The sequence below is a fragment of the Epilithonimonas sp. 33E genome (assembly GCF_059372615.1).
Genome location: NZ_CM182009.1, coordinates 2,422,199 through 2,537,541 on the forward strand (window position 1 = coordinate 2,422,199; position 115,343 = coordinate 2,537,541).

The following is a 115,343-nucleotide window of genomic DNA, read 5'->3' on the forward strand; positions in this document are numbered from 1 at the left end:
TGCTAAATCGAATTGCTCCTAAAGTTTACCAGATATCACTAATGCCACGAAACAGCATTAACTGCTATATCATTGAAGGCGTATTGGTAGACTCGGGAATACGAAGTTCTTATAGTGCTATAAAGAAAGCTATTCAGAAAATCCCCGTTTATCAGCATGTATTGACACATGCGCATGCAGACCATCAGGGCTGCAGCGATCAGATATGTGCAGAATTTGAGATACCATTAATCTGCCATCCTAACGAAGTTTTCAGGACAGAAACAGGCATGGTAACGACAGATTATCCAACTCCGCAACATTGGATAGCAAAGCTTCAGCAAAAGTATTGGGCAGGCCAGGGACATAAAGTCGACCGGACAATCATTGAAAATGACAGGATCGGAAACTTTCGGGTAATAGAGACTCCCGGACATTCGGCAGGTCATATTTCTTTATTTCGTGAGCGGGATGGTGTGCTTATAATCGGGGATGCAGCAATAAATATGAATCTGCTTACGACGGCAACCGGCCTGCGACTTCCGCCAAATATATTCACTTCGGATCAGCAACAGAATATCAAATCACTTCAAAAATTAGCAAAACTCAACCCTGCTATTATCTGCTTCGGTCACGGGCCGGTCATGCGAAATACCGATCGGGAGTTCGAACGATTTGTGGCTAAATGCAGCGCGGCAATTTAAATATAGATCGTGCTGGATACATAATTAAAAATAATTTGTAATATATGAATTGATGAGAAATTAATAGTATAATTAAAATTCTCTTACATTGGTTCGTTTAAGAAATCCTTATTTATATCCTTTTCCTTTTTCAGTTCTGTTTTACCAAATTTATAACTAAAGCTGAGCCCAAAAGAACGGAATGGTAATTGTCGAACTGAGTAAGAATCATAATCACCGGTAATAACCGTTGTAACCTGTCTAATATATTTATTAAAAGGATTGGTCATTGTGAATCCTATGCTGGCTTTTTTATTCCAAAACATTTTTCTGCCCGCTAATGTATAAGTAATGGACTGAGGATTTTTTCCCTGAATATTTTTTGCTGCTGAATTATAATTTCCGAAAGCTTCTAAAATATAATCATTGGCAAACTGGTAATTTAGATTTAAATTCAGACGATATCGGAATCCCATATCAATATTGCCGAAGTAATCACTGACGATATATCGATGAAACGCCATAAAATTACCCCGCACATTGAGCTTGTTATTGCAAAATGGCAAAGAAGCGGTAATGATACCTCCTGAATTATATTCTTTCCCTACATTTTTCCTTGAAGTAACAGACACATCATTGTACTCTACTCCATTTGCTGTAAATACCGGGTAAAATGTTGTGATTTGTTTTAAATCCTGAGTGTTTATTCTCTCAGTCAGCGTTATAGAAATATTACCTCCGTTATCGAAATTTTTGCTATATCCGAATTCCATATTATTTCCTATCTCAGGTTTTAATGCCGGATTTCCCGTAGTAATATTGTGAGGATCGCTGATATTCAAAAACGGGTTAAGCTCAGCATATTCAGGTCTTTCTACTCTTCTGCTGTAAGCAAGTTTTAAGGTTCCGTTATTATTAAATTTATGTGACAAAATCAAGGATGGGACCAATAAACTATACGAGGGTATATGAGTTCCCGGAAAATCTATTTTTAAAGTGGTAAACTCATATCTTGCCCCTGCTCTTACATCAAGCCAATTATAAAATTTAAATGAAGAAGAGAAATAGGCCGCATACACCCCCATATCGTAATTCAAATGATAGGACTGAAGAGGATCTGGTTCATATTGATTTGACAAAGTATTATAAACATGGACGTCAGTCGAATTGGTGATATGCTGAAAAATGGTTTTAGCCCCCATTTCAAATGTAATATTATCTGATACAGGATGCACATAGTCTATAGAAATATTATGGCTGTTATCTGTTCCCGGATTATTAGCAGAAATTCCATTGTATGGGAAAACTGTACCGTTAAGACTTTGGGTTTGGATATAGCCGCTTTCAGGAGTGCCATAACTAACAACATAGTCTGCTGTTAATTCCTGACCTTCTTTTTGGAAAGTTTTTCTGTAACTTAAACTTCCGTCAATGGAACTTACTGTTGAGCGATTATAAGAATTTCTGTAACCCAATATAGATTCAAAAGATGAATCTGAAAAATCTGTAATATATTGCTCCTGATTAATAAAACCTACATTTTTATTACTAAAGTTGTTGTAAGATATCGATCCGCTAATCGTATTTTCTTTGTTGATGGACCAATCGAAACCGAGTCCCGTCCTATAACCATGCCTTTGAAAATCCGTGTAGCCGTCCTGCAGCAATCTTGTTTGGGAATTTCCCTGAATATCTTTCGATAATCTCTCCTGTGAAAAAGGCGTTCGGGATTTTAATTGAGCATTCCCGCTAAAAAATGCATTCATACTGAAATTATTATTTCTATAACTCAAATTTAGAGATCCCGTCTCAAACCTTGTTCCTGCAGATGCATTGATAATTCCGTTAATCCCTTTTACCTTGGTTTCATTCAGGATAATATTGATAATGCCTCCTGTGCCTTGTGCATCGTATTTTGACCCGGGACTTGTAACGGCTTCAATACTTTTGATCTGGCCGGCAGGAATTGAAGCCAAAGCATCTGCCAAACTGTTGCCGAAAATGCTTGATGGCTTGCCGTTAATTAAAAATCTTATGTTTGGATTGCCTTGTAATTCCACATTGCCATCCGCGTCAACAGTTACCTGAGGAACCTTTCTCAGTACATCGATTGCAGCTCCGTTCTGTGATGTGAGATCATTAGCGACATTGTAGACTATTTTATCAATTTTGTTTTCCACAACAGCCTTTTTACCACTAATAATGACTTCCTGAATAGTTTTTACTTTATCGGTTTTTAAAGTGTCGTTTTCCTTCTTTCCTGCTAAGTCAGTTTTTTTACTTTGAGCATTTACGAATATGGTGGATATTACTGTTAAAAGAACCGGTATTTGCTTCACAATCTTATTTTAAGACACAAAATTGAGATACAAATTCGAATAAATCCTGAATTCTATTCGAAGTAAGATAAAAATCCTGCTTGCATCAGACAAGTGATTAATATCATATTTTCATTTATTGGCACATTAATTGAGAATTATTTCCCAAATTTTAAAAATATGATTAAAACAACACAATTTACAAAGGCAATTTTTATTTTTTTAACAGCATTATTTAGTAGCAGTTTTACTGCTCAGACTTTCATTAAAGTAAATACAGATATTTTTCCAAAAGCCGAGAAAAATCAGAAGAAAGTGGTCATAGATGTACCTTATTCTACAACAGATGCTAATAAGAAAATAGAAATCTTTGTTGGAAAAGATATGGAAACTGACAAATGTAACCAATATAGCCTTTCCGGAAGTTTTGTGAAGAAAGATCTGAAAGGTTGGGGATATGATTATCTGGTTTTTAACTCAAACGGGAATGCGGTTTCAACCATGAAGGCATGTCTGGAACCAGGAAAAAAAGTACAGTTTGTTTATGCACAAGGATATCTTACTGATTATAATGGTCGTATGCCGATTGTTATATACATTCCGGAAGGCTTCAGTGTAAAGTACAAAATCTACAAGGCAGACTCCGAATGGTATGAAGCTCCTGAAGTATCAGAAAAAAAGTAATATTCCAACCAACACAAAAATTTGGTAAAAATATCAATCAATTTTCAATATTTAAAAGCAGTTCGAATTATTTTGAACTGCTTTTATTTTGAGAGCTTAAATGTTTACGAGTGCTTATCAAAATGCATTTACAATAATAATTATGATTTATTATTGTTGTAATAATTCCAGCCATAAATCCAGTCAAGTTGCCGAATTTGCTTACCGATGAAAAAGCCAATGAAGCGGTCACGAAGCCACGCTGCTATTGGATTCGTTTTGGTTTTAGTATCACCTACTTTTCTGGCACTTTTTATTACTTTCTCCACTCTGGACTGGCGTTCGGATTGAAAAATCTGAAATGCAGTTCCATAGTCTTTATGTAATTTTAATAACTCAGCAATGACGACTGTGTCTTCCAATGCCAATGATGCTCCCTGTCCAATATGTGGAGAAATACCATGTGCAGCATCTCCGATAAGGCAAACTCTGCCTTTATACCAACGTGAAAGCTTCGGTAAATCATACACAGGATATGCAATAATCTCGTGACTGTTTCTGATTATTTTGGAGAATAATGGGTCATCATTTTTATGAACGTTTACCAAATGGTCCTGAATTTCAATTTTTAATGTATTTTCTATTTCGTATGGCTTTGGTTGCTGTTCTCTGAAATAGTTGTTAAACCACCAAACCTCACCTTGGTCAGAAACCGAATAAGCAAAGAACCCTCTTTCGCCGAAGGTCATCCGAATTGAATCCAACGGTTTTGAAAGCTCAGGAATCTTTGCGTAACCACCAGTAGAAATGAGTTTTGTATATTGAATTGCGGAAACGTCCGGAAATAATTGACTTCTAACCTCAGAAAACATCCCGTCACAACCGATCATAATATCAGCAGCAGCTGAAGTTCCATCAGCAAAATATGCGATTACCTGCTCATTTGTTTCATGATACTTAATAAACTTTTTATCATAAGATATTTTTATACCTGCTGCTTTTGCCGCTATCCGAGCATATTTATTGAGATTCGATCTTTTAATCTGAATGGTCTCAACACCATATTGTTCCTTTTGGTAAGCTGTTCCCAGTTCGGCTATCTGTTTTCCTTTGGAATTAAAAAATTTCATTGAGCCAGGAGTATAATCTTCTTTGAGTAGCTTTAAATCAATAAACTCTTTTAATACATTCAGTCCATTAGGAGTAAGACCTAAAAAAGCGCCTTCTTTTGTGTTGTCTTCTGATCTCGATTCAAATATTTCAGAGTCAAATCCTATTTTTTTTAGTTGTAAAGCCAGTATTGGTCCTGCCACACCTGCACCTATGATGATTGCTTTTTTATTCATTGTTTTTCTTTAATTTTTAATCCGGGTATTAGTAAAAAATTAAGCATAAAAAATATTGCCATTCTCAGATAATTCAGATTGCGCCATTGAGCGGCTTTTTCCTGTAAGAATATATCAACAGTATTGCTATACGGTAATTGCTGGAACTCCATGATTGTCGGGGCAAAATACAGTAATGTCCAAACCCTCACTGCAATATGCCCAGCCAAAACCAGTAAAATTAAATTTCTGCGTTTCCTGATCTTCCAGTTAAAAATTAAAGCTGCAATACATATTAATTCAAGTATGCAATGTGTTATTATCCAGAATGCCTTAAAATCCAATCCATAAGGTTTTTGAAAAAAGATTAATGAAGAAGGCGGAGCTGCAGTCCACGCAGGAACCATCAAAACGGTTTCCCACAATTGTGCTCCATTCATTATAAAGTAAGCACAAATCGCATAGAATAACCATTTGGTAGCGTTTGAGAATTGGTACATATTATCCATATTTAAAAGATTGATATTAATGCTATGTTTTTTATGATCGTTTTCGAGGTCAATAGACTATGGAATTTTTTCTAACTTTGATTCTGTTTAATCTTGCATAACCTCACGGTACAAAATTATTTTCTGATCAAAAGATGAGGTTACAAAAAAAGGAATTAAACTGGCAAAATAGGGAGCTATGGGATTTGAGTTAAGAAATGATGAAAAGGCTTTTAAAATGGCCTTGGAAGAAAATAACTTTAGTAATCAGGATTTTAAAGAAGATGTCTTTAAGATCAACATCCCTTTTGGACAATTAACTGCCAAACAATGGCTTTTTGATGGCATCAAGATTTTATATTCCGAAACTGATCTTGATAAACCAACAGAACTGGATTGGAAAGGAGATTCGGAATTAGTAACTATGCATTTTAATTTGCAGGGCAGAACTTCAATACAGCAGGATGGAATGAGCAATTCCTTTGCATTGAGCACGAACCAGCATAATTTGTTCTATGGCACGAGCGCTGAAGGCAAGATGAAAGTTGACGGATTGCGGATGAAATCATTTATGATTCAGTTTTCAAAAGATTCTTTTTTGAAAATATCCAAAGACGGGAATGAATCCCTTAAACTGTTTTCGGACAAAATAATCTTGGGAATGCCTGTTGCTTTTTCAAATTCTAATCTGAATATAGATCTGCCTTTACAAACCTGCATTAATTCTATTTTGAATTGTGATTATACAAATGGCTTAAAAAGATTATTCCTTCTTTCAAAAACAATTGAGTTACTTGTTTTACAGGCAGAATCGTTTAATAGTTTTCAAAATTCAGCATCTGCATATATCAAATCTGATTACGACAAAGAACGAATCGTATTTGCCCGTGATTATCTGGTCAAAAATATGGAATCACCACCAACATTGGTAGAATTGGCAAAAATAACAGGGCTAAATGAATACAAACTGAAACGAGGCTTCAAAGAAGTGTTTAATCAAACAGCTTTTTCTTATTTGTCTGATTTACGTTTGGAACTGGCAAAAAATAATTTGCTTGAAGGCAAAAAACAAGCTACTGAAATAGCGTTTGAATTGGGTTACTGTTCATTACAGCATTTTAGCAGTGCATTCAGGAAAAAATTTGGCATTACTCCGAGCCAGGTGAGACGTTAAATAATAACAAAGTAAATTTCTTAAACATTGACACTATATCATAAAGTGCGTACGTATCTTTGAGATACAACACAACAATGATGCGCTTACAACTCTTCAGTTACAGGTTGTGAATTGCTTTCATTTATCAGTATCTTTGAGATACAACACAACGTACGAAGCTGATAAGCTGAATAAGCCGCCGTTGTGAATTGCTTTCATTTATCAGTATCTTTGAGATACAACACAACCCGATGTCAGACGCTCCAAGACCACGAGTTGTTGTGAATTGCTTTCATTTATCAGTATCTTTGAGATACAACACAACTCGCAAGTCCGTTATTCCCCCAACGAGTGGGTTGTGAATTGCTTTCATTTATCCGTATCTTTGAGATACAACACAACAATCGTGAACTTACATAATGCCGTGATGGCGTTGTGAATTGCTTTCATTTATCCGTATCTTTGAGATACAACACAACATAATATATATTGTTACATCGGAGTTATAAGTTGTGAATTGCTTTCATTTATCCGTATCTTTGAGATACAACACAACAATCGTGAACTTACATAATGCCGTGATGGCGTTGTGAATTGCTTTCATTTATCCGTATCTTTGAGATACAACACAACATAATATATATTGTTACATCGGAGTTATAAGTTGTGAATTGCTTTCATTTATCCGTATCTTTGAGATACAACACAACCATTCATGTGGAGTTCACCGACACCACCTTGTTGTGAATTGCTTTCATTTATCCGTATCTTTGAGATACAACACAACTATATTGATAATTAAATATTATAAAATGTGGTTGTGAATTGCTTTCATTTATCCGTATCTTTGAGATACAACACAACCGGTTAACGTTATACCTATTCATCAATCTTGTTGTGAATTGCTTTCATTTATCCGTATCTTTGAGATACAACACAACAATTTTCATCAAGATCACTATCTAATGTAAGTTGTGAATTGCTTTCATTTATCCGTATCTTTGAGATACAACACAACGTTTGGCACTACCAGCAGGCAAATGCCAGCGTTGTGAATTGCTTTCATTTATCCGTATCTTTGAGATACAACACAACAAAATTTAATTTTTGTCCGAAAAAGGTTAAGTTGTGAATTGCTTTCATTTATCCGTATCTTTGAGATACAACACAACGGATCCCGCACAAGCTTGATGTAAGCCATGGTTGTGAATTGCTTTCATTTATCCGTATCTTTGAGATACAACACAACATTTACAACGGTCAGATTATCTCGGTTATGGTTGTGAATTGCTTTCATTTATCCGTATCTTTGAGATACAACACAACGGACCAAAAGCAATCCTTTGTTTTTGACGGGTTGTGAATTGCTTTCATTTATCCGTATCTTTGAGATACAACACAACAAGCAACAATTTGGAGTGCTCCCAAATTTGGTTGTGAATTGCTTTCATTTATCCGTATCTTTGAGATACAACACAACGCATTGAAAAAAGGCCAGGAGGAGACTGCGGTTGTGAATTGCTTTCATTTATCCGTATCTTTGAGATACAACACAACCTATCCTTATGATTATGGTTTACCCACTCCGTTGTGAATTGCTTTCATTTATCCGTATCTTTGAGATACAACACAACTATTTAAATCAAAACTAAATAAGTTTAACAGTTGTGAATTGCTTTCATTTATCCGTATCTTTGAGATACAACACAACGGATTTAAAATTCGAATCGTTAGAGCTTCTGTTGTGAATTGCTTTCATTTATCCGTATCTTTGAGATACAACACAACTGATGATGAAGATCTTGTTAACGTACAATGGTTGTGAATTGCTTTCATTTATCCGTATCTTTGAGATACAACACAACCAGGCTATTTAGAAGAAAGTAAACACCTAGTTGTGAATTGCTTTCATTTATCCGTATCTTTGAGATACAACACAACGATGTAAAGATAAGACAATTATTTAATACTGTTGTGAATTGCTTTCATTTATCCGTATCTTTGAGATACAACACAACTATGTTAGATATGGTTATGTACAAAGAACTGTTGTGAATTGCTTTCATTTATCCGTATCTTTGAGATACAACACAACCAGTAATGGTAGCTTCCTGAGAAGCATCGTGTTGTGAATTGCTTTCATTTATCCGTATCTTTGAGATACAACACAACTATGAAAAATTTGGTATATTTGTTTCATTAGTTGTGAATTGCTTTCATTTATCCGTATCTTTGAGATACAACACAACATTCTCCATTGTTAGGTTTTGGACCATTGAGTTGTGAATTGCTTTCATTTATCCGTATCTTTGAGATACAACACAACGAAGTAAAACGTTCTGCTAAAGAAAATCGGTTGTGAATTGCTTTCATTTATCCGTATCTTTGAGATACAACACAACTGACCTTTTTGAGCCCACGGGAGCGCTGATGTTGTGAATTGCTTTCATTTATCCGTATCTTTGAGATACAACACAACTGACCTTTTTGAGCCCACGGGAGCGCTGATGTTGTGAATTGCTTTCATTTATCCGTATCTTTGAGATACAACACAACCTCAAAATTTAACCCACTGAATTCCAGTGGGTTTATTTATTATTTAGGAAATAAAAAATTAGAATAATTCAAGTTGTTGGAAAGTCGGTGGCGGTTCTTCTTTATTTCTGGCAAAAAAGATTTCAATGTCTCCAAACTGCTTATCCGTAATGCACATAATGGCGACTTTCCCCGCTTTCGGCAACATAAATTTGACCCTCTTTATATGAACTTCAGCATTTTCACGGCTCGGACAGTGGCGAACATACATGGAAAACTGAAATAATGTAAAACCATCATCAATTAATGATTTCCGAAAGCGGTTCGCATCTTTCATGTTCGCTTTAGTCTCAGTCGGAAGATCGTATAATACTAAAACCCACATAATTCGGTATGCATTAAACCTTTCGGCATTCATATCAGTTCAGGATAAGAGATCAACCGTTTTTCGCCTGTATAACATTTATAAAGCGATGATGCCGTAGTTTTTACAGCCACCAGCAATGGTCTTGTTTTGTTGTCGATCAGAATATCTTTAGTCGCAATCTGAAGAATGTGTGCTTTAAATTCCTTTGTAAGTTCTTCTGTTTCAGGATTCATCTTTAGCCATTGCATAACCAATAAATCAGCAAAAGGACGATAAGGTTCCATTAAATCATCTGCAAGACAATACGGATTGTATTTATTTTTATGAAAAATACCGAGAACAGGCAATAATCCCGTTTCCACAATGGCTCTTGCAACAATACTTCTGAGCACTGCATATCCAAAATTGAAAAACTGATTGGGTGAATCTCCGAAACGCTGTCTTAGAAAATCAAGACTAATCAAATATTTCCAATAATGTTGAGCTGCAATCCCCTCCATGTTGGTGACGTCACCAGACTTTACATTTCTTTGATATTCAATCATGGGTTCATAATAATTTCCCAGCTTCATCAAAACGTTTTTCTGATTTTCAATCTTACATTCTACAGTCTGTTTCCAAAGTTGTTTTTTGAGCGGTTCGCTGGCTTCCAACTGGTCTTTTACCCGATCCGAATGTTCAGTATGCCCGTACAACGGAAGCATTATTCCGTGCGGTAAATGATGGGCATCACAACTCACTACCACGACATTATTTCCCATCATTTTCTGAATTAAATTATGAGAAATGGTAATCTGAAAATGGTCTAACATCAGCAATCCCAAATCTTCCACAGGAACACTCCCCTTTTCCGATTTGGTTTCAGGACAGAGAATTTTCAACTGCTCATCTTTTAGTTTGAGATAAGCGGGATTGCCGATGTAGATGGAGCGGGTAATCATAAACTATGCTTTTAAAATATTTCCCAAACGGTCAATTTTCATTTTAATAAAAATATCTTTAATAGATTTATTATTGTAAGAAGCTGTTTTAGAATCAAATGAACCTGAAGGTTTTTGTTTCTTTTCATTCCAAGTCATATCCATTTCTTTAGGATAGATATTTTTAGCAAAAGAATTTTGACTAAAATAAATTGTGTATCCCGAAAAGTCATTTACATTATAAATCCTTTCCAATTTTGTTTTATCCCATTTATTAAAATCAATTAGCTGAGGCGAATTAGCTTCATCTTCTGTTGGAATATAAACTAAATCTAATGGAGATAGACATTGATATAATAAAACTCCATTTTGATTTGTTTCCGGAACTGCTTGTAAACCTTGTTTTAATCTTTCAATTACAATATCTAAACGAATACTTTCATAACTTTTTTTACCATTCTCATCTTTATATATTGCAAAAAATAAGTTAGGAGAACCTTGAACATATTTATCAACTTTATTTCCTGTTTGCCCTAAGGCGAACCTTCCCTTGCCTTTTTCATAAAAACGAACTTTGATAATTGGCTGATGTGATTTACCATCATTATACTTTTCAATATTTTTATTAAGATCTTCAATTCCTTCTGGAGAAAAAGCTAATTCGGGATTACCATCTTTTGCCTCAAGATAATTTCTGAGAATTTTTTGAATTCCCGTATCCGTAATTTTTTTGATTTTTTCCAAATTGAAGCTTGTATCCAAAGACTTTCTTGTAGCTGTGACAAATTCTCCATTGCTTGTTTCAACCCAAGGCAAATTAATTTTCCCTGAAACGGTTTCTTCGTGTAACGATTTTCTTATCGCCCAATTCGTCCCAGTCTGTTCTACTCTTTCCTTTATCTTTACTCCATCTTTCTCCACATATTTTTCATAATAATTTGTAGCTTTATTGATTACTCTGAGATTTTGCTTAAAGCTTACAATTATTTTCTCCAAATTATTTTTTGCATCAATTGTAAAGTGTTCCCAAGGTTTTTTAAACTCAGTGAATTTATCTCGTTCACTACCATCTTTATCTATCCATTTTTCAGTATGACGAAGTTTATACTGCAAATCATAACGTTTAGTATCGGATTTTGCAGATTGGTTATTCAATAAATTCACGTGGTTTTTCGTCGCACAAGCGATTACCAAAGCATCCAAAGCGTGATGACGATGATCGATTCTTTTCTTTGAAAATCCTTTAGAAAATTCAATCGGAACAGTTGGCAAATATTTCTGATGATTTTCATTCCAGGCTGTGAAATCTGTTGAATTGGTTAACTGATTCATTCTTTCAAAACGTGGCAATATCAAATCATTCCAAACATCATTCAGTCCCCAATCCTGTTTTAGCTGTATTGTGATCTTTCCATTTCCGGGAACAATATTTTTAGAATTTATACCTTCATCTGTTCCGTCTTCTACTCTTACAATATTGGAAAGCAAACCAGAAATATATTTACTGATATGACGTGTATCATTCAACTGGCGTTCAATCATTTTTTCAGGGATTTCTTCTAATAAAAGCTTATTTCTCTTACCTCGATTATTAGCGTAATGTTTTTTAACGAAATCTTCATATTCTTCGGCTTCAAAAACCTTTACATTTTTCCCAAAACCAAGCTCAATAATAGTCCCTCCAAATTGCTTAATAAAACCAAGTCCGATATAATTATCCTTCAATTTGTTAACTGCGGATTCACAAATGATTTTATTGCTAAAACTATCATCGAAATATCTACTTTGCGGAATGATATGTTCAATTTCATATTCCGGTGTAAACAGTTTATTTAACGGAATAATCTGTCCTGTATAAGGCGATTTATATTTCTGTTCCAGCCATAACTTATATCTTTTTAAATCTGATGGAGAAGGTTGTGCGGTTTTGCTGATTTTCAAATATTCATCCTCTATTTCAATACCTGAATTCAAAACACCATCTTCATAGATTTTCAAAATTTCCTGTTGCATTGGCGAAAAGGGACGGACATTTTCCACTGAATGGTCATTCATCATTTCAGCCAATAAAGCTTTGATTCGGAGATTGGTATTTTCGTTTTCAGAAATTTTACGAGTAAGGTCTTCTCTCTCTTTTGCTGGAAGTTTCATTTCTCTTCCTAACTCGATATGAATTTCGTTAAAGAAATCTTTGGCTCCGTTTCCGTATTTCAGCCAAATATCTTTTACAACGCGTAAAGTTTCGGTAATGACCTGCTCAACAATCGGGTTACGAAGCGAATGTTGTTTAAAATCTTTTAAAAATTCTTCTAAATCATCTGTAGAATTCCATTTCCCAATCATTGAAGCTTCCGAATGTCTTCCGTAAACAATATATTGAGCTAACCATAATTGCAATCCCTGAAAATCATTTTCAGTCGTAAGATGAACTGCTTTTTCTCTTACTTTATCTTTGATATTTTCATCATATTCTCCATTGATAATTTTCTGAATTTTGTTATTCGAATTTTTATCAATATCAGCGTAACTCCAATATTTTCCCAATCGCATCAGAGGCAACAATTTCTTAATCGCTTTTTCAGAAAAAGAACCATATTCACTTTTGAAAGGTGGAAATTTTCTAAATGCTTCAAAGAAAGAAACTTCGTCCAAATTATTTTTATTGGCAAAAGATTTCAAGGCTTTTTCATATTCAATTTTATCATTGACAGAATAGATGATGTGCCAAATCTTCTGCTCAATTTCTCTCGTCAGGAAATCATCAGAAATATTCTCAACTTTATCTAATCTTGAAGAAATCATTGTTTTAGTTTCGTTGCAGGGATATTTTTTATCTTCTACAAAGTTCCAACGATGCGTTTTATCATTTAGTTTAAAATGTTTGAGTAAAGCTTTTTGGTCAACTTCTTTTCTGTTATTTAAAAATTCAAATAAATTTTCAAAATCTTTGGTCGTGTTTAAAAACTCTTTTGTAACGGAATTTTGTTCATCATCTCTTCTATAAATATTTAAATTGTACATCCATTGCCAAATCCTGAATTCCTGGTAATAAGGATTGGATTTTGGAATCGCTTTTAAATATTGTGTCTGCTCTGCTTCATTTTCGTTTTTATATTTTCTGAATTCCAAAGTACAGTTTGAAATAGAAGATTTCTGGCTTCTCAATGGTCTTTGGTAGAAAATAATATCCTCCATTAAAAGATGAACAAAATCTTTTTTGCTGAGAGTCAGTTGATGTGCTTCATTATTTCGGTACAATTCACGAACACAATCACTGTACAAATCATCATTCTGTAATTCGGGATGAAACTCTTTCTGCTTTTCCAAAATCTGTTTCAGTTCATCTTTATAGAATTTTCTTTCAATCGTACGGACAAGTTTTCCTTTGATTTTTTGTTTCGGATTTTGAAGAAGTGTTTCGTAAATGTAGGTTCCGACAGTTTTATCTGAATTATCGATTTCTTGTTCTGTCTTAGTTTTGATAGCAATCCAATCTTTTTCAGAATCAACTGCTTTAAAGGTTCTTTTTATATCACCGGTTTTCAAGAATGATTCAGTAACAATAAATTCCTTTACGCGTTCTATCCAATCTTCTGTTTTTACAATTTGTTTATCATATTTCCAGCCATTCTCGAAATAAACATCATACAATATTTTGCCCTTCACATTATCTCCGGAATCAACAATCTTATCAACTTTTAAACGTACAAACGTTTTATCTTTTTCTTCTTCAAAATCTTCACCACGCAATTGATAATATCCACGTTTCTGGTTAAAGTTTAAAAGAATCCAAGCCAATTCCTGTCTCCCTATTTTTTGAGTTAAAGCTTTATTACGCAAGAAATAAATCGTCCAGTCATAAGGAACTTTTTTATCATTTTCTAAAAGCTGTGGCTGATGTTTTTTAAAATCGGAAAGCATTTCTTCAAATGAATTTTTAAAAATAAATCCATTTTTATTATATGCCAGTTTAGGTTCTGTTTCTTCTTTAAACTTCCCAAAGCGTTTTTCAAAATCAATTTGAGAAGCATAATGTTCAGGAAGAAAGCTCAAAATATTGAGAATCCTGTGAAGTCTTTCTCTCCTCAACAGAAATCGCTCACGAAGTCTTCTTACACCTCTATAATCTGTTCTTGCGGCAGTTTGTGAAACAGAATTTCCTTTTCCAAACTCACCAATAATATCCTGAGACATCGGAATAATTCTACTTCCCATGCCAAGAATCTTACCTTCTTTTTTATCGAAATCTTGATTGATTAACGCCCATCCAATCGAGTTAGTTCCCAAGTCTAATCCAAGTATATTTTTTGCCATAGCTATTTAGTTTTTGATAAAGCATAAAAATAAAGAGAAAAAAAATAAATATTTTACGGAAAACCATAAAACAGATAAAAAAATAATTTTTAGATTTGTAACCGAAAGCAATTCACAATAAGGATTATTCCGTTGTGAAAACATTTAGCGCCTCGCCTATCTGCGGGGTATTTTTTATGTCTAATATATAATAAATTTAAAAAAGCAGTGTGTGGTACATAAAGCAGGCTAGCCACAACGTTAAAAAATATTTAGGACAGGACGTTTTTATTTCCAAACAATTGACATTTAGCGGAATTTTATTTCTCTTTTATAAAATAAGGAGTAGAATTATCCTGATGACAAATTATTAATGTTTTCTAAGTCTTTCACAACCTGTTGCAATAAGCTTTACTAATCCATTACTTGTCGATATGATTTGGGAGTCATTCCCATTTCTGTTCTGAAAAAATAAGAGAAATGTGATAGACTCTGAAAGCCCAGTTCAAAGGATATTTCTTTAATAGTTTTATCGGAACTGTGTAACAATTTTTTCGCTTCAAGCAATACGCGTTCCTTAATAAATTTTAAAGGTGATTTCTTATATTGCTCCCTACAAATAACCCCTAAGTAGTTAGGTGTAATTGATAATTCTTTAGCATAAAACGCAACACTTTTTTGAGTTTTATAATATTTATCTACCAATAAGTGAAATTTAAATGCAAAATTAGTTCCACCAGTTGCAATCCCAGAATTACCATATGCATGTTCTACCCATAAATTAATTATAAGAGCCAAGAGTCTAACTCTAGCATTAATCAATTCAGAAAACATAAACTTAGAATGGAGTTCTTTTCTGATGGCATCAAATTCGTCACTGAACTTTTGATACGTTTCATCATTAGGATATACCATTTCATATTTACTATATATTGAGAATGTGTATTTCAATTCCGGTGCAAACGTTTCAAGAAGTGAATCATCAACAATAAGTCTTCTTCCTGTAGTATCCGGAGAAAATTCCCACTTATAAACTCTTTTGGGAAGGTGGATAAATAATTGTTTCGATTTCAGACTATACTTATTAAGATCAGTTACACAATTTCCGGAATCGCATTTATCAAGAAGAATTATTGTAAAAGCATTATCCGGAAAATCATTAAGTATATCTGGACCTATTTTGCTTTGAAAAACAACATTTATCTTTTCTGTATCTTTATTAAAATCTACTCTTGCCATATATTAATTTCATTTTCCTTATTTAATTATTTAAAACTCATTTACTATTTTATGTTTAATAATATTCATAAATATATAAAGATCCCAAAAATAATTAACATAATAGTATATGTTTAATTAATGAATATCACAAATTGTGAATTTCATATCATATTCCCAATATCACTCGCTGGTGTCCGATTTCAAAACCAAACATTCAGTATATTTGTAATAAGACTTATTCTATTTAAATGTTGACAGATCAATTTGGAAGGAGCATCAACTATCTCCGGCTTGCTATCGTAGACCGGTGTAATCTTCGGTGTACCTATTGTATGCCGGAAAACGGTCTTAGCTGGATTAAGCAAAATGAATTAATGACGGATGAAGAAATGCTCAGAATCTGTTCGGTATTTACAGAATTGGGAGTTGATAAAATCAGGATAACGGGAGGAGAACCTTTTGTCAGAAAAAATAGTATTGAACTTATCCAAAATCTATCGCAATTAGCCGGACTTACTGACCTCAGCATTACCACCAATGGTCTTCTCACCGAACAATATATCCCGCAACTTAAAAAATTCGGGATAAAATCTGTCAATCTAAGTCTTGATACTCTTGATAAGGAACGCTTTTTCAAAATTACCCGGAGAAATAGCTTTGATAAAGTCATGAAAACTTTAGATGGTTTATTACAGTATGGTATAAAGGTAAAAATCAATACGGTGGTCATGGAAGGGCAAAATACTGAAGATATCATTCCGTTGATAATGCTCACAAAAGAGCTTCCGGTAGATGTCCGCTTTATTGAAGAAATGCCTTTTAATGGTGGCAATAATGATATTTCCCTGAAATGGAATTTTGCACAAATTTATAATCACATCAAAGATCATTTCCCTGAAATCCAAAAGACGGTTGATCCTAAAAGCTCAACCTCATATAACTATAAAATCCCAGGATTTATAGGAGATATAGGAATCATTGCAGCTTACACCCGTTCATTTTGTGGAGATTGCAATAGGATCAGAATCACTCCTTCTGGTATCCTCAGAACTTGTTTATATGAAGGAACTGGCGTAAATCTGAAAGATGAAATCCGTATGGGAAAAACAGATGAAGCGCTGAAAAACATTATCATCAGTAGCATACACAAAAAACCGAAAGATGGCTGGGAAGCTCAGAAACTGAGTTTAACCGCCTCGCAAATACATCAGTCAATGGCAACAATAGGAGGATAATTATGGAAATGATCAGTGTAAAGCAGGCAGAAGAAATCATACTTTCTCAGATTAAAAACTTTGGAACAGAAGAAATTTTCTATGAAAATGCCTTAGGAAGAATTTTAGCGGAAGATATTTTGGCTGATCGCGATTTGCCGCCATTCGACAGATCAACGGTAGACGGAATTGCCATCAGCTTTACATCCTATGAAAAAGGATTGCGTGACTTTACCGTCAAAGCTGTACAGGCAGCGGGAGAAGTTCCGGTTTCTATTGATAATGAAAATGATTGCATAGAAATTATGACTGGAGCTGCATTGCATTCTTCAATGGATACTGTTATTCGCTATGAAGATATTTTGATAAACAGCAATATAGCAAGCATTAATATTGATGTTAAAAAAGGACAGAATATCCATCTGAAAGGAAGAGATAAAAAGGCAGGAGAAATATTGGTAAAAACCAATCAGCTAATCACTCCGTCTATTCTCGGGATTGCCGCATCTGTCGGAAAAACATATCTGAAAGTGAAAAAACTTCCCAGAGTAGCTATTATTTCCACGGGAGACGAAATGATTCCGCCTGAAAATACTCCTACTCCATTTCAGCTGAGACGTTCCAACGGAATCACTATAAAATCTGTTTTGGAAAAATATAAAATTGATGCTGACTGGCTGCATTGGAATGATGATTTTGAATTCATAAAAAAAGAACTATCCCAATGTATCGATAATTACGATATTTTACTGTTGAGTGGCGGGGTTTCTATGGGAAAATTTGATTATTTGCCCAAAGCCTGCGAAGAACTGGGAATAGAACAGCTTTTTCACAAAATAAAGCAAAGACCGGGAAAACCTTTCTGGTTCGGAAAAAGTCAAAACGAAAAATTGGTTTTTGCATTCCCTGGAAACCCGGTTTCCGTATTCATGTGCCTGCACCGGTATTTTATTCCCTGGCTGGAAAGATCTTTGGAAATCCCGGAAAATCCCCAATATGCCGTTTTACAAAATGATATAGATTTCCCTTTTTCATTACAATATTTCGCCCAGGTTAAACTCAGCATGAATCCATCAGGACAGTTAATTGCAGAATCAGTCAACACCAATGGATCCGGAGATTTTTCCCATCTTGCGGAAACTGATGCATTCATAGAACTTCCTCTGGAAAAAACTATGTTTAAGAAAGGCGAAGTCTATAAAATCTGGAGATATAATTTTTAATGTAATCATGACAAATTTTTCACATCTTAATAAAAAAGAACAGCCGGGTATGGTGAATGTAGGCAGTAAAAAGGTTACCCACCGGAAAGCAACTGCCAAAGCCATTGTGATACTTCCTGAACCTATTCTGGAAGCGCTTCAAAAAGATGATTTTAAAACTAAAAAAGGTTCTGTTTTCCAAACCGCCATCATTGCAGGGATAATGGCTGCAAAAAAAACAGGAGAACTGATTCCGCTCTGTCATCCTATTGGCATGGACAACTGTGAAATAGATATTGAAATCAACACTCAAAATGAAATTGAAATCTATTGTACTGCTGAAATCGAAGCTAAAACAGGCATCGAAATGGAAGCATTGACAGGCGCATCTGTTGCCGCACTTACCATTTATGATATGTGCAAAGCGATGAGTCATGACATCGTAATCAAAGAAATACAACTCACCGAAAAATCCGGAGGAAAAAATGATTTCAAAAGAGAGTAATTTCCCAAAACTCTACGGATTGGTACTCGCGGGAGGAAAAAGCCGGCGAATGGGAAACCCTAAAGATAAAATCAACTGGCATGGAAAAGAGCAGCGGTATTATGCGGCTGATCTTTTAGCTCCGTTTTGTGACGAGGTTTTTATTTCCTGCAGGCAAGACCAGCTGGAAAATTTTGATCCAAATTACAATGCCCTCACCGATACTTTTCTGAATATGGGACCTTTCGGTGGAATACTTTCGGCGTTGCGTTCTCAAAGAGATAAGGCATGGTTGGTCGTTGCCTGCGATTTACCTTTGTTGGATGAAAAATCATTAGAGTTTCTAATTGAAAACAGGAATATAGAAAAAGCAGCCACCACTTATGAAAGTCCTTTTGATGGTTTACCCGAGCCGTTGATTACGATTTGGGAACCCAAAAGCTATCCTTTGCTTCTCAATTTTTTAGGATCAGGAATTACCTGCCCAAGGAAAGTTCTGATCAACAGTGATACTTTAATCCTGAAACCAGGCAACCCCGATTCTTTAATGAACGTAAATACACCTGAAGATGTGGCAAAAGCACAGGATATTTTAAGAAAACATATTTAATTGAAAGAATATGAGTCACCCGCTTGAACGTTATCATTGCCAGATGGCTTTACCCGGATTTGGGATTTCCTCCCAGGAACTTCTCAAAAACGCTAAAGTCCTGATTGTGGGAATGGGCGGTCTTGGCTGTCCTTCGGCGCAATACCTGGTTTCTTCAGGGATAGGAACCATTGGTCTTGCCGATGATGATACCGTCTCCGAAAGCAATCTGCACCGCCAGATTTTATATGCTCCGGAAGATATCGGAAAATTAAAAGTTGACATTGCCACAACAAAATTACAGCAGCAAAATCCGTCGGTAAAAATAATTCCGTTTAATTTTCGGGTAACCTCCGACAACGTAATGGATTTGATTTCTGAATTTGATTTGATTATTGAAGGAACTGATAATTTTGAAACAAAATGTCTGCTGAGCGACGCTTGTGTACTGACGGGAAAACCTTTGGTCTATGGCGCCATTTATCAATACGAAGGTCAGGTAAGCATCTGGAATGTTTTACAAAAAGACGGCACTTACTCTCCCAATTACCGTGATGTTTTCCCGAATGCAGAAGAATCACAGGTTCCAAACTGCAGAGAAGGTGGTGTCTTGCCTACACTGGCAGGGATTGTCGGATGCATGCAGGCTAATGAAGCCATAAAATATTTTACAAATCCTGAAGATTTATTGGCAGGAAAGTTATGGATGATGAATGTTCTGAACGGCAAAACCCAGATTATCAGATTAAGAAAAACTTCCGTACAGATTACAGGTTTATCCCAAACTGTGAAAACTATTACGTGTGAACAACTGATGCAGAAGAAAGATCTTTTTGAAATCATAGATGTCCGCACAGCACAGGAACATGAACAGTTTAATATCGGTGGAATCAATATTCCCGTAGAAGAATTACCAGATCATTCAGATTATATTTCCGATTGTGAGAAACCTATTTTAATTTATTGCTTATCCGGGAAACGCAGTGCAGAGGCGGTGAGAAAAATCAAGAAGATTTTTCCTGAAAAGGAAGTGTTTTCTTTAAAAGATGGCATTCAAAAAATGTAATGAAGGATAATTTCTTATTTTAAATCATTAAGGAATAATCATTTTTTTAATGCTAATCAATAATATTCTGAGTTATTTTCCGGAAAACAGCAATATGTTCTCCCACGATTTCATGAATGGTCTCGTCGATCATGATGCACATGCTGTTTAAGGCTAAATCATTGGCATCAGTTCCAAAAGGTTCCTCAATTTCGTCGGCTATCGCTTCAAATGCCACAAAAGTATAAGCTACAAATACGACAATAAGTGGCATAAACCATCCCAAAGAATCGACTAAGCCGAATAACACTAGATTTTCGCAAGTTTCTGCAATTCTTCAAAATTAAAATATTGCCTTTTGGTCCCTTTTTCTTTGATTCCTTTGACTGGTTGTATTATAGTGATTAGAAAATGGCGGTTACTTTCCGATACAAAACTTACTAAAAATATTCCCTAATATCTCATCATTGCTAAATTCACCCGAAATTTCACCAAGATATTCCAAAGCGTTTCTCAGTTCATAGGCCAAAAGTTCTGTTGTAATTTGTGAACTTACAGCGTCATCAACTTGCTTAACCGAGTTCAGAGACTTTTGTAAAGCCTCGTAATGACGTTGATTGGTAATGACAACATTTCCTTCTTCAGATTTCAAATGCTCAACATAAGAAGATAATTCGTTTTTTAAATCCTGAATATTTTGATTTTCCACTGCCGAAATTTTTATAAAATCAAAATCAGTCGAGATTTCGTTTCTGAAAATCTGCTCTAACTTTTCATATTGGGTCGGAATAACCTCATCAATTTTTGTAGCACAGATAATCAACTTCAGACCATCTCTCAATAAGGATTTTATCATTTCAACATCTTCAGAAAAATCCTCGGTTCCTGCATCAGCCAAATACACCAAAATTTCTGCATTTTCAACTTTCTCTTTTGCCTTTTTTACACCAATCGCTTCAATTTCGTCATCAGTTTCGCGCAAACCAGCCGTATCAATTAATCGGAAAGCATGTCCTTTGATGTGCAGGATTTCTTCAATTGTATCTCGTGTTGTTCCTGCGATGTTGCTTACAATCGCTCTTTCTTCTTTCAACAGTGCATTAAGAAGTGTGGATTTTCCGGCATTTGGTTTCCCGATAATGGCAACAGCAGTTCCATTTTTAATTGCATTACCGTATTGGAAACTTTCAATCAAAGAATTCAATTTGTCTTCGATTTTATAAAGTAAGGATTTAAGAGCTGTTCTGTCAGCAAATTCAACATCTTCTTCTGCAAAATCAAGTTCCAGTTCAATTAAAGATGTGAAGTTCAACAAGTCATTTCGCAGGAATGAAATCTCATTGGAAATTCCACCTTTCAATTGATTCAGGGCTACTTTTCGGGATGCTTCATTTTCAGATGCAATAAGATCTGCAATAGATTCGGCCTGAGACAGATCGATTCTGCCATTCATGAAAGCGCGCATCGTAAATTCTCCTGCTTTTGCCATTCTTGCTCCGTTTTTAATTAAAGCTTCAAGAATTTTTTTCCCTATATAAGGTGAGCCATGGAAAGATATCTCTACAGAATTTTCGGTCGTAAAAGTTTTCGGAGCGTGAAAAACAGAAACCATTACCTCATCAATCGTTTCTTCTTCATCCTTGATGAAACCATAATGGATGGTGTGAGATTTCACTTTTTCCAGATTTTTCCCTGTGAAAATTTTATTAACAATTTCGAAAGATTGGCTGCCGGAAACCCTGATGATTCCAATTGCTCCGATTCCATTAGCCGTTGCCAGCGCACAAATAGTATCCTGATTCATAATCGCAAAGTTACGGGATTAAAATCTAAATCAATTTCAAAAACATGGTGATTTTTAATTAATAATTCCTGAAACTCCATTGGTTAACATTGTAGGACAGCCAAGGTATTATCAACCTAAATTGAATACACTCAATAATTTCAAAAGATAAAACCAAATACAGTTAGTTATTCTTATCTTTGCCCCTAAAATTTTTTAGACAATGAATGCATTTATAGAAGAGCTGAAATGGCGCGGACTTTTTTCTGACATGACGCCGGGAACGGAAGATCAACTGAATAAAGAGATGACAAAAGCTTACATTGGATTTGATCCAACTGCGGATTCTTTGCATATCGGAAGTCTTATCCAGATCAAGATCCTGGCTCACTTTCAGCAGCACGGTCATCAGCCGATTGCTTTGGTTGGAGGCGCAACAGGAATGATTGGAGATCCTTCCGGGAAATCTGCAGAACGTAATCTTTTGAGCGAAGAAACGTTACTCTATTACGTTGATTGTCTGAAAAACCAGTTATCCAGATTCCTGAAATTTGACGGTGATGGCGATAACAAAGCAATCCTTGTGAACAATTATGATTGGATGAAGGATTTCACTTTCCTTGATTTTGCGAAAAACATCGGAAAACATATTACTGTCAATTATATGATGGCCAAAGACTCCGTAAAGAAACGTTTTTCAGGAGATTCCGGTGTTGACGGAATGAGTTTTACGGAATTCACGTATCAGCTTTTACAAGGTTACGATTACCTTCATCTTTATCAGAACAATGGTGTTAAGCTTCAGATGGGAGGTTCTGATCAGTGGGGAAATATCACAACAGGAACAGAATTAATCAGAAGAAAAGCACAAGGTGAAGCTTACGCTTTAACTGTTCCGTTGATTACAAAAGCAGATGGTTCCAAATTCGGAAAGTCCGAAAGCGGTGAAAACTATTGGTTAGACGCGAAGAAAACTTCACCTTACAAATTCTATCAGTTCTGGCTGAATGCCACTGACGATGATGCAGAACGTTTCATCAAATTCTACACGTTCCTTCCAAAAGAAGAGATCGAAGCTCTGGTTGAAGAACATAAAACAGCAGCGCACGAAAGAAAACTTCAGAAAAAACTGGCTGAAGAAGTGACGGTCTGGGTGCATGGACAGGCGGAATATGAAAAAGCATTGAAAGCATCCCAGATTCTTTTCGGACAATCGACCGCGGAAGATCTTGTAAGTCTTGATGAGGAATTATTCCTTCAGATTTTTGATGGTGTCCCTCAAAAAGACATCGCAAAATCAGAAGTTATTGGAAGCAATATCGTTGATTTGATTTCCGAAAAAATAGGTTTTCTAAAATCTAAAGGTGAAGCCAAAAGAGAATTGACAGGGAATGCAATCTCTGTTAATAAAACTAAAGTTGGTGAAGATTTCTCGATCTCTGAAAGTGATTTGATTGATGGAAAATTCCTTCTTCTGCAAAAAGGAAAGAAAAATTACTTTATTGTAAAAGCAGTTTAAAAAAAATTAGATTTTAAATAAATAAAAATACCGTTGAATTTTCAACGGTTTTTTGTCTTGAATATAATCCCAATTAGATTTTTATCAGACCTAATTCAATTAGTCTTTCTCTTAAAAATTCTCCTGCTGTTGCATCAGGATATAATTTCGGATTATTTTCATCCACACAATTCTCCAGCACATCCAAAGGCATATCACTTACAGGATGCATAAAGAACGGAATCGAATATCTTGAAGTTCCCCACAATTCTCTTGGCGGATTCACTACCCGGTGAATCGTAGATTTCAGTTTATTATTGGTATGTCTTGACAACATATCACCTACGTTGATCACCAGCTCATCTGGCTCAGCAATAGCATCAATCCAATCGCCATTGTGATTCTGAACCTGAAGGCCTTTTCCTTGAGAACCCATTAGAAGCGTGATTAAGTTGATGTCTCCGTGAGCAGCAGCTCTCACAGCATCGTCCGGTTCTTCTGTAATCGGCGGATAATGAATAGGTCTAAGGATAGAATTCCCTTCAGCTATTTTATCATCAAAATAAAATTCATCCAGATCAAGATATAAAGCCAAAGCTCTCAAAACATATTTCCCTGTTTTTTCAAGCATCTGATAAGTCTCCTTACCTACTTCATTGAACTTCGGAAGTTCCTCCACGATGACATTGTCAGGATATTCGTTTTTGTATTTTGAATCATCTGAAACATATTGTCCAAAATGCCAAAATTCTTTCAAATCTCCTTTTTTAAAACCTTTAGCCGTTTCTTTTCCGAAACCTACATAACCTCTTTGCCCTCCGATGCCGGGGATCTCATACTTCTGTTTCGTTTCCACGGGAAGGTCAAAAAAGTTTTTCACTTCTCCATACAATTCACTCACAAGCTTATCATCAAGGAAATGTCCTTTGAGGGCTACAAAACCAATTTCTTCATAAGCTTTTCCGATTTCATTTACAAATTTCTGTTTGCGTTCCGGGTTGTCCGAAAGGAAATCACGCAGATCTACACTAGGTATTTTGTCCATTGATAAATAGAAATTTTTGTCACGCAAAATTAGTGTTTTAATTTTTAGATGAGGTCTTGAAAACACAATAATTTAATATTCATAAAATGGTGCTTTTGGTTATATTTGCACACTTATGGAATTACAATATCTGGTCCGAGAACCACAGAATATCACACCTGAAACACCAATATTATTTATGCTTCATGGGTATGGGAGCAATGAGGAGGATCTGTTTAACTTTGTGCCTACTCTGCCGGAGGACTGGCTAGTTGTGAGTTTCCGTGCTCCTAAAAACTCAAATTACGGCGGATATGCGTGGTTTGATATAGATTTTAATAATCCATCGAATTTTCTGGATGAAAATGAAGGCAACGAAGCAGTGAAACTGGTTATGGAAAATATTATGTCCGTGACCAACAGATATGGACTAACTAACAATCCAACTCATCTTTGTGGTTTCAGCCAGGGTGGCATCATTGTTTATTCTCTGGCTTTGCAATACCCGGATTTATTTTCAAAAATTGCGTGTCTCAGCAGTTTTCCGGAAGAGAAAATGCTTAGAAATATAGTGAAGGATAAAAAGAAATATGAAAATCTACGTTTTTTTATCTCTCACGGTATGGAAGATGCTGTAATTCCTATAGACTGGGGAAGAAAAGCTGCGGAAATTTTGTATGATCTGAGCGCTTATTTTTCTTTCCGGGAATACATGAGCGGACACGGCGTTAACCAGAAAAACTATCTAGATCTGATGGAATTTTTCAAAAAGTAAAAATTTTAGTATTAAATAAAATCCCGAACATCAAATGATGTCCGGGATTTTTATGTTTGTTTAAAATTTGATATTTTAAGAATTCATTACATCTTCAATTTCTTCTACAGTTATAGGAATATTCGCCATCAGATTAAATGGCTTTCCTGAAGATTGGATGACGTAATCATCCTCGATTCTCACACCAAATCCTTCCGCTGGAATATAGAAGCCAGGCTCGTTTGTAAAGACCATATTTTCTACAAAATCATCTGTCAGGATCCCATAATCATGTGTGTCTAGTCCCATGTGATGAGATGTTCCATGCATCATATATTTTTTATATGCTGGCCATTTCGGATCTTCATTCTGAACATCGGCCTTATCGATCAATCCTAACTGAAGCAATTCCGACGTATAAACCTCTCCCATTTCTTTATGGAACCTGTGCCAGTTATTGCCAGCAACTAATCTGTCTTCAGCTTCAACTTTACATCTCAAAACCGAATTATAAATTTCCTTTTGTCTTTCAGAATATTTTCCGCTGACAGGAATAGTTCTGGTCAAGTCACTAGAGTAATTCGCATATTCTGCGCCTACATCCAAAAGAATTAAATCGCCTTCTTTACACTGCATATTATTAGCGATATAATGAAGAACATTCGCATTATTTCCACTTGCAATGATTGGGGTGTAAGCAAAACCTTTGCTTCTGTTTCTTACAAATTCGTGGATTAATTCGGCTTCAATCTCGTATTCCCAAACACCTGGTTTTACAAAGCTTAACAATCTTCTGATTCCTTTTTCCGTAATATTGCAGGCATTTTGGATTAATGCCAACTCTTCCGGTTCTTTGATGCTTCTTAAACGCTGAAGTATCGGATTACTTCTTTTATAGTTATGCATTGGAAACTCTGCCTGCACTTTTTTAATGAACCGGTCTTCTCTCAGTTCGGTTTCAACGGCACTTCTGTAATGTTCATTCTTGTTCAGATAAACATTTTCCGCTTCATACATCAATGATTTGAAAATTTTATCAAAATCACTTAGCCAATAAACCGTTTTGATTCCTGAAACTTCATAAGCCTGGTCTTTTGACAATTTTTCCCCTTCCCAAACAGCAATATGATCATTCGTTTCCCGTAAAAACAAAATTTCTCTGTTCTCTTCCAGATAAGCATCAGGAAAAATCACCAAAATACTCTCTTCCTGATCAACGCCACTCAGATAAAAAATATCGCGATGCTGCTGGAAAGGCATTGTAGAATCCGCACTGATCGGATAAATGTCGTTTGAGTTAAAAACGGCTAAAGATTTTGGTAAAAGTTTTTCTGCAAACTTCTTTCTGTTTTTTACAAAAAGAGAACTAGGAATTTGTTCGTATTTTGTTGTCATTGTAAAAATTGATTTTGAATTATAATTTCTTCCAATAAGAAATTAATTAAAAGTGACCCAAATTTACAAAACATAGCTGTGCAAAGCGGAAACAAAACCTTAAATTTTTCATAAAATCAAAATTTAACATAATGTCAGGACGGAAATTTATTTATATTTGAGATGCAATACATTTTAAATGAAGGCCAAATACAGAGTTATACTTGTTTTTTCTTTAATTATTCTCAGTTTTCTAAGTTATAAGTTGAGCTCGGCAAAAGTAAATTCGGACATACAATTGCCAAAATTGGTTCAAAATTTCAACCTTCAAAAAGATATAATATACAAAATCACATCTGATGAAAAACCTCTGAAACTGGACGTTTATCAGCCAAAGAATCTGAGAAAAGAAAAATCACCAGTAGTCGTGTTCATTCACGGTGGCGCATGGGTAATCGGTGACAAAAGTGTAGTTCGACAAAACTTCCGAGAATATGTTTTAAAAGAATTGGTAGACAATGGTTACAACGTTATCAGCATCAATTTTACAAATATCGACAGCAACACACACCTTGAGAAAACCCTGCAAGATTGCAAAGATGTTTTGACATGGATTAGAGACAATGCTGAAAAATATAAGTTCGACACCGATAATATTGGTGTTTGGGGCGGATCTTCAGGAGCCCATATCGCAATGTTAACCGCTTATAATCAAGAGAAGGAAACAACAGAATCTCCTCAACTGAAATATGTTGTGAACTTTTACGGACCATCTGATCTTAATGAGCTTTTTAAAACCGATGCGAACATACTCTTGTTAGAAGCATTCAGGATGTACTATCCCAAAACTTATAAAACAAGACATCAAAAAATATTGCAGCTGACCGGTTTTGACATCAAAACTCAAAAAGAAAAAGCCATCAAAAGATGCGAAGAACTCTCTCCTATTACTTATATAACAGAAAAAACAGTGCCTACACTTATTTTTCACGGAAGCGGAGACAGCGTTGTTGATATTTCACAATCCCAACTGTTATCAGATGTTCTGGAGGAAAACAATGTATATCACCAGTACTTTATACTTGATAATGCGAAACACACATTCAGCAATATCAATTTGAATGAAGCAAAAGATGTTGCTGAAAAAACTTTGGAATTCATCAAATCACAAACCCAATATGCCCGGTAATCAGCTGCCTCTAAAAAGATTGTCATCAGCACTTTTAGTCTTGATATCTTGGATTATGAATGCTCAAATCATTTTTAAGATCACAAAGCTCCCTGAAAACAAAGAAAATTCAAGAATATTTTTGGCTTCCAGCCTTAATAATTGGAATCCGGGTGATCAGCAATTTGAATTCACAAAGATTAATGGATTTTACACGTTAACGATCCCGAATCCTTCACAAAAAATAGAATATAAAATCACTCAGGGAAATTGGGAAACAGCAGAAGACTCTCCAAACAGAGTCCTGGAAGTTTCTAACTCTTCAAAAACTGTTGAATTAAAAATCCAAAACTGGGCGCAACCAAAAGAGAAAAAACATACTGCGGCTTCGAATGTCAAAATATTAAGTGAGAATTTTAAAATCCCACAACTTAATACAACCAGAAAGATTTGGATATATCTTCCGCCCGATTATGAAACTTCCAGCAAGAGATATCCCGTAATCTATATGCATGATGGGCAAAATCTTTTTGATGAATTCACTAGCTTTTCCGGAGAATGGAGCGTGGATGAAACCCTGAATGATATCTACAAAGCAACCGGAAAATCTGCCATAGTCATCGGAATTGATAATGGCGGAGAAAGCAGACTAGCCGAATATTCGCCATGGAATAATGATAAATACAAAACCAAAGGCGAAGGTGATCTTTATACCGATTTTTTGGCAAAAACCCTGAAACCTTATATTGATAAAACTTACAAAACGCAGAAACAGGCTTCAAAAACGTTGATTATGGGAAGTTCTATGGGCGGGTTGATTTCGCTTTATGCTTCTGTCAAATATCCTGCTGTTTTTGGAAAAGCCGGAATTTTCAGCCCGGCATTCTGGTTTGTTTCGAAAGACCTGAAAATTTATCTGAATAAAAACCATAACAATCTAAAGAATTCTAAATTTTATTTCGTGGCAGGCAAAAACGAAGATGAAACAATGGCTCCGGAAATTGCAATTGTATATCAGGCACTGATCAAAAAATCTGTTCCGGAGAAAAACATCATTGTAAAAATAGATGAAGATGGAACGCACTCCGAAAGTTACTGGAAACGAGAGCTGAAACAAGCTTTGATATGGTTGCTGAATTAATAACTGAAGATGTATTTGTTATGCAAACAGATGTATGACGACAAAATCCCTAGCCCCGATTGCAGCGGTTACCCCGCAACAAGCTTTGGGAAAGCCTGGGCGTGAGGAGTATGAGCGCAAAGCGGGAAACAGCTCCAAAAAAATCAAAATAAAAACACTAAATTTGCAGCATTTATGGAAAGCAACAGACAAAGAAAAGTAGCGCAAATTATTCAGGAAGATATGGCAGAAATCTTCCGTAAACAAGCATCGGAAAGCCAGCAAAGCAGCTTCTTGGTGTCGGTTTCTGATGTTAAAGTCACTCCTGATCTGGGGATTGCAAAAATATACCTTAGCATTTTCCCTGCGGAATTGAGGAAGCCCATTATGAAGGAAATCAATGAGAATAATGCTTTTTACCGTAATTATCTGGGGCAAAAAATGTCTAAGCAGGTTCGTATCATCCCGCAATTGGTTTTCTATATCGATACAAGCCTGGATGATGTAGAGCGCATAGAAAAAGAACTGAGAGGCGAAGGCGACAATCCAATCCTGTAGTATTGAAAAATGCTTTTTACATAGCATCGCGTTATCTGATTGCCCGAAAAGGCAGTACAGCAGTAACTTTTATTACCTGGCTGGCAGCATTTGCAATGGTAGCGGCAGTCGCGGCAATGTTTATTATCATATCCGTTTTCTCCGGTCTGGAAGAGATGAACAAGCAAATGATCGCTAATCTCCACGCTGATCTTACCATTAAAAGTAAAACAGGAAAGGTTCTGCCTGAGATTGATAAAATCCAAAAAGCACTCCGTAACAACCAAGATATTGCTCATTTTTCCAAAGTAATAGAAGAAAAAGTATACCTCGGTTACAAGGATAACGGCGAGATTGCTTATCTGCGTGGTGTGGATTCTGCTTACACCAATGTGAATCCCATTAATGACAATATATTTTACGGGAAGTATCCTGACTTCAAATACAGTAATGAAGTTATTATGGAAAATGGTCTGGATAACAGACTTTCGTTACCCGTTAACTCCAGTCAGGATTTTGCAACGATTCTGATGCCTAAACCTGGAAAAGGAATTATCCAGCAGGAAAATGACATTTTCAATAAGAAAGATATCTATGTCACAGGGATATTCCCAGGCAATGACCAGATTGACAATTACATCATATCACCAATTGAGCTGACTCAGGAACTTTTAGGACTCTCAAAATCGGCGTGTTATCAGATTGTAATCAAACTAAAAAATCCGGCCAAGGCAGACCTTGTAAAATCGAATCTTCTCAAAGAACTGGGAAATCAAATTACAGTCAATACAAAATCTGAAGAAAATGCAGCATTCTGGAAAATGATCAATACAGAGAAGCTGATGATCTATCTGATTTTCGGTTTGGTTATCTTCATCACGACATTCAATCTGGCTGGAGCCATTACTATATTACAGCTAGATAAAAAGGATCAGGCAAAATCGTTGATTGCTTTGGGTTTTAATATGAAAAATCTTCGCTTGATCTATTTCTTTACAGGTTTGTTAATTGTATTATTAGGAATCCTGTGTGGCTTAATTATTGGTTCGGCTATCTGTTTTTTACAAATCAATACAGGATTTTTCAAGGCGAGCGAGAGTCTTGCTTTTCCGGTAAAGATCGAATTGATTAATTATTTTATTGTTTCAGCTATTGCATTGTTTTTTGGATTGTCTATCTCTTGGCTATTCTCAAAAGTTAACAAAAAACATATCGTTGAGAACTAAAATCAACAACAATTAAATACATAGAACCAATTATTGTTGGTTCTTTTTTTATTGTATTATTTGGCCAAGAATTATTTCAACTAATATTCTATTATTTATCAAAAAAATAAATTAACACAACGTTATGTTAACTTAATTTTTACTTAAAAATGAAGTATTGAGCAAAAATAAAAAAGATTAAATAGTAATTTTACATTCTTAATTTATTGAAATGAAAAAATCTATTTTTATTCTGTTTATCAGTATTTTCAGTTTAGGATTTTCCCAGATTCCAACCGGATATTATGATGGAACTAATGGCCTTACTGGTTATGCTTTAAAATCAAAACTTGCTCAAATTATTACTAACGGAGCAAAAGATATGGGCTATGGTAGTGGTACAGGTGGATTATGGTTGGGATATAAAACAACCGATATTGATAAATATTACGAAAATGACGGAACTATCATTGATATGTATTCTGAAAATCCCGCAGCTAATACACCAGGAATAAGCAATGATCCCTACGAATTCAAATGGGGACAAGTTTCTGCTGGTGGAAACCAATGTGGAAGTTATTCCGGAGAAGGAAGCTGCTATAACAGGGAACACTCTATACCAAAAACATATTTTGGGGGAATAAATGCTGTTCCAATGTCGCATGACATTCATTTTGTTGTTCCGACAGATGGCTATACTAACTCGAAAAGAGGAGATTATCCTTATGGAGAAGTATCTACACCAACATGGACATCTAGAAATGGCACTAAAGTAGGACCAAGTAAAGTCCCTGGTTACAGTGGATCGGTTTTTGAGCCTGTCAATGAATTTAAAGGTGATTTTGCAAGGATGGCTTTATATTTTGTGACAAGATATGAAGATAATTTAACTTCTTTTAGCCAATATCAGACTGCTTCCAGCCCATTGGACGGATCAAAAAACAGAGGTTTACAATTATGGTACCTTAATCTGATGCTGAAATGGAGCGAACAAGATCCGGTTTCTCAAAAAGAAATCGATAGAAACAATGCAGCATACACTTTCCAGGGAAACAGAAATCCATTTATTGATCACCCAGAATGGATAGAAGCAATCTGGGGAAAATCTCCTTTAGCTGTAGATGACACTTCTTTTTCGAAAAATCTGACAATTGCTCCAAACCCTGTAAAAGGTAATATTATTAATATAACAGGAGACAAAGATTTGAAACAGTTCAAAAAAGCATTCATCTATAACATGGTTGGACAAAGTGTTCAGACTATCGAAAACCCTTTCCAGAACGGGAATACAATTATTCTTAATAATCTTCCAAAAGGCGTTTATATTCTTAAAACCGGAGAATTAAACACTAAATTTATTGTAGAATAATTTTTAAATCGAGGATGTTAAAAAAAGGCAGATATTTTTTCTGTCTTTTTTATTTTTGACAATTATAACTTTCTTTTTTTAAATTATTAATCAGAAATTTATTAATAAATTAATACTATCCATACTATATTGTTAAAAAGAATTTGGTTTTTTTGAGAAATTATTTTATACCTTTAGCGCCCTTAATTTTTTGAAATGAAAAAATGTATTTTTATCCTTTTTGTAGGATTCTTTGGTCTTATTAATGCACAAGAACCAACAGGATATTACAGCACAGCGACCGGACTTTCTGGTTACGCTTTAAAAACAAAACTTAGTGAGATAATCTCTGCAGGTTATCAAACTAAAAGTTATGATGCACTTTATGATGCATATCCAAGTTCTGATACCGATAAATGGTATGAAAATGACGGCTCTGTCTTAGATATATATTCTGAGAATCCAACCGGAACAGATCCTTACAATTTTATTCATGGGCAGAAAAAATGTGGCAATTACAGTAACGAAGGCGATTGCTACAATAGAGAACACACTGTACCACAAAGCTTATTTGGAAGTAAAAGTCCTATGGTTTCAGACTTACTTCACATTCTTCCTACGGATGGAAAAGTGAACGGCATGAGAAGTAATTATCCTTATGGCAAAGTAACAAATCCTACATGGACATCCAAAAATGGTTCTAAATTAGGAGCAAACTCTACCAGCGGATACTCGGGGACAGCTTTTGAACCAATCAATGAATTCAAAGGTGATGTTGCAAGATGCTTGTTATATTTTGTGACAAGATATCAATCTCAACTTTCCGGATTCTCCAGTGGAAATATTCTTAATCCTTCAAATCCAACTCAAGGATTACAAACGTGGGAACTAAACCTACTTTTGCTTTGGCATCAGCAAGACCCTGTTTCTGAAAGAGAAATTGCAAGAAACAATGCAGCATATGCACATCAAAAAAACAGAAATCCTTTTGTAGATCACCCAGAATGGGTTACTCAAATCTGGGGACTTTCACCACTTGCAGTAGAAGATGCTTCTTTTTCTAAGAATCTGACAATTGCTCCAAACCCGGTAAAAGGTAATATCATTAATGTAACAGGAGACAAAGATCTTAAGAAATTCCAAAAGGCGTTCATCTATAATATGGTTGGACAAAATGTTCAGACTATTGAAAATCCTTTCCAAAACGGAAATACAATTACGTTGAAAAATCTACCAAAAGGGATTTACATCCTTAAAACTGGAGAATTAAATACAAAGTTCATTGTAGAATAGAATTTTTCTGAAATAGAAACTTTTAAAGACAGAGTAATATTGCTCTGTCTTTTATTTTGATAATGGAGATATATTCTACTATTAGTATCATAAAATTAATATTTACAGTAATTTATTGCAAATATTTAATTTATTAAGATAATATTTAGTAACTTTAGCCCCCTTAATTTTTTTAAAATGAAAAAATATATTTTTACACTTTGTATTGGGATTTTTGGTATTATTTCAGCCCAGATTCCGACAGGATATTACGATGGAACTGATGGACTGAGTGGAGCCCAACTTAAAACCAAACTAAGTCAAATTGCTACAAGTGGACACCAAGATAAAGGTTATGGATGGAGTGTATTTGCTTCGGCAGATAGAGATAAGTATTATGAAAATGATAATTCTGTATTAGATGTTTATTCAGAAAACCCGACCGGGACGGATCCATATAAATATACGATTGTGACAAATCAATGTGGAAGTTACAGTGGAGAAGGCTCATGCTATAACAGAGAACATTCTATACCCAAATCAACGTTCAATGATGCCACGCCAATGCACAACGATTATCATCACCTCTTGCCTACCGATGGATATGTAAATGGAAAAAGGAGCAACTGGCCATACGGAGAAGTTGGCACAGCAAGCTGGACTTCCAAGAACGGATCAAAATTAGGTTCAAGCAAATTAAATGGTTATTCAGGAACTGTTTTTGAACCTATTAATGAATTTAAAGGTGATATTGCACGCATCTATTTTTATTTTGCAACAAGATATCAGTCTCAGATCACTACATTCAGTTATGATATGTATGACGGTTCTACTTTCAAGGTTTTTGCTGAGCCGTTTTTATCTATGTTACTAAGATGGCATCAGCAAGACCCAATTTCCCAAAAAGAAATTGATAGAAACAATGCTATTGCTTTATATCAGGGAAACAGAAACCCTTATGTTGATCATCCTGAATTCATAGCAAAAATCTGGGGAACTGTAATGGCTGTAGATGACGCTTCATTCTCTAAGAATCTTACAATTGCTCCTAATCCTGTAAAAGGTAATACAATCCAGGTAACAGGAGATAAAGATTTGAAACAATACAAAACGGCATTTATCTACAATACTGTTGGACAAAATGTTCAAACGATTGAAAATCCTTTTCAAAACGGAAATACAATTATCTTGAAAAATCTCTCAAAAGGTGTTTACATCTTGAAAACAGGAGAATTGAACACGAAATTTATCGTTGATTAATTGTCTTAAACAAATATTAAAAACCTGAAATCAGTTGCTTTTGCAGCTGATTTTTTTTATCTTGAAAATTTAAAAATTTAAAAATGAAATACAACAGACAGCTTTTCAAAAAGTTTTTTTTCTTGGCACTGATTCTCAACTCTCTCCTATTCTTTGCTCAGGATAAACCTTACTGGAAAGAGATTCAAGAATTCAAAAAATTAGATCAAACCAACGGAATTCCGAAAAAACCAATTCTATTCGTAGGAAGTTCTTCTTTCACTTACTGGAAAGATGTTAATGATTATTTTCCTGGAAAAACTATTATCAACAGAGGTTTTGGAGGTTCCCGATTATTAGATCTTAATAATTATGCTGATGATCTATTAGATCCGTACAATCCTAAACAAATCGTTATCTATTGCGGAGAAAATGATATTGCAACTGACAATCCAACTCCGGCCGAAGTTCTGGAAAGATTCAAGATATTCTTTGAAAAGATCAGATCAAAGTATCCGAAGGTTCCTGTTGCTTATGTTTCCATCAAATATTCGCCAAGTCGTGAACAATTCTGGCCTCAAATGAAAGAACTTAATGAATCTATAGAAGCTTACCTAAAAACTCAAAAAAGAGCAAAATATATTGACATTACCAAAGTAATGAATGACGAAAACGGTAAAGTAAGAACCGATATCTTCAAGGGAGACATGCTGCATATGAAGCCCGAAGGTTACAGACTTTGGACAAAAGTGATAGCGCCTTATTTAAAATAAGCCCTTAAAACATAAAACTAATTCATTAGTTGTTAATTAATTAAGGAATTTTTTGCTTTTAATTTGTATTTAGTCTAAATTACTTTATATTTGCAGTCATGATTCCAACAGTTATTCCTTTCAAGATTGCACCTTTGGCTCCGGCTTACAGAAGTGGTGAAGTAATGTATTGTGACAAGAAAAAATGCTGTAAAAAATTCAAGAAAGGAAAACGTTGTAAAAAATGTCCCGGCAGACTGAAAATCAGTTAAACATCAGCCAGATAATCATAGCAATTAGTGCTAAAAATACAATAACAGAAACCAGTCTTTTAGATTGGTTTTCTTTTTTGGGTGATTTTTGGAAAGATTCAGATGGATTGTGCAACGACTCTTTTTCATCAGAACCAGATTCAGATTCTGCTAGCTCTGTAATCGTAATGCCCTGAACAATCGTTTTGTGAAGAACTGTATTGGTCGCGTGAAGCAAAATCTGGAATTTCCCTTGAGAATCAAATTCCTTAATTCGAATTGTCCTTTCACCATTCGGTTTTTCTAATCCAAAAGGGACTATTTTCACCAGATCAGCATCGTAAGTATTCCAGTAAACTGTTATTTCTTCGCCCACTTTCGCCCGGATTTTACTCGCAGAAAAATTTTTGATTTTCGGAGGTAAAATGCTTTTTACATTTCGTTGTTGATTGCTGAGATTCTGGTCATAAAGTCGTCTTCTATCCGTGTCAGTCAGTGTTTCATAAGCTTCCTGAATTTCCCTGAATCTATCCGAAAAGAACTCGTCATTTTCATTTTTATCGGGATGATACTTCAGAGACAGTTTTCTGTAGGCTTTTTTGATGTCTTCTGCTGAAGCATTTTGAGGAATTCCGAGAAAGTAGTAGTAATCCTTCACAAAGCAAATTTAAGGATTCCGTTCATTTTAATAACACTCAAAAATTAATTTCTCGTTGATTTCACAGATTACGCAGGTAGAAAATCTGCAAAATTTGCCTGATTTGCAAGAAATAAAAGAAAAAAAAACGGAAAGTTCTCACTTCCCGTTTTTTAACAATTTAATTTAATTTCTAAAAAATTATTCTGCAGATCTTGGCTTACAGCAACCTCTTCCGAATTGCGTTCTCACTTTTTCTTTCAGTGAGTTGTATTCTTCGTCATTCATAGTTCTGATTCTGTCTGCAAATCCGAACGGCGTTCTTTCTTTCACGTCATACTCGTCGAAGATTCCTCTTACGAATGCTTTTCTTTTTTGTGCTTTTTTGGCTATGATTGCGATAGCTGCTAAACCTGCAATTGCTAAAATTCCTTTTTTCATTTTTTTAAAGTTTTACGTTTTACATTTAGGAAGACGCAACCTCGAATCTTTTACTTTAAATAATTATTTGGGCGCCTTTATCCGCCCTCCGTTCCCGCTTTTTTGTCATTGCGAGCGAAGTGAAGCAATCTGTTGAACTTTTATACAATCGCAATAACAAAAAGAGCTCTACTCAGGTCGGGGCGCAACTGCGCAGCCTAGAAAGATCTGTCACACTATAGAAAGTTACTCGCAATTTTGTAATTTTAAAATTTTCAGAATTAAAATATTTATTACGAAAAATGAGAAAAATAATATTAGACTTAGCGGTAACTTTAGACGGTTTTATAGAAGGTCCTAATGGAGAAATCGATTGGTGCATTATGGATGATGATATGGACTTTGACGGATTTCTATCTTCTGTTGACACCATTTTCTATGGGCGAATAAGTTATGATGCCTGGGGAAATTTTAAACCAGAAAGCAGTGCCGATGACGTCGAAAAGAATCTTTGGAGTAATGTTCACTCAAAGAAAAAATACGTTTTCTCAAAACAAAACAGACAAGATGAAAATGCGACTTTCATTAATTCTGGTATACAGACAAAAGTTGAAGAAATAAAAAAAGAAGCCGGAAAAGATATCTGGTTGTATGGTGGTGCAAGTTTGATTAAAACATTCATTCAATCAAATCTTGTAGATATATACCGAATTTCTGTCCATCCAATAGCATTAGGAAGCGGAAAACCATTGTTTGAAGACTTAACCGAGCGACTCAATCTCAAACTGATAAAAACAAATATCTTTAAGTCAGGAGTTGTGCAATTGATCTATGAACCATTAAAATAAAAAAGCCTTGCAATCGCAAAGCTTTAATTTTAGTTAGTTTTCATAAAGTCGAAAGCACCTTTTCTTAGATGAATCCCGTATTCCAGCCACGCTTTCATACAAGCCAGAAAATTGGCCCAGCCTTCAGTTTGACCGATTGCCCACTTTATCCCTTTTTCATCATTGCTATGCCCTTCTTCGGCAACTTTTATCACTGTGTTATTTTCAGACAACTGTTGTAATTCAATTGTCACAACAGATTCTGGATCCCAAACCAAAACAATTTTTTCATTGGGAATTATTTCTTTCGTTGTCAATGGATAAGAACCATCAAATTCGGGGAAAGACCAGAAGATTTCTTTACCGGCTTCCATTCTTCCGGAACCTTTGGAAATGAAATAATTCCGCATTATTTCCGGATTGACAATCGCTTCAAATACTTCTGAAACAGGCTTCTGGATTCCGATAGAAGCTTTTGCTGCAACTTTTTCCATAGAGTTATTTTTTAATTAATCACAAAGACACAAATGTCCAGATTTTAATATGGTTAAAGGAACAAGGGATTTTGCTAAACAATACAACTTTGTGCCTTAAAAAATTAATATTCAAATAATTATTTTGTGCCTTTGTGTAAAACTATTTATCCTTCGTAACCAGAATCTTTACTGAAATTCACCATCCAGTAAACACCGTATTTGTCTTTGAAGCTACCGAAATAGTCGCCCCAAAATTGGTCAGCCATTGGCATCTCAACTTCTCCGCCAGCAGAAAGTCCATTGAAAATCCGGTCTGCTTCTTCCCTACTTTCCGGGAAAATGGAAATATAATTTCCGTTTCCCTGATTGAGCTTGTGTCCCATAGACGGAACAATGTCCGAAGCCATCAAGAGGTCTTTTCCTATTGGCAACGCAATGTGCATCACACGGTTTTTTTCATCTTCGGGAAGATGTTCTGTTCCTGGTGCATTTCCCATTTTCATAACACCACCTACGAATTCGCCACCGAAAACAGATTGATAAAATTTGAAAGCTTCTTCTGCTGTACCGTCAAAATTGAGGTATGAATTTAATTTTGGCATTTTACATTTTTTTATAGTTATACTTATTTTATGAGTTTAAAAACTTTTTGATTTGAGATATTGTGAAATCGATGAGTTCTGTATCTGCATTTCCATTCTCATCAGCCATCATATAATTACCGTGACCTGCCGGTAAAATCATTACTTTGGAATCTGGAATCAGCTGATTCATTTCTGCGATATGTTGCACTTTTATCACATCTTTATCACCTGCAATCAGGAAAACAGGACTTTTTATGGATTTCAAAACCTCATCATCAATATCTTGAAAGTTTATCATCCGCTGGCTGTCTTTCTCAAACATATTTTTTAAAAGCCTGTCGTCCGGATTGATTTTCAGGAAATTATCCTTCAGTTTTTGCATAATATTCTCTACACTTGCTTTGGACATCCCTTCAAAAAAACCGTCTATCATTCCGTTTCGTTTGGTAACACCAGATGCAGCCACCATTTTCTCTACATTATCAGGAAAAAGATGACCAATTTGTAAAACCGTTGTCGCACCATTGCTGAAACCGAAAAAAGAAGCTTTTATAATATTAAGTTTCTCCAAAACCGCCATTATATCTCTTGCATCCTGTTCAAAAGTTTCAGCGATATTGCGATGTTCAGACTTACCGTGATTTTGTAGATCAATGACAATCAACTGAAAATCATTCTCTAATCTCTTAATTGTTTCCTCAAAATCATAAAATCCCGATGAACCGCCTCCGTGAATCAGAACCAACGGCTTTCCTACTCCATAGATTTCGTAATAGAGATTGATATCGTCAGCTTTCTGAAAGCCATTTGATTTTGGTTTCATCAATGTTTATGAATTTAAAGATTTTTCTAAATTTTCCAAATATTGAGTCCAAGCGCCGGAACAATTTTTATAACATTCGATATTTGGAATCAAACCTTCGTGTATAAATGTGACGTTTGTTCCGTTATCAGTTTTTTCCAGATTGAATTTAATTTTGGTATTTTCCCATTCATGAGTATCATTAATAAAAGACAAATTGCTTTCAGTGACCAGCCAAGCAAGTTCTCTATCAGGCTGTATTTCAATTAATTTTTGTTTTGAAAAATGGACACCATCTCCTGCCGAAAAAGAAAATTCGTCACCAATCTTATTTGTATCTCCAGTTATTTTTTCTCCGAAAAAACCGTTCCACCAACTGCGTACATCTTGTAAAATGGGAAAAATTTCATTCGCTGATTTGTTGGAATGGAAACTGTATTCAAAGTTTTTAGCATTTACCATTTTAATATTTTAAATCTTTATCGAAGTTATATTTCATGCCTTCGTAACCGAGAATCTTTCTCATCAGCCCTAATTGTCCGGCCAGGTAATCCTCCCTTCCAATACACATTCCAATAAAATTGAGAACATCTTCTTTGAAAAAGTCGACATCAATACCCATCGGGAAAGCTTTGTCTAAGTCTTCGTCAGTAACTTGCAGCAATTTCTGGTAAACCAAAGGAGAAATCTTATGAAAACTATCTTTTAATTGTTCTAATGTTGGATAATTAAAATTTTCATCCAAAGCTTTTCCCTGGAAAAATAATTCGCTGAAAGGATCTTCTTCTTTGAGTCCGAGAACCCAACCCAAACTGTAACGCATATTAACAAAATTCCCAACCATCCAAATGATGTGATTGGTTTTTCCATCAATTCTTTTTTTGGCATCTTCTTCGGAAATACCATCCAAAACCATGACAAAAGTTTGTGAGTGCGCACGAAATGCGGGAATGACTATATCTAATTTATCTGATGTCGGTTTATCCATTATTGCGTTTTTAAATTAATTTTTCAGAAAGATTTTTTACGACTTCTAATCCTTTATTGAAACCTTCATCCATCATATCTTTATAGCTATTGTCGACATCGACTTCAACTTTGAGTGTTGTTTTCCCGTTATGATTTTCAAGATAATAAGCTTCCAGGCTTCCGTTCCAGGCTTTCACTTTTTCGCTGTCAACATCTTCCACGCCATCATTAAGTTCACCAAGATGTTTAAATATCAAATGCTTTGGTTCTTCGAAACGTTCTATTGTACTGACCATACCATTTTGTCCACTTGCATCCGTAAAATACGTTTTACCTCCAACTTCCCAATCCGTTTTCATCAAAGAACCCGGACTGAAATAATGTGTCCATTGAGAATAAGTTTTATCATTCCACAGAACATCCCAGACTTTTTCTGCCGGTGCATCAATCTCAATCTGATACCTTAATGTTTCCATAACTTTTATTTTATGAGTTATAATAAGCGTCCTCTATATCTTTGATGATGATTTTATTCATTTTCATCATAGCTCCAAAAGCTTTCTGAGCTTTCTCTACTTCGTGTGTGTTGGTCAATTCTATTAATCTGTGCGGAACAATTTGCCAGCTGAAGCCATATTTATCTTTTAGCCAGCCACACATACTTTCTTGTCCTTCTTTGGTAAATTCATCCCAATAATAATCCGTTTCATCCTGATCTTTTGTCATTACAGTCATTGATGTTCCTTCTGTAAAATCTGCTTTATGGTCGTGCGAACTGTCCATTGCCATCATCACATAACCATTAATAATAAACTGAGAATGCGCTACATTACCAGCAACATCGCCATGTCCTTCTTCATATTCCATAATACCTTCTATCTCAGAATCCGGGAAAATGGTCGTATAATAATCCAAGGCTTCTTTACATTTTCCGGCATTTTTACCTGTAAACATCATTACAGGAGAAATTTTTTGCTTAGCTTTTTCTGCTGCAAAATATAACTGCCAGGAAATACCATACTGATCCTGCACCCAGGCATATTTTTCACTCCATGGATAGGAATCCAATTCCATCATTACTTTCCCTTTCTCAGCAAGTCTATGATAATAACTTTCTACTTCTTCAGGAGAATCACACATTACCATTAAAGACAATGTAACATTAGGCTTAAACATTGGACCGGCATTAAGGAACATTATTTTCTGCCCTTCGATTTCTATATTGATGACCATTGGTGTATTGACCGTAATCTGGCAATTTCTGAAAACAGAAGTATAAAATTCTGCTGCTTCTGCCCCGTCTTGGTTAAACCAAAAACAAGGAAATATATTGTTGTTCATTGGTAATGATATTAGAAATTAGAGTTTAGTTAGATTTACTTTCTGAGTAGTTTTTAAAGTTATCCAAAATTGCCTGCCAGCCATCTTTTTGGAATTCCAATGGATTTTGATTTTCCGGTTCGAAGTTCTCTGTCACTTTTGTTTTATCATCAGATAATCGTTCAAAAATAACTTCAACTTCCCGGCCATCTTCCATTTGATACTTAATCAGTTCATTTTCCTTAACCTCATTATAAGTCCCGATAAAATCGAAACCGAAACTGCCATCCTTTGCCTGCATTCTGGACTCCAATTTCCCGCCAACTTTCAAATCATTTTTAGCGTAAGGACATTCCCAGCTTTCGTGAGCAAAGTTCCATTTGACGATATGTTCCGGATTATTAAATGCGTCCCAAACCTCATCGATCGGTTTATTGATTTCTGTAATTACTTTTAATTTATTCATTTGAATTTCTTTTAAACCAAAGTTAATTTTATTCTGTTATGCTCAACTTGTCTTAAGACAATATTTAAACTTTAAACAAAAAATCACTCTTAAAAGAGTGATTTTCAATATGATTATTTTGCAAAATTCAATGGATATTTCACATTGCTGTAACTATCAATACTTGCTTTGAGCGAGCCAACTGCGAGTTCGGCTTTTATAAGAACCGGCACTCTGTTCTGGTCATTGGTAACCCACATCGTAACACCTTCTTTCTGTTTAAAAACCCTACCACTGATAACGGAAGGAATAATTTTAAGACAATTGATCTTACCAAATTTTGTTGATAGATTTTCTGTTCCAACCACCTTTAGCTGGAAGGGAAATAATTCGTCATCAATCCAGACATTCATTCTCACAACACTACCCACTTTCAGACTTTCCGAAGGTAAACTTCTTAGATAATAAAAACAAGATAACATATCCTGTACATCATTCGGAACTTTAACGGTTTTCGCCGGCCTGTCTGTATGTTTTTTATCAACTAAAACTAAAGTATTGTTTGCAGGATTAAAGGTACTTTGCAAATGTTGTGTGTAACTGCCTTCAGAAACGTTTCTAACATAAAATAGCGGTTCTTTGTTTTCATTGATGTAACTTTCATACACATCTTCTACTTTGAAAAAAGCCTTTGCAGCACCACTTGTTTTCCCCGTTCCTTTGACATAAAAAGCGGGCTGCCCCTTGTAAGAAGTTCTGGTTGTTGCCAAAGTTGCATTGCCTGCAGTGATAAAACCATAATGGATTCTATAGCTCAAAACTTCACCTGCATTGATATTATCGAACTGGGCAGACGCCGACGTAAAAAATAAAAAACCGATAAGAAAAAATATATTCTTCATTAATTGCTGTATATAGAATTAATCTTAGACAAATTATTTGCCAAATTTAAAAAAATAAAACCCTTCGCTTCCGAAGGGTCTTATTAAATATGTGTTTATTTACATAATATTTGTACCGTCAGGAATGACTGCGTTTTTCTTTACGACCACAATTCCGTCTTTGATAGAGTGCGTGTCGTAATCGCCATCTGGATGATGTTTTCCTCCGATGATTCTCACATTGTTCCCGATATAGCAGTTTTTATCCAAAATGGCTTTGTCGATATAACAGTACTTCCCGATTCCCATACTTGTTTTCCCGCTTTCTTCATTATCCGCAACTTCCTTAGCTGTCTGATAGTAATCGGCTCCCATTACATAAGAATTAACGATCGTTGTTCCCCGGTCAACTCTGGTTCTGTTTCCAATGATGCAATTTTCAATCTTATCTGCTAAAATGATACATCCGTCACCAAAAATAGTTTTGCTGACATAAGAGCCATTAATCTTTGTCGGCGGAAGCATTCTCGCTCTTGTGTAAATTGGATTGGAACTGAATAAATTGAATTGAGGTAAATCCTGTGCCAAGTCAAGATTAGCTTCATAAAATGATTCAATGGTTCCTATATCCGTCCAGTAGCCATCGTATTGATAGCTCAAAACATTCAATGTACCAATGGAAGCAGGAATGAAGTCTTTACCGAAATCATCTCCTTCATAATCTGCAAATAGTTGTCTGAGAACATTTTTCGTGAAAACATAGATCCCCATCGAAGCGAGATATTCCTTTCCTTTTGCTTTGCTTTCATCGCTTGTTTCAGATTTCCAGTCTTTCAAGGCATCCAGACTTGGTTTTTCTGTGAAAGCCGTAATATTCCCTTCCTCATCTGCTTTCATAATTCCGAAGCCTGTAGCATCTTTAGCATTAACAGGAATAGTAGCAATGGTAATGTCACCCCCCTGCTCTTTGTGAAAATTAATCATCTTTTGGAAATCCATCTGATAAAGCTGGTCTCCGGAGAGAATCAAAATATATTCATATTCGTATTTTTCAAGATGTTTCATTGTCTGGCGAACTGCATCCGCCGTTCCTTGGTACCAATTCTCGTTTTCGACATTCTGTTCTGCAGCCAGGATATCCACAAAACCTTTGCTGAAAATGTCAAAGTGATAAGAGTTCTTGATGTGGGAATTCAATGATGCTGAATTAAACTGGGTCAAAACCAAGATCCTGTTAAGACCGGAGTTGAGGCAATTCGAAATCGGAATGTCGACCAAACGGTATTTTCCCGCAATAGGAACCGCCGGCTTGGACCTTGTATAAGTCAATGGAAACAATCTCGTTCCTCTTCCGCCTCCCAAAACTATGGAGATTACGCTTTCTTTCATAGATGTGCTGGTTATATATTATTTTCTGTTATTTATTATAAAGCTAAGAAATCTTCCCAAATATTAAGCCAATGTTAACGAAAATATTTGCTTATTAAATTTTGAATCAATAATTATACATTTCCAAATAGTTCTTAGCCGATTTTTCCCAAGAGAAGTCAAACGACATATTGCTGTAAATCAAACCTTTCATAAGGTCTTTCTGGCTGTAGATATGCAAAGCTCTTTTAATTGCGTGAACGGCATCATCTGCACCAGCAGTGGTAAAGTTAAGTCCACTTCCACCTGTTGAAATATCTTGAACCGTATCCCGTAAGCCTCCCGTATATCTTACAATGGGAACCGTTCCGTATCGCATAGAATACATCTGGTTCAGTCCGCAAGGCTCGACACGGCTTGGCATGAGCAAGAAATCTGCCGAGGCATAAATCTGATGCGACAAATATTCTTTATAGCCTAAATCCAGCGCAAAATTAATATTGAATCTATATTGTAATTCCTTCAATCTGTTTTCAATATGTTGGTTTCCAGAACCGAGCACAATCAGATTCAAAGAACCATTGGTTTCCTGGATGCTTTTCTCAACAATGTCCGGCAAAAGATCAGCCCCTTTTTCTCCGGCAAAACGTCCTATAAATCCGAACAGCGGAAGGTTGGGATTGAGTCCGTATTCTGCACAGATCACTTTTTTATTCTCCCATTTTCCTTCTTCCGAGTAATCTTTATTATAATTAAATTTCAACATATCGTCCGTTTGCGGGTCCCAAACTTCGGTATCAATACCATTGATAATCCCAAAAGCTTTTTGCCGCTCCTGATTCATCAATGGCTCCAATCCCTGAAAACTGTAGAATAATTCTTCCAGATAACCGCCAGAAACCGCATTGAATGCATTGCAGGTCTTGATCATTGTAGCCATTGGATTGATTCTGCCATTCCAATCAAGAAGTCCCCATTTCCAGCCTTCAAAATGTGGAAGAAAACTGGACATCTGCCAATCCATACTTCCCTGATATTCACCGTTATGAATGGTTCCAATGGTTTTCACGCCTTTCAGAAATCCGAATTCATAACAGTATTCTATCATAAAAGGAACCAGCCCGGTATGATAATCATGGCAATGTAAAATATCCGGACGAATCTGCATTGCACTCAGCCAATGCAAAACACCGTGCTGGAATGCGATAAACTGCTCACTCTCATCCCAATAGCCATAAACATTTTCCCTATCCAATAATCCCGGAATCTTAACGAGATACAATTCGAATCCCAAAACGTTGCTTTTCTCTTTATAAACCTGAACCTGATACATATGAAACGACTGATGAATAAAGCCATCGAACACAACTTCAAAGTCGTGGTTGTAGAAAAACGGTTTGTTGTACCAAGGCATCACCACCTTCGCATCCAGACCCATTTTGTTTTGATATTTTGGTAAAGCTCCTACCACATCGGCCAAACCTCCAACTTTTGCGACAGGATAACACTCCATAGAGAGGTGAAATATTTTCATATATATTTCTTAATTTTTATTTTTTATGTTTCAAGAAACCTGCAATATTTGACTTCTTGATTAATTTACTTTGTTTCAAAACCAATCCCGACAAAGGCGGTAATCTAAGAATAATTGAGTTCTTTCTGTTATTCCAGCCCTCATCCAGCCTCTGAGAAATAACAGCTTCTACTCCGCTTCCGCTATATTTCTCATCATCGGAATTCAGAATGATTTTCCAGTCTGTATTTTCATCAATACCTATTCTGTAATCAAAACTTCTTGGTGTAAGATTCAGGACAGTCATCAAAACTTCTTTATCATGTTTGCTTTTTCTAAGGTAAACAAAAATCGAGTTGTCTCGGTCATCACCGTCAATCCATTCATAGCCATACGGCGAGAATTGAAGCTCATATAAAGACGGATGTGTTTTATACAACAGATTCAGATCTTTGACAAAATCCTGAAGGTTTTTGTGAACAGGATATTGAAGCAGATGCCAGTCCAGCGAGCTTTTGAAATTCCATTCCGTGGTCTGGGCAAATTCATCGCCCATAAACAATAATTTCGCTCCCGGATTCGTAAACATATAGACATACATCGCTCGGAGATTGGCAAACTTTTGCCATTCGTCGCCCGGCATTTTGTAGATCAAACTACTTTTTCCATGCACCACCTCATCATGAGACAACGGCATCATGTAATTTTCATTATACATATACGTGCTCGTAAAAGTGATTTTGTTGTGATAATATTTTCTATTGATGGGGTCTTCTTTGAAATAATCTAAAGTATCATGCATCCATCCCATCATCCATTTCATTCCGAAACCGATTCCGTCATCGTGTACAGGTTTGGTTAATTTTGGAAAGTCGGAACTTTCTTCTGCAATCGTCTGAACATCGGGAAATTCTTTGTAAACTGCAACATTAAAATCCTGCAAAAATTGCTTGGCCTCCAAGTTGACATTGCCACCATAGATGTTTGGTTCCCACTCGCCTTCATTTCTGGAATAATCGAGATGAAGCATAGATGTTACAGCGTCCACACGCAAACCATCAGCGTGATAACGATCTAACCAAAATATTGCATTTGAAATCAAAAATGACTTGACTTCAGGTCTTCCGTAATTAAAAATATAGGATTTCCAATCCGGATGAAAACCTTTTCTCGGATCTTCGTGTTCGTATAAAAAAGAGCCGTCAAAACGATGAAGTCCATTAGCATCACCTGGAAAATGGGAAGGCACCCAATCCAGAAAAACACCGATATTATTTTTATGAAGTTCGGAAATCAAGTACATCAATTCCTGCGGGCCACCGAACCGTGAAGTCGCTGCATAGAAACCTGTAATCTGATAACCCCAGCTTGGATCATATGGATATTCCATCACCGGCATAAATTCTACATGTGTAAAATTCATTGCCTTGAGATAAGGAACTAATTTATCGGCAATCTCACCATAGCTCAGGAATCTATCCGGATTTCCAGGATCGCGCATCCAGGAACCGAGATGCATCTCGTAAACAGAAATGGGTGATTCCAGGCTGTTGTATCGCCAGCGTTTTTCCATCCAGTCTTTGTCCTGCCACTCATACCAGGTCGTACAAACTGCAGAACCAGCCTGCAATGCATTTTCAAAACAAAGTCCATACGGGTCGGCTTTTTCCAACAAAATCCCTTCAGTTGTTCTAATTCCGTATTTGTAAACTTCACCAAAATCCAAGTCTGGAATAAAGCCTTCCCAAATACCGGATTGATCCCAGCGGCCTGCCAAATGGTGCGAAAAAGAATTCCAATTGTTGAAATTTCCCATGACTGAAACTTCTGTAGCATTTGGCGCCCAAACAGCAAAATAAACGCCGGAAACGCCATCTACCTCAATCTTGTGTGAGCCGAACTTTTCATAGAGCCTTGTGTGTTTGCCCGAACGGAAAAGGTATATATCGAAATCGGAAAATAATGAATAAGGCTGAACCGACATAAAGATAATTATAAATGATGGATTATAAATTATAAATGATAAATAATGTCTTTGTTATCATTTATAATACCTTTACCAAGATAGAGAAATTAATTGATACAGAAGATATAGAATTTGTTAATAAGTATTAAAGTTTTAACCATCTCTTCCTGGCGCCCCCCCTCCAAAGGAAGAGAATTTTTCAAGCCATTTTCTAAAAGATGAAATTTCTGTTGGTTTTAGTTATTGATGGATTTTGCGAAAAGGTAGATGCCGGCGGTTTTTTCTGTCTTTGAGAGTTGTTTTTTATTAGAGTCAAAGGTGATAACGGCGATTACCAATAACCACTTGGTATCAGCTGGCAGGCTGAAGTGCCATTCCTGCGCTATTAAGATATCTTTTCCTCTGATATTCAAAGATAGTGTGGACAGCAGTTCTGCACTTACAGAGGTCTGATTGAGGTCGGTGCTGATCGCGTGCATATCTATGGCTGCAAGGTTCGTGAAAGCAGGCGGCCTTACCTCTCTTCCCCATGATATAGCAGGAATAGAGACACTTACATTGTTCGCATTGATTTCCAGTTCGGGGAAAAGTTGGTGCAACTCTCCCATTTTTGTTTAGAATTAAATTCAAATCCGATAAGAGCGGTAGACTCCTGAAACCTGGCTATCATTTTCCCAGAACTTCCTTCCTGCTGAATGACCGTCTTCCTAAGCCTAGCCATATGTCTGGCAGCAAAATACTGCTGTGGAACAAACCCAAGGCTGTCCTGAAGAAATAACCTAAACTGTTTTTCCTGTCGGCTGACCCATCCAAAGACGGCGGCAGCATCCTTAGTTTTTTTGGTCTGCTTCACAGTGCCGGGCTTTGCGCGGACATAGCAACGCTCGCCATCGTTGATGAATACTATATTGCCAATGGCATCACTCAGGTTGCCGTTCTTTTTTAACCTTGCCATTATTTTGTGTTTTTAGTAAGAGGTTCGGTCACTGTATATGCAAAATATGTCGTAAAGCCGTTAAAACTGCCTTACAAATCTGATAGTTTATCGGACTCGTATCGGACTTATAACGCTATTGTATCGGATTTACCCCGCATGAATCTTATATGAGTCTTGAGTTGTGGTAGCATAAAGTTTAATCTTTCATAGAAGGTCAAGCGGACTTTTTACCCTTGTCCTGCTTACATCTGTAATATGGGTATAGATTTCTGTGGCCTTGATATTATTGTGCCCCAATAGTTCTTTTATTATCCTGATATCTATTCCGTTTTCCAGAAGATGTGTGGCATAGGAATGGCGGAGTGTATGAACGGATGCCGGCGAAATAACACTGGCTTTTATCAATGCATTTTTCAGAATCTGCTGTACACTGCGTTCGGAATACTTCTCGCCCTCCTGTCCTTCGAATAGATAAGTTTTGGGCTTATAAGTTTTATAGTAAGTCCGGAGAAGTTCCAGCAACAGCGGAGAAAGCATCACTACTCTATCTTTTTTGCCTTTTGCCTGGCGAACGAGAAGCAAGTTCTCACGGGTTTTGATGTCGGCAATTTTAAGTTCCAACACTTCGCTCAATCTCAGCCCGCAAGAATAGATGGTGGTAAGAATAGCTTTATGCTTCAGGTTTTCTGTGGCAGCCAGTATTTTTTTACTTCTTCTTTGGTAAGGAACTTAGGGAGTTTGTTTTCTTTTCTCTTAGGATAGAGATGTTTCAGGTTGATATTGCGCTGGAATATCTCTTTGTAGAATTTGGTAATGGTAGCAATCATTGCTTTTTGATAAGACTGCCCAACATTCTTTTTCTCTACCAACCAAATGATAAAATCTTCCAGTTGTTTCTGGGTAATATCCTCTGTTTTTAGTTTTGAAGAAACTTTGAGAAAATAAGCAAGGTGCGATGCGTATGTTTTGATGCTTCTGTCTGCATATCGCTGCATCCGAAGAATAATGACAAACTGTTTTGTAAGATCTTGATTAATCATCATTATTGCGTTTATCCAAAGGTAAAAAAATTTAATTATATCATTTACAATTATTTATAAAATTTTTCTAATAGGATAAGCGCAACTGGATATATCTCGTATTGACGCAATGCGTATATTTGGGTGTTACCTGCTATTTTAACGACACGACCAATGATACAACCGACTGAAATCCAAATTGACTTTATTAAAGAGATTATTTCCAATGGTCTTAGACAACTTATTGACAATGATAGTGACATCTTCAATATGGACTTAGCAGTTGAAATGGCTCAAGAAATTTCAGAAAACTCTAAAAAATTAAACAGGAAACTTCACGAAACTTGTATTAGCCACAGATTTGCTCATTATATAGAGAATGAACTTAAGGGAACGGACTATGAGAATTATAATGTTGACATTGAATACAACAGGTTTTACGGAAATCTAAAAATACTGAATACAATTGAAGGACAACTTTCTGTCAGACCCGATATAATAATTCATACAAGAGTTGATAACACCGCAGACCCGCAACACTTATTAGTTGTTGAAGCTAAAAAAGAAGCCATTTCAAACCACGACATAAATAAAATAAGAGGTTTCATTTCAGATGATAACTACAATTATGTTTTTGGCTTGACTGTTTCCTACTGTTCTAGCGAAACTCAAATCATAGCAACCCTTTATTATTTCAACGGAACAGAAATAGTAAATGAAAATATTAGCGAAGAAAAATGACAGAATATAATCATCAAGAAGACTGGTTCTACGAGGGACAAGTAAGCAAGAAATTGGTTGCCTATTTCATTAAAAATGGCTACACAATTTTAAAAGACAACTCAGACAAGATTAGTGCAAGAGGCGAAGATATTATTGTAAGTATTCAAGGACAGCAAGAAATAATTGAAGTAAAAGGTTATCCGACAACGGTTCATACGAAAGGCAAAGACAAAGGAAAGCCTAAACCAACAAATCCAAAGCTACAAGCCAAACATTGGTTTTCAGAGGCTTTACTCTCAAGTATTTTCAACTATCAACGTCACAAAACCAATGACAATTTTAAACTTGCATTGGCTTTTCCACTAACTGACAGATACAAAGAACTTATTGGAAAGGTTGAAGATTTTTTCACGGACAATAATCTAAACTTTAAAGTATATTTTGTGGACGACAAAGGGACTGTAACAATTGACAACTTGAACAAAAATGAAAGAAAAAACAGCAGGTAACACGGGTTTTGCGTCAGGTGGGGTGACGTGCAAACTTGGAGCTTTGTCCTACTATTTAAGTTCAGTGCTGGTTGACAGTTTTGTGCTCCGAAACCCGCCCGAACGCAAAGCCCGAAAACGTTAGCAGAAATTGTATGATAGAACCGTTAAAAACTGATGATCCAAAAAAAACAGCTGAAATTTTCGTTATGGAATATAGAAAAAAAGGTTATAATCTTGATTTCTCAATTAACAGCTTAAAGATTGAAATTGATTTAATTCTTGAAAATGAATTCCCAAGAAATAATGACGAAAGAGAAAAGCTTAGAAGCTGAATTAACTGCTTATTTTGAAGAGACGTTATGCAGATTATTTGACGCTGAATGGAAAGGTTCATATTATGGATATAAAAATCAAAATGATGTGAACTTTTATACTTGCAGAATTAAAAAAAATGAGTTTGAGTTTAAGCCAAGTAAATTTTTTGAATATTATTTTTCTAATGATAAAGAAGATACTGGAAGTTTTAATGATTATCTAAATTTTGGCTATTATTATAAAGGAACTGAAAAATATATTACTGACGGAATATTAAAAAACATAAACAACTTCTGCTAGCAGGCGTTTGGCAAGACTGCGAATTTTATAGTAAATTCACGTTTATTTCTTGCAAGAAATTTTATCTTTAACAGAAAATAATCAGTTCTGAACTTCGCAACCTCACCAAGCGCAGGAACGTTGTATGTGATTAAAACAAAAATTATGAAGCGAATAAACATTATAAATTTTATTGAAAAAACGAACAGGAATAAAAGATAAAAACCCACTACACGAAACTATATATGTCATCTCTGGGCTTACAGATTTAGTAGGAACATTAATTTGGGGTTATGTTGATTTATTGTCTTAATAAAAAATTCAGGTATGATAAATAAAAATGTAATATCCTTTTTAGCTGTATTGTTACTATTAGGTTGTGCAAACAGTAGTAAACATAGTCAAAATGAAACTCAAGCCGCAAATTTATATTTCAATGGCAACATTATTACAATGGACACCGAAGAGCCAATGTATGCCGAAGCAATAGTTGAACAAGACGGAAAAATTGCGTTTGTGGGAACATTAAAAAAAGCAGAAAAACAATTTTCTAATTTGAACAAGATCGACTTGAAAGGGAAAACGCTGTTGCCTGGATTTATTGACCCTCACAGTCATTTTGGTATGGTTTCTAATACAATGGGACAGGTGGATTTAAACCCTAAACCAGTAGGTACAGTCGAGAATATTGATGATATTTTAGCCGAACTGAAAAAATATAAAGAAGAAAAAAATATCCCTGACGGAGAATGGATCTTTGGGTGGGGTTATGATGACGGAGAATTAGCAGAAAAACGTCATCCAACTAAAAAGGACATTGACAAAGTATTGCTAAACAATCCAGTTTATTTACAGCACACAAGCGGCCATATGGGTGTTGCAAATTCACTAGCATTAAAAGAATTAAAAGTAAATGCCGAAACGAAAAATCCCGAAGGTGGAAACATACAGCGTTTCCCAAACACACAAGACCCGACTGGATTGGTTCAAGAAACAGCTATGTATCCATTTGTACAGTTAATGTTAGAAAAATCAGCATCCAAGCAAGCAGAATTTTTTGAAACTACACAAGAGTATTATGCTTCAAATGGAATAACTACTGCGCAAGATGGAATGACAGACAGAAATACTATTCACTTTTTTCAATCTCAGGCTGATGCTGGTAGACTAAAGATAGATTTGATTTCTTTGGCTGGTTACTCGGAATTAGAAAGCAATATAAAAGATGCTTCGCTTTCATTTAAGAAGTACAAAAATGGATTTAAAGTACAAGGCACAAAAATAGTAGCTGATGGTTCGCCACAGGGTAAAACAGCTTACTTTACAAAACCATTTTTAACAGAAGTTCCCGGATGTTTTCACGATTGCAGAGGCTTGCCAAGTTTAACTCAAGAAGCTCTCAATAAATTATTTGTAACGGCTTATAAAAACGACAATCAATTGTTTATTCATTGTAATGGAGATGCGACAGTTGATATGATTATTTCAGCTCACGAAAACGCTTGTAAAAAATTAAATCAACCATTGGATAAAGACAGAAGAACGATTATTATTCACGCGCAGTTTGCAAGGCCAGACCAACTTGTTACATTCAAAAAATACAATATGGAACCTTCATTTTTTACAAATCACGCTTATTTTTGGGGAGATGTTCACGTAAGAAATTTAGGTAAAGAAAGAGCATACTTTTTAAGTCCATTGGCAAGTTCAATAAAATTAGGACTCAAACCAACCAACCATTCAGATGCTACTGTTACACCAATCGACCCAATATTTACCATTTGGACAGCGGTAAACAGAGTTTCTCGTTCGGGAGCAACAATTGGAGAAGCCGAAAGAGTTTCGCCATATCAAGCTATCAAGGCGATAACAATTAACGCAGCTTATGAATTTTATGAGGAAAATTTAAAAGGCACATTAACCAAAGGTAAATTAGCAGATTTTGTGATTTTAGACAAAAATCCATTAAATGTAAAACCAATGGAAATTAAGGATATTAAAATATTGGAAACGATAAAAGAAGGTAAATCCATTTTTATCCGTGAAAATGACAATTAAATCGTTAATAAATATTGGAAACTAAGAACACTTAAAGGAAAAGATATTAAAATAGTTAAAATCAAGTTAGTAATGAAAACTTGTCCAGATGTAGATATCAAAGAAAGTGAATTTATGGAGGTTTTTAAATTGACGGACAACTATATGATTAGTGGAGATATTTTAGGAGAAGAGCACCATTAACTGTATTTAAAGCTGTGTACTTATAAAATATAGGCATACAACAACAGTTTGACAAAATGGCGGGTTCAGTGCTAAATTGAATATTTGGTTTTCAAATGAACATTAGTACTAAAAAATCCATGCTTCATACTCTGAGGAAAGTTGAATGAGCTTAAATAATCGTCAAAAGAAAAACAACATTCAGCAAGTTTCGGATTGTTTTACAGCGATATTGTTCTGACATTTGGCAAATAAAAATGAACTATGGACCAACAAAAACAAATCAATTACCAAAGAATTGCTGAAGCAATAGATTATATTAAAACCAATTTCAAAACACAACCAAGTCTGGACGAAGTTGCAGAGCAGGTACATCTAAGCCCGTATCATTTTCAGCGATTGTTTAGCGATTGGGCAGGAACAACACCGAAAAAATTTCTTCAGTACATCAGTATCGAACACGCCAAAAGATTACTGACCGACCAGCAGGCAACGCTTTTTGATGCTGCTTTTGAAACAGGACTTTCCGGTACAGGACGGTTGCATGATTTGTTTATTAACATTGAAGGAATGACACCTGCGGAATACAGAAACGGTGGTAAAAGTCTTTCTATTAATTATAGCTTTGCAGAAAGTCCGTTTGGAAACCTGCTGGTTGCTTCCACGAAAAAAGGTATTTGTTATATGGCTTTTGACGATGGTGAAGCCAATACGCTACATAATTTAAAGCAAAAATTTCCGAACGCTACCCTTCACCAAAAATCAGACCTGATACAGCAAAATGCGTTGTTTATTTTTCAGAATGACTGGAGCAAATTACCCGAAATAAAATTACACTTGAAAGGCACAGATTTTCAGCTAAAGGTTTGGGAAACACTCTTAAAAATCCCAATGGGCAGGCTTTCTTCTTATCATAACATTGCTGAGCAAATAGGCAGTCCAAAGGCTTCCAGGGCCGTTGGTACAGCTATCGGAAGTAATCCTGTTGCATTTCTCATCCCTTGTCACCGAGTTATTCAATCTTCGGGAAAAATTGGTGGATATATGTGGGGCAATACAAGAAAGACCGCTATCATTGGCTGGGAAAGCGCAAAAACAGGTATCTTAGAAATGTAGCAAGTTTCGGGTTTTCTGACATAGCTTACATCACAATCTTTGCAAAAGAAATTAAACAAAAAAAAACAATGCAAAGATTTAAAGACAAATTCGCACTTATAACTGGCGGAACTAACGGAATAGGATTTGCCACAGCCCAGCAATTTATCAAAGAAAATGGAAAAGCCATCATCACAGGACGCAATGCGGACACAGTGAATCAAGCAGTAGAACGATTAGGACAGAATGCCTTCGGAATCGTCTCTAATGCAGGTAATATGACAGATGTTCTCACCTTGCGGAAACAAGTAAAGCAATATACGGAAAACATTGATTTTCTTTTCATCAATGCAGGATACGGAAAATTTGCATCGGTAGCAGATGCTGATGAAGCCCATTTCGATGAGTTATATAACATGTTGGTAAAGGGAACTTTTTTTACCGTTCAACAAATTTTGCCCTTAATGAAAACCGGAAGTGCAATTATCCTAAACACATCTTTTGTTACCGAAGTCGGGATAGCTAATTTTTCCGTGTATTCTTCTGCAAAATCAGCTGTACAATCTTTTATCAAAACGTTCGCAGCTGAGCTTACGGAAAAAGGTATTCGTGTGAACGGCATCAGTCCGGGACATATCAAAACAAACATCTATAATAATACAGGATTGAACACTGATCAAATTAATGGTGCTATACAAAGTATTCTGCCGGCAATACCATTCAAAAGACTGGGTGAGCCTGCCGAAATTGCTAATGCCGTTTTATTTCTTGCCTCTCAAGAAGCTTCATACATTCACGGAACGGAATTAACGGTGGATGCAGGAATTTCTGTGATAAGATGATGTGAATTAGTCAATACTTAATCTGACAGTTATCAATAAATTGAATAACTTTAAATCAGATTAAGTATTATGACAATATATCATCAAAACCAATTCAGACTCAATTGAATTAGCTATTTCATTTAATCAACAAATATTAAAAAGCCGACAACACTAAAATTTAAAAAGACTCCTGATAAAAGTTTTGTTAAGATACTTATCCAGCGGATAGATTTTCAGGAAATGATTACCTATGAAAAGTAATATCAAAACTACTGTCGGTTTATAGAAAAGATTAAGAATATTAAATTTGAAATCCGGCAAAAAAATCGCAACATTAATAGAAATACAACCTAAAATCATGGCATAAATCATCTCAATTCCCAAAGGAAAAACTTTGAATTTGATGTAGTTGAAAACGATTTTGATGATATTGAACAATGATAACGAAATGGCATAAGCAATTGCAATTCCCAAGATTCCCAAATTGGTATGTCTCAAAAAAATCATATTGGTTGTGATTGTCAAAACTGCCAGAATCAGCATGACGACAATATTGAATTTATAGTATCTTGACAGGGAAATAATGTGACCGTTAAAGCCTGTTGCCAAATCAAAAAGCATTGCAAATCCTAGAACCCAAACCACAGGTTCGGAAGAACGCAGGTCTTCTCCATTCTTCATAAAATCTGCCAGATAAGGGAATCCGACAACGATACAGCAAAACAACACCAAGCCAAGAAAAAATAAACTGAGCGAGGTCTTCTTGTGGAATCTATCTAAGTCGTTGTAATTTCCGGAAGCCAGATCTTTATTAATGATGGGTGCAGAAATATTGAATAATCCCATCTGAGGAACCGTAATCAGGGAAATGATGGCGTAGATGTTACTATAGATACCATTCTCGTGGAAATTGATAAACTCACCAATCATCAGGTTATCAATGTTAATAGCAATATAATTTCCGATATTTCCTAAAAACCCGAACAAACTATAAGTGAAAATCTCCCGGTAAAAATTGTCTTTCCTGAAATAATCCAATCCGAAATCCGGTTTGATTTTCTCCAGTCTGTTGGTATAATAGCCATAACCTACAAGCGAAATTACAAACATCAGAAAGAAAAATCCATAAGCCATCTTATCCGCAACGCCCAAAAAGAAAAACAGGCAAAATGCACCAATGTTGGCAATCTTCGGAATAAAATTTTCGAAGATATTCGGGATGACGATTCTTTTATAATTAGTCAAAAACTTATTGAAAACCGAAGATAAAGCCAAAACCAAAACCATTGGCAGAATCAGAAGTTTCATTTCCCACAATTTGGATTTTTGTAATTCCGGGAACAGAAAATTAACCAAAAAATAGCCTCCTGAAAAAATCAAAAAATTGATTACAACAGCCAATAATGACAACGACAACATATTGTGATGCTTACCATCAGCATTGACTCTGCTAAAAAATTTGACGTTGGAAAAACTCAGTCCAAAAACCACAATAGGAACCAAAATCTCGGCCGTCGGCAAGATGTAACGGAGCTTTCCGTAAAACTCCATGTCGTAAGGAAAAATGAAAATAGACGAAAATGTTCCCAACAAAAAGCCGAGATAACCAATTATCGAATATTTTACACCTTGTCTTGCTACGACGCTCATAGTTTCTGTTTAAAGTTCTTTGTCAGGCTAAAGTTCCCGCCTCAGGTAAAAAGATAATATTATTAATGTAATCTTTGTAATTCTTCACGTTATCCGGATTCTGCTGATTCAGTAACTCTTCTGTTAAACTTGTTGGTTTCAAAGTCTTTCTGTCCAGATAATTGACTGAATATCCCCAATCTGCAATCTCGGAAATCAAAGTCCATAGATTTTCATGGTGATGGCGTTGTTCCATCTCGACCATTAGAATTGGCTGGTATTTTTTGATTGTTTTCTTAGCACCTCTCAAAGTCTGCATCTCGTTTCCTTCCACATCGATCTTGATAAAATCGATTCTTTTAAGATTTAATTTGTCTGTCTGAGTATTTTGATGTTGTTCAGTATAAGCTTCATCAAAAACCAATTCATCCAAAGGTTTCACTTCTACTTTCTGAAGAATTGTTTTCTCTTCATTCCTTTCTCTGATAGAAGTTTGCAAGGTTCCTCTGGTATGGATTTTTTCGCCATTAATGACAGGAATTTTGAATTCAGCAATAGTAGAAACATCAGACAAAGCAACAGAAAACAAATTGACTTTTGGAAAAAGTCGTTTCAGTCTTTTGAACAATTGCTGATTAGGTTCAAAAGCAAAAATATTCTCCGGTTTGAGATGGTTTTCTAAGCTGAAAAGATAAGCACCGACATTGGCTCCTACATCTATAAAAACCGAATCAGCCTTCAAAACCTCTTTGATCCAAAGAAACTCCGGCTCCACTTTTCTTTCCAAAAGATTATGAGCAGTCAGACCTTTCAGCTTTTTGAAAAATCTGCTTTTGTAAAAAGACGGCGAAATGTACTGGAGATTCTCAGCCAGCTTGCTGTAAACACTCATCGATTTTTATCATAAATAAAAGAACGGCAAAGAAAAGGCATTTATTTCACAAATCATAAAATTTTGTTAAAATAAATATTCTTTCTGAAAGATCTAACCGCAAAGTTCGCAAGGATTTTCTAAGCAAAATTGAAAACATTTTTAGTTACCCAATGTGCTGTGCTCAGTTATTATTTTGTGAAACAAGAATGCCTATCAATATACTTTTTGCTGATTTCCACACTTTCAAAAATATCTTTATCACTGGAATCCTGTTCCAGAAACCAATATTTGAGACCCGCTATTTCTTTGGCTTCGAAAATTGTTTTAAAGTTAATCGTTCCGTTTCCGACTTCTGTGAAATCTTTGTTTCCTGCTTTCATATCCTTCACGTGCCAAAGCGGAAATCTTTTCGGATATTTTTCGAAATAAGTCAAAGGATTGAATCCAGCTTTTGAAATCCAGTAAAGATCGAGTTCCATGTTTACCAAATCAGAATCCGTATTGTCTAAAATGAAATCATAAACCGTTTTATCATCGAATTTTTCAAATTCGAAATCGTGATTATGATAAGCAAAAGCGATTTCTGCTTCATTCGTTGTTTCGCCTGATTTATTGAGTAACTGCGGAAGTTTTTTATAATATTCTAAAGTTCTTTCTTCCTCAAAAAGATATGAGCAAACCATATATTCTGAACCGATGAAATGCAGATCTTCAACCGATTTTTCCCAATCATTCAGAAGCGTTCCTTTGCTGTTATGAATAACTCCTGTCGTGTGATGAGAACTAATCACTTCCAGGCCTGTGTTTTTCAGAATGGACTGGAATTCCTTTCTTGTTTTCCCAAAAAATTTCCCGTCATAGCCGTAGATTTCGAGCTGCTTAAAACCCAATCCTGCTAACCTTTCCAACGATTTCTCCAAATTCTCTGCAACAGCATCACGAATTGTATAAAGCTGAATGGCTAAAGGTTTTCTGTTATTCATAAGATTTGAAGTTCCGCAAGCATATAAACCCAAAAATCCCAACGAAGATAAGGCAATAAAATCTTTTCTGTTCATTTTTGATTTTTCGATTGTTTAAAGGTATCTATATTTTTTGAATTGCCGCAATAAAAAAACCTGCCGGAAATAGGCAGGCTTTGAGAAAGAAAAAATTAGGAATAGTCATATTTAAATTAATAAAGACTTAGAATATAGAAAAATATGAATAACAATCTCTATTTTGATATTATTTCAGATTTTTAATAATTTTAAGTGCTTTATGATTGTTGGCTTTATTAGAATACTGGAAGCGATCTTATTTTTTACAAGGTGCATCTGCGGGACAATCTTTATGACCGTTTGGCTTACCGTTTCGTTTGAGTTCTTCCGGAGAAAGTTCGCTTTTGTGCTTTGCGCCATATTTTCTTAAAAGTGTATAGTAACCTTTAAGAACTGATTCTGTCGCTGAACCTTTATTGTGGTCCATTTCATCTTTAATATAATCCAGTGGAGTTCTGCCGTCTCCTTGGTCAATTCTATTTAATGGCACTTTCCATTCTCTTACCGCTTTGTCTAAAAAATCTCCGCAAGAACTTGTAACCGCAAATTTCAGAAAATTCCCTTTCGGGACATCAAACGAAAGACTATCGCAATACAATTCATCACCATAACGAACAAAAACATCGTGGATTTTTTTGTTAATTTCTTCTCTTGATTCTTTGGTTGGGTCTGCGCAAACGATGGAATCCATATCCCGTTCAAATTTATAATCGTAATCACTGTTTGGATCTGTATCATCTCTTCGGGATTGAATGGAATCACACAAAACCGAACGTCTTGATAATTTTGGACAATCTTCTATCATTGGCAACCCGTTATTTTTTATAGAATCTGAAGATATTCTCGCATTTTGTTCGTTTGCGATTACGGAATCTTCTACAATTTCATCAGAAACAAAAGCGTTTTCTTCGTTATTCACAAAATAAACTATGTTGTCTTTTGCAGGCGAATAGACCTTTTCGTTTTGTGCGTTCGCTATTATACAACAAGAGAATAATGCGAAAATTTTGAGGTTAGCTTTTATAATGATATTCATTTGTTATCTCAAGTTTTTAATTAATGCTCTTGTATCTTTTGTAAGACTATATGTAATGGATACGAATGCTCCTATCTTGTAATCGCTTCTTATATAAGAAGAAAAGTCTTCTGTATGAGGATTTATAGGGACATCACTATATTCGCTTTTCAGCTTGCCTACATTTTTCACAGAAGGTCCCGCTGTCAAAAATATGCGTTGATTTCTTCCAAAAAGTATTGATGGCCCTATGAAGAAGTTAGTCAGTTGTATCTTTCCGTCATTCACATCTACTCCCATACCTGCACTTCCTCCGAAAGCTATGTAATTTGTTTTTCGGTAACTCATTGTAACCATTCCTACCAAAGATGGAGAAAGCATATTTTTGTAAGTTGTTTGGATTTTATTCTCCTTATTATATTCGTATTCTGGTGCATCCCAATAATATCCGGCGGCCAAACCTAAACTAAAATCTACGCGAGTGCCTCCGTAAACCGTTTGCCGGTAGGTAAACTCTTTGTTTTTGAAAAGCTTGTCGGAAAGTGTTTTATTTCTTTGTTCTATTTTCACTTTGAACTCTACAAGGTCATTCTCCGGTTGTATTGGAGCAGATGTTATCTCATAGTTTTGTTTTTCTTTCAAAACAGAAACCACCCAAACTGCTTGTTTCAAAGCTTCATCCATTTTATAGGTTATCAACCATTGGTTCAGCTGGTCTGCTTTTTGTTTCAGGAACTTCGGGTATGCCTGGAGTTTTTCCGCACCACTAGGCTCTAATACTTCATCAAGATGATTGGTCACTGATAATTTATAATAAGCATTACTGAGTTCCGAAAAACTTTTACGATAATCATCTACTTGCTCTATTCCTTTCAACAAGTCTTCATTTTTTCCTATAATTCCTGATTTTAAAAAACCATCATAATCAAGATTAGGGTCATCTGCAATCGCATTGATATATTTTATAGTTCTCACTAGTTTGAAAGCAAATCTACATTTATCTGAAAAATCACTATATGCTTTTGTAAAATCGTCTAATAGCTGATAATATTCCTGTATTTTGCCTGTGATATCTTTCTGTAAATTCGATATTTTATTCTTTTTGAAGTTAATACTATCCTCCAATCTTGTAACAGAAACATTTTTGCTATTAAGTTGTTCATTCAATGCTACAACAGAATCTTTCGTTTTCAATTCTCTAATTTGATTTTTGATAATCTCTAAATCTTCTTTTTCCTTAACTAACAAATGAGATAGTTTTTCATTCTGTCGCTGTAGTTTTTCTACTTCTTGAAGAGCAACTACTGATTTTATTATTTTGTCCTTTTTTTTATCATCACCTATTGCTTCAGATTTTTCAACCGGTTGGACTTCGTTTATTGTTTTATTGATTTCTGCTTCCTTTTCGGCAGACTTTTCTTCGGCTTTTGCCTTTTCTTTTTTGGCAATAGATTCCAAAAATTCTTTTTCCAAACCAGTTTCTCCTACAATAGAATCTTTTGGAGTCATTGCAATTTTATAAACAAAAGGATTTACGTTTGTTATCTTAAAAACCACAGGTGTATGTACTTTTATCCGTTTCAGATCCTTATCATATTTTCCACTTTTCAAATTATATTCAATAAATTGTGTAGAATGATTGACATAATTTTTATCCGGCTTAGCTGGTATATTTTTTCCGGATTCCTGTCCCAAAGCCATTCCCGCCCAAAGCATATACAGTAATAATAATTTTGTTCTCATAGGTTTTATTTTTAATTAAGTATTTTTCTTTAAAACTTCACCAAAAACAAATTGGATTTCAATCAATTATGCATAACCCTGCAGGAAAAGGAATTTTCATGGCTATTGTTTTAGAACAAATATAAACCCTATATCAAACACAAGTAAATACCTTAAAAAAGGTATTTTTGAATAAGAATATTTATTAATTTTATAAAAAACTAATAATATGAATGAAAATTACCAAATCACTTCCAAAAAGAGGCATCCATTATTGAAAGTTTGGAACGCTTATCCCGATTCTTTGAGTAATACCGCTAAAAGTATTGACTCACCACCACCAATTGAACAAATTATAGGTGAAATGTTTGCTATGGGAGAATTTTATTATTATGCTATCAATATTTCTGACAGCACCATTATAAGTCCTCATATTAACATACTTAAAATTCATGGATTAAATAGATTTCCAAAATATCTTAAAGAAATCATTGATTTAATTCACCCCGATGACCTTGATTTTGTGATGGAAGCAGAGAAAATAACAATAGAAAAAATGCAGGAAATCGGTTGGGAACATCAACAGAATTTAAAATGCAGTTATTGTTTTCGTATGAGAACCCACAAAGGAAATTACGAAATGTTTCATCATCAATCTCTACATATAGCCAAAAGTGAAGACGGAAGATTACTACAGGCCATTAACATCCATACCAATATCCAGCACATCACTCAAACCAATTCTTATATTGTTCTAGTTGTAGGAATTGGGAACCGAAGTGATTTTCATCAAATCCACTATAAAAAACAAGCTGATAAACAACCACCTCAGAACACCCTCACAAAAAGAGAAATAGAAATACTGTCATTACTAGCTTTGGGCAACTCAGCCAAACAAATCTCCAGCATGTTGGACCTTTCTTATCACACAGTGACCACACATCGCAAAAATATTTTTCAGAAAACAGATTGTACAAAAATATCAGAATTGATAAAAAAATCTCTGGAGTGGGGACTTATCTGAGATAATTGATAATTGATAATTGATAATTGATAATTGATAATTGATAATTGATAATTGATAATTGATAATTGATAATTAACCATTAATTCCGAAACTTGTTTTAAATTTGATTTTTAAATTATCTTTATGAAATATTTACTTGTTATTATGCTATCATTATTCGGATTTTCAAAAAATAAGGCTCAGGCAAAATCGATTCACAGCTTCAAAGTGGAAGCACTTGACGGTTCAACTATTGATTTTTCTAAATTCAAAGGCAAAAAAATACTGGTTGTCAACACCGCTTCCGAATGCGGATTCACACCTCAATATGCAGATTTGGAAAAACTTTACGAAGCTTACAAGGACAAATTGGTTGTCGTGGGTTTTCCAGCCAATAATTTTGGCGGACAAGAACCTGGCTCCAATCACGAAATTGCCACTTTCTGCCAGAGAAACTACGGTGTACAATTTCCAATGGCTGCTAAGATCTCTGTGAAAGGCGATGACATTGCGCCGATCTACAAATTCCTGACAGACAAAAAAGAAAATGGCGTGAAAAACACGAAAATTCTTTGGAACTTCACGAAGATTCTTCTAGATGAAAAAGGAAATGTGATTGATAGTTTCGTAAGCACTACCAATCCAATGAGCGAAAGTATTACGAAGTATTTGAAATAGATTTATAATTCTAAATAAATAAAAAAGCGTTCAAATATTGAACGCTTTTTTTTATTATCTATCAGTCTTATATATTTTATCTGATTTAAACAAAAGGCAATTTCACCACTTTCGCAGGAATATCTTTGTTTCTGATTCTGATAAAGATTTCTGAACCTAATTTGAAGTTGGGTTTATCAACATAAGCCAAACCTAACCCAATTCTTTTCATTGGCGACATTGTTCCGGAAGTTACTTTCCCGATGATATCTCCTTCCGCATCAACCACTTCATAATCGTGTCTTGGAATGGCTTTCTCCTGCATTTCGAAACCAACTAATTTTCTGGAAACACCTTCAGCTTTTTGATTTTCCAGGAATGCTTTGTTTACAAAATCTTTATCGAATTTCGTAATCCAGCCCAATCCAGCTTCAAGTGGAGACGTTGTATCATCAATATCATTACCGTAAAGACAGAAACCTTTTTCCAGTCTCAAAGTATCTCTGGAAGCTAATCCGCAAGGAATCATCCCAAATTCTTTTCCTGCTTCTGTCAAAGCATCCCAAAGTTGTTCAGCATTTTCATTCTTGAAGTAGATTTCAAATCCGCCACTTCCCGTGTAACCTGTGTTCGAAATAATCACATCCGAAAAACCAGCCACAGAACCTATTGTGAAATGATAATATGGAATAGATGACAAATCTGTCTCAGTCAATTTCTGAAGAATTTCGGTTGCTTTTGGGCCTTGAATGGCAATCAATGACATCTCATCGGAAGCATTCGTCATTTTGGCCCCGAATTTTTCATTGTATTTGGCAATGTGATTCCAGTCTTTATCAATATTTGATGCATTTACAACCACGAAATATTTTTCATCCTCGATTTTGTAAACAATCAGATCATCCACAATACCACCATTCTCATTCGGAAGACAAGAATACTGCGCCTTTCCGTTTTCCAAAGCATCAACATTGTTGGAGGTTACAAATTGTAACAAATCTTTTGCTGTTGGACCTTCGATAAAAAACTGTCCCATATGCGAGACATCAAAAATCCCCGCTTTTTCGCGGACAGCAAAATGTTCTTCTGTAACTCCTGAATACTGAACAGGCATTTCGAATCCTGCAAAAGGAACGATCTTCGCACCTAGAGAAACGTGTTTATCATACAAAGCGGTTTTTTTCATCTACTACTTATTTATTTTTTAATGGTTAGATGGAACGCAGAAGCGTTTCATTTTTATTTTAACGATTTATTTAGTTGCACACAAATCTAAAAATTAATGATGAATTATAGATGATGAATGACGAATTTTCTTGTCTTATGAATTATCTCATTTCGAAATATCTGTTTTTAATGTTACATTTGCATCTCAAAATTAAAAACTATGAGCGATACAATTCTTTGCCCAAAATGCCAATCCGAATTCACCTATGAACAGGACGGAATGATGGTTTGTTCACAATGTTTCCACGAGTGGGATCCTGCTGAAGTTTCTTCCGAAGGCAAAATATTCGATTCTCTTGGCAAGGAGTTGCAAAACGGAGATTCTGTAATCGTTATCAAAGATCTTCCTGTCAAAGGAGCTCCAAAACCTGTAAAAGCAGGAACAAAAGTTAAAAACATCCGCCTACGTCCGGATTCTGACCATAATATCGACTGCAAAATTGACGGTTTCGGTTCTATGGCTTTGAAGTCCGAGTTTGTGAAAAAGGCATAAAAAAAGGAAAGTTTTGGCAGGGTAAACTTTCAAAGACTCTGATTGTTTCGTGAAAGAAACTAATTTCCAGTCCCTAAGGCAGAAAGAGAATTAACCAAAAAATTCCTTTAAATTTTCGTAAACCAAAGCTAAGAAAATTTTATTTTTCAACCAACTGATAATGTATAAGTTATCCATATTTTATCAACAATATATAAAATGGGATAATTAAAACTTTAAAAATACGTTTCCGGAAAGTACATTTTGAGAATAAACAACAACTGATTTATTATTAATTCTAAGCTTGTTCCGGTAATGAGAACCGGCAAAAAGGCTTTCTAAAACAACAGCTTCTACCCCATTTTCTGCAATTTTTATCTGATGCGGAAAATAATGTTTTTTGGAAAGATTAAGTTCGGATTTTTCTTCCTCTGAAAAAATATTGACCTCGCCTAAAAGCTTTGCAACATAATCATTATAAGGATTTTCATAAGTTTCTTTCGGCGAATCATTTTGAATCAATCGCCCCTGTTGCAAAACCACAATTTTATCTGCCCAAGGCAAGACTTCTTCCAGATTGTGCGTCGAAATCAAAAGACTCATATTATTTTGTCTTACGTAACTAAAAAGTTTATCCCGCAATTCAAATTTTCTGGAAAAATCAAGATTACTAAAAGGTTCATCCAGCAAAAGCATTTTCGGCAAAATCGCTAAAGCTCTGGCAATTGCCACGCGCTGCTGTTGTCCACCACTTAGATTTTTAGGCAAAACCTTCGCATAATCTGTCAATCCGACAACATCCAACAATTTTTCAACTTTTTCCTTTTTTGATTTGAGATTGATATTCGAAATGAATTTCCCAACATTATCGGCAACTGTTGCATAAGGCATCAAATCGTAATTCTGTGCAACAAATTTCATTTGAGATTCACCGGGAACCAGATTTCCTTTTGGTCCCAATAACCTTTGCCCTTCAAAAATAATTTCCCCACTCTGCCAGTCCATTAAACCATAAATCAAACTCAATAAAGTGGATTTTCCACAACCACTTTCACCTGCCAGAGCAATAATATGCCCTTCATCGACATTCAGATTCAGGTTTTGAAAAAGGGGCTGGTTGGTCTGATAATTGAAATAAAGATTTTTGACTTCTAACAACATTTTACGGAAATAGTATTTTTGGAAGTATAATAATTTTATTATTTTAGCAAAGAACGTAAAACTAAGTAACAAATAAAACTTTAAAATGAAAAAAGCAACTTTAATCTCCGCATTATTAATCATTTCGGCTTCTGCATTGGTTATTTCTTGTGGAAAGGACAAACCAGTAACCAGCGAGAGCAACGAGGTATTGACGACCAATGACGGACAAATCTATGTCGTGGACACCCTCAACAGTAAAGCGGAATGGAAAGGATTCAAAGTTGTAAAGTCTGACAATACAAGCCACATCGGAACTTTGAAATTTGAAAGTGGCGAAGTGACCGTAAAAGACGGCAAGCTGGAAAGCGGGCAATTCGTGATTGATATGACTTCTATTGCGAATGAGGATTTGAAAGATTCGGAAAGCAATGGAAAATTAATCGGTCATCTTAAAAGCGCTGATTTCTTTGATGTAGAAAAGTTCCCGACTGCATCTTTTGAAATTACGAAACTCTCCGAAGCACCTGCAGGAAGCGATTACAACACAGTTCTGGACGGCAATCTGACTTTGAAAGGCATTACAAAGCCGGCCACCTTCAATGCAAATGTAAAAATAAAAGGCAGTGAATTGAGCATCGCAACCGAACCAAAAGACATCAACAGAGATGAGTTCGGAATCAAATTCCAGATGCCTGCTGCAGAAGGTCTGATTAAAAATGAAATCAATGTTCAGATGAAAGTGAAAGCGATTGAGAAAAAATAATTTGTCTAAGATTCAATAATAATTATTCGACCCTTTCAGAGTTTAAAACTCCGAAAGGGTTTTGTTTTAAATAAAATTGTTTTATATAAGCCGTTTATTTTTATTTTAAAAATCGTATTTTTGCAGTCTATTTTTATAAGAAATAATGCTAGAGAAAATTGATGACCTTCTGATAGAAGTACAAAATTTCCAATCTTCTGCAAAAGATGAGATCGAACAATTCCGATTAAAATTTAATGGAAAAAAAGGAATCATGAATGATTTTTATGATGCCCTTAAACAAATCCCAAATGAGCAGAAAAAAGATTTTGGACAGAAAATCAACATCTTAAGAAATGCTGTTAACGGAAAACTGGAGGAACTTAAATCTTCTTCGGAAAGTAAAATTATTCTTGAAAAAGAGGACCTTACCAGACCGGCTTTTCCTTTGGAATTAGGCTCTCGTCATCCTATCAATCTGGTTAAAAATAAAATCATTGACATTTTCAAATCGATCGGTTTTGCAGTAGCAGACGGACCGGAAATTGAAGACGACTGGCATAACTTTACCGCACTTAATCTTCCGGAATACCATCCGGCAAGAGATATGCAGGACACTTTTTTTATCGAGCAGAATCCTGATGTTCTGTTGAGGACACACACTTCATCGGTTCAGATCAGATATATGGAAAACAATGAACCGCCAATGAGAATCCTCGCGCCGGGAAGAGTTTTCAGGAATGAAGCGGTTTCTTCCCGCTCACATTGTATTTTCCACCAGATAGAAGGTTTGTATATTGATGAGAATGTGAGTTTTGCGGACCTTAAACAAACCATTCAGTTCTTCACAACGGAACTTTTCGGGAAATCAAAAATCAGAATGAGACCTTCTTATTTTCCTTTCACCGAACCAAGTGCCGAAGTGGATGTCTATTGGGGACTGAACTCAGAAACCGATTACAGAATTACCAAGGGAACAGGCTGGCTGGAAATCATGGGCTGCGGAATGGTTGACCCTGCGGTTCTTAAAAATGTGAATATTGATCCAGACAAATACTCAGGTTACGCTTTTGGGATGGGAATCGAAAGAATTGTTATGCTTCTTTATCAGATGAGCGATATCAGAATGTTCTTTGAGAATGATATCAGAATGCTGGAGCAGTTCAAAACGTTATAATTATATAATACATATTAATACTATCCTGTAAATATAGTTTTACAGGATTTTTTATTAACTTTATATAAGTTATATGTATATTCATTAACTATGAATTTTGTAAAGCAATACAATTATTAGATTTTTTATTTTTGCAGATTATGATTATCAGTAATTCAAAAATTTAAAAACTTAATAACACACAAAATATGAAATCAAATTACCCGAAATCTATAAGTTTCAGATTTAGAAAAACAGTTCATTATTTTCTTATATTTTGTATATTATTAATCCAGATTATATTAGCCGGCTTTTTCTATAACGAATTCATGTCCAGAAAGAATCTGGCTTTTGTTGAAAATCAGTTAAAAGAAATCCATTCACTGGAAAATTTAACAGATGATTCTAAGAAAGAGCTTCTAAATTCTCAGGATCATTTTCAAAAATACCTTATTACTAATGATAAAAAATACCTGGATTCTTATTTCGAATCTGTAAAAAGACTCACAAAAAACCTGGACAGTATCAACAGCTACAAAAATCCAAGGTTGGAGAATATTCTCTTACCTCAAAAAAAGGATTCGTCAGAGTTCAAAAAACTGAAAATGCTGGCAGATTCTACCTATCAGTTTTCTACAAAATCATCTTTCAAGATTGGAGAGGATGCGCCACAATTCAAAAAATACAATTTCGACAACTATAATTATGAGAAATTTGACATCCAGACCAAAACGGTTTCTGACACTGTAAAAAAGAAAGGCCTATTTGGACGTTTGGGAGATGCAATTGCCGGAAAAGTTGACGTACAAAAAGAAAGTACAATAATCACGGTAAAAAACGGAGGATTGACAACTGGTGAAAAAATCAAGTCTGATATGGACAGCATTGTGAAAACCATTAACAATCATTATTCCAAGGAAGTTCAAAAAGTCCAGGTTAATATTACCCGGAACAAAACTCACAGCAACAGGTTCTATAAGATTTTCAACAATCTTTTGATCTATGGTAATGATCTGATGAGCATCTATGATTCTGCCATAAAATCTTCTAAATCCGAACTGGAGAAAGAATATGAAAAACAAACTTCCGAAAGTAATAAAATAAGGATGTATCTGGTTTTTGGTGCGATGATCCTGATGTTTATCGTGTCCATATTGATTATGTATTTTACCAGAATCGCCTTCATCTACGAAAAAAGATTGAACTCTGCCAACAAACAAATCAATGAAAACCTTAATTTTAAAAACAGAATTTTAGGAATGCTAAGTCACGAATTGAGATCGCCTTTGAAAATCATCGGCATTTTTATCAATAGGATCAATAAAAAGACCAATGACGAAAGTATCAAAGAATATCTGAAATCAATTAGCTTCACCAATAACTCATTATTGTTACAAGCCAATCAAATCCTGGAATATACCAAAAATCAACACAAAGAAAATAAACTCGTTCCGTCGTTATTCAATCTTAAAAATGAAATAACGTCGATTCTGACTTCTATTGAACCTTACATCGAAACGAGAAGTAACAAATTCGTTATCCATGAAAATATCAATCCTGATCTGGAGGTTTTCTCTGACAAGGCAAAAATCAATCAGATTTTCATGAATATCCTCGGAAATGCTAATAAGTTCACAGAGAACGGACAAATCAGCGTTGACACAAGGACAGAATCTGTTGATGAAAATACAGTTCGTCTGGTTACATCAATCAGCGATACAGGCGCAGGGATTTCGGAAACGGATTTGGAAAAAATATTCGAACCATATTATCAGGGAGTATTATCAGAAGATGTGGAAAATCTTGGTGCAGGTCTTGGATTAAGCTTATGCAAAGAACTTGTAGAGCTATATTCCGGAAACATCTCTGTTAACAGCGAACTGAATAAAGGAACAACAGTAAAATTTTCTATTAATTTAAATATTAATAAATAATGTCAGAAACCAAAACCACTTTTCTGCTTGCTGACGATCACAGCCTTATAAGACAAGGGCTTGTCTTTATGCTGGAAGAGATTGGTTCGGATTACGAAATTCTTCAGGCGACCAATCTTTCACAGATTTTGGAAACTGTAAAAGCTAATGAAATAGATTTTGCTATTATAGATGCTCATTTTCCGGACGGAAACAGTTTATCAATTTTACCAAAGATAAAAGAAATCAATCCCAACATCAAGATCATGATTTTTACAGGTATTGATGAGGCTACCCAATCTCTTAAGTTCATCAATGCCGGCGCCAATGGATTTCTAAGCAAGCTGAGCGAAGAAGAAGAGATAAAGCAGGCTATTTTAAGAATGTTACGCTACGGCCAATATATATCGCCCGTGACTCAGGAACTTCTCATGAGCTCCATGAATAATCCTCAACTTATTAATCCGCTTAAAAGCTTAACAGAAAGAGAAATTGAAATTGCAGAATTATACGCAAAAGGCTTAGGAAATCTGGAAATTGCGAGCAGATTAGACTTGAAGCAAAATACCATCAGTACGGTTAAAAAGAGGATTTTTGAAAAGCTTAATATCGAAAATATTGTAGAATTGGCAGAATTAATTAAAAATAATCATGATTAATTCAGATACAATTAATAATCTTCACTTATACACTTTTTGCTTGTAGAAAAATATCTACAACTCCTTCGACATACATCTATTGTGTTTTCTTGTATAGAATATCGATTTACTGATATTTTTGTATTAATAAAAGTCAACAATTATAACCAATCTACAATAATTATAATTTGGAACTTTTTGATTCTGAAAACACACATAATGAAATTAATATCTTTTTTACAGAGCCAACTGGCTCTGTAAAGGATATTAAGTATCTAGCTATGATTTCTTACAATAGATATGCAGTACTATTAATGCACTTCTTTCCAGGTAAGAACTCAAATTTAGATTAACTAACACTACAACTAAAATGAAAATGAATAACCGAAAAGAAATCGCATTTGCGATGTATGGATTCGTCCTTATTATCTTATTGGATATATTGTTTTTGTTATTTGCAAAAAAATTTATTGCAATTGATAAGGTCTTGCTGTACAGCTGCTTTTTTGTTGTATTTATGTTTTGTACATGGAGATTGATCATGTTAAAGACTTTCTCATTAGAAGTCTCGGAACATATTCTTTCCATAAAATACAGACATCCTCTTGTACCGAATCATCATCCTGTTTTGGAAGTACCTTTAAGAAAAGTTATTTTCTTAAAAGTAGAAAAAGGTATTATTAATTACATTATGATAATCAGTATCAATACGAAAAGAGGAATGAGAAGTTTCTATTACAGATTAGGAAATTTACCTGAACATCAAGGGGATAAGTTCAAAAAAATGTCTGATCTTATTTCTTATGTAAAAGCAGAACATGAATTATAAAAACACAAATCAATTATATTAACCTCAAATCCTGTGGAGTCTTCACAGGATTTTTTATTTGAATTTGTACTAGCATACAGAAAATATCCTACATCAATTTCCAGCAATTCCGGTTTGCATAATTTTGAACCAAATAATTACTAACTTTAAAGAAATAAAATTATGAAACCAGAATTTGAAAATATTCCGCTTGTAAAAAACGAAACTAAAAAACGTTTCGAAATAGAAGTTAACGGACATTTTGCTTTTATCAATTATGGAGAAAGAGAACATCAGATCGCGCTTGTCCACACAGAAGCGGAACCGGAATTAGCGGGAACAGGAGCAGCAGCAGCTGTTGTAGAAAAGACATTACAACTCATCAAAGATAGTGGTAAAAAACTATTACCATTTTGTCCATACGTTTTTGCTTTTATCAAGAAACATCCAGAATGGAAAGCAATAGTAGATGAAAAATTCGGAGGGTACGACCAACTTTAAACCAATCTCAACTATGAAAATATTTGCATTTGCAGGAAGCAACTCCTCCACGTCTATTAATAAACAACTGGTGAAATTTGTTTTGAAAAGTTTTCCAAACGAAGAAATCAATCTGATTGACCTTAATGACTATCTGATGCCTATTTTTTCCGTCGATTTGGAGAAAAATGGTTTTCCGGAAGAAGCTCACAGATTCCTGAAAAATATTGAAGAATGTGATGTTATTATCTGTTCTTTGGCAGAAAACAATCGTTCTTACAGTGCTGCTTTCAAGAACATCTTTGATTGGGCTTCCAGAATCAATGTTAAGGTTTTTCAGGATAAGCCGATGTTCCTGATGACCACTTCACCAGGCGGTTATGGTGGAGGCAATGTCATGGCAGAAGCTGCAAAGTTTTTTCCAGCATTCGGTGCCGACATCAAAGAAACTTTTTCCCTTCCGAAATTCTATGAGAATTTTGATGCGGATAATGGCGTCATCGAACCTCAACTTTTAAATGAACTTAATTCTAAAATTGAAAACTTCAAAAATCAGATCTAATGGAAACCCACGAATATAAGACAGGCGAAATCACCATTCTCTGGAAACCAAAATTATGCATCCATGCAGGAGTTTGTGTAAAATCTCTTCCAAAAGTCTACAATCCGAAAGAAAGACCTTGGATAAAACCTGAAAATGCTACAACGGAAGAACTGAAAGAACAACTGATGAAATGTCCATCCGGCGCATTGAGCTATAAAACCAATTCGTAAAATGGGAGTAACAGTAAAAGCAAGTCTGGGAACAGAAAAATATTATACGGAAGTAATAGCCGGAGAAAACAAAATTATCACGGATGAACCGATTGATAAAGGAGGTGGAAACAAGGGATTCAATCCATTTGAAATTTTAGCAGCATCTCTGGCAAGTTGTACTGCTGCAACACTTAGAATGTATATCGATCGAAAAGGCTGGGAAATCCCACAGATCAATGTAGAAGTGGAACTTGAAAATTACCCCCAGACAAAAGCCGCACAGTTTTGCAGAGTGATTGATTTTGGAATAACCGAAATCAGTGAGGAAATAAAAGATAAACTTTTCAAAATTGCAGACGCCTGTCCGGTTCACAAAATATTAACCAACGACATAGAAGTATTAACTAAAATCCATTAAAATGCTAGAAATAACACAAAATAACCGGGAAACAAAAGGAGAATTCGTGGCAACATTTGACGGAAGACCTGCAGGATTAATGACCTATTCCTGGGCCGGAGACGATAAGATCATTATTGACCATACAGAAGTGGAACCAGCCTACAACGGAAAAGGTGTTGGTAAAGCTATGGTTTACAAAGCGGTAGAATATGCCCGAGAAAACAATCTGAAGATCATTCCGCTTTGTCCTTTTGCAAAAGCAACTTTCCAGAAGAACGAAGAGATCAGAGACGTTTTATAATTAATGATGGATGATTATTAATGTATTAATGTATTAATGTCTTATCATTTATTACAGAAACACCATTTCAAGTTTGAAATGGTGTTTCTGTTTCAAATGTCCGCAGCCCGGCCTGAGTGGAGCTCTTTTTGACATTGCGATTCTTGAATAGTATAAAAGATTGATTCATTTCTTTCGCTATGTCAAAAAAGCGGGAACGGAGGACGGATTAAGCTGTCCAGATTATCTAAAACCAGTTTTTCATCCTGTTATAATCTAAGAAATAGGTAATCCTTAGTGAAAAATTGTTAATCATGGGCGCATTGAAAAGTTCATCGAAATTATTTTTAAATTTCATTCTGGACATCTCCAGATAATTGCTGGTTGCGTTTCTGTAAAGCAGAGTTAACTGGCTTCCAGGTGCAAACCACCAGGAATACCTCAAGTCAACGTTCCAGGAATTGTAAGTCCCATTAAGATTTGGATTATAAGATGTATTGGAATCCAGACTCCCATCGTTATTCAGAATGTAAAACTGCTTGTAAGTAACATCGGAGAAATAATGCCTGAATGCCAATGCCAAAGTCATTTTTTCGTTGAACGTATATTGCCCTGTAATAGCATTTTCATAAGTATTTCTCTGTCTCCTTCCCATATAAATATTGCTTGCATCTTTGCCGGAAAATCCCACTTCATTATTACTGAAAACCGGATTGAATTGCCAAATTATTTTCATTTTATCGGAAGCTCTATAACGCAGATACAATGACGGAACAACATAGTTTCTTCCTTTTTGATCATAAGCATAATAATCCACATTGATATTGTACTGAAGTTTTTTACGGCTATCACTTTCGAACCAAAGCCAACTGTCAAAATATCCGGGAACTCTCAAATATCTTCCAAATGTTCTTGGTTCATAGATATCCTTTTCTCCATATGGTGTAAACTCTACGCCTCCACCGAAACTCTGGAATTTTTTGTTCGTAAATGAATTGTTGTGATTAAAGACCAGTTTCTGATTCAGGAACGACTCTAACCTGTGATAATAATTCAAATTGAAATTGAGATACATATTATTCAATTTTCCGGTCGGCTGAAGGATTCTGTATCCGTACCATACGTTGTGATTTCCGTAATTGGTTTTGGTAGAAAAACCAAGGTCGTTGATATCCCAATCTTTGCTGACGTAATTGGCATTGATTTCAAATCTATTTTTACCGGAAAATTTTCCAATGCCAATCGTTCCTCTGTTTCCAAACTTCGTCTCATCGTTCATCACCCAGCTTCCTTTGAAGTTCCCGTAATAGTTGTAAGTATTCTTTTTGTTGGCAATATTCCATAATAATCCGGTGGCATTAGCGTCACGGAAATCTCCAGACCTTGTCGTATTCGTGTTGACTAATGTGACAGATGAGTTATCACCAAATCGCTGGTCAAAAACCAAAACATTATAATTGGTCCAGGGTTCCACCACTTCTTTTCTTATTGCACCGGTTTCATTATTGAGGATTGTGGCTTCCATTTTTTCCGTCACTCCGTTGAAAATCCCAATTCCCAAACCTTTTTTTGTTCTTCCAGAAATTTTGAAAGCATTGAATAATTTTACTTTTCCAGGATATTCGGTGACGGTTTCTTTTTCTTCATCAATGATTGGATATCTCGACGGACTTCCGCCAACTCTTCGGGAATAGAACATATCACCTTTGCTGAACAATTCCGTTCCTTCCATAAAAAATGAACGTTGCTCGGCAAATTGTTGTTCAAATGGCGTCAGATTAAGAATCGAATTATCAAAATTAGCTTGTCCAAAATCCGGGATCAAGGTCATATCGAAAGTGAAAGCATCATTAATTCCGTATTTCAAATCCATCCCACCATTGACATTCATTTCCGTTTTGCCGTCAAAATTATTAACATAGGTCGAAAAATAGGGTGTGAAAGATAATCTGGTTGGTGTTTTGATATCAGTAACGCCATTCAGAACGCCATCATATAACGTGTAATTTCCTTTCTGATTATCGACATGATTCCAATCATACATCGTGTTGGTCCTTTTAATTTTCCGAATCATATTAAGGCCAAATTCCTGCATTTCTTTTTTAGGAAAACGCAGCTCAAAAAAAGGAATCTTCATTTCAACAGCCCAGCCTTTTTCATTGATCTTAACGGCACTGTACCAAACCGCATTCCAGGACATATCTTCGTTTTCAGTGGTCAATTTTCCATCTACCTGAACGCCGGCCGCAGTCACAATAAACTCCAGACTCTGCTGATGGTCGTTATATCCGTTAATGATGATTCCGAAAAAATCGTCATTGGCAATGTTATCTCTCTCGGTTAATTCTTTTAAAATTTTTGAAGGTTGTGGGTCATACATTTGAGCAGCAATGTATAATCCTGTATCGTCATAAAGAAATTTAACCTCAGTTTTCAAACTGTCAGCCTGAGGTTTTCCGTTGTTAGGCTGTCTTTCTACAAAGTTGGTAGCAACAGGAACGTTTTTCCAGATCTCATCATCCAAAATCCCATCTATTTTAACTGACTGGTCTTTCTTTATTGCTTGTAGTTTTTTGCGAAAAATACTATCAGAAGCAATAGTTTTCTGTGCGGAAATCTGCAAAAAAACAAATATCAGGATCAAGATACAAAATTTAGTTTTCATAGTTTTCTGTTGCTTGATGATAAGACAACAAGCAATTTATTTCTGTTACATCAAAACAAAAAAAATCAGCCAAATGACTGATTTTCAAATTAATATTTTATTTAGTTCTCAAATTTAAGGTTTATAACCATCTTTAAGCGTAACTGTTCTGTTGAAGACCAACTTATCATCAGAAGAATCTCTGTCCTTGATGTAGTATCCGATTCTCTGGAATTGGAAATGGTCATCCAAAGTAGCTTCTTTAAGGCTTGGTTCTGCAAAACCGTAAGATACTCTCAAGGATTGAGGATTCACAAATTCTAAAAAATCAACTTCTTTTTCTGCGTCAGGCTGTTCCGTAGTGAACAATCTTTCATAAGTTCTGATTTCGATTGGCAAAGCGTGTTTTGCAGAAACCCAATGAAGTGTTCCTTTCACTTTTCTAAGACTTGCTTCGGTTCCGCTTCCTGATCTTGAATCTTCATCATAAGTTGCAAAAATTGTAGTGATTTGACCTTTTTCATCCTTCTCTACTCTTTCAGCCTTAATAATATAACCCGCTTTTAGGCGAACTTCTCCACCCAATTTTAAACGGAAGAATTTCTTATCAGCCTCTTCCTGAAAGTCTTCTCTCTCGATGTAAAGCTCTTTTGAAAACGGCACCTGTCTTGTTCCAGCATTTTCGTCCTCAGGATTATTTTCAGTTTCCAGCCATTCTTCCTTATCATCAGGATAATTTTCTATGACAAGTTTTACGGGATTTACAACTGCCATTACTCGGGTTGCAATCTTGTTAAGGTCTTCTCTTACAAAAAATTCCAACAATTGTATATCAATAAGATTCTCTCTTTTTGCAACTCCGACTCTTTCGATAAAGTTTTTGATTGATGTTGGTGTATAACCTTTTCTTCTCAGTCCGGAGATTGTCGACATTCTTGGATCGTCCCAGCCTGTTGTTATACCTTCTTGAACTAATCTTTGTAATTTTCTTTTGGAAGTCACCATATAAGAAACGTTCATCCTGGCAAATTCTCTTTGCTTTGGTGCTACTTTTCCGTCATCATAGACCTGGTCAAGATACCACTCATAAAGTGGACGGTGATTCTCAAATTCCAATGAGCATAATGAATGTGAAATTTGCTCAATATAATCAGATTCTCCATGCGCCCAATCGTACATCGGATAGATTTTCCATTTTTCTCCTGTTCTGTGATGTGGCTTTTTCAGGATTCTGTACATCACAGGATCACGCATATTCATATTTGGAGAAGCCATATCAATCTTTGCACGCAAACTCATCGCTCCTTCTTCAAATTCTCCATTTTTCATTTTCTCAAAGAGTTCAAGACTTTCTGCAACTGGACGATCTCTAAAAGGTGAGTTAACTCCTGGTTCAAAAGGATTTTTTCTTTGCGCCGTGATATCCTCGGAAGACTGCTCATCCACATACGCTTTCCCTTGTTTGATCAATTCTAAAGCCCAAACATATAATTGCTCAAAATAATCCGAAGTGTATAATTCCTGATCATATTTGAAACCCAACCAATCGATATCCGCTTTGATAGAATCTACAAACTCCTGTTCTTCCTTTGCTGGATTGGTATCATCAAAACGAAGGTTAACCGGTGCATTATATTTTTGCCCCAATCCAAAATTGATACAAATTGCTTTTGTATGGCCAATGTGAAGATAACCATTAGGTTCCGGCGGAAAACGGAAACGCAACTGTGACGTTTCCAAGCCATTTTCCAAGTCATCTTCTATAATTTGCTCAATAAAATTGAGTGATTTTTTTTCTTCTTCCATAATCTGAACGTGAGGTGCAAATTTAATTTAATTTCCCCGAAAAATAAAACGATTCTCGCTTATAAAAATAGTTGAATATTAATATCGAAAATTATCCCAAAACCTCGAATAATTGTTTTGTAAATGTTAAATTTATATGAACTTTAAACATTTAGTGATACAGAGTTCATTTTTTTTTAATTTTGGGATAATTAATAAATCGAAATGAATCGTAAAAAAATCCTTTTAATTGATGATGAACAGGACATTCTTGAGATCATCTCTTATAATCTGGAAAAAGAAGGTTATCAGGTTTTTACCGCAAGCAATGGTAACGAAGGAATAGAAAAGGCAAAAGAAATACTGCCGGATCTCATTCTGCTAGATGTTATGATGCCAGAGAAAGATGGTATCGAAACTTGCCAGGATCTTCGCAAAATCAAAGAATTACAAAAGACTTTAATCGTATTTTTATCTGCAAGAAGCGAGGAGTTTTCTCAATTAGCAGGCTATCAGGCGGGCGCTAATGATTATATCGTAAAGCTAATCAAACCAAAAGTTCTGATCTCTAAAGTTGCTGCTCTTTTGCAATTGGGTGCACAATCTCAGGAAAATTCCAATTACATAGAGTTTGGAGATCTTATTATTGACAAAGACAATTTCAAGGTATCAAAAGGAAAAGAAGAATTTCTCCTTCCGAAAAAAGAATTCGATTTGCTTTACTTATTAGCATCTAACACAGAAAAGGTTTTCAAAAGAGAAGAGATCCTGGAAAAGGTCTGGGGAAATGATGTGATTGTAGGAGAAAGAACGATTGACGTTCATATCCGAAGATTGAGAGAAAAATTAGGAATTAACACTATCCAGACGCTCAAGGGAATTGGTTATAAATTAGTAGTTTAAGATTTTCTAAAAAGAAAATCTTTTTTTTGAAATGATAATAAGAAATTCGGTCAAAATCAATTGGTTATCTGTTGCGGCATCACTATCATTGGTGGTTGTTGTAGGCATTGTTGTTGTACTTTTTGAAGTCTATACAGATGATGTTTATTTCAAGACCAAGGATTTCAATTATTTCCTGATCTTCACATTATTACTCGTTTTTATACTGAATTATTTTGTTTTGGAATTTCTTTTTAGTTTTTATAGCAAAAATCAAATCAGACGAATTACAAATATACTTCCTGAGGATATTATCCACGATTTTGACACAGATATCGGTTTCAAAGAACTCGAAGAGAAAGTTCACGAAATGAATCAGAAAAATGCCGAGATCGACATGATGAAGGAAATGGAAAACTACCGCAAAGAATACATAGGTAATGTCTCTCATGAGCTCAAAACACCTTTGTTTTCGATCCAGGGCTATATAGAAACGCTTCGCGATGGTGGCGTAGAAGATCTTAACATTCGCGATAAGTATCTGCAAAGAATTGATAATTCCGTAGAAAGACTTCTGAATATTGTAAAAGATCTGGACATGATCAACCGTTTCGAATCTGGACAGATTGCCTTAAAATACAGTACTTTTGATATCAATAATCTGATCCAGGAAGTTTTTGATCTTTTGGAAATGGAAGCAGAAAAACAATCCATGACCATGCAACTCCAGACAACGCAATCACAGCTTTTTGTATATGCGGATAAGCAAAGAATCTCCCAGGTCTTAATTAATCTGATTTCTAATGCTGTAAAATACGCCAACCGCGAAGAAGCTCAGATCATTGTTTCTACGAGAGAGGGAACAAGGAGTATCCACATCTCTGTAGAAGATAACGGAATGGGAATAAAACCTGAGAATCTCCCAAGAATTTTCGAAAGATTCTACCGCGTAGAAAGCAGCCGAAATAGAAAAGATGGCGGATCCGGATTAGGATTGGCAATTGTAAAGCATATCATGGAAGCTCATAAACAGGGCATTGTAGTGGAAAGCGTTTATCTTTCCGGAACCAAATTCAAATTCAAATTGGAAAAATCGCATTTAGAAAGACTGAGAAAAATATAAATTTCTTAAGCTGGCCGACCAGAATCGGGAAGCGCAAAATTTATAAAAAACTTTTTTGAAAAAAAATTTCCAAGAAACTTTTATGAAATCTCATTTGTTTTATATTTGCAACATTAAGTCGAACTAATAAAGTTAAAGTAAAAGCAACAATGGTTTATAAGATTAGAGTAATTCTAGACGCCAAAGACACAATCTTCCGAGACATCGAAATCAAAGACAAACAAACGCTTTGGAATCTTCATCTGGGTATCAAGAGTGCGTTCAGTTTACCAGGAGAAGAGTTGTCATCTTTTTATTTTTCTGATGATGAGTGGAACGAAGGACAAGCAGTACCTTTGGAAGATATGAGCGATGACGGAGACGGCGAAATCATGTCAGATATCTATCTGAATGAAGGTTTCCAGCAAGTAGGCGCAAAAATGAGATTTCAGTATGGTTTTATTGACCTTTGGGAATTTTTCTGTGAGCTATTAGAAATCAATGACGAAAAGCCTGCCGTTAATTATCCTATTACGGTATACAGATTCGGTAATGTTCCCCTGAAAGCGCCAAGCAAAAATGGTAGCGATAATGGTAAAGGTAAAAAATCTGCAATGCCTTTTATGGATGATGATTTTGGAGACTTTGATGCAGAATTCAAGGAAGAGAATTTTGATGATGAAGATAATGATTATAACGATGACGAAGAAGAAACAGGATATAATGATGTTTTCGAAGAAGACGATGAGGATTAGTGCCGTTTTTATAAAATATTAACAAGCCCGAATTTTTCGGGCTTTTTTATTTTCATTACATTTACAAAATAGACTTTTAAAATTTAGCAATGAAAAAGCTGATTCTTTTACCGGCAATCGCCGCGTTATTATTATCCTGTAAAACCCAGAATCATACTATGGAAAACCCACAAGAATGGAAACGCACGACCAATATCTACGAAGTTAATGTAAGACAATACACACCCGAAGGAACTTTCGCAGCATTTGAAAAAGAACTTCCAAGACTTAAAAAAATGGGCGTTAAGACATTGTGGTTTATGCCAATTACACCTATCGCTCAGCAAAACAAAAAGGGAAGTTTGGGAAGTCCTTATGCGGCTTATGATTATACTACAATCAATCCGGAATACGGAACTTTGGAAAACTTCAAACACCTTGTAGATGAAGCTCATAAGATGGGATTCAAGGTAATTATCGACTGGGTTGCCAATCACACCGGCTGGGATCATGTTTGGACAAAATCTCATCCGGAATGGTATCTGAAAGACGCTGACGGAAGTTTTCATAAAGCTAGCGGAATGGATGACATAATCGAGTTGGATTATACCAACAAAGAAATGCGTCTGGCAATGATAGATGCTATGAAATATTGGGTTAAAGAAACCAATATCGATGGTTTCCGTTGCGATCTTGCAAGCTGGGTAGAAGTTGATTTTTGGCAACAGGCAAGACCTGAAGTGGAGAAACTGAAACCGCTTTTCTTCTTAGGCGAATTTGATGAATTGGAAAATCCTGATTATGGAAAGGTTTTCGATGCCAGTTACAGCTGGAAATGGATGCATCTTTCTCAGGATTTTTATCAGAAACATTTGCCGCTCTCTGATCTTAAAAATCTTTTGGAACAATATTCTAAAATTGGAGATAACTCTATGAGAGCTTGGTTTACAACAAACCATGACGAAAACTCCTGGAACGGAACCGAATATGAAAAATACGGCGATTTTGCACCGGCTTTAGCTGTTTTCTCAGCAACATGGAATGGCGTTCCACTACTCTACTCTGGACAGGAATTGCCGATGAAAACAAAACGTCTGGAGTTTTTCGAAAAAGACCCAATTCCTTGGAATGGAAAATATGAACTGGAAGATTTCTATAAAACTCTTCTGAATCTTAAATCTGAAAATCCAGCCTTAAGAGGTGGCGACCCTGCTGTAACGACTTATTGGATTAACACAACTTCTAACGACAAAGTTTTGGCCTATTTAAGAAAAAATGAAGAACGCGAAGTTTTGGTTTTGATTAATACATCAAAAGATGCTGTTAATTTCAAATTGGAAGATGACAACTCGGTTGGAAGTTATAAGAATGTTTTCACCAATAATAAAGCTGAATTAATCAAAGGTTCGGATGTGAGCTTACCAGCTTACGGATATTTGGTTTATGAGAAGTAGTGCTTTTTAGACTTTAAGATAATAGATGATAGACTTTTGTCATCCTAATAGAAAACCCCTTCAGAGTTTTGAACTCTGAAGGGGTTATTTTTGTGATATAGTATTAATATGCTGCAGTGAAACGCTGTTTAACGAATTTGTTTTGCTCCAACTCGTCCACCAAAGCCACAGCAACGTCTTCCACAGAAAGAATGCTTCTTCCCTCTTCGTTAAAAACTGGATTTTCCAAGGCTGTTCTGTAAGTCCCTTTTCTGATGCCGGCAGTTCCCTGATGCATTTCAATTGCCGGGGAGAAGAATGTCCAGTCCAATGTTTCGTTCTTTTTGATTTCGTCCAAATAATCTCTTGCAGCTGTTGCGCCCGGTTTGATGTCAGCAGGGAAATCCGGACTGTCAACCAACTGTTGCCCATCGATGAACAAACTTCCCGCTCCACCAACGGTAATAAATCTCTTAACGCCTGATTTTTCAACAGCTTTTTCGATGTTTCTGGAACCGTTTAAAAAGTCGTCATAAAGATTTGGATTCGTCCAACCAGCGTTGAAAGTGTTGATAACAGCATCACTTCCTTCCAAAACTTTTGCTAATTCTTCTACATTATTCACATCTGCGCTGGTTGCCGTTACGTTATCTTTCGCTTCTACTTTTGAGCTGTCTCTTGCGATGGCATTTACAGAATAACCTCTGTTTGATAATTCGTTAACAACTTGTTTTCCTACGAAGCCTGTTGCTCCGATTACCGTTACTTTTTTGCTCATAATTTTAAATTTTAATTAATTGTAATATATTTTGTTACATTTTAAGTCAAAAATTTTTAACCGAATTGATTGGTAAAATCTGATAATTTTTTGCCTTTCAAAAACTGGAAAACCAAATCATCTGTTTCACCAAATAAAATATCAAGATTTTTGTTGATGTCTTTCCCCACACTACAAAGCGGGTTCGGATTTTGATTTCTTTTACCGAGAACTTCCGTATTTTTTACTGATTTGTAAATTTCTGAAATGTTGATCTGTTCAGGATTTTTAGCAATTCTCACACCTCCCACTTTTCCCTGTCTGCTTTCTATTAAGCCAGATTTTTTGAGGTTAATCAATTCTTTACGGACAATCACAGGATTCACATTCACACTTCCGGCAATCCAGTCAGATGTCAGCCATTCTTGCGGATCTTTCGCAAGAAGTGTCAAAATATGGATAGCGGTTGCAAATCGTGTGTTGTTCATAACGGTGCAAAGTTAGAATAATTTCTAAATGTAACAAAAATAATTACAATTAAATTTTATTAACTGTAATTATTTTTTTAGACTTCGACAAGTCCTGTTATATTGAGCTTGGCGAAATATTTTTTATTGTAATCAAATTTATTTCGTTTCAATTTCAATAATCTTTTCACCTTTATCACCAAGATACTGTTCAATCAGCTGTCGGTAGATTTTGTAGCCGTCATCTACATTGGTAAAAATAATCAGACCTTGTTTGGTTTTAGGCAAAAGAAAAACAATTGTGTTGACACCTTTGTCCGAACCGCCGTGTGATAAAGCAATTTCGCCATTTCCTAAGTCATAAATTTCAAAGCCAAGTCCGAAATATTTATTCTTTTTGGTTTCAACCTGTTTGGATTTCATCGCTTCAAAAACCGAAGGCGACAACAGTTCATTATTCATAACCGCAACCAGGAATTTTCCGTAATCTTCCACAGTCGTTGTCAAATCATCTGCTGCATTAGCGGTTTTATTCCGCACAATATCATAAGCTTTTCCGTTACTATCATAACCAATCACGATTTTGTCTGCATCTTTTTTTTCATTCCAAATATAACTCGTATCGTTCATTCCCAAAGGCTGGAAAACATATTCTTTAGCCAGTTCTTCCAGACTTTTATGGAATTTATTCTCTATGGCTTTTCTCAGATATTCGAAACCTTCTCCTGAATATTGATATTTTGTTCCTGGCTCAAATTCGAAATTCAATTTATTATCTTTATTCATCCAACGCCAGTTGGGAAATCCTGTCTGATGACTTAATATCAATCTCGTGGTCAGCTTTTTGTGACGGGAATCGTTCGCAATATCCGGGTCAATCCAATAGTTATCAAGCGGTTCATCAAGGTTCCATTCTCCAAGACTTACCAGGCGTAAAACTGTCATTGCTGTCACCGGTTTCGTTAAAGAAGCCACATTGAAAAGACTGTTATAAGCCGCTGACATTTTACCATTCTGAGTTCCGTAAACATTTATGCCTGTTAATTTTTCATCTTCAATCAAACCTAATCCTAAAGTCGGAATGTTATTATCTTTCATCAGTTGCTCAATGCTACTCGCTTTGTCATCCAATTTAGCATCGCCGTGGTCATAACTCAGGATATCGCTCATTATCCAGTTTCCATTTTTCTTGGTCCAAACTGTAGTGAATTTTGCCTGACCACCTAAAGCATCCTGCTTTCCTTTTTCACGGATAAAAAACCGATGCTCTCCGGATTGTATGGCGCCATATAATTCGCCATTATTGTAAAGTGGAAAAACTTCGAGACTGTTTTCAATAACTTTTCGGATAGGCTTTTGATTCGGGTTGCCGCAGATGTTTTGTTTGGTTCTTTCCAAGAATAATTTTTTGTCCTGAAAGCCACCTTTATCGTGATAAAATTTCAAATTATCACCCACTGATTTTTCCAGATAAGCGATATCACAATTATTGAATCCACGTTCAAAAAAAATACTGTCCTGCTTTTTGAGCTCTAGGAACAACGGTGAATTTTTATCAATCTGAGCTTTCAGATTTCCGATAGAAAGGAATAGAAAAAGGAAGATAATTCCGAATTGTTTTGTCATTGTTTTATTTTTGACAAAGGTTCAGAATTAATTGATATTAAGTCAAAAATTGAGCCCGACAATCACCCGACAATTGGCTGACAAGATCATAACAAATTGAAATCCAGATTGTAATAAAGACTTTGTTTTTTATCTAATTGATAAGCATTTCTAAGAATAATAAAAATATTCATTAATGTTAAAGCAATCATTGTTACCATTACTGACGCTTTACCAAGCTTTAAAATCACAACTAACATAAAAATAATTGGAGCAATAACAGCTAAAATAATTTGAAGCGAAATGATTTGTTTGACAAGTGGAGATTTCTGTTTTGAAATCAACATTATCAATAATGGAGGTAGAAAATTGGCTATCGGAAACCAACATAACGGAAGTGAAGATAGATTGATGATTTTGATTAAAGTCAAATTTTCAATCGTTTCATTTTCTATTGGTAAAACAGGTTCTTCAACAATTGGATTTTCTACAACAACTTCTGTCAGAATAATCGGCGTCAATAAATCCTTTTCAGAAACATCCAGACTTGAAGCCAAAGTTTTCAAAGTATAACCTTTCGGTTCAGTCCCGGCTTCGATACGTTGAATGGTTCTTACAGAAAGCCCCGACTTTTCAGCCAGTTCTTCCTGAGTCAGATTTTGTTTTTCCCTGATTTTCTTTAATTCCGACATCTGATTATAAATGATGAGCGATAAATGATTATTGATTTTGAAACAAATTTACAGAATCCGAAGTTTTAATTCTTAATTCAACAAAAAACCTTTCTGAAAATAGAAAGGTTTAGTATTTAGATAAATTTCAAATTATTTCTTTGCGATTGACCTGGAAATCACAATTTTCTGAATCTCCGAAGTTCCTTCGTAGATTTGAGTGATTTTGGCATCACGCATCATTCTTTCAACGTGATATTCTTTCACATAACCGTAACCTCCATGGATTTGAACCGCCTCTATCGTTGTATCCATGGCTACCTGAGAAGCATATAATTTTGCCATTGCGCCGCTTTCTGAGATATCTTTACCTTCATCTTTTTCTGCAGCTGCTTTGTAAATCAGCATTCTCGCCGCCATAATACTTGTGTGCATATCTGCCAATTTGAATGCAATTGCCTGGTGATTGATGATTTCTGTCCCGAAAGATTTTCTTTCTTTCGCATATTTCAAAGACAGTTCGTAAGCGCCGGAAGCAATACCTAAAGCCTGAGAAGCAATCCCGATTCTACCGCCATTCAAAACGGCCATTGCAAAATTGAACCCAAAACCGTCTTCCCCGATTCTGTTTTCTTTAGGAACTTTCACGTCAGTAAACATCAAAGAATGCGTATCACTTCCACGGATTCCCAATTTATCTTCTTTCTTTCCAACAACAAAACCTTCCCAACCTTTTTCTACAATAAAAGCATTAATACCTTTATGTTTTTTCTCAGGATTGGTTTGAGCGATTACAATATAATAAGTCGCATTTCCACCATTGGTAATCCAGTTTTTGGTTCCGTTCAACAAGTAGTAATCACCTTTATCCTCGGCTGTTGTTGACTGAGAAGTAGCATCAGAACCAGCTTCTGGCTCAGACAAAGCAAAAGCGCCAATCACTTCGCCACTCGCCAGCGGTTTCAGATATTTCATTTTTTGCTCTTCATTACAGAATTTTTCCAAACCTGCACATACCAGAGAGTTATTCACCGACATTACAACCGCTGCAGAAGCATCAACTTTAGCAATCTCTTCCATTGCCAAAACATAAGAAACACTATCCAGACCAGCACCACCGTATTTTGGGTCAACCATCATCCCGAGAAATCCCATTTCTCCCATTTTTTTAACTGCGTCGTGCGGAAACTTTTGTTGGTCATCTCGTTCTATAACGCCCGGCAAAAGTTCTGCTTGTGCAAAATCTCTTGCGGCTTGCTGAATCATCTGTTGCTCTTCTGTAAGATTGAAATCCATATGTTTTTGATTAAATTTTTCGTCCGTAAATTTAAACTTTTTGAGAAAATTTCAAAGGAAATTATAACATTTTGTTATCTTGGAAAAAAAAATTATATTTACGATAATGTAAACTCAATTTTAATAATATATTAATAAGGATATTTTATGAACGTTAAAAGAATATTTGACTTTTCCGCTTTGGCGATGGAAAAATTTCCGAAAGAAGATTGTCTTGTGACAAAAAAAAATGGAAATTGGAATAAAACATCTACGCTTGAGTTTATCAATCAGGGGAATAAGATTTCCAGAGGACTTCTGAAGCTGGGGATTAAACCAGGAGATAAAATAGGACTCATCACTTCTAACAACAGAACCGAATGGGCAGTGATGGACTTGGGGATCTCACAAATCGGAGTGGTTACAGTTCCCGTCTATCCTACAATTTCTGAGGAAGATTATGTTTATATTTTTAATAATTCCGAAATCAAATATTGTTTTGTTTCCGATGCCGAACTTTACAAAAAACTAACCAATGCAAAACCCAATATTCCTTCATTAGCCGGGATTTTTACTTTTGATGATGTAGATGGCGCACCAAACTGGAACGAGATTCTTGATCTTGGCGAAAATGACGCGACACAAATTGAAGTGGATGATTTGGCAAGAGCTATCAATCCTGAAGATTTGGCGACGATTATATATACTTCCGGAACAACCGGCAAACCGAAAGGTGTCCAGCTAACCCATAATAATCTGGTTTCTAACGTGACTGCAAGTACACCGAGAATACCAAAAGAAAAAGGATTGGACTATAAAGAAGTAAAAGCGTTGAGTTTCCTTCCGATTTGCCACGTTTTCGAAAGAATGATTTTTTATCTCTATCTAAGTAATGGGATTTCCATTTATTTCGCTGAAAGCATTGAGAAAATTGGTGAAAATGTCAAAGAAGTGAAACCTCAATATATGACGGTTGTCCCAAGACTGGTTGAAAAAGTTTACGATTCAATTTATAATAAAGGAACAGCTGCAGGCGGGTTAAAATCGAAAATTTTCCTTTGGTCATTAGGAATCGCAGAGAATTACGAATTAGGGAAACCAAAATCCTTTATGCACACGATTGCTGACAAACTGGTTTTCAAAAAATGGAGAGAAGGTCTGGGCGGAAATCTGATCACATTGGTTTCCGGTTCTGCTGCTTTGTCAAAACGTTTAAATACAATGTTCCACGCAGCAGGAATTCCGATTTTGGAAGGTTACGGATTGACAGAAACTTCGCCGGTAATTTCGGTGAACAGCTTTGGAAAAGTTAAGGTTGGTTCCGTTGGAATTCCTTTGGAAAATGTCAAAGTTAAAATTGAATCCGATGGCGAAATCGTAGTAAAAGGACCTTCTGTTTTTGAAGGTTATTACCGTGATGAGGAAAAGACAAAAGAAGCGTTTACCGATGACGGCTATTTCAGAACAGGTGACATCGGACATCTGGATGAAGATAATTTCCTTTTCATTACAGACAGAAAGAAGGAAATGTTCAAAACTTCAGGAGGCAAATTTGTTGCGCCGCAGGTCATTGAAAATCTAGCCAAAGCATCCAAATTTATTGAGCAGATTATGGTTGTTGGCGATGGTGAAAAAATGCCTTGTGCATTGATACAGCCGGATTTTGCTTATGTCAAAAACTGGGCGGAACTTCACAATGTTAAAATCATCGATTCACCAAAAGAAATTGCGGCCAATCCTGCCGTTAAATCAAGAATCGAGAAAGAAATTGAAAAAATAAACCAGCATCTTGGAAAATGGGAACAGATCAAGAAAATTGAACTAACTCCAAAAGTCTGGACAATTGATGACGGGCTGCTGACACCAACACTTAAACTGAAAAGAAAAGCGATTAAAGCAGAATTTCAGGATTTATATGACAGAATGTATAAAGAATAAACCGAAGCTATCCAATGGATAGCTTTTTTTATGCAAATATTAACATTCGGGAAGTTCATATTTATTTATATTTGCGCTAAACGGAAGTTTAAAATATAACAATCAATGGAAGTAAAAAGGATTTTCGATATTCTTTACTATTCGAAAGCTAATTTCGAAAAAAATGATTTTGTCTGTGATAAAAGAAACGGGAAATGGGAAAAGATATCAACAGAAAAATACATCGAAATTACTAATCAGTTATCAAGAGCATTATTAAAATATGGTCTCAAAAAAGGTGATAAAATAGGTCTTATATCCTCCAACAACAGAGTGGAATGGTGTTTTTTTGACCAGGCCGCTTTGCAGGTCGGTTTGGTTACGGTTCCTATTTATCCTTCGATTTCTGGTGAAGACTGTGTTTATAATCTGGAAAACTCCGATTCGAAAATCTGTATCGTTTCCGATGAAAAATTATTTGATAAAATCAATTTAATAAAAAATCAATTACCCGATTTGCAGGAGATTTTCACCTTTGATAAAGTCAGTAATGCTAAGAATTGGAAAGAACTTTTAGAATTAGGAAAAGAAACCGATAATCAACAGGAAGTCGATTCGATAAAAAATTCGATTTCTGAGAATGAACTGGCTTCGATCATTTACACTTCCGGAACCACCGGCAAACCAAAAGGCGTGATGCTGACACACAAAAATATAGTTTCCGATGTCTTAGGATGCGAAGACAGAGTGCCTTACAAAGATTCAAAAAACAGAGCTTTGAGCTTTCTTCCGCTTTGCCACGTTTACGAAAGAATGGTTTTGTATCTTTTTATGACCAATGGCATCTCGATGTATTTTGCAGAAAGTAACGAAAAGCTCAGCGACAATCTGAAAGAAGTGAAACCACAATATATGACCGTTGTTCCAAGAATGGTAGAAAAGGTTTACGACGCGATTTACAAAAGAGGAACGGAAGCCGGCGGCATCAAATCCAGGATATTTCTCTGGTCTCTTAAAGTCGCTGAAAAATATAAAATCGGTGATTCAAAATCTTTGGCTCATATCATTGCGGACAAATTGGTTTTCAGCAAATGGCGAGAAGGTCTTGGTGGTAACATTATCACATTGGTTTCCGGTTCGGCGGCTCTGTCCAAACGATTGAACACGATGTTTCACGCAGCAGGAATTCCGATTCTGGAAGGTTACGGTTTAACAGAAACCTCGCCTGTAATGGCTGTGAACAGTTTCGGATTCACTAAAATCGGTTCGGTTGGAAGGCCTATCAAAAATATCGATGTGAAAATCCAGGAAGATGGTGAAATAACCGTAAAAGGCCCGACTGTGACACAAGGTTACTATAAAGATGAGGAAAAAACCAAAGAAGCTTTCACGGAAGACGGTTATTTCAAAACGGGTGATATCGGAATGCTGGATGAAGATAATTTCCTTTTCATTACCGACAGGAAGAAAGAGATGTTCAAAACTTCCGGCGGGAAATATGTTGCACCTCAGGTGATTGAGAATCTTGCGAAAGCTTCACAATTTATTGAACAAATAATGGTAGTTGGCGATGGCGAAAAAATGCCGACAGCTTTGGTTCAGCCCGATTTCGAATTTGCAAAAAACTGGGCTGTTAAAAATAATATCAGTATTGGAAGTTCTCCGGAAGAAATTGCCAATTCCAAAGAACTGAAGGCTGAAATCGAGAAAGAATTATCGAAAATCAATGCTCATCTAGGCAAATGGGAACAGGTGAAAAAAATAGAATTAACACCTGAAATATGGACTGAAGATAACGGCTTGCTCACACCTACTCTAAAATTGAAAAGAAAAGTCATCAAAGAACATTTTATCAAATTGTACGATAAACTCTATGACAGATAGTTTGTGTTGAAGCGTTTTTAGAGTTTTAGAGAGATTAAAAATATTATGATTATTACCAGAACAGAATTAATAAAAATCTGTGACAAATTTCTTGCCGACGAGTTGAGTAAAGACGAACTTATTCATTTTGCAACAACGGTGATGTTTGATGATGAAGATAAATATGAATGTGAAGATGAACTGGTGGAAGAAATTCTTTCGCAATGGGATAATACACAAACTCAATCAAAAATCAATATAACAAGTATCCGGTTTTTAAGAAACGCACTTTCAGAAATTGAATAAAAAAATGCTTCAGAAATCTGAAGCGTTTTTTTTATTTTTTATCTGCTAACTTACTCCAGGTATGCAGAATATAAACGACAATGATTCCTAAAATTCCTGAGGAAATAGAGAATATGAATTTTGTATTTTCATCATCAAAAAATCCTGCTCTCCAATCGATGGCGTAGAAACTTATACCAATAAAAATAATAAAAAGGATCAAGAATACTTTATAAAATGTCTTCATTTTTCAATCTGATTAAAAGTGAATATAATTCTGAAACAGTTGTGCAAAGTTAGCAGTAAATAATTTAATAGAGATGGCTAAAAGCACAATTCCGAAAACTTTTTGTAAAACCTGCAAAGAACCTTCGCCCATTTTTCTTTCGATCCAAGGTGCCAGTCTCAAAACGATGTAAACCAAAATTGTGTTAAGGACAATGCCGCAGATGATATTAATATCATGATATTCTGCTCTCAGAGATAAAGTTGTGGTCAATGTTCCGGCTCCGGCAATTAGAGGGAATGCAATAGGAACAATGGATGCAGCTTGCGGCTGGTTGGTTTTATGAATTTCTATTCCCAATATCATTTCGATAGCAATAATGAAGATTACAAAAGCTCCGGCAATCGCAAATGAATTGACATCCACACCTATAAATTTCAAAATGTTATTTCCGATAAAAAGAAAAGAGATCATCAATAAGCCTGCAACGATAGCCGCTTTTTCTGACTCGATTCTTCCAAATTTTTGTCGTAATGAAACAATAATCGGGACAGAGCCTAAAATGTCAATAACTGCAAACAAAACCATAAACGCGGTCATTGTTTCTTTGATAGAAAATTCTTCCAGGAATTCCATAACTTTATTTTTAAAGATTTCGCAAAAATATAAATTATTTTTGAAAAATCCTTAAAGTAATTTATAAACCTCTTTGATATCGTCTAAAATCTCAGCTTGTTTTTCTTTTGTAGAAAACGGTGAAAACTTTTCAATATTCACTTCGGTAATCAACTGGTTATATTTTTCATAAATACTAAGGCCGAAGTTAGCTTTCAAATACTCAGAAAAAGTCGATGAATAATGATCCTGGCAATATTGATCTGCATCTGTTTTTAATTCTTCGAAAGCCTGGAAAAATTGAGAAGCATCCTCTCCATTCAATCTGTTGTGCAAATAATTAAAATAAGAATCTGTGTCAAATTTTTTCTTATTTCTCAACAGCTCTTCTGTCTCCTCAATATTAATGATCGGTTGATGAGCAACAGTTTTTTTCTCTAATTCCGATTTCTTTTTTTCTTTGCGTCGTTTATTAAAATAAATAAATACAATTGCACCAAAAGCAATAATCAGCAGATTACCAAAAATCCCTAACCAATTGAAAGATTTATGTTCTTTAATTTTAAGTTTCTGTGTACTCATAACCGGTGAGTCTACTTTTTCCAATACATTATTAGTATATTCATTCACCTTCTGCAAAGTTGATTTTGCATTAGCAATGTCCTGAGCATTGACTGCATTAAGTGCTAAAAATTTGGAACCAATCTCTATATATTTTTCTTGCTTTGGATCAAAGTATGAAAAATCCTCTGTTGAGATTCTGATGTCACCGCGTTTTTTTGGAATAATAACATATTGCGCTTCAACCTCACCTTCTATTCCTTCTGTCGTAGCAATAGAATTGTTAATAATTTTGGGTTCGAAAGTCTCATAATCGGAAGAAGGCAAAATTTTAGGCAGAATTGACGGAGACAAATTTCCATTACCTTTGATTTTCACTGCTACATTAAAAGCCTTATTGATCTCAAAGTTTTCTTTATTTTTATCAATAAGTTCAATTTTGGCTTCGAATTTCCCAACTGCATTATTGAAACTCTCGGGCGCGCCTTCCGGAAGTTTCTTTACATTAATTTTAACTTTGTTGGAAGTAAGCATGTTTTTGTGATTGGAAAGAGGAACTTCTGCCGGCGGAATATCTAAAACTCCCACGGTTTTCGGAACAATGACAAACATTGCTACAACCTGAGAAGAAAAATCATTGTCTGTTTCTTCTATCGATTCATCAACATTGGCAATGGATCTTATTACAAAGTTTTTTGTATGCTCAAATTTTGCAGGTTCTAAGTGCCTGAAACCGGAAATATTTCTGGAAAATGCCTTCAGTACAGCAATGACAGGTTCATTTTTGTAAACATCCCTATCAGCAACCTGCATATTGACATACATATTTTTGGAAAGATTATTAACAGTTGCCAGAGCTTTTTTCTCCGGCTCTTTCACAATAATATCAATAGGTTCGGTCTTATAAACTTTCCCATTAACTTTAACCAAAGCAGATCCAACACGCAGACTTCCAGCTTGTTTTGGATCAAGTGATACCTGGCATACAATCTGGTTGATTCTTATTTTTTTTACAGGATCTATAAATGTGCTCTGCTCAGACGAAACAGCAAAATCAAATTTTGACAAATCAGGAAGTTTGATAGGCGTTTCCATAGCCAGATCTTCCCCGAATATTTCCAGTACAACCGTAAAAACAAAAGGATTATTTACACGTGCTTCTTTGGTATTAACCTCAGAATAAAGATTAACCTGAGCAAACGAATAAACCGATGCTAAAAGGAATAATATGTATAAATTTTTTCTTATCATTTACCAATCCTTTTCGTTGCTTTGCGGCATCGAATTGGCTTTTTTGTTTAATATTCTTCTTGCAGTCTCTCTTTCGCGGTTTTCTATATCGCGCAAAATCATTTTCTCTGCTTCTTCCGGAATTTTATTTTCCTGTTTCTTAGGCTCATTAGGTTTTCCCTGACTTTCGCCTTTTTTCTGGTCGCCCTGTCCGTTTTGCTGATTTTTGTTTTGATCACCTTTTCCGGACTGATCTTTATTTTTTTGATCCTTACCTTCTCCTTTCCCCTTATTTTGATCCTGCTTTTGCTTTTCTTTTTTCTCTTTATCCTTCAGCATTGCAATCTCATAATTCTTTCTGACAGTCTCATTGTAAGGATCCTGCTTCAAAGACTGTTTGTAATAATCCGCCGCTTTTTCCGGATTATTGGACTGCATCGATACATTCCCAAGATTATAAAGTGCAGCAGCTTTCTCATACTTACTTTTAGTCAGTGTTACGGATTTTTGATATTCTGCAGCAGCCTCTTCATATTTCTTACTTTTGTAAAGCGCATTTCCAAGATTATAATGCGCTGTGTAATTTCCGTTTTTTACTGCAATAGCTTCAACATACTTGCTTGAAGAAGCATCATATTCTTTGGCATCAAATTTTTTATTACCTTCATAAACCAGAGCATTATAACTCTTCTGTGCAATCAAGAATTGCGAAGAAAAAACAAGGCTTAATACAAGTAATAAAAATCTAAAATCCATTATTGCAAAATTATCCGTTTTATTGTTAAAATCAATACATTAAAAGTTAAAATTGGGTTAAAAAAACATGTCATAAACGCCCTTGAATAAGGCATTTTGTAGATTTTTATCTACAAATAAAAATAAAAAATCATTGATATTTTTACCAATGATTTCTGAATTCACTAAAAAAAACGAATTTAAATTATTAAAATTTACTTTAAATAAAATTAATAAAAACCTATATTACAAAATATTATAAGTTTTATTTGAATTAAATTCTACCAATCTTTCTTTTTAAGAATCCAGTAACTGCCTACAATAAAAACCGTAGCCCAGATCAAACATGCAATGACACTTTCCCAAGGGTAAACAAATTTAAATTCGATGCCAAATATCTGAGCCAGTTTTGTTCTCACTAGCGGCGAAGGAATTAGTCTGGACATACTTTCCAGCGGCAGAAAATCAGAATAGAAAGTATGTGTATTCAAAAGTCTTTCGCGTTCGATATCGTTAACATTTTTAATAATGCTAATATGCTCTATTCCACCAATAATTTTCTCAGCAAACCACACCATAAAAAAGCCAAGAAACACAAATATCGACTTCCTGAACAAAACGGATAAAAACATCAGAAAAGAGAAGAATGTAAACAGCTTCAGAAAATAATTGAAAACAAAATACACTTCTTTAAAAATCAAATGACTATCCTGTGTTGTAGAATAACTTTTCCCTAAAATAAAAGCTATCACAAAAACCAGAAATGTAGAAAAAGTTGTAAAAACGAGAATTGTCAGCAATTTGGAAGCAATAAATTCTTCCTTACTCAATCCGTCAATCACATTCTGCTTAAACATCCTGTTATTGAACTCCTGACAGATTGAAAAGACAATAATACAGCCAAGGAAGACCTTCAACAATGCAACCGTATAAGTCGTAAAATTCCACACACCGGGAAAATCGTACATGCCCTGCTCTTTGAGATTGATTGTTTGTCCAAAAATATCAAAATCAATTAGCCCGATGAACAAAAGGACTACAAGAATGACAAAATATAAACCCGCAAATACCTTAAATGGTACATAATTGAGGTTTTTGAGATATTCTAATTTTAAAAGGCGTATCATAAGTTGTTTTGTTTTACAAGTTCCAGGAATTGAGTTTCAAGGCTTTCTCTTTTCTTCTGAAGATGAGAAAGCGAAATCCCATTTTCAAATAGTTTTTTATTAAGTTCCGATGCAGATATATCTGTAGAAATCTGAGCAATAATCAGATGATCCATTTCTTTTACTGATGAGAAAATCCCAAAAGATTCCAGCACGGAAACAAGCTCCATAATGTTATCCGCTTTCAGCTCAAAAAAACCTTTTGTATTGCTCATGGCATCAACGGAACCTGAGTAGATCGCAGTTCCCTGTTTCAGGACAATCACATGAGAACAGATTTTCTCGATCTCATCCAGAAGATGACTCGCCACAATAATTGTTGTTCCGGATTTAGCAATCTTGTTGATGATTTCTCTGATTTGAATTATTCCTTCGGGATCAAGACCGTTGGTTGGTTCATCTAAAATCAGAACTTCCGGATTAGCCAACAAAGCAGACGCAATTGCAAGCCGCTGTTTCATTCCCAGAGAATAAGTTTTAAACGCATCTTTTTTTCTGTCCAGAAGATTAACCACTTCCAAAACGGCATCAATTCTACTTTTAGGAGCACCTTTGATTTCGGCAACGATTTCAAGATTTTTTTCGGCACTCAGATAAGGATAGAAATTGGGCTGTTCTATAATGGCGCCGATTCTTTTGAGTGTGTTCGTATCTGTTCCTTCTTTTCCAAACCATTTCCAGCTACCGGAAGTTGGATTGATTGTAGACAGCAACATCCCGAAAGTGGTTGATTTTCCACTACCATTTGGTCCCAAAAGACCATAAACATTACCTTTTTCTACATCGAAGGAAATATTATTAACCGCAATGTGTTTAAACTTTTTGGTCAGGTTTTTTACTTCCAAGATTTTTTCCATAGAATATTTTATATAAAAGTCTTATAACCGATAGAAATGTTACGCCGATTTGTATAGTTTTTGTTAATTTTCTGAAAAGATTTAAAAATGACTCAAAATATCACTGAATTTTCTAAAAAACTAAATATCTCCGAAGAAAGCATCAAGCAGTTTATCCAGGATTTCAATCTAGAAATCTCAGACTGCCTTTCTCCAAATCTCGGTATTACTCAAATTTTTGAAAAATTTGCCGATGAAAATAAAGAATTTCTAAAAAAATATGATGAAGATCTGAATAGAGAAAAAACAGCAGACGAGATTGCCGAAAACATCCATCAGCCTACAGAAAAAGTAGAGCAAATCATTCAAAATCAATTTCCTAATATTTATGATAATGGCATTTACAGGTCGTCGATCTCAACATTTGGGATAGATAATCAGCTTGGTGGTGATTATCAGTTTATTTATAATTATTTTGGGAATAAAACAGAACTGAAACATAGGGATTTCATCGGTTACAGAGATTTATTTTTTTACATTTCTGATATGCTGGAACCATTTATCAATCCTGAACAGTCTAAAAACTGGGGTATCCAAAAAGCGGCAGGAATTGTAGTTTATGGACCTCCTGGAAGCGGTAAAATCTTCTGGGCAAAAAAAATTGCAGAAATGATCGACTTTGATTTTTTCGAAATTCGGAAGTCTCAACTCAAATCAATTTTGATTAATGATAAAAAGCTGAACTTTGATGAATACCTTTCCCAGATGCTCAAAAAGGATAAGGTTGTATTGTTCCTCGAAAATTTTGATGACATAATGATGTTCAAACAGGACAATCAAAACATCATTCAGGATTACGAAGATGTTAAAGAAAGCATACTTCACAGCATCGAAAAATTTGAAAAAGAAAATGTGCTAATGATTGGTTCTGCAAAAGAACTGGCTGAGATAGAATCTGAGATTTTAGCTCCGGGAAGATTTGATGTTCTGATTCCTATTTTCCCTCCGAACAAACAGGAACGTGCAGAAATGCTTCTTTTCAATATGACAAAAAACCTGAGTAAGGATGCGACATTATTAAAAATTTTACAATATAATCAGGCTGATCAAATCCCATTCTGGAAAGAAACTGCAGAAAAAATGAAAGTTTTTTCTAACACAATGCTGGTCGATTTCACGCAAAGTCTCAAAAAAAGAATCAGAAGTTTGTATTTGAAAAACAAAACTGAAAATATCCGGATCAGCCAAGGGATTCTCGACGCTTGTTTAAAAGAATCAGCTTCTAAGCTCACTGGCGAATATCTCAATAATGTTCAGGAGTTTCTATCTGAAGCTGAAGATAATTCTTACGATCGATTTGCAGGAAGAATTGAAGATCTAAAACAGGAACTGGAAACTTACAAAGCCAAAGAAGAACCTGTAAGAACCATTGGTTTTCATCCGGACGACAAATAAAAAGCCTGAATTAATCAGGCTTTCATTTTATAAGAAATTTGGATTTTGTCGATTAGGTTTTGGATTATCAACATTATCAATCTGTTTGGAAACAGCCATTGCCGCAACAAGGTCATTGAGCATTGTGCTGGCAGCGGTTGGTGTATTCGGCAACAAAACAAGATTTGATCTATTATTAGCACCAATTGATTGCAATGTGTCATAATGCTGAGTTACAACAATCAACGCAGAAGCTTCATGCGGTTCAATCTGGACGCTGTTGAGCATTTTCACAGATTCTTCCAAACCTTTCGCAATTTCACGTCTTTGATCCGCAATACCCTGCCCCTGTAATTTTTTGGATTCAGCTTCGGCTTTTGCAACAGCTACAATTCTGATTCTTTGCGCCTCAGATTCATATTCAGCAGCAGTTTTTTCACGTTCAGCAGCATAGATTCGGTTCATAGCGTGCTTTACTTGTTCGTCAGGATCGATATCAGTCACCAAAGCTTTAATAATATCATAACCATAACTTTGCATTGCTTCCTGAAGTTCTCCTTTTACGGCAATTGCAATATCATCTTTTTTTACGAAAACATCATCCAGTTTTAATTTAGGAACTTCCGCCCTTACAACATCGAAAACATATGAAGTAATCTGATCCTGAGGATTCTCCAATCTATAATAAGCATCCCCAACCTGGGTTCTGATTACCTGATACTGTACGGAAACCTTCATTTTGATAAAAACATTATCCAACGTTTTGGTATCGATCATTACATCCAATTGCTGAATTCTAAGATTCATTCTTTTGGAAATCTGATCGATAAACGGAATCTTAAGATGAAGTCCGGCGTGTCTCACAGAACGAAATTTACCCAAACGCTCAACAATCGCTGCAGTTTCCTGTTTAACAGTGAAGAACGAAGCAAATAATGTTATTAATCCAAAAAAGACAATAAAACCAATGTATATCATAATTTGTAATTTTTCTTAAAGATAACTTTTCCCCATGAAAACAGCAAGTTTTATTAATAACAGGATTCTTTATGAAAAATCAAGCTAATTAAATAATATTCATACTAAAAATCACAAAAAACACCATTAAAAAACTCATATCTGTAAAGATTTCCTAAATTTGTTATAATAATAAATCTAATATGAAGAAAACACTACTATTTGTTGTTGCAGCCTTTGCAATAGCACCATTTCTCAGAGCTCAAAACGTAACGGTTTTTAATGATGTTCCATTCTATAGCATGTATCATTATCTTGGAGCAGGAGAATCTTTACCTCCTGAAGCATATTCGCAGATCCCAAACGGAGCCATTCGATTGCACGCTTATGAACAGGACATTATTTCCCGAAAACTGACAGATAACGAAATTGCATCTATCGGAAGCAATGTAAAAATGAATATTGTTTTAACTGCCGCTTGTGATAACTATGACAGACTTGCCGGCGTTAATCTGGTTCTTGTACCAAAAGGAAGCACAAGTTATACTTATAATCAGGCTGACATCAAGCGTATCGAAATTGGAAGATTCATTACACCATTTATGAATAAGAATATTTCACCAACTCAGGTTCCTTACAGCTATCAGGTTGACAATATATCTAATATTTTACATGACACTTCGCTTGCATCCGGTTATGATTTTTGGATTGAATTCCGGGCAGACGGCTATTCTGCTGCTGCTCAAACGCAAGTATCGGGCTGCGCAGACAGAACAGATGTTTTCCGTGGAAATCTGGAATTTGTGACCAGCGGAACCGCAACATCATCACAGAATTTCTTTTTACCCTTATCTTATCGTCAGAATCTGAATAATTATAACGCCACCGATGTTCCCGGACAAACAACCAGGATTGTAAACTTCACACTGGATCAACCGGTTCAGAACGCAGTTTTATATCTGGTTACTTCCAATCACGGCTCTAACTCAGGCGGTGAAGAATACGTGAGAAGACAACACTTTGTATATCTGGATAATCAGTTGATCCATGAATATAAACCTGGCGGAAAAACCTGTGAAGACTACAGACAATATAACACCCAGGGCAATGGCATCTACGGAACAACTGTGAAACCGCTAAGAAACTGGATGAACTGGAACAATTGGTGTCCAGGAGATGCCGTTCCAAATCGTGAGGTTATGTTAGGTAATCTTCCGGTGGGATCTCATTCTATTAAAATTGATGTTCCAGATGCGGTTTTTAAAGACGGGCAGGGTTATTTTCCGATTTCTATGTACATACAGAATCAAAAAAGCGGACAGATCATTTGTGCTGCACCTACACAATTCCAAATTACAAGTCAGGTTGGACAGGAAATTAATATTTCATGGAAAGAGAATGGAAATGCTAACCAATGGGAAACAATCTGGTCTAGAAAAAACGTATATACATCAGACTATGAAGATATTCATCAGATATCAAATATCCCCGTAGATTCTAAAAATGAACTTACAAAAAACTGGTTATATGAGATGTATGTTAAGTCAAAATGCATTAACGACAACATAAACAGCCTTTGGGTTGGCCCAATTTATTCTACTGTTATCAAATTAGGAACTGATGAAGCTAATGCAAAAAAATCTTCGGTCTATCCAAATCCTGCAAAAGATTTTATCAATATCAATTCAACTGCAAAAGTGAGTAAAGTTTCTGTTTATAATACAGATGGTAAAATCTTGTTAGAAGATAACTCTACAAAAATTAATCTTTCAAAATTACAGCCGGGAGTTTATCTGATGAAAATCGATTTCGCTGATGGTCAATCGGAAACACAAAAAGTCATTAAACGATAATTAATCATCTAGAATATTAAAATTCCTGCTTATTTCTAAGCAGGAATTTTTTGTTAGAAAATATTTAAGTTCTACAATCGTTTTTATAAGATGAGACATTTCTATTATTTAATTTTCCTCTTTTTTATTTCCTGTAAAACTTACACTTCTTCCAAGACAGAGTTTTCAACCTATTCCAATCAAAATCACATCGGGATAAAGAAAGTTTATAATCTAAGATATCTAGGCGGTATTAAAAATTCTGAAGGGAAAATTCTGAAAGACAGTTTAATCTACCGAAGCGGAAACCTTCACAACCTTAGAAAGTCTTCTTTTGATGAATTGACCAGAATGAAGATAAACAAAGTTATTGATCTTAGAACAAAGCAGGAAATTGCAAAAGAACCAGATCAACTGCCTAAGAATATGATTTATAAAGTTTATTCTGCTTTTGAGGATAAAAATGATGAAATGAGAAATGCAAAACAACTAGCTTTGAAAGGAAAAATAAGTGAGAATGATGCTGATAAAAGAATGATAAAATTTTATACAGATTATGTTTCTGAAAATCCCGAAATCATTAAGAAAATCATTACTGAAATCCTCAATTCCGATCAACCAATACTCTACCATTGCACAGCAGGAAAAGACCGAACCGGAATAATTACAGCCTTGATTCTGAAAGTTCTAAAATTTGATGATGCCGTAATTTTTGAAGAATACCTACAATCCAACAATCTTCGAAGCAAAATTATTCAGAAAAGATTGAATCTTGCTGATAACTTTCATTTTATATTTCCAAAATTAGATATGGGTGTTATTGAAAAAACAAGTTGGGTTGAACAGAATTATCTCCAGTCGGCTTTTGATGAAATCGACAAACAATATGGATCAATCGACAATTACATTCATCAAGTTCTGGGAATTTCCGATGAGCAAAGAGAGATTTACATTCAGAAGTTTTTACAATAAAAAAGCAGTCCGGTTGGATTGCTTTACTTTTTATCTGTTGATTTGTTATCCGTTTTATCTTTTTTTCTTCCCGAATTGATAAGGCTCTGATTAATGATATACTCAAGCTGACCGTTTACACTTCGGAATTCATCAGCTGCCCATTTTTCCAGCAATTTATACATCTCATCATCTAGCCGTAAAACAAAACTCTTCTTCATCAATGCTAGATTTAATTAATTATAAAGTGTTCCTGCATTCAGAATGGGCTGAGCCGCTTTTTCGCCACACAAAACCACCATCAGATTACTTACCATTGCTGCTTTTCTTTCGTCATCCAGTTCAACAATATTTTCCGCAGATAATTTTTTCAATGCCATATCAACCATTCCAACAGCACCTTCAACAATTTTTGCTCTAGCAGCCACAATCGCAGTTGCTTGTTGTCTTTGTAACATTGCTCCAGCAATTTCTGACGCATAAGCCAGATGACTGATTCTAGCTTCCTGAACAATAATTCCCGCCGTAGAAAGCCTGTCTGTCAATTCTTTTTCAAGAATATGATTGACATTATCTCCGCCATCACGCAAGGTAATTTCCGCATTTTCGTCCTCTAGATTATCATAAGGAAAGCTTACTGCCAAATGCCGAACAGCTGCCTCGCTTTGGATTCTCACATATTCCATGTAACGTTCCACATCAAAAGCTGCTTTGTAAGTGTCACCAACTTTCCAAACAATTACAGCGCCGATTTCTATCGGATTACCCATTTTATCATTCACTTTCAAGGTTTGTCCTTGTAGGTTTTCAGAACGAAGACTCATTTTCTGAGTCGAATATAACGGGTTGATAAAAAACAATCCATTATCTTTCACCGTTCCAACATATTTACCAAAAAAGCTAAGCACCCTGGAATGGTTCGGCTGGATGATCATTAAGCCTTTCAAAAAAAAGATAAAAGCTAAAAAAGAAATAGCCGCAAAAAACATAGAAGCGGGATTTCTATTACTCGCACCGTTAATAAAAAGAAAAACACTTAATCCAAAAAGGACAAGACTGATTACTAACGCCAAATAGCCAGACAAAGGTTTTACAATTTTTTCCATAATGTATTAATTTGATATTAATTTGATATCATAAATATACAATTTATTTTAATACAAATAATAAAAAAAACCGAACTTATCAAAAGTCCGGTTAATTTATGTAAAAAGTCTTAAGGATCTACCTGTGTCCTTTTTTCTTGTTTTTCATTTAGTTTTTTATACTTAAACCAAGCCGCTACTGACAATGTCAGCATATAGCCCAAACTTATGTAAACCCAAAGTGGCAAAGGAATTGGATCGCCTTTGGCGTATGAGTGCAATCCTGACAAATAATAATTCACTCCGAAATAGGTCATCACCATAGAACAGAATGCGAACATCGTTACCACATGGAAAGTATATCTGCCTCTCAATCCCGGAACTAATCTCATGTGAATTACAAAGGCATAAACCATAATGGAAATGAAAGCCCAGGTTTCTTTCGGGTCCCAGCTCCAGTAACGTCCCCAGGATTCGTTGGCCCAGATTCCTCCTAAGAAGTTTCCGATAGTAAGAGCTAGCAATCCAATATTAAGAGACATTTCGCTAACGATTGCCAATTCTTTAAGTGTTGTGTCATTATGTTTTTTAAACACATTTTTATTGGCGATTACATAGAAAATCAAGGAAATCATTGCAATGAGCATCGATAAAGAGAAAAAACCATAACTCGAGACAATGATTGCAACGTGAACTACCAACCAGTAAGATTTAAGAACCGGTACCAATGGTGTAATTTGTGGATCTAATGCCGAACCGCCGTGTGCGAATCCCATCATAATTACTGCAACCAAAAATCCTGCTGCAGGAATCAAAGCGTTGGCATTTCTGTATAAAGCGTAGCCTGCTGTAATTCCCACCCAAGAGATAAAGACAATTGCCTCATAACCATTACTCCAAGGTGCGTGACCAGAGATATACCACCTTGCAACCAACCCTAAGAAATGTAAGACATAACCAACAGCTCCGATATAAATGATACCTTTTTTAACATTATGAAGAATTTTATTTGGTTTAAATAACTCTATAAACCCTAGAACTAAAAGCAAGCCACCAATGATGGTGTAGAAAATCAATAATTTGAAGTTGATATCCAGTTGATTCATCAAAACTTCTACTTTTACCTTTGTTTCGGAAGGCACTACATTTTTACCCCATTTCTGTTGATACTCTTCTACTTTTTTAAGTTCTGCATCTGCCTTAGCCCAGCTTCCGCCTTGGGTTGCTAAAAGTACGCTTGACAAATATGGCCCTAAAACAGCCTGAGCATTTTCGTCCGGTTCAAAAGAAGGTGTCATTACAGAATTCCACGTGTGATTCGGGTCATTTTTAACAGGAACCGTCCTGAAATACTGGTAAGACATGATTCCGTTCAATACCTGAACTTTATCATTTAGTTTGATAACTGCTTCGTCATATCTTGTTCTCTCAGACGCCTTTTTACGGAAAGCATCATTATAATCATCTTCCAGGACGAAACGAAGATTACCATTTTTATCGGCAGGGAATAATTTAATCAAACTTGTAAAACCTTCATCCGTTGCTTTTGTTTTAGCTCTGAGGTCTTTTCCGACTTTTCCGGCAGTTTCAATTTTAATGATATTGACCTGAGCCCAAAACATCGGATCTATTGTAGCTGCCAAAAACCATTGGTTGGCATCAAGATCCTGGAATTTGGAACGTGAAGTTAATTTATGTAAAATATCAAGCGCCTGGGTATTTGCAGGAACAATACGACCTTCATAATTTTGAACTAATAAAGATCCAAACTTGTCTGCATGCTCTTTGTTGATTGTAATGTTTTTTACCATTTCATCAGCATCCAAAACCATTGGATTTTTACCTGGAGCCGGTTTTGCTTCAGTTGAATGAGAATGATTCTCATGACTTCCGTCTTTGCCGTGCATATCGATTTCCTGTGCATTAAGCCCAAAACTTAATAAAAGTAAAAGAACTGCAGCTGTTTTTTTCTTGCTGATGGTTTTCAGCATTTGATTCAGGCTCCAGAAACGAGAACCTTTCCAGAACAAGGTTACAAACATTCCTAAAAACAAGAATGCATAACCGATATAACTAATCAAAGTTCCCCAGAAATCGTGGTTGACAGAAAGAACGGTACCTTTTCTGTCCGGGTCAAAACTTGCCTGGAAGAATCTGTAACCTTTATAATTAAGAACATGATTCATATAGATATTGTAAGGCGTTTCTTTTCCTTCATCAACGATTCTAACATGAGATTCATAAGCTGACGGCGAAGAACTTCCCGGATAAGTTTCCATCACAAATTTCTCCAGTTTAAGTGCAAAAGGCTGCGTGAAATAAATTTTCGGCCCGAATCCTAACATGATATCCAAACCATCTAAGTGAATCTGCTTGTAATTATTCGGGTTTCCTTTTTCTACAACCAAATCAACAACCTGCTTAGTCTTCGGCCCGGCAACTTCTACTTTCAACATATCCGGAACATCTTTATCTTTTTGTTTATCGCCTTCGTAAGCAACTAATTTTCCGCGTTTCGTCCCTTCAGGAATTACCAATTTCAACTGGTCGATGGTATAAAGACTTCTCAACGCCAAAGGTTGAAATTCATCTTTTTTAGTGGTTCCCGTCGCCTGGGTTGCCATCGTCATATAAGAAGCATCGCTCGGCGTTTTGATGTAAAGCTGTCCGTCTTTTTTCTGAAATTCAACGGCACCTTCAATCGCAGTTCTGTTGTAGCTTACCAAAGTCCCGTTGATGTTCTGAACCTCACCTTCTGCCAAATAGATGTTCTGACGTCCGCCCATATCACCGGTTGAAACCAGATGCAAATATTCTTTTCCAGCTTTGTCAACAACCAGGCTGTCTTTTTTTCTTTGAATATAATCAAGGGTTTTTACAACGATTTTTTCTTTTCCAAGGAAATCATAAGTTGCCTTGAAATCGTGATGAAGCGGTGACATCAGGTAAGGAACATCATGATAATTCTGTTGCTCTCCTTTTTCCTCGATTTTGATTTTGAAAAAATGTTTGTCTGTTACAATTTCGTTAGATGTTTCACCTTCGCGGATATGCATTGTTCCTTCAAAACTGATGTAACGTGTTATTGCTCCACCAATGAAAATCAGGATGAAAGCCAAGTGGAAAACCAAAACCGGCCATTTTTCCCTTCTCCAGAGTCTGTATCTCCCGATGTTTCCAATGAAGTTGAGAATCAACAAAAACATGATAGCCTCAAACCATTTTGCTTCGTAGATAAGAGCTTTTGCGGTTGGCGTTCCATAATCGTTTTCAACAAAAGTGGCAACTGCCATAGAAATTGCGAAAATCAGCAACAACACAGCCATCATTCGCGTAGAAATAAGAATATCCTGAATCTTTTTCATTCTGAAAGTTATGATTCGCAAAAATAAGGATGATAATTTGATTGGGCTAATTAAAACATCGATTTATGATTTTTTTCATTTAAAAGAAAGATTTAAATTGACTTTGGCCAATTCCAGGATTTATAAACAATTATCGCAGTTACCAAACTCTCTAAAAATGCAAGGAATACATAAAACGTTTTCCATGCAGATAATGATGAAATCCCGACTAATAAAGTAAAAACACTAAAGAACAGCCCCCAAATAATATTAAGCCATTTGGCAAAATTTGCTTTGAGCATAAGGTTTAAAAAGATTAATAGTGCAGGAATTGCAAGAAGTACAGTGGCTAGAAATAATTTCCCAGGATTATCCAACATATTCTGACCGTTTAACAACCCATTTACCTTTCCGGGAACATACAGCTCAAAATAATCTCCATAAATGTATAAAAACATAACACCAGTCCATAATGCGGATAGTTGAAGTTTTATATTGATCTTATGATCTTGTAATTCTGTTTTCATAATTGTTTATTTATATTTTTTAAGTTTTTGTTTTTCTCGCTCCTACAACCAATAACCAAAAGCAAATACTGAATTCACCTACTGTGGGCAATAACTTGAGATATTGTAAAACACCAACACTTTGATAATCAACAAATAAAGTATTTCCGAAAAAATTAATTAAATACCCAAAACATCCGACCATCAATAAGACTCCAATAATCTTGGGGTAGAATCCTGATCTGAAGATCAAAAAACCAAAAGGTAACAGCCAAAGCCCCCAGAATATAGTAAGAATAAAAATCCCATTATCGTAATTATTGAGAAGCTCCATAATTTTTTCCGATTTTTGAGCCAGATCCGATGTATTATCTTTAATTAAATCAAGAATAGCATATTTATTTATTAAGTTGTAAAATGAGACCGGAACGCTGATCAACGCAAGAATCATCATTACTCTTGCGACGAAAATATCTACTGTACGTAATATTTGATATAAGAAAATTACCAAAAATGTGAAAGCAAGATAACATATTACACTACTAGCCAAGCTGATTCTGAACATGCCGGTTTTTTGACTTATATTTTGAGCCGTCTCTAAAGCATTGCCGTAGACGAACAAATTTTTCGGAACATACATCAAGCTGAACAATCCGGTGATAATGACTATTAAATAAAGCATACCGGCAATTCTAGATAATAACATTCGGTTCTCTGTCATAGTTTTATTTTTATTGAATATGTCTGGGAATTTTTTTTTTTGTTACTAGCCTGACAATTAAAAATAAGTTTATCACAAAATCCTTTCTTTATTTTTATCCGAAAGAAAAAACATTAAATTTGCAACTATTGACTATTTTTTGAAAATGAACAACGAACAGAATACGCCCTCCAGCACAAGCAAAATCATATCGAAACCAAGAATTATTTCCGGAATTACTTTTATCGTTTTATCGGTAGTTTTGGCTCTTTCTTTCGTATCTTATCTGATGAACTGGAAATCCGACCAAAGCCAAGCAGGAACAATGGCTGATAAAACGGTACAGTCTTCTAATATATTTGGGAAAATCGGTGATTGGCTGGGCAATCTTTTCATTTTTGAGAGCATTGGCGTTGCCGCTTTTGTGGTGGCATTTTTGTTTTTTGTTTTCGGAACATTGATTTTTAAAAAAAATTATTTCAAACCTTGGAAAACTATTTCTCACAGTTTGTTTTTCATTTGCTGGACACCGATTTTCTTTGGTGCAGTGACTAACGGTGAAGGTGTTTTAGGTGGTGTTTACGGTTATCAGATCATGGATTACCTGAAGTCTTATATCGGTTCCGTTGGGCTTTGGATGGTTCTTTTGGTAAGTTTTGCATTATATTTTGTTTTGGAATTTAACTTAAGACCAAGCTCTATCAAAAATAAGCTGAATGACATTAATGATAATACTTTCGGAAAACTGAAAAGTCTGATGCCGGATTCTGATGAAGAATTTGAGGCAGATGAAGAACTGGAAAAAGAAATTGTTTCTCAATCTCCTGCTTCAAATCAAGATCAGGATTTCAGCAATATTAAAGTTACGCAGGATTTTGAACCTATCAAAACACCGAATCAAACATCATTCAAAGAAGAAATCACAGAACCGATTAAAGAATCTGTTCCTGAACCAATCATATTATCTTCTACTCCCACTCAGCCTCAAAAGACAATTGTAGAAAGTCCGGTTGTCAAAACTGAAGATGATTTTGCTTTCAATGTGGAAATCAAAAAAGATGAAGACTTTCCAGCGTCTGAAGAACAACAAAAATCTGATGACCTGGTGCAAAAGCACGGACTCTATGACCACAAACTGGATCTGGCAAAATTCCAAATGCCTTCCGTAGAATTATTAAAGGATTATGGCAACGAGGAAATCACCATCAATAAAGACGAACTCGAAGAAAATAAGAACAGAATTGTTGGCTTGCTGAAAACCTTCAACGTCGGCATTTCTGAAATAAAAGCGACGATTGGACCAACCGTAACACTTTACGAGATCGTACCGGAAGCAGGAATCCGCGTGGCAGCCATTAAGAAATTGCAGGACGATATTGCACTTAATCTTTCTGCTCTTGGAATCAGAATCATTGCGCCAATGCCGGGAAAAGGAACAATCGGGATTGAAGTTCCCAGAAAAAACCCAACGATGGTTTCAATGCGTTCCGTAGTGGCCTCTCCAAAGTTCCAGAATGCAGATATGGATTTGCCTGTCGTTTTCGGACGCACCATTTCCAACGAAGTGTTTGTAGCTGATCTGGCAAAAATGCCTCACCTTTTGATGGCTGGAGCAACGGGACAAGGAAAATCTGTTGGTATCAATGCGATTTTAACGTCATTGATTTATAAAAAACATCCGAGCGAACTGAAATTCGTTATGGTGGATCCGAAGAAAGTAGAATTATCACTTTATTCAAAGATTGAAAGACATTATCTGGCGAAATTGCCTGATACAGAAGATGCGATTATCACAGACAATGCGAAAGTAATTAATACTTTGAATTCACTTTGTATTGAGATGGATGACCGTTACGAATTGCTGAAAAATGCCTTCTGTAAAAACATCAAGGAATACAATGCGAAATTCGCTCAACGAAAACTTAATCCTGAAAATGGTCACAGATATTTGCCCTACATTGTTTTGGTGGTGGACGAATTTGCGGATTTGATTATGACCGCTGGAAAAGAAGTAGAACATCCGATTGCAAGATTGGCTCAGCTGGCAAGAGCGATTGGAATACATTTAATTGTTGCAACACAAAGACCGTCTGTAAACGTTATCACTGGTATGATCAAAGCAAATTTCCCTGCGAGGGTTGCTTTCCGTGTGATTTCCGGGGTCGATTCCAAAACCATTCTGGATTCGCCTGGAGCGGAACAATTGGTAGGAAAAGGCGATATGCTTTATTTTAACGGCAATGATCTGACACGTCTTCAATGTGCGTTTGTCGATACGCCGGAAGTGGAAAGAATTGCAGAATTCATCGGTGAGCAAAAAGGTTATTCGGATGCTTATCTTTTGCCTGAGTATTCCGGAGAAGAAGGCAGTTCTACGGTTGGTGCTTTTGACCCGAACGAAAAAGATGCATTATTTGAAGATGCTGCTAGAATTGTGATCTCTACACAACAAGGTTCTACATCTATGCTACAAAGACAATTGAAATTAGGTTATAACAGAGCCGGAAGAATTATGGACCAATTGGAAGCGGCTGGCGTGGTTGGCGGTTTCAATGGTGCAAAGGCGAGAGAGGTTTTGATATCTGATCTTAATTCTCTTGAAAGATTGCTGGATGAACTGAAAGGAAGATAATTTAAAATAAGATTATAAAGCGCCAAATAACTGGCGCTTTTTTATTTGTTTTGATTATTTTTGAATAGGATTTAATAGAATGCAAGAAAATGAAAAATATAGAAATTTCAGAATATCTGTCCCGGCAGAATATGAAGAAATTTTTACTCACTTTTATTTTTCAGAAAATAACTCTGACGAAACCATTACCAAAACATTGCTGCCTTCATTTCAGACAATTTTGATATTTGATTTTGGTGTAAAGTCGATACTTCATTCGAAAAACAATAACGACATTGAGATTGACAGATGTATCGTTTTGGGACCAATAAAACAATCCTTAGAATATTCGTTACCTCCCCAATCAGAAATTTTGATCGCCAATTTTAAAGATGATTCTTTTTATCGTTTCTTCGGCAGTACAGCTATGGCTGAACATTTTCCTATTAATCCGGATGATTTGTTAGAAAAAAATTGCTTTACCATTTTGTGGACGGAACTCAATAAAATAGAAAGTACTGAAAATCGTATCAATTATCTTCTTGATTTTTGCAAACCTTATTTGAAACAGAGAAATAGCATTGTAGAGAAACTGTTAAACTTTACAGATGAAAACTTAAATCCAATCAAATCAATCGCAAGCCAGCAAAATCAAACCGAAAGAAACATACAACTCAATCAAAAAAAGCATCTGGGATATACTTCCAAAGAAATCAATCGATATTCACGTTTTGTAAAATCCATCAGGCTTATTCAAGATTCAATTTCGACATCAAAAAAAATTGATTGGTTTGAAATAGTTGATGAATGTGGCTATTACGACCAGAGCCAATTGATTCACGACTTTAAATACTACATCAATCTAAGTCCTAAAAATTACCTCAAATTCCAACAGGATATTTGCAATCCAAAAGAGGAATAAGAATTTATATCTGTAAATCAAAAAGATCAATTTCGTTTTCTTACAATTTTAGCAACTTGCACCACTCTACTTTTGTCCTATCAAAATAAAAAATAGGACAATGAAACATTTAATCATTTATGCTCATCCCAATCCAAACAGCATCAACAGCCAATTCAAACAGACTCTTACTGAGTTTTTATGGGATAACGGACACGAAGTTATTATCCGCGATTTGAATCAACTTAATTTTAATCCCATTCTGTCGCTGGAAGATATGGAAGGACAGCGGATGGGAAGAGTTGCGGACGATGTAACACAGGAACAAAATTACATTTCTTGGGCAGAGCATATTACGTTCATCTATCCAATTTGGTGGACAGGGATGCCTGCTGTTATGAAAGGATTTATAGACAGGGTTTTCAGTTATGGTTTTGCATATCGTTATGATCAGGGCGTGCAAAAAGGGCTTCTTACAGGTAAACAGACAACTATTATCAACACTCACGGAAAATCCAGAGCCGAGTATGAAAGCATCGGAATGGACAAGGCTCTTTCCTTAACTTCCGACAAAGGGGTTTTCACCTATTCCGGACTTGAAATCAATCAGCATTTCTTCTTTGATAAGGCTGACAAAGCAAACTTTGAAATCATTGAAGACTGGAAACAACAAATCATAAAATCATTTAAATCAAATTCTACCACAATTAAAAATTAAAAAAAATGGAAAAATCAACAAACAAACCATTCGACAAATCTGTTTATAATCCAATTCTTTTCGGAAGTTACAAAATAGTGAAGAAAATTCTGAAGTATGCTTTTTTCATAGCCATTTCATATTTTGTTTATGAAGAATTTATGGATTGGGATTAAATTTAAAAACGGCGTGAAAAACTGAGTTTTTCACACCATCTTTTCATTTTCTTTTCATAATTTCGTTTTAAACTTTTACAATAAATGTCCACCCACGAACTTCTCAACAAAGCTATAAAAATCGCTACCAAAGCCCATAAAAAACAAACCGACAAATACGATGCGCCTTATCTGGGACACGTTTTCCGGGTGATGAATGCCGGCAAAACCATCGACGAAAAAATTGTTGGTGTTTTGCACGACGTCGTAGAAGACCACCCGGAATTTTCCTTCGAATACCTCAGAGAAAAAGGCTTTCCCGATTACATCCTGGAAGCTGTGGAATGCCTTACAAAACGCGAAGAAGAACATCTGAATTACGATGCCTTTATTGCAAGAATTGAAAAAAGTCCGCTTGCAATTGCTGTAAAATTGAATGACTTAAGAGATAATATGGACTTAACAAGATGTACAGAATTATTACAGGAAAAAGATTTGAAACGTTTCAATAAATATCTGAAGGCGTACCTTTATCTTTCTGAAAAGTATTAAAATCAGCGAGAAAAATTTATCTAATCCACCATAGGAATCACAATATCCTTCTCGTCATCGGTTCCATCGAAAGTGAAGTTGAGCGCAAAATAAAGAAAGTGAAAATTATCATTGCCTTTGGTGGAAAATTCTCTCTGGAACATATAACCCGTGGTTGCAGACAATGTATGATTGAATTGGTAACCAAAACCCGCAAAAGTCCGGTTTCGTTTAAAATTCGGGTCTTTCGGACCAAAGAATAATTCTTCAAAAGCATTCATAAAGAAAGTTTCTTCCTGAACTTTTGGTTTGTTGATTGGTAAAGTTGCGCTCAGCCTGTAACGGAATCGGTTCGCTTCTGTATGTTCTCCAGTTTGGCTGGCGTAGAAAAACCGGTGTTCTGCCCTGCCTCTGTGATCCAGTTTCAGTCGTCCAAATCTTTGCGTAAAAGTATATTGCAGCCAAAGTCTGAATTCCTCCTGAGAGATCTTCATTTTTTCATAAGTACCATATCTTCCAAGCCCAACAAATGCCTGATTATTTTTATTCAGGTTATACCCGATCCCGCCTTTGGTTTCATAGTAATCAATCACCGTGTAATCGCGTCTGGCTCTTGTTTGGAGTTCTAAATAAGCCATCCATTTCGGATTCATCTTATACGTAAAAGACATCATATTAAAACCAGAAAGGTGATCCTGACCAAACGCAAAAACACCTAAAAACAGAAATACAAAACCAAGCTTTTTCACGATGCAAAGATAATCAAATACAACATTCATAATAATAATTTTTTGGGCGTAACCCTTTGTTTTTACTCACAAACTTTATCAATAAAATCAACATTTCCAGTTCGGCAAAAACAAGCGGGTCGGCCTGTCCACTACTATCTTTTTGTCAAGAACATCTCCCATCCAAATTAGCATTATTCCATAAGATAAAAAGGATATCCGTTACCATCCCTTACGCAACATTTACACAATCTAAAGTAACTTTCAACACAGAATCTTACGCAGCCCGACTTGAGCGGAAATCCTTTTTACGCAACGTAGTGGAGTGAAAAGATTGGGAGCGGAAGGCGGATTAAGCTGCCCAAATTAAATTAAATCACAAAAAAAACCTTTCAACAGAATTGAAAGGTTTTATAAATATTTCGAATAAGTTATTCTATCCTAATAAAAGCGTCAACGGACTTTCCAGGTAAGTTCTCAACGTTTGCAAGAACTGAGCTCCTGTTGCCCCATCGATTACTCTGTGGTCACAAGCCAAAGACAACTTCATTGTATTCCCAACAACGATTTGTCCGTTCTTCACAATCGGTTTTTCAATAATCGCTCCTACAGATAAGATTGCAGAATTCGGTTGATTGATGATGGATGTAAACGTCTCGATTCCGAACATTCCAAGATTAGAAACAGAGAAAGTAGAACCTTCCATTTCGTTAGCTTTAAGCGCTTTGGTTTTAGCTCTTCCAGCCATATCTTTTACTGCAGCAGAGATTTCGTTATAGTTCATAAAGTCTGTATTTTTCAATACAGGAACTACTAATCCGTCTGGAACTGCCACTGCTACACCAACGTTGATATTTCCGTGGTGAACAATTTTATCGCCAGCCCAAGAAGAATTAACTTGTGGATGTTTTCTCAATGCTACTGCAACCGCTTTGATAACCATATCGTTGAAAGATACTTTCGTATCCGGAACGCTGTTCATCTCTTTTCTAGCTTCGATGGCTTTATCCATATTGATTTCAACCGTCAAATAGTAATGTGGCGCTGTGAATTTACTTTCTGCCAATCTCTTCGCGATGATGTTTCTCATCTGAGAGTTTGGTGTTTCAGAATCTTCACCCGGAGTGAATGCTACACTTGGCTGTGCAGATACTGCTTTTGGAGCAGATGCCGCAGCAGCTGGTTGTGCAGAAGGCTGATAGTTTTCAACATCTTTCTTCACGATTCTACCGTTTTCACCAGAACCTTTGATTCCGGAGAAATCAATTCCTTTATCCTGAGCAATTTTCTTAGCCAATGGAGAAATTGCTACTCTTTCACCAGTTGATGAAGCAGCAACAGGGGCAGCTTCTTTTTTATCTTCGGTTTTGGTTTCAGCTTTTGATTCTGTTTTTGGAGCGGCAGCTTTTTTACCACCTCCGGAAACTACTGCAGAAACATCAGTACCCGCAGGTCCAATAATTGCTAAAATTTTATCAACTTCCGCAGCATCGCCTTCGCCAACACCTTGGTATAATAATGTTCCATTGAATTCTGACTCAAAATCCTGAACCGCTTTATCTGTTTCGATTTCTGCAAGGATATCACCTTCTTTCACAGCATCACCAACATTTTTATGCCACTTCGCCACTTTTCCTTCCGTCATTGTATCAGAAAGTCTAGGCATCGTGATGACTTCTACGCCTTCTGGGATATCAGCAGAAGCCGACTCTTCAGCAGCAGGTTCTTCTTTTGCTTCTTCAGCTTTCGGAGCTTCCGGTGTAAAGCTAGCAGCGCTTCCTCCGCTAATTAAAGATGAGATATCTTCTCCTTCTGCTCCAATGATTGCCAAAACAGAATCTACAGGCGCTTGTCCTCCTTCTTCTACTCCGACGTATAATAATGTACCATTCAGTTCTGATTCAAAATCCTGAACGGCTTTATCAGTTTCGATTTCTGCAAGGATGTCGCCTTCTTTCACAGCGTCACCCACTTTTTTGTGCCATTTTGAAACTTTACCTTCCGTCATCGTATCCGATAAACGGGGCATAGTAATTACTTCTGCCATAATTTTTTATTGATTTGAGATTTGAGATTCGAGATTTGAGATTTGAGATTCATTGAATTCAAATTTCAAATTCTTAAATTCAAATTAATAATATTTTAGTTTTCTAATTTATCAATGAAAGGATAATCCGGTTGAGAATAGATAAAGTCGTAAACCTGAGAAGCATCCGGATATGGAGAACTTTCCATAAACTCGATAC

112 protein-coding genes and 1 CRISPR repeat array (2 of these 113 running past the window's edge) are annotated in these 115,343 nt (G+C 35.5%); of the genes, 54 read left to right on the top strand and 58 right to left on the bottom strand.

Annotation, left to right across the window (positions count from 1 at the left end):
• Positions 1-683: the 3' portion of an MBL fold metallo-hydrolase gene (locus AC5P2S_RS11090; protein ID WP_494554872.1), read on the top strand. The gene continues 1 nt to the left of window position 1, outside the view; only the last 683 of its 684 coding nucleotides appear in the window; only part of the start codon is in view: it crosses the left edge, with 2 bases visible at positions 1-2; its stop codon occupies positions 681-683.
• Between the two features lie 83 nt (positions 684-766).
• On the opposite strand, the gene AC5P2S_RS11095 is transcribed toward AC5P2S_RS11090, so the two are convergent.
• Complete coding sequence (locus AC5P2S_RS11095) at positions 767-3,001, bottom strand: TonB-dependent receptor domain-containing protein (protein ID WP_494554873.1); 2,235 nt, start codon at positions 2,999-3,001, stop codon at positions 767-769.
• 159 nt (positions 3,002-3,160) lie between these two features.
• Here AC5P2S_RS11095 and AC5P2S_RS11100 point away from each other — a divergent pair, with 159 nt between their 5' ends.
• Positions 3,161-3,664, top strand: coding sequence for an ecotin family protein (locus AC5P2S_RS11100; RefSeq protein ID WP_494554874.1), 504 nt, complete (start codon positions 3,161-3,163; stop codon positions 3,662-3,664).
• Positions 3,665-3,804: 140 nt separating this feature from the next.
• Here the strand turns inward: AC5P2S_RS11100 and AC5P2S_RS11105 are convergent, their stop codons facing one another.
• Both AC5P2S_RS11105 and AC5P2S_RS11110 read right to left on the bottom strand, forming a co-directional pair.
• Complete coding sequence (locus AC5P2S_RS11105) at positions 3,805-4,989, bottom strand: FAD-dependent oxidoreductase (protein ID WP_494554875.1); 1,185 nt, start codon at positions 4,987-4,989, stop codon at positions 3,805-3,807.
• Complete coding sequence (locus AC5P2S_RS11110; protein ID WP_494554876.1) at positions 4,986-5,468, bottom strand: transposase; 483 nt, start codon at positions 5,466-5,468, stop codon at positions 4,986-4,988. The genes AC5P2S_RS11105 and AC5P2S_RS11110 overlap by 4 nt, the downstream gene beginning before the upstream one ends.
• 187 nt (positions 5,469-5,655) lie before the next feature.
• On the opposite strand from AC5P2S_RS11110, the gene AC5P2S_RS11115 reads away from it, so the two are divergent.
• The gene (locus AC5P2S_RS11115; RefSeq protein WP_494554877.1) at positions 5,656-6,630 is read left to right on the top strand and encodes a helix-turn-helix domain-containing protein; all 975 of its coding nucleotides are present in this window, start codon (positions 5,656-5,658) and stop codon (positions 6,628-6,630) included.
• Positions 6,631-6,736: 106 nt separating this feature from the next.
• Positions 6,737-9,168: direct repeats of the CRISPR family, unit length 47 nt; unit sequence GTTGTGAATTGCTTTCATTTATCCGTATCTTTGAGATACAACACAAC.
• Between the two features lie 58 nt (positions 9,169-9,226).
• On the opposite strand, the gene cas2 is transcribed toward AC5P2S_RS11115, so the two are convergent.
• The 4 genes from cas2 to AC5P2S_RS11135 form a co-directional block, all read right to left on the bottom strand.
• Positions 9,227-9,565 carry a CRISPR-associated endonuclease Cas2 gene (cas2, locus tag AC5P2S_RS11120; protein WP_426278398.1) on the bottom strand — a complete coding sequence of 113 codons (339 nt, stop codon included), beginning with the start codon at positions 9,563-9,565 and terminating at the stop codon, positions 9,227-9,229.
• Positions 9,562-10,455, bottom strand: coding sequence for a type II CRISPR-associated endonuclease Cas1 (gene cas1, locus AC5P2S_RS11125; RefSeq protein ID WP_494554878.1), 894 nt, complete (start codon positions 10,453-10,455; stop codon positions 9,562-9,564). Before cas1 ends, cas2 begins: the two co-directional genes overlap by 4 nt.
• 3 nt (positions 10,456-10,458) lie before the next feature.
• Complete coding sequence (gene cas9, locus AC5P2S_RS11130; RefSeq protein ID WP_494554879.1) at positions 10,459-14,748, bottom strand: type II CRISPR RNA-guided endonuclease Cas9; 4,290 nt, start codon at positions 14,746-14,748, stop codon at positions 10,459-10,461.
• A 393-nt stretch (positions 14,749-15,141) separates the two neighbouring features.
• Positions 15,142-15,966: a helix-turn-helix domain-containing protein gene (locus AC5P2S_RS11135; protein WP_494554880.1), complete on the bottom strand. Its 825-nt coding sequence runs from the start codon at positions 15,964-15,966 to the stop codon at positions 15,142-15,144.
• Positions 15,967-16,196: 230 nt separating this feature from the next.
• Between AC5P2S_RS11135 and moaA the strand changes: the two genes are divergently transcribed.
• Genes moaA through AC5P2S_RS11160 form a run of 5 tightly spaced genes read left to right on the top strand, consistent with a single transcriptional unit; the run spans position 16,197 to position 20,503 of the window.
• Positions 16,197-17,183: a GTP 3',8-cyclase MoaA gene (gene moaA, locus AC5P2S_RS11140; RefSeq protein WP_494554881.1), complete on the top strand. Its 987-nt coding sequence runs from the start codon at positions 16,197-16,199 to the stop codon at positions 17,181-17,183.
• Between the two features lie 2 nt (positions 17,184-17,185).
• Positions 17,186-18,385 (top strand): molybdopterin molybdotransferase MoeA, encoded by a 1,200-nt coding sequence (locus AC5P2S_RS11145; protein WP_494554882.1) that lies wholly within the window; start codon positions 17,186-17,188, stop codon positions 18,383-18,385.
• Between the two features lie 7 nt (positions 18,386-18,392).
• Positions 18,393-18,869, top strand: coding sequence for a cyclic pyranopterin monophosphate synthase MoaC (gene moaC / locus AC5P2S_RS11150; RefSeq protein ID WP_494554883.1), 477 nt, complete (start codon positions 18,393-18,395; stop codon positions 18,867-18,869).
• Positions 18,850-19,458: an NTP transferase domain-containing protein gene (locus AC5P2S_RS11155; RefSeq protein ID WP_494554884.1), complete on the top strand. Its 609-nt coding sequence runs from the start codon at positions 18,850-18,852 to the stop codon at positions 19,456-19,458. Before moaC ends, AC5P2S_RS11155 begins: the two co-directional genes overlap by 20 nt.
• Before the next feature lie 10 nt (positions 19,459-19,468).
• Positions 19,469-20,503, top strand: coding sequence for a ThiF family adenylyltransferase (locus AC5P2S_RS11160; RefSeq protein WP_494554885.1), 1,035 nt, complete (start codon positions 19,469-19,471; stop codon positions 20,501-20,503).
• A gap of 52 nt (positions 20,504-20,555) precedes the next feature.
• On the opposite strand, the gene AC5P2S_RS11165 is transcribed toward AC5P2S_RS11160, so the two are convergent.
• Together AC5P2S_RS11165 and mnmE are read right to left on the bottom strand one after the other, a co-directional pair.
• Positions 20,556-20,792, bottom strand: coding sequence for a hypothetical protein (locus tag AC5P2S_RS11165; RefSeq protein WP_494554886.1), 237 nt, complete (start codon positions 20,790-20,792; stop codon positions 20,556-20,558).
• A 108-nt stretch (positions 20,793-20,900) separates the two neighbouring features.
• Positions 20,901-22,286, bottom strand: a complete 1,386-nt coding sequence (mnmE, locus tag AC5P2S_RS11170) for a tRNA uridine-5-carboxymethylaminomethyl(34) synthesis GTPase MnmE (protein ID WP_494554887.1) — start codon at positions 22,284-22,286, stop codon at positions 20,901-20,903.
• 202 nt (positions 22,287-22,488) lie between these two features.
• Between mnmE and tyrS the strand changes: the two genes are divergently transcribed.
• The gene (tyrS, locus tag AC5P2S_RS11175; RefSeq protein ID WP_494554888.1) at positions 22,489-23,784 is read left to right on the top strand and encodes a tyrosine--tRNA ligase; all 1,296 of its coding nucleotides are present in this window, start codon (positions 22,489-22,491) and stop codon (positions 23,782-23,784) included.
• A 73-nt stretch (positions 23,785-23,857) separates the two neighbouring features.
• Here the strand turns inward: tyrS and AC5P2S_RS11180 are convergent, their stop codons facing one another.
• Positions 23,858-24,808, bottom strand: a complete 951-nt coding sequence (locus AC5P2S_RS11180; protein ID WP_283417946.1) for an isopenicillin N synthase family dioxygenase — start codon at positions 24,806-24,808, stop codon at positions 23,858-23,860.
• Between the two features lie 115 nt (positions 24,809-24,923).
• Between AC5P2S_RS11180 and AC5P2S_RS11185 the strand changes: the two genes are divergently transcribed.
• Positions 24,924-25,562 carry an alpha/beta hydrolase gene (locus AC5P2S_RS11185; RefSeq protein WP_283417945.1) on the top strand — a complete coding sequence of 213 codons (639 nt, stop codon included), beginning with the start codon at positions 24,924-24,926 and terminating at the stop codon, positions 25,560-25,562.
• A gap of 75 nt (positions 25,563-25,637) precedes the next feature.
• On the opposite strand, the gene AC5P2S_RS11190 is transcribed toward AC5P2S_RS11185, so the two are convergent.
• Positions 25,638-26,936 carry an aminopeptidase P family protein gene (locus AC5P2S_RS11190; protein ID WP_283417944.1) on the bottom strand — a complete coding sequence of 433 codons (1,299 nt, stop codon included), beginning with the start codon at positions 26,934-26,936 and terminating at the stop codon, positions 25,638-25,640.
• Between the two features lie 178 nt (positions 26,937-27,114).
• On the opposite strand from AC5P2S_RS11190, the gene AC5P2S_RS11195 reads away from it, so the two are divergent.
• From AC5P2S_RS11195 to AC5P2S_RS11235, 9 genes are all read left to right on the top strand, one after another.
• Positions 27,115-28,104 carry an alpha/beta hydrolase fold domain-containing protein gene (locus AC5P2S_RS11195; RefSeq protein WP_494554889.1) on the top strand — a complete coding sequence of 330 codons (990 nt, stop codon included), beginning with the start codon at positions 27,115-27,117 and terminating at the stop codon, positions 28,102-28,104.
• 55 nt (positions 28,105-28,159) lie between these two features.
• Complete coding sequence (locus AC5P2S_RS11200) at positions 28,160-29,224, top strand: alpha/beta hydrolase (protein ID WP_494554890.1); 1,065 nt, start codon at positions 28,160-28,162, stop codon at positions 29,222-29,224.
• Between the two features lie 174 nt (positions 29,225-29,398).
• On the top strand, positions 29,399-29,761 hold the full coding sequence (gene rbfA / locus AC5P2S_RS11205; protein WP_283417941.1) for a 30S ribosome-binding factor RbfA: 363 nt from the start codon (positions 29,399-29,401) through the stop codon (positions 29,759-29,761).
• Positions 29,762-29,763: 2 nt separating this feature from the next.
• Positions 29,764-30,966: an ABC transporter permease gene (locus AC5P2S_RS11210; RefSeq protein WP_494554891.1), complete on the top strand. Its 1,203-nt coding sequence runs from the start codon at positions 29,764-29,766 to the stop codon at positions 30,964-30,966.
• 211 nt (positions 30,967-31,177) lie between these two features.
• Positions 31,178-32,314: an endonuclease gene (locus AC5P2S_RS11215; RefSeq protein ID WP_494554892.1), complete on the top strand. Its 1,137-nt coding sequence runs from the start codon at positions 31,178-31,180 to the stop codon at positions 32,312-32,314.
• 195 nt (positions 32,315-32,509) lie between these two features.
• Positions 32,510-33,586, top strand: coding sequence for an endonuclease (locus tag AC5P2S_RS11220; RefSeq protein ID WP_494554893.1), 1,077 nt, complete (start codon positions 32,510-32,512; stop codon positions 33,584-33,586).
• 177 nt (positions 33,587-33,763) lie between these two features.
• Complete coding sequence (locus tag AC5P2S_RS11225) at positions 33,764-34,825, top strand: endonuclease (RefSeq protein WP_494554894.1); 1,062 nt, start codon at positions 33,764-33,766, stop codon at positions 34,823-34,825.
• An 83-nt stretch (positions 34,826-34,908) separates the two neighbouring features.
• Positions 34,909-35,577, top strand: a complete 669-nt coding sequence (locus AC5P2S_RS11230; protein WP_494554895.1) for a GDSL-type esterase/lipase family protein — start codon at positions 34,909-34,911, stop codon at positions 35,575-35,577.
• A 98-nt stretch (positions 35,578-35,675) separates the two neighbouring features.
• Positions 35,676-35,828: a hypothetical protein gene (locus AC5P2S_RS11235; RefSeq protein WP_494554896.1), complete on the top strand. Its 153-nt coding sequence runs from the start codon at positions 35,676-35,678 to the stop codon at positions 35,826-35,828.
• Here AC5P2S_RS11235 and AC5P2S_RS11240 read toward each other — a convergent pair.
• The gene (locus AC5P2S_RS11240; protein ID WP_494554897.1) at positions 35,821-36,465 is read right to left on the bottom strand and encodes a J domain-containing protein; all 645 of its coding nucleotides are present in this window, start codon (positions 36,463-36,465) and stop codon (positions 35,821-35,823) included. The two genes, AC5P2S_RS11235 and AC5P2S_RS11240, sit on opposite strands and share 8 nt — an antisense overlap.
• 180 nt (positions 36,466-36,645) lie before the next feature.
• Positions 36,646-36,885, bottom strand: coding sequence for a hypothetical protein (locus AC5P2S_RS11245; protein ID WP_283417933.1), 240 nt, complete (start codon positions 36,883-36,885; stop codon positions 36,646-36,648).
• Between the two features lie 281 nt (positions 36,886-37,166).
• On the opposite strand from AC5P2S_RS11245, the gene AC5P2S_RS11250 reads away from it, so the two are divergent.
• Entirely contained in the window at positions 37,167-37,712 is a 546-nt protein-coding gene (locus tag AC5P2S_RS11250; RefSeq protein ID WP_494554898.1) for a dihydrofolate reductase family protein, read from the top strand.
• Positions 37,713-37,741: 29 nt separating this feature from the next.
• Here the strand turns inward: AC5P2S_RS11250 and AC5P2S_RS11255 are convergent, their stop codons facing one another.
• The 16 genes from AC5P2S_RS11255 to AC5P2S_RS11330 all read right to left on the bottom strand — a co-directional run bounded on the left by AC5P2S_RS11255 (position 37,742) and on the right by AC5P2S_RS11330 (position 49,992).
• A complete protein-coding gene (locus AC5P2S_RS11255) occupies positions 37,742-38,185 on the bottom strand; it encodes an SRPBCC domain-containing protein (protein ID WP_494554899.1) in 444 nt (147 codons plus the stop codon).
• Positions 38,186-38,331: 146 nt separating this feature from the next.
• Entirely contained in the window at positions 38,332-38,769 is a 438-nt protein-coding gene (locus tag AC5P2S_RS11260) for a VOC family protein (protein WP_283417930.1), read from the bottom strand.
• A gap of 28 nt (positions 38,770-38,797) precedes the next feature.
• Positions 38,798-39,574: an alpha/beta fold hydrolase gene (locus tag AC5P2S_RS11265; RefSeq protein ID WP_494554900.1), complete on the bottom strand. Its 777-nt coding sequence runs from the start codon at positions 39,572-39,574 to the stop codon at positions 38,798-38,800.
• 6 nt (positions 39,575-39,580) lie between these two features.
• Positions 39,581-40,015: an SRPBCC family protein gene (locus AC5P2S_RS11270; protein ID WP_494554901.1), complete on the bottom strand. Its 435-nt coding sequence runs from the start codon at positions 40,013-40,015 to the stop codon at positions 39,581-39,583.
• 1 nt (position 40,016) lies between these two features.
• Positions 40,017-40,541 carry a DinB family protein gene (locus AC5P2S_RS11275; protein WP_494554902.1) on the bottom strand — a complete coding sequence of 175 codons (525 nt, stop codon included), beginning with the start codon at positions 40,539-40,541 and terminating at the stop codon, positions 40,017-40,019.
• A gap of 10 nt (positions 40,542-40,551) precedes the next feature.
• The gene (locus tag AC5P2S_RS11280) at positions 40,552-40,998 is read right to left on the bottom strand and encodes an SRPBCC family protein (protein ID WP_494554903.1); all 447 of its coding nucleotides are present in this window, start codon (positions 40,996-40,998) and stop codon (positions 40,552-40,554) included.
• Between the two features lie 10 nt (positions 40,999-41,008).
• Positions 41,009-41,863, bottom strand: coding sequence for a VOC family protein (locus tag AC5P2S_RS11285; protein ID WP_494554904.1), 855 nt, complete (start codon positions 41,861-41,863; stop codon positions 41,009-41,011).
• 25 nt (positions 41,864-41,888) lie between these two features.
• Complete coding sequence (locus AC5P2S_RS11290) at positions 41,889-42,308, bottom strand: SRPBCC family protein (protein ID WP_494554905.1); 420 nt, start codon at positions 42,306-42,308, stop codon at positions 41,889-41,891.
• A 113-nt stretch (positions 42,309-42,421) separates the two neighbouring features.
• A complete protein-coding gene (locus AC5P2S_RS11295; protein WP_494554906.1) occupies positions 42,422-43,189 on the bottom strand; it encodes a DUF3108 domain-containing protein in 768 nt (255 codons plus the stop codon).
• A gap of 99 nt (positions 43,190-43,288) precedes the next feature.
• Positions 43,289-44,557 carry a glucose-1-phosphate adenylyltransferase gene (locus tag AC5P2S_RS11300; RefSeq protein WP_283417922.1) on the bottom strand — a complete coding sequence of 423 codons (1,269 nt, stop codon included), beginning with the start codon at positions 44,555-44,557 and terminating at the stop codon, positions 43,289-43,291.
• 106 nt (positions 44,558-44,663) lie between these two features.
• Positions 44,664-46,070, bottom strand: a complete 1,407-nt coding sequence (locus tag AC5P2S_RS11305) for a glycogen synthase (protein ID WP_283417921.1) — start codon at positions 46,068-46,070, stop codon at positions 44,664-44,666.
• 16 nt (positions 46,071-46,086) lie between these two features.
• On the bottom strand, positions 46,087-48,033 hold the full coding sequence (glgB, locus tag AC5P2S_RS11310) for a 1,4-alpha-glucan branching protein GlgB (protein ID WP_494554907.1): 1,947 nt from the start codon (positions 48,031-48,033) through the stop codon (positions 46,087-46,089).
• Between the two features lie 218 nt (positions 48,034-48,251).
• Entirely contained in the window at positions 48,252-48,623 is a 372-nt protein-coding gene (locus AC5P2S_RS11315; RefSeq protein WP_494554908.1) for a hypothetical protein, read from the bottom strand.
• Positions 48,569-48,868, bottom strand: coding sequence for a hypothetical protein (locus AC5P2S_RS11320; protein WP_494554909.1), 300 nt, complete (start codon positions 48,866-48,868; stop codon positions 48,569-48,571). Before AC5P2S_RS11320 ends, AC5P2S_RS11315 begins: the two co-directional genes overlap by 55 nt.
• Before the next feature lie 288 nt (positions 48,869-49,156).
• The gene (locus AC5P2S_RS11325; RefSeq protein WP_494557026.1) at positions 49,157-49,654 is read right to left on the bottom strand and encodes a tyrosine-type recombinase/integrase; all 498 of its coding nucleotides are present in this window, start codon (positions 49,652-49,654) and stop codon (positions 49,157-49,159) included.
• Positions 49,630-49,992 carry a phage integrase N-terminal SAM-like domain-containing protein gene (locus tag AC5P2S_RS11330; protein ID WP_494554910.1) on the bottom strand — a complete coding sequence of 121 codons (363 nt, stop codon included), beginning with the start codon at positions 49,990-49,992 and terminating at the stop codon, positions 49,630-49,632. Before AC5P2S_RS11330 ends, AC5P2S_RS11325 begins: the two co-directional genes overlap by 25 nt.
• A gap of 249 nt (positions 49,993-50,241) precedes the next feature.
• On the opposite strand from AC5P2S_RS11330, the gene AC5P2S_RS11335 reads away from it, so the two are divergent.
• The 6 genes from AC5P2S_RS11335 to AC5P2S_RS11360 all read left to right on the top strand — a co-directional run bounded on the left by AC5P2S_RS11335 (position 50,242) and on the right by AC5P2S_RS11360 (position 55,936).
• Complete coding sequence (locus AC5P2S_RS11335) at positions 50,242-50,712, top strand: hypothetical protein (protein WP_494554911.1); 471 nt, start codon at positions 50,242-50,244, stop codon at positions 50,710-50,712.
• On the top strand, positions 50,709-51,203 hold the full coding sequence (locus AC5P2S_RS11340) for a hypothetical protein (protein ID WP_494554912.1): 495 nt from the start codon (positions 50,709-50,711) through the stop codon (positions 51,201-51,203). The genes AC5P2S_RS11335 and AC5P2S_RS11340 overlap by 4 nt, the downstream gene beginning before the upstream one ends.
• Before the next feature lie 267 nt (positions 51,204-51,470).
• Complete coding sequence (locus AC5P2S_RS11345) at positions 51,471-51,800, top strand: hypothetical protein (protein WP_494554913.1); 330 nt, start codon at positions 51,471-51,473, stop codon at positions 51,798-51,800.
• A gap of 306 nt (positions 51,801-52,106) precedes the next feature.
• On the top strand, positions 52,107-53,837 hold the full coding sequence (locus AC5P2S_RS11350; RefSeq protein ID WP_494554914.1) for an amidohydrolase: 1,731 nt from the start codon (positions 52,107-52,109) through the stop codon (positions 53,835-53,837).
• Positions 53,838-54,263: 426 nt separating this feature from the next.
• A complete protein-coding gene (locus AC5P2S_RS11355) occupies positions 54,264-55,115 on the top strand; it encodes a methylated-DNA--[protein]-cysteine S-methyltransferase (protein WP_494554915.1) in 852 nt (283 codons plus the stop codon).
• 68 nt (positions 55,116-55,183) lie between these two features.
• On the top strand, positions 55,184-55,936 hold the full coding sequence (locus AC5P2S_RS11360; RefSeq protein WP_494554916.1) for an SDR family oxidoreductase: 753 nt from the start codon (positions 55,184-55,186) through the stop codon (positions 55,934-55,936).
• Between the two features lie 153 nt (positions 55,937-56,089).
• Here AC5P2S_RS11360 and AC5P2S_RS11365 read toward each other — a convergent pair whose 3' ends face one another.
• The 5 genes from AC5P2S_RS11365 to AC5P2S_RS11385 form a co-directional block, all read right to left on the bottom strand.
• The gene (locus tag AC5P2S_RS11365) at positions 56,090-57,568 is read right to left on the bottom strand and encodes a lipopolysaccharide biosynthesis protein (RefSeq protein ID WP_283418099.1); all 1,479 of its coding nucleotides are present in this window, start codon (positions 57,566-57,568) and stop codon (positions 56,090-56,092) included.
• Positions 57,569-57,590: 22 nt separating this feature from the next.
• Positions 57,591-58,439: an FkbM family methyltransferase gene (locus tag AC5P2S_RS11370; protein WP_494554917.1), complete on the bottom strand. Its 849-nt coding sequence runs from the start codon at positions 58,437-58,439 to the stop codon at positions 57,591-57,593.
• A 170-nt stretch (positions 58,440-58,609) separates the two neighbouring features.
• Positions 58,610-59,479, bottom strand: a complete 870-nt coding sequence (locus AC5P2S_RS11375; RefSeq protein ID WP_494554918.1) for a sugar phosphate isomerase/epimerase family protein — start codon at positions 59,477-59,479, stop codon at positions 58,610-58,612.
• A gap of 238 nt (positions 59,480-59,717) precedes the next feature.
• On the bottom strand, positions 59,718-60,497 hold the full coding sequence (locus AC5P2S_RS11380; RefSeq protein ID WP_494554919.1) for a hypothetical protein: 780 nt from the start codon (positions 60,495-60,497) through the stop codon (positions 59,718-59,720).
• 3 nt (positions 60,498-60,500) lie between these two features.
• The gene (locus AC5P2S_RS11385; protein WP_494554920.1) at positions 60,501-62,219 is read right to left on the bottom strand and encodes a hypothetical protein; all 1,719 of its coding nucleotides are present in this window, start codon (positions 62,217-62,219) and stop codon (positions 60,501-60,503) included.
• A gap of 208 nt (positions 62,220-62,427) precedes the next feature.
• Between AC5P2S_RS11385 and AC5P2S_RS11390 the strand changes: the two genes are divergently transcribed.
• Both AC5P2S_RS11390 and AC5P2S_RS11395 read left to right on the top strand, forming a co-directional pair.
• A complete protein-coding gene (locus AC5P2S_RS11390; protein ID WP_494554921.1) occupies positions 62,428-63,222 on the top strand; it encodes a helix-turn-helix transcriptional regulator in 795 nt (264 codons plus the stop codon).
• Between the two features lie 126 nt (positions 63,223-63,348).
• Positions 63,349-63,882, top strand: coding sequence for a glutathione peroxidase (locus AC5P2S_RS11395; RefSeq protein ID WP_494554922.1), 534 nt, complete (start codon positions 63,349-63,351; stop codon positions 63,880-63,882).
• A gap of 85 nt (positions 63,883-63,967) precedes the next feature.
• Here AC5P2S_RS11395 and gcvT read toward each other — a convergent pair whose 3' ends face one another.
• Positions 63,968-65,047 carry a glycine cleavage system aminomethyltransferase GcvT gene (gcvT, locus tag AC5P2S_RS11400; RefSeq protein ID WP_494554923.1) on the bottom strand — a complete coding sequence of 360 codons (1,080 nt, stop codon included), beginning with the start codon at positions 65,045-65,047 and terminating at the stop codon, positions 63,968-63,970.
• Between the two features lie 201 nt (positions 65,048-65,248).
• Between gcvT and AC5P2S_RS11405 the strand changes: the two genes are divergently transcribed.
• Positions 65,249-65,581 (top strand): zinc ribbon domain-containing protein YjdM, encoded by a 333-nt coding sequence (locus tag AC5P2S_RS11405; protein ID WP_283418092.1) that lies wholly within the window; start codon positions 65,249-65,251, stop codon positions 65,579-65,581.
• A 207-nt stretch (positions 65,582-65,788) separates the two neighbouring features.
• Here the strand turns inward: AC5P2S_RS11405 and AC5P2S_RS11410 are convergent, their stop codons facing one another.
• Positions 65,789-66,721, bottom strand: coding sequence for a sulfate/molybdate ABC transporter ATP-binding protein (locus AC5P2S_RS11410; protein WP_494554924.1), 933 nt, complete (start codon positions 66,719-66,721; stop codon positions 65,789-65,791).
• Between the two features lie 85 nt (positions 66,722-66,806).
• Here AC5P2S_RS11410 and AC5P2S_RS11415 point away from each other — a divergent pair, with 85 nt between their 5' ends.
• The 10 genes from AC5P2S_RS11415 to AC5P2S_RS11460 all read left to right on the top strand — a co-directional run bounded on the left by AC5P2S_RS11415 (position 66,807) and on the right by AC5P2S_RS11460 (position 73,897).
• Positions 66,807-67,466 (top strand): YceI family protein, encoded by a 660-nt coding sequence (locus AC5P2S_RS11415; protein WP_494554925.1) that lies wholly within the window; start codon positions 66,807-66,809, stop codon positions 67,464-67,466.
• Between the two features lie 145 nt (positions 67,467-67,611).
• The gene (gene pheS / locus AC5P2S_RS11420; protein ID WP_494554926.1) at positions 67,612-68,622 is read left to right on the top strand and encodes a phenylalanine--tRNA ligase subunit alpha; all 1,011 of its coding nucleotides are present in this window, start codon (positions 67,612-67,614) and stop codon (positions 68,620-68,622) included.
• Positions 68,623-68,810: 188 nt separating this feature from the next.
• Positions 68,811-70,535, top strand: coding sequence for a sensor histidine kinase (locus tag AC5P2S_RS11425; RefSeq protein ID WP_283418088.1), 1,725 nt, complete (start codon positions 68,811-68,813; stop codon positions 70,533-70,535).
• Positions 70,535-71,173 carry a response regulator gene (locus AC5P2S_RS11430; protein WP_283418087.1) on the top strand — a complete coding sequence of 213 codons (639 nt, stop codon included), beginning with the start codon at positions 70,535-70,537 and terminating at the stop codon, positions 71,171-71,173. Before AC5P2S_RS11425 ends, AC5P2S_RS11430 begins: the two co-directional genes overlap by 1 nt.
• 520 nt (positions 71,174-71,693) lie before the next feature.
• On the top strand, positions 71,694-71,981 hold the full coding sequence (locus AC5P2S_RS11435; protein WP_494554927.1) for a hypothetical protein: 288 nt from the start codon (positions 71,694-71,696) through the stop codon (positions 71,979-71,981).
• A 162-nt stretch (positions 71,982-72,143) separates the two neighbouring features.
• Positions 72,144-72,461, top strand: coding sequence for a GNAT family N-acetyltransferase (locus AC5P2S_RS11440; protein WP_283418085.1), 318 nt, complete (start codon positions 72,144-72,146; stop codon positions 72,459-72,461).
• Between the two features lie 13 nt (positions 72,462-72,474).
• Positions 72,475-73,002 carry an NADPH-dependent FMN reductase gene (locus AC5P2S_RS11445; protein ID WP_494557027.1) on the top strand — a complete coding sequence of 176 codons (528 nt, stop codon included), beginning with the start codon at positions 72,475-72,477 and terminating at the stop codon, positions 73,000-73,002.
• Positions 73,002-73,214: a (4Fe-4S)-binding protein gene (locus AC5P2S_RS11450; RefSeq protein WP_283418084.1), complete on the top strand. Its 213-nt coding sequence runs from the start codon at positions 73,002-73,004 to the stop codon at positions 73,212-73,214. Before AC5P2S_RS11445 ends, AC5P2S_RS11450 begins: the two co-directional genes overlap by 1 nt.
• A gap of 1 nt (position 73,215) precedes the next feature.
• Positions 73,216-73,614: an OsmC family protein gene (locus AC5P2S_RS11455; protein WP_494554928.1), complete on the top strand. Its 399-nt coding sequence runs from the start codon at positions 73,216-73,218 to the stop codon at positions 73,612-73,614.
• A 1-nt stretch (position 73,615) separates the two neighbouring features.
• Complete coding sequence (locus tag AC5P2S_RS11460) at positions 73,616-73,897, top strand: GNAT family N-acetyltransferase (RefSeq protein ID WP_494554929.1); 282 nt, start codon at positions 73,616-73,618, stop codon at positions 73,895-73,897.
• A 226-nt stretch (positions 73,898-74,123) separates the two neighbouring features.
• Here AC5P2S_RS11460 and AC5P2S_RS11465 read toward each other — a convergent pair whose 3' ends face one another.
• Both AC5P2S_RS11465 and AC5P2S_RS11470 read right to left on the bottom strand, forming a co-directional pair.
• Positions 74,124-76,541 carry a DUF5916 domain-containing protein gene (locus tag AC5P2S_RS11465; protein ID WP_494554930.1) on the bottom strand — a complete coding sequence of 806 codons (2,418 nt, stop codon included), beginning with the start codon at positions 76,539-76,541 and terminating at the stop codon, positions 74,124-74,126.
• A gap of 114 nt (positions 76,542-76,655) precedes the next feature.
• A complete protein-coding gene (locus tag AC5P2S_RS11470; RefSeq protein WP_494554931.1) occupies positions 76,656-78,326 on the bottom strand; it encodes a glutamine--tRNA ligase/YqeY domain fusion protein in 1,671 nt (556 codons plus the stop codon).
• Positions 78,327-78,530: 204 nt separating this feature from the next.
• On the opposite strand from AC5P2S_RS11470, the gene AC5P2S_RS11475 reads away from it, so the two are divergent.
• The 4 genes from AC5P2S_RS11475 (at position 78,531) to AC5P2S_RS11490 (ending at position 82,477) form a co-directional block, all read left to right on the top strand.
• Entirely contained in the window at positions 78,531-79,208 is a 678-nt protein-coding gene (locus tag AC5P2S_RS11475) for a response regulator transcription factor (RefSeq protein WP_283418079.1), read from the top strand.
• Between the two features lie 31 nt (positions 79,209-79,239).
• On the top strand, positions 79,240-80,310 hold the full coding sequence (locus AC5P2S_RS11480) for a sensor histidine kinase (protein WP_494554932.1): 1,071 nt from the start codon (positions 79,240-79,242) through the stop codon (positions 80,308-80,310).
• Between the two features lie 149 nt (positions 80,311-80,459).
• On the top strand, positions 80,460-81,044 hold the full coding sequence (locus tag AC5P2S_RS11485) for an IS1096 element passenger TnpR family protein (protein ID WP_494554933.1): 585 nt from the start codon (positions 80,460-80,462) through the stop codon (positions 81,042-81,044).
• Between the two features lie 89 nt (positions 81,045-81,133).
• Positions 81,134-82,477 carry an alpha-amylase family glycosyl hydrolase gene (locus AC5P2S_RS11490; protein ID WP_494554934.1) on the top strand — a complete coding sequence of 448 codons (1,344 nt, stop codon included), beginning with the start codon at positions 81,134-81,136 and terminating at the stop codon, positions 82,475-82,477.
• Between the two features lie 103 nt (positions 82,478-82,580).
• Here the strand turns inward: AC5P2S_RS11490 and AC5P2S_RS11495 are convergent, their stop codons facing one another.
• The 5 genes from AC5P2S_RS11495 to AC5P2S_RS11515 all read right to left on the bottom strand — a co-directional run bounded on the left by AC5P2S_RS11495 (position 82,581) and on the right by AC5P2S_RS11515 (position 87,252).
• Positions 82,581-83,234 carry an NAD(P)-dependent oxidoreductase gene (locus AC5P2S_RS11495; RefSeq protein ID WP_494554935.1) on the bottom strand — a complete coding sequence of 218 codons (654 nt, stop codon included), beginning with the start codon at positions 83,232-83,234 and terminating at the stop codon, positions 82,581-82,583.
• A gap of 56 nt (positions 83,235-83,290) precedes the next feature.
• Positions 83,291-83,701, bottom strand: coding sequence for an Rrf2 family transcriptional regulator (locus AC5P2S_RS11500; protein ID WP_494554936.1), 411 nt, complete (start codon positions 83,699-83,701; stop codon positions 83,291-83,293).
• A gap of 138 nt (positions 83,702-83,839) precedes the next feature.
• Positions 83,840-85,306, bottom strand: a complete 1,467-nt coding sequence (locus tag AC5P2S_RS11505) for a serine hydrolase domain-containing protein (RefSeq protein ID WP_494554937.1) — start codon at positions 85,304-85,306, stop codon at positions 83,840-83,842.
• Positions 85,307-85,392: 86 nt separating this feature from the next.
• On the bottom strand, positions 85,393-85,977 hold the full coding sequence (locus tag AC5P2S_RS11510; RefSeq protein ID WP_494554938.1) for a helix-turn-helix domain-containing protein: 585 nt from the start codon (positions 85,975-85,977) through the stop codon (positions 85,393-85,395).
• 132 nt (positions 85,978-86,109) lie between these two features.
• Positions 86,110-87,252 (bottom strand): acyl-CoA dehydrogenase, encoded by a 1,143-nt coding sequence (locus tag AC5P2S_RS11515; protein ID WP_120214564.1) that lies wholly within the window; start codon positions 87,250-87,252, stop codon positions 86,110-86,112.
• A gap of 147 nt (positions 87,253-87,399) precedes the next feature.
• On the opposite strand from AC5P2S_RS11515, the gene AC5P2S_RS11520 reads away from it, so the two are divergent.
• The 3 genes from AC5P2S_RS11520 (at position 87,400) to AC5P2S_RS11530 (ending at position 91,317) form a co-directional block, all read left to right on the top strand.
• Entirely contained in the window at positions 87,400-89,169 is a 1,770-nt protein-coding gene (locus tag AC5P2S_RS11520; protein WP_494554939.1) for an AMP-dependent synthetase/ligase, read from the top strand.
• A 105-nt stretch (positions 89,170-89,274) separates the two neighbouring features.
• On the top strand, positions 89,275-91,032 hold the full coding sequence (locus tag AC5P2S_RS11525; RefSeq protein ID WP_494554940.1) for an AMP-dependent synthetase/ligase: 1,758 nt from the start codon (positions 89,275-89,277) through the stop codon (positions 91,030-91,032).
• 45 nt (positions 91,033-91,077) lie between these two features.
• Positions 91,078-91,317: a hypothetical protein gene (locus tag AC5P2S_RS11530; protein ID WP_283418069.1), complete on the top strand. Its 240-nt coding sequence runs from the start codon at positions 91,078-91,080 to the stop codon at positions 91,315-91,317.
• A 31-nt stretch (positions 91,318-91,348) separates the two neighbouring features.
• On the opposite strand, the gene AC5P2S_RS11535 is transcribed toward AC5P2S_RS11530, so the two are convergent.
• The 6 genes from AC5P2S_RS11535 to AC5P2S_RS11560 all read right to left on the bottom strand — a co-directional run bounded on the left by AC5P2S_RS11535 (position 91,349) and on the right by AC5P2S_RS11560 (position 96,686).
• Positions 91,349-91,543 (bottom strand): hypothetical protein, encoded by a 195-nt coding sequence (locus tag AC5P2S_RS11535; protein WP_494554941.1) that lies wholly within the window; start codon positions 91,541-91,543, stop codon positions 91,349-91,351.
• Between the two features lie 12 nt (positions 91,544-91,555).
• A complete protein-coding gene (locus tag AC5P2S_RS11540) occupies positions 91,556-92,158 on the bottom strand; it encodes a MarC family protein (RefSeq protein ID WP_283418067.1) in 603 nt (200 codons plus the stop codon).
• 51 nt (positions 92,159-92,209) lie between these two features.
• Positions 92,210-93,949: a BatD family protein gene (locus AC5P2S_RS11545; protein ID WP_494554942.1), complete on the bottom strand. Its 1,740-nt coding sequence runs from the start codon at positions 93,947-93,949 to the stop codon at positions 92,210-92,212.
• Positions 93,950-94,684: a tetratricopeptide repeat protein gene (locus AC5P2S_RS11550; protein ID WP_283418065.1), complete on the bottom strand. Its 735-nt coding sequence runs from the start codon at positions 94,682-94,684 to the stop codon at positions 93,950-93,952.
• A 260-nt stretch (positions 94,685-94,944) separates the two neighbouring features.
• Positions 94,945-95,790: an ABC transporter permease gene (locus AC5P2S_RS11555; protein ID WP_494554943.1), complete on the bottom strand. Its 846-nt coding sequence runs from the start codon at positions 95,788-95,790 to the stop codon at positions 94,945-94,947.
• Complete coding sequence (locus AC5P2S_RS11560) at positions 95,787-96,686, bottom strand: ABC transporter ATP-binding protein (protein ID WP_494554944.1); 900 nt, start codon at positions 96,684-96,686, stop codon at positions 95,787-95,789. Before AC5P2S_RS11560 ends, AC5P2S_RS11555 begins: the two co-directional genes overlap by 4 nt.
• 87 nt (positions 96,687-96,773) lie before the next feature.
• On the opposite strand from AC5P2S_RS11560, the gene AC5P2S_RS11565 reads away from it, so the two are divergent.
• Entirely contained in the window at positions 96,774-98,120 is a 1,347-nt protein-coding gene (locus AC5P2S_RS11565) for an AAA family ATPase (RefSeq protein ID WP_494554945.1), read from the top strand.
• Between the two features lie 27 nt (positions 98,121-98,147).
• Here AC5P2S_RS11565 and AC5P2S_RS11570 read toward each other — a convergent pair whose 3' ends face one another.
• The gene (locus AC5P2S_RS11570; RefSeq protein WP_494554946.1) at positions 98,148-99,077 is read right to left on the bottom strand and encodes an SPFH domain-containing protein; all 930 of its coding nucleotides are present in this window, start codon (positions 99,075-99,077) and stop codon (positions 98,148-98,150) included.
• A 182-nt stretch (positions 99,078-99,259) separates the two neighbouring features.
• On the opposite strand from AC5P2S_RS11570, the gene AC5P2S_RS11575 reads away from it, so the two are divergent.
• Positions 99,260-100,909: a peptide-N-glycosidase F-related protein gene (locus AC5P2S_RS11575; protein WP_494554947.1), complete on the top strand. Its 1,650-nt coding sequence runs from the start codon at positions 99,260-99,262 to the stop codon at positions 100,907-100,909.
• A 90-nt stretch (positions 100,910-100,999) separates the two neighbouring features.
• Positions 101,000-101,860, top strand: coding sequence for a tyrosine-protein phosphatase (locus AC5P2S_RS11580; RefSeq protein ID WP_494554948.1), 861 nt, complete (start codon positions 101,000-101,002; stop codon positions 101,858-101,860).
• A 23-nt stretch (positions 101,861-101,883) separates the two neighbouring features.
• Here the strand turns inward: AC5P2S_RS11580 and AC5P2S_RS11585 are convergent, their stop codons facing one another.
• The 5 genes from AC5P2S_RS11585 to AC5P2S_RS11605 all read right to left on the bottom strand — a co-directional run bounded on the left by AC5P2S_RS11585 (position 101,884) and on the right by AC5P2S_RS11605 (position 107,456).
• Complete coding sequence (locus AC5P2S_RS11585; protein ID WP_283418058.1) at positions 101,884-102,060, bottom strand: type II toxin-antitoxin system antitoxin; 177 nt, start codon at positions 102,058-102,060, stop codon at positions 101,884-101,886.
• A 15-nt stretch (positions 102,061-102,075) separates the two neighbouring features.
• Positions 102,076-102,945, bottom strand: a complete 870-nt coding sequence (locus tag AC5P2S_RS11590; RefSeq protein ID WP_283418057.1) for an SPFH domain-containing protein — start codon at positions 102,943-102,945, stop codon at positions 102,076-102,078.
• Between the two features lie 110 nt (positions 102,946-103,055).
• Positions 103,056-106,289, bottom strand: a complete 3,234-nt coding sequence (gene ccsB / locus AC5P2S_RS11595) for a c-type cytochrome biogenesis protein CcsB (protein ID WP_494554949.1) — start codon at positions 106,287-106,289, stop codon at positions 103,056-103,058.
• Positions 106,290-106,381: 92 nt separating this feature from the next.
• Positions 106,382-106,795 (bottom strand): DUF6326 family protein, encoded by a 414-nt coding sequence (locus tag AC5P2S_RS11600; RefSeq protein ID WP_494554950.1) that lies wholly within the window; start codon positions 106,793-106,795, stop codon positions 106,382-106,384.
• A gap of 19 nt (positions 106,796-106,814) precedes the next feature.
• Positions 106,815-107,456, bottom strand: coding sequence for a DUF4386 domain-containing protein (locus AC5P2S_RS11605; protein WP_494554951.1), 642 nt, complete (start codon positions 107,454-107,456; stop codon positions 106,815-106,817).
• 184 nt (positions 107,457-107,640) lie between these two features.
• On the opposite strand from AC5P2S_RS11605, the gene AC5P2S_RS11610 reads away from it, so the two are divergent.
• The 5 genes from AC5P2S_RS11610 to AC5P2S_RS11630 all read left to right on the top strand — a co-directional run bounded on the left by AC5P2S_RS11610 (position 107,641) and on the right by AC5P2S_RS11630 (position 112,390).
• Positions 107,641-110,106 carry an FtsK/SpoIIIE family DNA translocase gene (locus AC5P2S_RS11610; RefSeq protein WP_494554952.1) on the top strand — a complete coding sequence of 822 codons (2,466 nt, stop codon included), beginning with the start codon at positions 107,641-107,643 and terminating at the stop codon, positions 110,104-110,106.
• A 79-nt stretch (positions 110,107-110,185) separates the two neighbouring features.
• Positions 110,186-111,007, top strand: coding sequence for an AraC family transcriptional regulator (locus tag AC5P2S_RS11615; protein WP_494554953.1), 822 nt, complete (start codon positions 110,186-110,188; stop codon positions 111,005-111,007).
• A 100-nt stretch (positions 111,008-111,107) separates the two neighbouring features.
• The gene (locus tag AC5P2S_RS11620; protein ID WP_494554954.1) at positions 111,108-111,704 is read left to right on the top strand and encodes an NAD(P)H-dependent oxidoreductase; all 597 of its coding nucleotides are present in this window, start codon (positions 111,108-111,110) and stop codon (positions 111,702-111,704) included.
• A gap of 5 nt (positions 111,705-111,709) precedes the next feature.
• Positions 111,710-111,859, top strand: a complete 150-nt coding sequence (locus tag AC5P2S_RS11625) for a hypothetical protein (RefSeq protein WP_494554955.1) — start codon at positions 111,710-111,712, stop codon at positions 111,857-111,859.
• An 84-nt stretch (positions 111,860-111,943) separates the two neighbouring features.
• Positions 111,944-112,390 (top strand): phosphohydrolase, encoded by a 447-nt coding sequence (locus AC5P2S_RS11630; protein ID WP_494554956.1) that lies wholly within the window; start codon positions 111,944-111,946, stop codon positions 112,388-112,390.
• A 20-nt stretch (positions 112,391-112,410) separates the two neighbouring features.
• Here the strand turns inward: AC5P2S_RS11630 and AC5P2S_RS11635 are convergent, their stop codons facing one another.
• The 3 genes from AC5P2S_RS11635 to pdhA all read right to left on the bottom strand — a co-directional run.
• A complete protein-coding gene (locus AC5P2S_RS11635; RefSeq protein ID WP_283418048.1) occupies positions 112,411-113,148 on the bottom strand; it encodes a DUF2490 domain-containing protein in 738 nt (245 codons plus the stop codon).
• Positions 113,149-113,533: 385 nt separating this feature from the next.
• Positions 113,534-115,144 (bottom strand): dihydrolipoyl dehydrogenase family protein, encoded by a 1,611-nt coding sequence (locus tag AC5P2S_RS11640; protein ID WP_494554957.1) that lies wholly within the window; start codon positions 115,142-115,144, stop codon positions 113,534-113,536.
• Positions 115,145-115,239: 95 nt separating this feature from the next.
• On the bottom strand, positions 115,240-115,343 hold the end of the coding sequence (gene pdhA / locus AC5P2S_RS11645; RefSeq protein ID WP_283418102.1) for a pyruvate dehydrogenase (acetyl-transferring) E1 component subunit alpha. Its footprint extends 898 nt past the window's final position; only the last 104 of its 1,002 coding nucleotides appear in the window; its start codon lies beyond the right edge, outside the window; the stop codon is at positions 115,240-115,242.

Excerpts from the sequence above, each read along its gene's own strand:
- AC5P2S_RS11640 (WP_494554957.1), bottom strand. The coding sequence starts at position 115,144 with ATGGCAGAAGTAATTACTATGCCCCGTTTATCGGATACGATGACGGAA.
- AC5P2S_RS11115 (WP_494554877.1), top strand. The coding sequence starts at position 5,656 with ATGGGATTTGAGTTAAGAAATGATGAAAAGGCTTTTAAAATGGCCTTG.
- AC5P2S_RS11110 (WP_494554876.1), bottom strand. The coding sequence starts at position 5,468 with ATGTACCAATTCTCAAACGCTACCAAATGGTTATTCTATGCGATTTGT.
- AC5P2S_RS11430 (WP_283418087.1), top strand. The coding sequence starts at position 70,535 with ATGTCAGAAACCAAAACCACTTTTCTGCTTGCTGACGATCACAGCCTT.
- AC5P2S_RS11510 (WP_494554938.1), bottom strand. The coding sequence starts at position 85,977 with ATGTCGGAATTAAAGAAAATCAGGGAAAAACAAAATCTGACTCAGGAA.
- AC5P2S_RS11245 (WP_283417933.1), bottom strand. The coding sequence starts at position 36,885 with ATGAAAAAAGGAATTTTAGCAATTGCAGGTTTAGCAGCTATCGCAATC.
- AC5P2S_RS11610 (WP_494554952.1), top strand. The coding sequence starts at position 107,641 with ATGAACAACGAACAGAATACGCCCTCCAGCACAAGCAAAATCATATCG.
- AC5P2S_RS11285 (WP_494554904.1), bottom strand. The coding sequence starts at position 41,863 with ATGAACAACAATATATTTCCTTGTTTTTGGTTTAACCAAGACGGGGCA.
- cas1 (WP_494554878.1), bottom strand. The coding sequence starts at position 10,455 with ATGATTACCCGCTCCATCTACATCGGCAATCCCGCTTATCTCAAACTA.
- AC5P2S_RS11565 (WP_494554945.1), top strand. The coding sequence starts at position 96,774 with ATGACTCAAAATATCACTGAATTTTCTAAAAAACTAAATATCTCCGAA.
- AC5P2S_RS11490 (WP_494554934.1), top strand. The coding sequence starts at position 81,134 with ATGAAAAAGCTGATTCTTTTACCGGCAATCGCCGCGTTATTATTATCC.
- AC5P2S_RS11225 (WP_494554894.1), top strand. The coding sequence starts at position 33,764 with ATGAAAAAATATATTTTTACACTTTGTATTGGGATTTTTGGTATTATT.
- AC5P2S_RS11580 (WP_494554948.1), top strand. The coding sequence starts at position 101,000 with ATGAGACATTTCTATTATTTAATTTTCCTCTTTTTTATTTCCTGTAAA.
- AC5P2S_RS11290 (WP_494554905.1), bottom strand. The coding sequence starts at position 42,308 with ATGAATAAATTAAAAGTAATTACAGAAATCAATAAACCGATCGATGAG.
- AC5P2S_RS11460 (WP_494554929.1), top strand. The coding sequence starts at position 73,616 with ATGCTAGAAATAACACAAAATAACCGGGAAACAAAAGGAGAATTCGTG.
- moaA (WP_494554881.1), top strand. The coding sequence starts at position 16,197 with ATGTTGACAGATCAATTTGGAAGGAGCATCAACTATCTCCGGCTTGCT.
- AC5P2S_RS11180 (WP_283417946.1), bottom strand. The coding sequence starts at position 24,808 with ATGGACAAAATACCTAGTGTAGATCTGCGTGATTTCCTTTCGGACAAC.
- AC5P2S_RS11410 (WP_494554924.1), bottom strand. The coding sequence starts at position 66,721 with ATGTTGTTAGAAGTCAAAAATCTTTATTTCAATTATCAGACCAACCAG.
- AC5P2S_RS11445 (WP_494557027.1), top strand. The coding sequence starts at position 72,475 with ATGAAAATATTTGCATTTGCAGGAAGCAACTCCTCCACGTCTATTAAT.
- AC5P2S_RS11395 (WP_494554922.1), top strand. The coding sequence starts at position 63,349 with ATGAAATATTTACTTGTTATTATGCTATCATTATTCGGATTTTCAAAA.
- AC5P2S_RS11185 (WP_283417945.1), top strand. The coding sequence starts at position 24,924 with ATGGAATTACAATATCTGGTCCGAGAACCACAGAATATCACACCTGAA.
- AC5P2S_RS11575 (WP_494554947.1), top strand. The coding sequence starts at position 99,260 with ATGAAGAAAACACTACTATTTGTTGTTGCAGCCTTTGCAATAGCACCA.
- AC5P2S_RS11215 (WP_494554892.1), top strand. The coding sequence starts at position 31,178 with ATGAAAAAATCTATTTTTATTCTGTTTATCAGTATTTTCAGTTTAGGA.
- AC5P2S_RS11230 (WP_494554895.1), top strand. The coding sequence starts at position 34,909 with ATGAAATACAACAGACAGCTTTTCAAAAAGTTTTTTTTCTTGGCACTG.
- AC5P2S_RS11405 (WP_283418092.1), top strand. The coding sequence starts at position 65,249 with ATGAGCGATACAATTCTTTGCCCAAAATGCCAATCCGAATTCACCTAT.
- AC5P2S_RS11220 (WP_494554893.1), top strand. The coding sequence starts at position 32,510 with ATGAAAAAATGTATTTTTATCCTTTTTGTAGGATTCTTTGGTCTTATT.
- AC5P2S_RS11155 (WP_494554884.1), top strand. The coding sequence starts at position 18,850 with ATGATTTCAAAAGAGAGTAATTTCCCAAAACTCTACGGATTGGTACTC.
- tyrS (WP_494554888.1), top strand. The coding sequence starts at position 22,489 with ATGAATGCATTTATAGAAGAGCTGAAATGGCGCGGACTTTTTTCTGAC.
- AC5P2S_RS11145 (WP_494554882.1), top strand. The coding sequence starts at position 17,186 with ATGGAAATGATCAGTGTAAAGCAGGCAGAAGAAATCATACTTTCTCAG.
- AC5P2S_RS11500 (WP_494554936.1), bottom strand. The coding sequence starts at position 83,701 with ATGAACAACACACGATTTGCAACCGCTATCCATATTTTGACACTTCTT.
- AC5P2S_RS11635 (WP_283418048.1), bottom strand. The coding sequence starts at position 113,148 with ATGAATGTTGTATTTGATTATCTTTGCATCGTGAAAAAGCTTGGTTTT.
- AC5P2S_RS11330 (WP_494554910.1), bottom strand. The coding sequence starts at position 49,992 with ATGATTAATCAAGATCTTACAAAACAGTTTGTCATTATTCTTCGGATG.
- AC5P2S_RS11135 (WP_494554880.1), bottom strand. The coding sequence starts at position 15,966 with ATGGCAAGAGTAGATTTTAATAAAGATACAGAAAAGATAAATGTTGTT.
- AC5P2S_RS11365 (WP_283418099.1), bottom strand. The coding sequence starts at position 57,568 with ATGAGCGTCGTAGCAAGACAAGGTGTAAAATATTCGATAATTGGTTAT.
- AC5P2S_RS11520 (WP_494554939.1), top strand. The coding sequence starts at position 87,400 with ATGAACGTTAAAAGAATATTTGACTTTTCCGCTTTGGCGATGGAAAAA.
- AC5P2S_RS11570 (WP_494554946.1), bottom strand. The coding sequence starts at position 99,077 with ATGATATACATTGGTTTTATTGTCTTTTTTGGATTAATAACATTATTT.
- AC5P2S_RS11195 (WP_494554889.1), top strand. The coding sequence starts at position 27,115 with ATGAAGGCCAAATACAGAGTTATACTTGTTTTTTCTTTAATTATTCTC.
- AC5P2S_RS11235 (WP_494554896.1), top strand. The coding sequence starts at position 35,676 with ATGATTCCAACAGTTATTCCTTTCAAGATTGCACCTTTGGCTCCGGCT.
- AC5P2S_RS11470 (WP_494554931.1), bottom strand. The coding sequence starts at position 78,326 with ATGGAAGAAGAAAAAAAATCACTCAATTTTATTGAGCAAATTATAGAA.
- AC5P2S_RS11295 (WP_494554906.1), bottom strand. The coding sequence starts at position 43,189 with ATGAAGAATATATTTTTTCTTATCGGTTTTTTATTTTTTACGTCGGCG.
- AC5P2S_RS11200 (WP_494554890.1), top strand. The coding sequence starts at position 28,160 with ATGAATGCTCAAATCATTTTTAAGATCACAAAGCTCCCTGAAAACAAA.
- AC5P2S_RS11455 (WP_494554928.1), top strand. The coding sequence starts at position 73,216 with ATGGGAGTAACAGTAAAAGCAAGTCTGGGAACAGAAAAATATTATACG.
- AC5P2S_RS11535 (WP_494554941.1), bottom strand. The coding sequence starts at position 91,543 with ATGAAGACATTTTATAAAGTATTCTTGATCCTTTTTATTATTTTTATT.
- rbfA (WP_283417941.1), top strand. The coding sequence starts at position 29,399 with ATGGAAAGCAACAGACAAAGAAAAGTAGCGCAAATTATTCAGGAAGAT.
- AC5P2S_RS11315 (WP_494554908.1), bottom strand. The coding sequence starts at position 48,623 with ATGGGAGAGTTGCACCAACTTTTCCCCGAACTGGAAATCAATGCGAAC.
- AC5P2S_RS11440 (WP_283418085.1), top strand. The coding sequence starts at position 72,144 with ATGAAACCAGAATTTGAAAATATTCCGCTTGTAAAAAACGAAACTAAA.
- AC5P2S_RS11475 (WP_283418079.1), top strand. The coding sequence starts at position 78,531 with ATGAATCGTAAAAAAATCCTTTTAATTGATGATGAACAGGACATTCTT.
- AC5P2S_RS11160 (WP_494554885.1), top strand. The coding sequence starts at position 19,469 with ATGAGTCACCCGCTTGAACGTTATCATTGCCAGATGGCTTTACCCGGA.
- AC5P2S_RS11255 (WP_494554899.1), bottom strand. The coding sequence starts at position 38,185 with ATGGAAAAAGTTGCAGCAAAAGCTTCTATCGGAATCCAGAAGCCTGTT.
- AC5P2S_RS11530 (WP_283418069.1), top strand. The coding sequence starts at position 91,078 with ATGATTATTACCAGAACAGAATTAATAAAAATCTGTGACAAATTTCTT.
- AC5P2S_RS11270 (WP_494554901.1), bottom strand. The coding sequence starts at position 40,015 with ATGGTAAATGCTAAAAACTTTGAATACAGTTTCCATTCCAACAAATCA.
- AC5P2S_RS11415 (WP_494554925.1), top strand. The coding sequence starts at position 66,807 with ATGAAAAAAGCAACTTTAATCTCCGCATTATTAATCATTTCGGCTTCT.
- AC5P2S_RS11305 (WP_283417921.1), bottom strand. The coding sequence starts at position 46,070 with ATGAAAATATTTCACCTCTCTATGGAGTGTTATCCTGTCGCAAAAGTT.
- AC5P2S_RS11385 (WP_494554920.1), bottom strand. The coding sequence starts at position 62,219 with ATGAGAACAAAATTATTATTACTGTATATGCTTTGGGCGGGAATGGCT.
- AC5P2S_RS11345 (WP_494554913.1), top strand. The coding sequence starts at position 51,471 with ATGAATTCCCAAGAAATAATGACGAAAGAGAAAAGCTTAGAAGCTGAA.
- AC5P2S_RS11450 (WP_283418084.1), top strand. The coding sequence starts at position 73,002 with ATGGAAACCCACGAATATAAGACAGGCGAAATCACCATTCTCTGGAAA.
- AC5P2S_RS11350 (WP_494554914.1), top strand. The coding sequence starts at position 52,107 with ATGATAAATAAAAATGTAATATCCTTTTTAGCTGTATTGTTACTATTA.
- AC5P2S_RS11495 (WP_494554935.1), bottom strand. The coding sequence starts at position 83,234 with ATGAGCAAAAAAGTAACGGTAATCGGAGCAACAGGCTTCGTAGGAAAA.
- AC5P2S_RS11585 (WP_283418058.1), bottom strand. The coding sequence starts at position 102,060 with ATGAAGAAGAGTTTTGTTTTACGGCTAGATGATGAGATGTATAAATTG.
- AC5P2S_RS11390 (WP_494554921.1), top strand. The coding sequence starts at position 62,428 with ATGAATGAAAATTACCAAATCACTTCCAAAAAGAGGCATCCATTATTG.
- moaC (WP_494554883.1), top strand. The coding sequence starts at position 18,393 with ATGACAAATTTTTCACATCTTAATAAAAAAGAACAGCCGGGTATGGTG.
- gcvT (WP_494554923.1), bottom strand. The coding sequence starts at position 65,047 with ATGAAAAAAACCGCTTTGTATGATAAACACGTTTCTCTAGGTGCGAAG.
- AC5P2S_RS11550 (WP_283418065.1), bottom strand. The coding sequence starts at position 94,684 with ATGGATTTTAGATTTTTATTACTTGTATTAAGCCTTGTTTTTTCTTCG.
- AC5P2S_RS11620 (WP_494554954.1), top strand. The coding sequence starts at position 111,108 with ATGAAACATTTAATCATTTATGCTCATCCCAATCCAAACAGCATCAAC.
- AC5P2S_RS11555 (WP_494554943.1), bottom strand. The coding sequence starts at position 95,790 with ATGATACGCCTTTTAAAATTAGAATATCTCAAAAACCTCAATTATGTA.
- AC5P2S_RS11465 (WP_494554930.1), bottom strand. The coding sequence starts at position 76,541 with ATGAAAACTAAATTTTGTATCTTGATCCTGATATTTGTTTTTTTGCAG.
- AC5P2S_RS11540 (WP_283418067.1), bottom strand. The coding sequence starts at position 92,158 with ATGGAATTCCTGGAAGAATTTTCTATCAAAGAAACAATGACCGCGTTT.
- AC5P2S_RS11300 (WP_283417922.1), bottom strand. The coding sequence starts at position 44,557 with ATGAAAGAAAGCGTAATCTCCATAGTTTTGGGAGGCGGAAGAGGAACG.
- AC5P2S_RS11485 (WP_494554933.1), top strand. The coding sequence starts at position 80,460 with ATGGTTTATAAGATTAGAGTAATTCTAGACGCCAAAGACACAATCTTC.
- glgB (WP_494554907.1), bottom strand. The coding sequence starts at position 48,033 with ATGTCGGTTCAGCCTTATTCATTATTTTCCGATTTCGATATATACCTT.
- AC5P2S_RS11545 (WP_494554942.1), bottom strand. The coding sequence starts at position 93,949 with ATGATAAGAAAAAATTTATACATATTATTCCTTTTAGCATCGGTTTAT.
- AC5P2S_RS11525 (WP_494554940.1), top strand. The coding sequence starts at position 89,275 with ATGGAAGTAAAAAGGATTTTCGATATTCTTTACTATTCGAAAGCTAAT.
- AC5P2S_RS11435 (WP_494554927.1), top strand. The coding sequence starts at position 71,694 with ATGTTAAAGACTTTCTCATTAGAAGTCTCGGAACATATTCTTTCCATA.
- AC5P2S_RS11265 (WP_494554900.1), bottom strand. The coding sequence starts at position 39,574 with ATGAAACCAAAATCAAATGGCTTTCAGAAAGCTGACGATATCAATCTC.
- AC5P2S_RS11600 (WP_494554950.1), bottom strand. The coding sequence starts at position 106,795 with ATGAAAACAGAATTACAAGATCATAAGATCAATATAAAACTTCAACTA.
- AC5P2S_RS11100 (WP_494554874.1), top strand. The coding sequence starts at position 3,161 with ATGATTAAAACAACACAATTTACAAAGGCAATTTTTATTTTTTTAACA.
- AC5P2S_RS11370 (WP_494554917.1), bottom strand. The coding sequence starts at position 58,439 with ATGAGTGTTTACAGCAAGCTGGCTGAGAATCTCCAGTACATTTCGCCG.
- AC5P2S_RS11280 (WP_494554903.1), bottom strand. The coding sequence starts at position 40,998 with ATGGAAACATTAAGGTATCAGATTGAGATTGATGCACCGGCAGAAAAA.
- AC5P2S_RS11505 (WP_494554937.1), bottom strand. The coding sequence starts at position 85,306 with ATGACAAAACAATTCGGAATTATCTTCCTTTTTCTATTCCTTTCTATC.
- cas9 (WP_494554879.1), bottom strand. The coding sequence starts at position 14,748 with ATGGCAAAAAATATACTTGGATTAGACTTGGGAACTAACTCGATTGGA.
- AC5P2S_RS11515 (WP_120214564.1), bottom strand. The coding sequence starts at position 87,252 with ATGGATTTCAATCTTACAGAAGAGCAACAGATGATTCAGCAAGCCGCA.
- AC5P2S_RS11605 (WP_494554951.1), bottom strand. The coding sequence starts at position 107,456 with ATGCTTTATTTAATAGTCATTATCACCGGATTGTTCAGCTTGATGTAT.
- AC5P2S_RS11630 (WP_494554956.1), top strand. The coding sequence starts at position 111,944 with ATGTCCACCCACGAACTTCTCAACAAAGCTATAAAAATCGCTACCAAA.
- AC5P2S_RS11190 (WP_283417944.1), bottom strand. The coding sequence starts at position 26,936 with ATGACAACAAAATACGAACAAATTCCTAGTTCTCTTTTTGTAAAAAAC.
- AC5P2S_RS11480 (WP_494554932.1), top strand. The coding sequence starts at position 79,240 with ATGATAATAAGAAATTCGGTCAAAATCAATTGGTTATCTGTTGCGGCA.
- ccsB (WP_494554949.1), bottom strand. The coding sequence starts at position 106,289 with ATGAAAAAGATTCAGGATATTCTTATTTCTACGCGAATGATGGCTGTG.
- AC5P2S_RS11335 (WP_494554911.1), top strand. The coding sequence starts at position 50,242 with ATGGACTTAGCAGTTGAAATGGCTCAAGAAATTTCAGAAAACTCTAAA.
- AC5P2S_RS11560 (WP_494554944.1), bottom strand. The coding sequence starts at position 96,686 with ATGGAAAAAATCTTGGAAGTAAAAAACCTGACCAAAAAGTTTAAACAC.
- AC5P2S_RS11615 (WP_494554953.1), top strand. The coding sequence starts at position 110,186 with ATGCAAGAAAATGAAAAATATAGAAATTTCAGAATATCTGTCCCGGCA.
- AC5P2S_RS11355 (WP_494554915.1), top strand. The coding sequence starts at position 54,264 with ATGGACCAACAAAAACAAATCAATTACCAAAGAATTGCTGAAGCAATA.
- AC5P2S_RS11360 (WP_494554916.1), top strand. The coding sequence starts at position 55,184 with ATGCAAAGATTTAAAGACAAATTCGCACTTATAACTGGCGGAACTAAC.
- AC5P2S_RS11590 (WP_283418057.1), bottom strand. The coding sequence starts at position 102,945 with ATGGAAAAAATTGTAAAACCTTTGTCTGGCTATTTGGCGTTAGTAATC.
- AC5P2S_RS11275 (WP_494554902.1), bottom strand. The coding sequence starts at position 40,541 with ATGGATAAACCGACATCAGATAAATTAGATATAGTCATTCCCGCATTT.
- AC5P2S_RS11260 (WP_283417930.1), bottom strand. The coding sequence starts at position 38,769 with ATGCCAAAATTAAATTCATACCTCAATTTTGACGGTACAGCAGAAGAA.
- cas2 (WP_426278398.1), bottom strand. The coding sequence starts at position 9,565 with ATGAATGCCGAAAGGTTTAATGCATACCGAATTATGTGGGTTTTAGTA.
- AC5P2S_RS11375 (WP_494554918.1), bottom strand. The coding sequence starts at position 59,479 with ATGAACAGAAAAGATTTTATTGCCTTATCTTCGTTGGGATTTTTGGGT.
- AC5P2S_RS11105 (WP_494554875.1), bottom strand. The coding sequence starts at position 4,989 with ATGAATAAAAAAGCAATCATCATAGGTGCAGGTGTGGCAGGACCAATA.
- pheS (WP_494554926.1), top strand. The coding sequence starts at position 67,612 with ATGCTAGAGAAAATTGATGACCTTCTGATAGAAGTACAAAATTTCCAA.
- AC5P2S_RS11625 (WP_494554955.1), top strand. The coding sequence starts at position 111,710 with ATGGAAAAATCAACAAACAAACCATTCGACAAATCTGTTTATAATCCA.
- AC5P2S_RS11340 (WP_494554912.1), top strand. The coding sequence starts at position 50,709 with ATGACAGAATATAATCATCAAGAAGACTGGTTCTACGAGGGACAAGTA.
- AC5P2S_RS11425 (WP_283418088.1), top strand. The coding sequence starts at position 68,811 with ATGAAATCAAATTACCCGAAATCTATAAGTTTCAGATTTAGAAAAACA.
- mnmE (WP_494554887.1), bottom strand. The coding sequence starts at position 22,286 with ATGAATCAGGATACTATTTGTGCGCTGGCAACGGCTAATGGAATCGGA.
- AC5P2S_RS11380 (WP_494554919.1), bottom strand. The coding sequence starts at position 60,497 with ATGAATATCATTATAAAAGCTAACCTCAAAATTTTCGCATTATTCTCT.
- AC5P2S_RS11250 (WP_494554898.1), top strand. The coding sequence starts at position 37,167 with ATGAGAAAAATAATATTAGACTTAGCGGTAACTTTAGACGGTTTTATA.